We start from the raw sequence: 108422 nt of genomic DNA, 5'->3' as shown, positions 1-108422 counted from the left end.
AGAGCCGGAACCCGCCCATCTGCCGGGCCAGGTCATCCGCCAGCCGCTGCAAGGCCTCGCAATCCTGCCGGCAGCCCTGCACCTCCACCGCCGTCTGCCGGGCCAGTTCGGAAATCCCCTGCACATTGCGGTTGATCTCTTCGGTCACCGCCGACTGCTCCTCGGTCGCCGTTGCCACCTGCAGGTTCATATCGCTGATCCGCTCGACCTGCCCGGTAATGGTGGTCAACGATGCACCGGTCAACTGGCTGGACTCCACTCCCGTCCCCGTCGCCGCCTGCCCGGCATGCATCGAGTCCACCGCCGTGCCGGTGCCCTGCTTGAGGCGCTGGATCATTTGCTGGATCTCGCCCGTGGACACCTGCGTGCGCTGCGCCAGGGTGCGCACTTCGTCGGCCACTACGGCGAAACCACGGCCCATCTCCCCGGCCCGCGCCGCTTCGATGGCCGCATTGAGCGCCAGCAGGTTGGTCTGTTCGGAAATGCTGCGGATCACCGCCAGCACCTTGTCGATCGACGCCACCTCCTCGGCCAGTTGGCTGACGGCCCCGGCCGCCGTGCCGATCTCGCCCGACATGCCTTCGATATGGGCGATCGAGCGCTGCACCACGCTGCGTGCCTGCAAGGCTTCGTCCCGGGCGGTCTGCGAGGCGTGCGCCGCTTCCCCGGCGTTCTGCGCGATTTCCTGCACGGTCAGGCCCATCTCGTGCACGGCGGTAGCGACCATCTCGGTCATCGCCTGCTGCTGCGACGAGCGCTCGGCGGTGCTGACCACCACATGGATCACCTGCCCCACCGCCTTGTGCAGTTCTTCGCTGGTGCGCAGTACCTCGCCGATCAGCTTGCGCTGGCTGTCGAGGAAGCGGTTAAAGCCACGGGCCAGGTCACCCAGTTCATCGCGCCGGCTCTCGTCGAGGCGATGGCTGAGGTCGCCGCCGCCATCGCCGATCGCGCCCAGCGCTGCGGTGACCTGGCGCAGCGGCCGCACGATGCCTCGCGCCAACCACACCACCAGCAGCAGCGACAACAGGGCCACGGCGGCGCCGGTCAGGCTGGTCAGCCATACGGTCTGCTTCACCTGCGCATAGATCTGCGCCTGCGGCACTTCTGCCACCAGCCGCCAATTCAGGTCCCGCAGTGGCAGGCTCAGGGCCAGCCAGGTTTCACCGTCGCGCTCGAAGCTCACGTTCTCGAAGCCATCACTGTTGAGCAGGATGGCCTGCGCCGCCGCTTCGCCAATCTGCTCGGCCAGTTGGCGCTTGCCGCCATGTTCGGTCTGCGGATGAACCTGGATCAGGCCATCGTTGCGCACCAGCATCACCCGCCCGTGCTCGCCGAAGCTGAAATCGTGGATCAGTTCGGACAACTCGGTCATGCGCAGACCGAGGCCGCCCACACCGACCAGCCGGCCGTCCTTTTCCACCCGGTAATCGATGAATAGCGCCAGTTCGCCGGTGCTGGTGTCGGTATCGATGTTGAGCACCCGCTGGTTGCCGCTGTCGATGAAGCCGTAGAACCATTTGTCCGCGGGGTTGCTGCGGCTAAGGGTGCGGTCCAGGCCCTTCTCGTTGTAGTAGTGGTTACTCAGGGTCGAGGCATAGACCGAGGTGAAGGCCTTGTTCTTGTCGCGCAGGGTGTCCAGGTATTCGACCACCGCCGGGGTCTGCGCCGGATCTTCCCCGGCTGCCAGCCAGTCGCGCAGCATGGGGTTCCAGGCGATATCGGCCGCTGCGGTCAGCGGCCTGGCCAGCATGCGCTCGATGTCGTTACGAATCGCCTCAATGCTGGCCGGCAGCGCCGTGTCCACCAGGTAACGCTCGGTCAGGCGGTTGACCGCCACGGTATAGATCGCCACCACGATCAGGATGCTCGCCAACTGGGCTGCGCCCATGCTTGCTATCAATTGCCATTGGATACTGCGCCGCCAGAAGTGCATGGGTGTTCCTCAAGGAAATAAAAGCCTGTAGTGCAAATGACAGGCCAATTGTATACAACACAGGTATACGATATTTCCAGGCGGGCAAGACAATATCCCCTGCAAAAGTAGGGAAAGAGAGAAAGAAGAAGAAATAAGCCGTTACGCGGACCCTGTGGGAGCGGGTTTACCCGCGATTACGGTGGTGGACTCACCGACGTCATCGCGGGTAAACCCGCTCCCACAGGGGTCTGCTGAATCAGTGGGAAATCAGGCGTTTTCGATTGCCTGGCTGATTGCATCGACCGTGGCGCTGACTTGCTCTTGATAACGGTCGAGGGTTTGCTGGTGCGCCTGCTGCAGTGCGATCTGCTGCGAACACAGGTTCAAGGCCGCCAGAACCAGCAGCTTGTCGCCGATCAGCGACGGGTAGCTGCGCTTGGTTTCGGCCAGGGATGCCTTGAGCATCCGCACCGCGTCGGCAAGCACCTGCTCCTGGCCCGCCGGGGCCTTGATCGAGTAGTCGTTGCCCATGATCGAGACGACATTGATCGTCTTCGCGGATTCGTTCATGCGCCGACGGTACCGCTGGCACGTTCGATCAGGGCCTGGATGCGGGCGTTGGTGCCGGCGTACTTCTCTTCCTGCTCCATCAGGCTCAGTTGCAGGCTTTCGTTCTCGTCCCGGGCCTGGGCCAGCTCGCTGTCCAGTTGGGCATTGCGCTCGGCCAGTTGCTGATTTTTCTGCAGCAGTTCGCTGACCAGTTGTTCCAGTTGACTCAGGGTGGTGTCCAGCATGGTGACCTTCTCCAGGGAGGGGTAAATCGGGGGCGCACACGATAAAGAAAACATGCCCGACCCGCCAGAAATATCGGGGCCAGAGCCCCGCGTTGGTGCACATTGACCCGACATGGGCCACTCGGTTCCCCCCTCCGGTCGGACAAAGCGCGATCAGCGGCCAATGATTTTGTCCGACAAAGCCTCAAGTCCGCCCGCCGTTTACCGATAGGCATTAAGAACACCCCAACTTTGCGCATGGATCGCGTTCCTTCCCGAGCCTGGATACGAACCATGTCCTTACGCAATATGAACATCGCCCCGCGTGCACTGCTGGGCTTCGCGCTGATCGGCACGCTAATGCTGACCCTGGGCATCTTCGCCCTGCACCAGATGAGCGACATCCGCCAGGCCGGCCAATCGATCGAGCGGGTCACGGTGCCGAGTATCAAGGCCCTTGACCAGATCAACCTGTACACCCTGCGCCTGCGCACCCTGTCCTATCGCCTGATGATCAACCGCGAAGCGGACCTGCTGCAAACCACCTACAGCCAGCTGAACGAGCGCAACACGCAGATCGATGCCGCGCGAAAAATCTACGAACCGCTGATCGCCAGCGACGAAGAACAGGCCGTGTACAACCAGTTCGTCCAGGCCCTCGGCCAGTACCGCCAGCTGGAAACGCGCATGGTCCAGCTCTCCCAGGCCAACGACCTCCCGGCGATCCGCGAGATGATCAACCGTGACCTGTTGCAGAACATGGAGCTGATTACGGGCACCGTGGACAAGCTGGTCAAGATCAATACCGAGCAGACCCGCGACATCAACCAGACGGCCGCCGATCAGTATTCCAATGCCTTTACCCTGGTCATCGCCCTGCTGGTCGCGGCCACGGTGCTGACCTTCCTCTGTGCCATCGTCCTGACCCGCAGCATCGTCAGGCCGATGAGCGAAGTGCTGGGCGTCGCCGAGCAGATTGCCAGCGGCAACCTGACCCAAAGCATCCGCCCCGAGGGCAAGGATGAAGCCACCCGCCTGCAACAGGCCATCGCGACCATGCAGGAGCAGCTGCGCGACACCCTGCAGCAGATTTCCGGCTCTGCCACCCAACTGGCGTCGGCCGCCGAAGAGCTGAACAGCGTCACCGAGGAAAGCGCCCGCGGCCTGCAACAGCAGAACAATGAAATCCAGCAGGCGGCCACTGCGGTCACCGAGATGACCAGCGCCGTGGAAGAAGTGGCGCGCAACGCGGTCAGCACTTCCGAAGCCTCGGCCGAAGCCACCCGCTCCGCCACCGACGGCCGCGACCTGGTGCTGGAGACCGTCAGCGCCATCGAACGCATGAGCACCGACGTGCAAAGCACCTCGGTGCTGGTCGGCAACCTGGCCGAACAGTCGCGGGATATCGGCAAGGTGCTGGACGTGATCCGCGGCCTGGCCGACCAGACCAACCTGCTCGCCCTCAACGCCGCCATCGAAGCCGCGCGGGCCGGCGAGGCCGGTCGCGGGTTTGCCGTGGTCGCCGATGAAGTCCGGGCGCTGGCGCACCGCACCCAGCAATCCACCCAGGAAATCGAACGCATGGTCAGCAGCATCCAGGGCGGAACCGAGCAGGCGGTCAGCTCCATGCGCAACAGCACCGAACGCGCCGAGTCGACCCTGAACATCGCCCGTGGTGCCGGTAGCGCGCTGGATACCATCACCGGTGCCGTGGCGCAGATCAACGAGCGCAACCTGGTGATCGCCAGCGCCGCCGAAGAGCAGGCCCAGGTAGCGCGGGAAGTGGACCGCAACCTGGTGAACATCAATGACCTGTCGGTACAATCGGCGACCGGCGCCCACCAGACCAGCGCAGCCAGTGCCGAGCTGTCGCGGCTGGCGGTAGACCTGAATAACCTGGTGGGGCGGTTCAGGGTCTGAGACCTGCTTCGTCTGTGATGACCCTATCGCTGGCAAGCCAGCTCCCACAGTGACCGCGTGCACCGCTGGACCTGTGGGAGCTGGCTTGCCAGCGATGAGGCCATGAATATCGACAGTGATACTAGGAATTCACCACACAATCCGGCATCCCTGGAGCACCACCTACACCCTCGCAAAACCAATTCCTACAAATCTTCGCGAAATCCCCCGGAAACCGCTTAATCCCCGGTAATCCCCCGCCTTTTTCCCCTGCACGTTTTGAATCATTTCCCCCCGGTAAAACGCCTCGACATCCCCTACCCTCGCGCGCTCGAACCTGACGAGTACGCCAGCCCCACCATGCACACCCAGCCCCGCCAGAGCATCGCCTTCTGGTTCGCCAGCAACTATCTCCCCGGCCCGCTCGCCATCGGCTTCCTCGGCCCACTGCAGGGCCTGGGCTTCTGGCAGTCGGTGCTGGCGATCATTCCGGCGATACTGCTCGGCAGCCTGGTCTCGCGCCGGCAGCCTTTCATCCCCTGTGCAATCCTGCTGCTGCCGCTGGCCTTGGTTCTGCACACCGTGCATTTGCAGATCCTCGCGCGCATGGCCATTCACCTGCTGCCCGGAACACCCCAGCATTGGCTGCTGCTGGCGGTAAGCCTGTCGGCATTGCTGGCATTCATTGGCCCGCCCTTGCTGTATCGGCTCCTCACATTGCTGGCACCTTTGCTGGCGCTGGTCCTGGTGCTGCTGGGTTTCGCCGCTCCGCTGTTGCTGGAAGCCGATACGGCACAACGCCAGCCGGGTTTTGCCTGGTCGGCCTTCGCCTCCCTGGCAGTAGCGGCGACACTCTGGCAGATCCTGTTGCCTGCGCTGGTCAACCAGGGGCCGGCACATTACCTCGGCCTGAGCCTGCCAGCGCTGGGCCTGATGTGCCTCGGCGCCCTGATGGCCTCGGCCATTCCCGCCGTGGATACGGTGCTCAGCCTGCGCCTGCTGGGCGAACGGATCATCCCCGGGCTGGGTAGCGCCACCCTGGCCTTGCTGGCGCTGTGCATGCTCGGGGCCATGGCCGTGCAGGGCCGTGCGCTGGTCACCGCACTCGCCGCCAGGCCCAGAAAAACCAAAGCCCGCGTGCTGCTGCTCGCGGGCTTCGTGATGTCGCTGCTATTGACCTGGGTTCCCTTGTACTGACCTCAGTATTCGATCCGCACATCACCCTTCGGCACGCTGCAGCAGGACAGGATGTAGCCTTCGGCGACGTCCTCGTCGGTGATCCCGCCGTTGTGCTCCATCTCTACTTCGCCACCCAGCTTGAGCACCTTGCAGGTGCCGCAGATACCCATGCCGCAAGCCTTGGGAATCATCAGGCCGACCTTGGCCGCAGCGGCATGCACGGTCTCGCCGGGCACGATGCGGCTGCTCTTGCCGGTGGCGGTGAACTCCACCAGGTGCATATCGCTGGCGGTGATTTCCTCTGCCGCTTCCGCTGCCTGCTCGGCATGCTCCACCGCGTCGGCCTTGGCCTCCGGCGGCGTCGCACCGAAGGACTCCTCGTGATAGCGGCTCATGTCGTAGCCGGCGGCTTCGAGCAGGCGCTTGACCGCGGTCATATAGGGCGTCGGGCCGCAGCAGAAGATCTCGCGCTCCATGAAGTCCGGCGCCATCAGTTCCAGCAGCTTGTGGTTCAGGTAGCCGCGATAGCCGGCCCAGGGCTCGCCGAGGCCATGTTTCTCGCAAATGATGTGCAGGCTGAAGTTAGGAATCCGCGACGCCATGTGCTCCAGCTCGCGGTGGTAGATGATGTCCTTCGGCGAGCGCGCGCTGTGCACGAAGACCATATCGACGTTGCCGTTGGTGTCGTAGAACCAGCGGGCCATGGACATCACCGGGGTGATGCCGACGCCGCCGCTGAGGTACAGGACCTTCGGGCTGGGGAAGTCGATGGCGTTGAACAGCCCGACCGGCCCGTGCACCGCCAGTTCCTGGCCCTCGTGCAGGGTGTCGTGCAGGTAGTTGGAAACCTTGCCGCCCGGCACGCGCTTGATGGTCACCGAGAAGCTGTAGGGCACCGATGGCGAGCTGGAAATGGTGTAGGAACGCATAACCGGCTGGCCTTCGATTTCCAGCTCCAGGGTGACGAACTGGCCCGGCTTGAAGAAGAACATGATCGGCTGGTCGGCCATGAAGCAGAAGGTGCGCACGTCCCAGGTTTCCTGGATGACCTTGACGCAGCGAACGATATGGCGGCCGTTGGCCCAGGTCTGGGTGGTCACCGGGTTGAGGAAGGTATTGGACATGCTCGGGTCTCCACGGCCGACTGCGGCCTGATGATGCCGATAATGCGCAAGCCATCGGCGCTGCACTTACCTGTTCACGACATCGGCGTGCTTATCGCGACCAGCCCCTGCCGACAAGGGCTGGCGCGTCGGAAACGGATTCGATCATGTCGCCCATGGATATGGTTCGCGTCGTCGGCAATCGCACACTCCGTCGCAAATGATCCCTGCACAAATGCCCTGCGTCGCATAACAACGATTAGCCACTTTCGCCGGCCCACCGAGGCCATGAGGACACGCACGATGGACGTCACCACCCTGAGCCTGGACGATCCGCTGGAACCAGCACGCAAGGCCACCGCCGAAATGCTGCAGAACCGCGAGCGCACCTTCTCGCTGCCGCAACCCTTCTACACCGACGAGCGCCTGTTCCAGATCGACATGCAGGAGATCTTCCACAAGGAGTGGCTGATCGCCGGCATGACCTGCGAAATCCCGGCCAAGGGCAACTTCCTCACCCTGGAAATCGGCAAGAACCCGATCATGGTGGTACGCGGGGCCGAGGGCCAGGTCCACGCCTTCCACAACGTCTGCCGCCACCGCGGCTCGCGCCTGTGCACCAGCGACAAGGGCAAGGTGGCCAAGCTGGTCTGCCCGTACCACCAATGGACCTACGAGCTGGACGGCCGCCTGCTGTTCGCCGGCACCGAAATGGGCGCCGACTTCGACATGAAGCAGTACGGTCTGAAACCGGTGCATGTGAAGGTCGCCGGCGGCTACATCTTCATCAGCCTGGCGGAAAACCCGCCGGCCATCGACGAGTTCCTCGCCACGCTGGCGCACTACATGGAACCGTACGACATGGAAAACACCAAGGTGGCCGTGCAGACCACCCTGCTGGAAAAGGCCAACTGGAAGCTGGTCCTGGAAAACAACCGCGAGTGCTACCACTGCAGCGGTTCGCACCCGGAACTGCTCAACACCCTGCTCGAATGGGACGACACCAACGATCCGCGCGCGACCCAGTCGTTCAAGGACCACGTCGCCGCCTCCGCCGCCGCCTGGGAAGCCGAGAAGATCCCTTACCTGCACAAGAGCCACGGCCTGCGCAACCGTATCGTGCGCATGCCGCTGCTCAAGGGCACCGTGTCCATGACCATGGACGGCAAGCAGGCCTGCAGCAAGCTGATGGGCCGGATCCAGAACCCCGACCTCGGCTCGATGCGCATCCTCCACCTGCCGCACTCGTGGAACCACTGCATGGGCGACCACATGATCGTCTTCACCGTGTGGCCGATCAGTGCCCAGGAAACCAAGGTCACCACCAAGTGGCTGGTGCGCAAGGACGCCGTGGAAGGCGTGGACTACGACCCGCAGCGCATGCGCGAAGTGTGGGACGCCACCAACGACCAGGACCGTCGCCTGGCCGAGGAAAACCAGCGTGGCATCAACTCCACCGCATACCAGCCAGGCCCGTACTCGAAAACCTACGAGTTCGGCGTGGTCAACTTCATCGACTGGTACAGCCAGCGGGTGTTGAACAACCTGGGGGCGGAGCCGGCGCCTTATCTGAAGGATGTTTCGGTGCAGTAAGGGCTTTACCTGGGCCAGAAAAGCGTAGCCTCGACGAGGCTACGCTTTCCCACGTTACTATGGCTTGCCTCGCGCTTTCGCGGCGTCGCCCGCATGCCTCCTGTTCCAGTACATGATGGTCCGGAGATTGCGGGACATCCTGGTGATCCTGTCTGCACCTCGATCAGCAAAAACGGATCTGGAGCGTACGGGCGGAACCGCCGGTCGAGGCACTGACCACGAAAGCCACAATCGTGATTTCACAGATCCCAAAGGCTGAGCTCCGTACGCGCCTTGCATAAGTTCCATGACTCCAGGCATGACCTTCGCCTGTGCTTCTTCAGTCGGTAACCGGCTGATCTTGTAGGTACTAGTGGAAGGTTTGATCGTGTCATGGGCGGCCGTAACCCTCAACGCTGAAACCCTTGCTGACGTTCCCGGCTCCGCGCGCGACAGGTTCACCACCGCAGAAGGTGCGTTGGCACTGCGGTTCGACGATATCGTTCCTCCTTGCCAAAAACGCGCAGTCCTCTGCACCAATGCTCTCAAGCTTCCCATCAGCACGAAGGCGTGGCCATCGGGATCGATGCGATTCAATGGATCGCCACCACAGTAGGCATAGCTATTCAGGCCGCCCGCCTCCATGGGGCTTTCAGGGTCAGGAGTGTGAAAACGCATCAAGATCGGATTGTACAGGCGGTTTCCGGCTCCCAATGCATAGGCTGTCAACGCCGGCTCTCTGAGTTCGCCATTGAAGTGCAGATGACAGCGGATAACTTGCTCGGAGAAAGGGACACCATAGAGGTCATAAGCAATATTGCCGACAAAAGCCTGAACCCGAGCCGCCGATGCAGTGCTATTCCGGCCGATGACACGCGGTAGCGCGACAACAGGGTTTCGGTCAGATTCATTACTGGGGCTCATGGGCCACCTCGATGAGAATATAACGCTTGATCAGGTTAGTACTTCGAGCACATTAGCGAAACTGGCAGAAATGCCAGGTCAGCTACGCCCCGCACCCGACCTACTCGGGACGATTCCAACTGCCCCGCGTTGGCCATAGTCGCCGGAAATACTCTGCGGTACGCCCGCTACGCCTCTGCACGACCTGCTGTTGCGACTGCATCTCCGGCAAGATTGGAGGGGTGGCCCGCCTCGACGAGAGATTCCTCATTTCGATATCCGGATCGTTCATCGACGCTACATTCAACCTGGGCTGCTCGTTCCGTTCGATTTTTTTCGGACCATGGACGAACTTGCCCACGGTGCGCCAGCGATGGGAGGTGAAGTCTTTCGCAGGCGTCACCCCCACAACCAGCCTACCGGTGACCAGTACGCCGAGCGTTGTGTACAGGCTGATATGAGTAAGGTCCTTCGCCAAGCGTGACTCCGGGTCCTCCATGCTCAGCTTGGTGGCCGCGGCCCCGAGTCCTCCCCCTGCTATTCCGGCAATGGTAGCAGCGGCATCCAGCCCCCCCGGGGACGAGCTGAGAGGTGGCCCATCGAAGCCCAGCCATGCACGCGGGAGCCAGGGCGCGCCAGCCTGGCCAGCGGAGGAACGATGAGAGACATGAACCCGTAGCCGATGGATATACCAGCAACGACCAGACTCACGATGTGAATATCTTCTGTCGCGCGTCCCGTCGGGTCCCTTCTATTGACCGGGTCGCCCAGGCAATAGGCGTAGGCATTCAAGCCCCCCGCGCCGAACGGGCTCAGTCGGTCCGGGCAGTGAAAGCGCATGAGCAACGGGCTGTAGACCCGGTGGCCGTTGCCCAGGTGATACCAACCCGCAGCCTCCAGGTGGTGGCCGTTGAAGCCAGGTTGTGAGAATGGTCTGCTCATCAATAGTTGGTCGCGAAGAAGCGCACGCTTTGCTTGCGCTGCCCACGAATATCCCGGTTGATCTTCGGTAAATCTCCAATTACCGAATCTCGACTGCTGGTCGACGCAACGCTGACTATCGATCCCGAGCGCGGCGAACCCGACACATGCGAAGGAATACTGGAAATCGGAGAAGCCGACTGCTCACGCGGCGGCGGCGGTGTCCGCTGTACCGGATTGGCCGGGGGCGTGCTCGCGGGCGGAGTGACCGAGCGGAGCGGAACGGGTGTTTGGGGCGGGGAAGCCGGCGGCACATACTTGACGTTCGATTCCCTGTACATCTTGTCACGCATCACCTGAATGCGTTCGTTGAAGCGATCCTGCCGGTCCACCCTCCGCGCGAGCCAGACGCGCGTCGCGGCCGAGATGGTCGACAACGATGTGCCTAGCCAGTTGAGGTACCTGCCCTCGGGATTGCCCAGCAGTTGCTCGACGGAACCATACATGCCGATCAGGGAACCACTGAAGCTGATATAGGTAGCCGTCAGCGGCGCGCGTTTTTGCATGGCTGGCGCCGTGCTGCGCAATGCGTAGGCAGCCAGGCTGAACAGCATCATGTTCAGCCCCAGCGACAGCAGGGGGGTGATCTTTTCTTCCCAGCGTCCGGTCGGATCCACGGCGTTCACCGGGTCACCGGAGCAGTAGGCATAGGGATTGAGCCCGCCGCGCTGGAAGGGACTCCAGCGGTCCGGGCCGTGGAAACGCAACAGGATCGGATTGTAGGCCCGATAACCATTGCCTGGTAGATAGCAACCCCAAGGCTCGAGAACCTGGCCGTTGAAGGCGGCGCGGGTTGCATCAGGCACTGTTCGATCAGTCCGGACGGCGGGCAAAGTCGGCATGCTGAACCTCACGCAGGTAATCCCTCGTTTAACCTTACGCCTTGATCCGGGACGAGCACTACTGACAGTTCTATCAGGTAGCGGGGCCCTCAGTACGGCTGTGCATTTTTTGAACAACCCTCGCAGGCCCCCGCATTTGCTGAACAAAACCACCTTGGCAACATTTTATCCACAGCTCGACCCACAGCTATTGTGGGCAACCCCTGTGGAAAGCGCCCGGGGTGCACGCTGGCCGCACAGAGGTAAACCGATCAATTTTTGACCACTTCGCTCGACCCCTTGTAAAACCTGGCCTTCAGCGCTCAGCGAACACCTTATCCACAAAGGGGCCAACAGACTTTGTGTGAAACTTTTCATTCCGTGTCATGAGCTGTGGATAAGGTCGAAAACCTCCGATTTACCTGGGCTATAGAGCATCTGACCGGATTTTTTCGAACAATTGAACATATTTTGATCAAACCATATAAGTACATGATTTACATGAACTTATTTTTTGAAAGAACAGTTTATCCACAGAACCGCCAACAAGGATTGTGGGCAACTCCTATTGCCCAAGGCTGATCAACAGCGCGCATTCCTGGATCTGAGCTGTACGATATATGACCAGAAACGCGAAAGCCTTGCAGAGCAAGGCTTCCAGAGGGTGACCAACATTTTATCCACAGAGCCGCCAACAGACTTTGTGCACAACGCTCAGCGCAGCACGCCTTCCTCTACCAGCAGCTTGAGAATCGCCTCGGCGCCCGCCTGTGGGCTGACATCCTTGAGCAGCTGACCGCCGCCACCACTGGCCTTGGCCGTAGCGGCCTTCATGCGGTCCGCGCCACTCTTCGCCTTGATCACCTTGAGCCGCTTGGGCCGCGGCTTGGCCGGCAGCAATTCGGCACTTTCGAACAGTTCGTCGTCGACGATTTCCACCTCGTGAGGCGCCAGCACGCCGCGTCGGGCCGGGCCGAAAGCGCTCTGGCGGGGCTTCGGTGCGGCGTTATCCACAGAGGCGAGAAACGGCAGGCGCACCTTCAGCCGCCTGCGCTGCCCGCGTGGCAAGGCTTGCAGCACCTGCGCAGTGCCATTGTCGATGGATTCCACCTCGGCCAGCCCTACCACCAAAGGCCAGCCCAGGCGTTCGGCCAGCAAGTACGGAAGCATCCCCGAACCTTCGCCGGTTTCCGCCTGGCTGCCGGTCAGCACCAGTTGCGCTCCGGCTTCACGCAGGTAATCACCGAGCGGTTCGAGCACATCGGCACCGGCCGGTTGTTCCAGTACCTCCAGTTTCTCCAGGCCCATGCCCAGGTAGGCGCGCAAGGCTTCTTCCCGTGGGTCGCCGGCATGCACTACCCGCAGGCTGTCGCCGGCCAGTTGCAGCCCCAGTTCCACCGCGCGGGCGTCCTGTTCGGCGCGGCGGCTGCGCCCCGAAGTGGGGTGGGCGCCGACCGATACCAGGCTGATGATCTTCGTGTTCATGACGTTGCCCTGCCCTTATGCCGCGTCGCGCCGGGCGCCGTTGCGGAAATTGTCCACAGCCTCGATCAGGGCCTGGAGGATCGCTGCGCTGTCACCGATCACCGAGAGATCGGCGCGTTTGATCATGTCGCAGCCCGGATCCATGTTGATCGCCACCACCTTGTCGCAGGCGCCGATGCCCTGCAGGTGCTGGATCGCCCCGGAAATACCTACGGCCACATAGACCCGCGCGGTAACCCAGGTGCCGGTGGCACCCACCTGGCGGTTGCGCGGCATGAAGCCGTCGTCCACCGCCACCCGCGAGGCGCCTTCGGTGGCGCCGAGGGCTGCCGTGGCACGGTGGAACAGCGCCCAGTCCTTGACCCCGTTGCCACCGGAGACAATAAACTCGGCCTCGGCCATGGCAATGGCCGCCGGGTCCACCGCCACCGGGCCGAGGTCCTCGATCCGCGACAGGCTCCGCGCCACGCCTGTGGACAACTCCACCGGCAAGGCTTCATGGCGGGTTTCGCTGACCGGTTCGGCACATTCGGCGGCGGCCAGGATCAGGCGTGGCAGATTGCGCACCAGGTCCTGCTGGCCAGCACCGGCGCGCCCGCTGGAAAGCCCGTCCTTGACCTGCCAGACCCGCGTCGCCGGGCGTTCGCCCAAGGCGGCGGCAAAGCGCCGGCCCAGTTCGCCACCACCGGTACGGCTGTCAGGCAGCAACCAGTGGCGTGGCGAAAACTGGTTATCCACAGCCCGCAGGCCCTGCACCCTTTGTTCCGGTGCATAACCCTCGAACTGCTCGCCGTCGATCAGCAGCAGGCGGTCGACACCATTGCCGCCAAAGTTGCTTTCCTTGTGCTCGCCGAACACAACGGCCAGTACCGCACCGTCGCTGCCGGCCAGGCTGTGGGCCAGGCCGAGCAGATCGCGGTCGTGGCTGCTCAGGCGACCGCCGACCATGTCCGGGACCACGGCGATATAGAACGCCGGCGCCGTGACCTGGTGCAGCGGCAGTTGTACCTCGGCCGCCGCGCTGCGCTTGCTGCTGCCACCACCTTGCTGGGCGCCGCTGCGGTCGATGCGCTTGAGGCCGTTCGGGCCGATGAAGCCGACCGCGTGGGGATTCTTGCGGATGACGCCGTTGGGCCCCATCCAACTGTCCTGCTTGACCTGCATGGCCGCATGCAGCGGATGCAGGCGGTTGCGTGCGATCCATTCGGCACGCGGGTCGCGGCGAATAATGTCGCTCATCAGTGCACCTCCGCAGGTTCACGTTTGCTCGGCGCCGGCTTGCTCGGCGCGGCACTTTCCACCAGGGCGTCGGCCACCAGCTCGGCCAGGTCCTTGATAAGAGGCCGGGGTTCGACCACGCCTTCGAGCATGGCCGTGCACTGTGGACAACCTACCGCCACCACCTCGGCGCCGGTTTCGCGGATGTCTTCCATGCGCATATCGGGAATGCGCTGCTTGCCCGGGATGTCGGTGATCGGCGCACCGCCGCCGCCACCGCAGCAGCGGGAACGGAAGCCGGAACGCTCCATCTCCTTGACCTCGATGCCGAGGGCGCGCAGCACCTGGCGCGGCGCCTCGTATTCACCGTTGTAGCGGCCCAGGTAGCACGGGTCGTGGTAGGTCACGCTGCCGCCCTTGTGTGCGTCGAGGCTGAGCTTGCCGGCGTCCAGCAGTTCAGCGATGTAGGTGCTGTGGTGCTGCACCAGGTACTCGCCGCCAAAGGCGCCGTATTCGTTCTTCAGCACATGGAAGCTGTGCGGGTCGCAGGTGACGATGCGCTGGAAACGGTATTTCGCGAGCGTCTGGATGTTGCGCTTGGCCAGGGTCTGGAAGGTGGCTTCGTCACCCAGGCGCCGGGCCACGTCGCCGCTGTCGCGTTCTTCCAGGCCGAGCACGGCGAAGTCCACGCCCGAGGCTTTCAGCACTTTGACGAAGGCGCGCAGGGTGCGCTGGTTGCGCATGTCGAAGGCGCCATCACCGACCCAGAACAGCACCTCGGTGGATTTCACTTCCGAGAGCACCTTGAGGTTCAGGTCCGCGGCCCAGTTCATGCGCCCGCCCGGGTTGAAGCCGCCGGGGTTGTCGGTGGCGATCAGGTTATCGAGCACTTCCGCGCCCTTGTTCGGCGTGGCGCCCTTTTCCAGGGTCAGGTGGCGGCGCATGTCGACGATGGCATCGACGTGCTCGATCATCATCGGGCATTCCTCGACGCAGGCCCGGCAGGTGGTACAGGACCACAGGGTCTCGGCGTCCACCAGGCCGTTGACGATCGGCTGGTGCGGATGGCCGCCGTGTTCGCCGATCGGCTTGCCAGGGTACGGGCTGCCGGCGAACTGCGCGTCGGTGCCACCGGCCAGGCCGATGACCATGTCCTGGATCAGTTTCTTCGGGTTCAGCGGCTGGCCGGCAGCGAAGGCCGGGCACATCGCTTCGCACTTGCCGCACTGCACGCAGGCATCGAAGCCGAGCAACTGGTTCCAGGTGAAGTCCTTGGGTTTTTCCACGCCCAATGGCGCGCTGCGGTCTTCCAGGTCCAGCGGCTTGAGACCGGTGGAGCGGCCGCCGCCGAAGCGCTCGGCGCGGCGGTGCCAGGCCAGGTGCAGGGCACCGGCGAAGGCGTGTTTCATCGGGCCGCCCCAGGTCATGCCGAGGAACAGCTCGGACACGCCCCAGATCACCCCCAGCCCCAGCAGGCCGACGAGGAACCAGCCACCGAAGCCTTCGGGAAGGATGCCGGCTACCGGCAGGGTGGCGATGAAGAAGGTGGCGGAAAACACCAGCAGACTTTTCGGCAAGCGCATCCAGGGGCCTTTCGACAACCGCGAAGGCGGGTCGAGGCGGCGCTTGAAGACGAACAGGGCACCACAGAACATCAGCACTGTCGCCGCCAGCAGGGCGTAGCCGAGGATCTTGCTGTGCAGGCCGAAGCCGTGGACGACAATGGCGAGCACGGCGGACAGGACGAAGCCGCCAGCGGTAGCCACGTGGGTTTTCGACATGTACTTGTCGCGTTCCACCACATGGTGGAGATCGACCAGGTAACGCCGCGGCATGGCCAGCAGGCCGGCCAGCAGGTTGACCGGCGACGGCCGGCCCTGGCGCCACATCCGCACGCGCCGCACGGCGCCGAGCACGGCCAGGCCGAGGGCGGCGAACAGCAGGACGGGGAGGATAACGTTCAGCATGGGAAGCTCCCACTCGGGTTGGAGTTGGCGCGTACCCTGTGGGAACTGGCTTGCCAGCGATTGCAATGGTGAATTCACTACCGCTATCGCTGGCAAGCCAGCTCCCACAGGGTCCGTGCCGCTCTCTCGATCAAGGTCCGATCAGAAGTCCTTGCACAGGCGCAAGGCGTCATAGATCGCCGCATGGGTATTGCGCTGCGCCACGCAGTCGCCAATGCGGTACAGCAGGTAACCGTCGCCAGCCTGGCCGAGGATTGGCTGCGGCTGGATGGCGAACAGGGCTTCCACATCGATCTGGCCCTTGTTGCGCGAACCGTCCTTGAGCGCGTAGTACAGCGCTTCGTCCGGCCGCACGCCGTTCTCGATCACCACTTGGTCGACCACCCGTTCTTCCTTGGCCCCGGTGTATTCGTTCTCCAGCACCGCCACCAGCTTGTCGCCCTCGCGGTAGACCTTTTCCAGCATCAGGTCGCCGGTCATGATCACTTCCTTGGGGTACATGCTGCGGTAGTAGGTGGGGAACGAGGTCCCGCCGATGGCCACGCCCGGCTTGATGTCGTCGGTGACGATCTCGACCTGGCTGCCCTTGTCAGCGATGAAGTCGGCCACCGACATGCCGGTGAATTCGCAGATGGTGTCGTAGACCAGCACGTTCTTGCCCGGCGCGACCTTGCCGTCGAGCACGTCCCAACTGCTGACCACCAACCCTTCGGCAGCGCCCCAGTGTTCGTTCTGCTCCATGAACGGATGACCGCCCACCGCCAGCACCACGATGTCCGGGCGCAGGTCCATGATGGTGTCGGCATCCGCCGCGGTGCCCAGGCGCAGATCCACCTTCAGGCGTGCCAGCTCCAGTTGGTACCAGCGGGTGATACCGGCGATCTGGTCGCGTTGCGGGGCCTTGGCGGCGATGGTGATCTGCCCGCCGATCTGCTCCTTCTTCTCGAACAGGGTCACGTCGTGGCCACGCTCGGCAGCGACCCGCGCCGCCTCCATGCCCGCCGGGCCGGCACCGACGATCACCACCTTGCGCTTCGGCCCGGTGGATTTCTCGATGATGTGCGGCACGCCCATGTATTCACGGGAGGTCGCGGCGTTCTGGATGCACAGCACATCCAGGCCCTGGTATTGGCGGTCGATGCAGTAGTTGGCACCGACGCACTGCTTGATCTGGTCGACCTGGCCCATCTTGATCTTGGCGATCAGGTGCGGGTCGGCGATGTGCGCACGGGTCATGCCGACCATGTCGACATAGCCGCCTTCGAGGATGCGCGTGGCCTGGTTCGGGTCCTTGATGTTCTGCGCGTGCAGCACCGGGGCCTTGACCACTTCCTTGATGCCCGCCGCCAGGTGCAGGAACGGCTCCGGCGGGTAGCTCATGTTGGGGATCACGTTGGCCAGGGTGTTGTGGGTGTCGCAACCCGAGCCGATCACGCCGAAGAAATCGACCATGCCGGTGGCATCGTAGTACTTGGCGATTTCCTTCATGTCCTCGTGGCTGAGGCCATCGGGGTGGAATTCGTCACCGCAGATACGCATGCCGACGCAGAAGTCCGGCCCGACCTCGGCGCGCACCGCCTTGAGCACTTCCAGGCCGAACTTCATGCGGCCTTCGAAGCTGCCGCCCCATTCGTCGGTGCGCTTGTTGACCCGCGGGCTCCAGAACTGGTCGATCATGTGCTGGTGCACGGCAGACAGCTCGACGCCGTCCAGGCCGCCTTCCTTCGCGCGGCGGGCAGCTTGCGCGTAGTTGCCGATCACCCGCCAGATCTCTTCCGGCTCGATGGTCTTGCAGGTGGCGCGGTGCACGGGTTCGCGGATGCCGGACGGCGACATCAGGGTCGGCCAGTGATAGCCGTCCCAGCGCGAGCGACGGCCCATGTGGGTAATCTGGATCATGATCTTGGCGCCGTGCTTGTGCATGGCGTCGGCAAGATTCTGGAAGTGCGGGATGATCCGGTCGGTGGACAGGTTGACCGACGACCACCACTGCTGCGGGCTGTCGATGGCGACCACGGAAGAACCGCCGCAGATGGCCAGGCCGATGCCGCCCTTGGCCTTCTCTTCGTAGTACTTCACATAGCGCTCGGTGGTCATGCCGCCGTCGGTGGCATAGACCTCGGCGTGCGCGGTACTCAGCACACGGTTGCGGATGGTCAGTTTGCCGATCTGGATCGGCTGGAACATAGCTTCGAACGCCATGGCGGGTGCTCCTCGACTTACAACGGCTTGACGATGAACAGGCCGTCGTCGTGGCCTTCTTCGGAACCGCCGTAGACCTGCTCGGCGACCGTACGGATGTTGCTGCCGCGAGCGGCGAGGATCTGGTCCATGGCCCCGGCGAACCAGCCGGTGAACATGTAGTCGACCTTGCGCCCGACCTTGCCGTAGACGTAGACGAACGCGGAGTGCTCGAGCTTGACGCTGGCGGTGCCTTTATCCAGGTCGATGTCCTGGATCTTGAACAGGCCCCAGCCGCGCTGGGACAGGCGCTTCATGTAGTGCTCGAACACCGCCACACCTTCCAGGCCGTGGCATTCGGCTTCCTTCTCGCACCAGTGCCAGGCGGACTTGTAGCCGGCCTTGTAGAGAATTTCGGCATAGGCCTCGGCGCCCAGCACTTCCTCGATGCCCATGTGATTGTTGACGAAGAAATGCCGCGGTACGTAGAGCATCGGCAGGGCATCGCTGGTCCAGACACCGGTCTCGCTGTCGACTTCGATTGGCAATTGCGGGGCGATCTTGGCCATGGAAACTCAACTCCAGAAATATGTATTGGCTGCCCCCGCCCTGATGCGGGGGTTCGATAGAGAGGCTTCGGAGGCTTACTCGCCCCAGACATCCTTGAGAACGTTCACCCAGTTTTCGCCCATGATCTTGCGCACCACGCGCTCGGAATGGCCGCGCTTGAGCAGGGTTTCGGTGAGGTTGGGGAACTCGCCCACGGTGCGGATGCCCAGCGGGTTGATGATCTTGCCGAAGTTGGTCAGGCGACGGGCGTAGCCCTTGTCGTGGGTCAGGTATTCGAAGAAGTCCTGGCCATGGCCCTGGGTGAAGTCGGTACCGATACCGATGGCGTCTTCACCGACGATGTTCATGGTGTACTCGATGGCCTCGGCGTAGTCGTCGATGGTCGAGTCGATACCCTTGGCCAGGAACGGCGCGAACATGGTCACGCCGACGAAGCCGCCGTGGTCGGCGATGAACTTCAGTTCCTCGTCGGACTTGTTGCGCGGGTGCTCCTTCAGGCCCGAAGGCAGGCAGTGGGAGTAGCACACCGGCTTCTTCGATTCGAGGATGACTTCCTCGCTGGTCTTCGAGCCTACGTGCGACAGGTCGCACATGATGCCAACGCGGTTCATCTCGGCGACGATCTCGCGACCGAAGCCCGACAGCCCGCCGTCACGCTCGTAGCAGCCGGTGCCGACCAGGTTCTGGGTGTTGTAGCACATCTGCACGATGCCCACGCCGAGCTGCTTGAACACGTCCACGTAGGCGATCTGGTCTTCGAACGCGTGCGCGTTCTGGAAACCGAAGAGGATGCCGGTCTTGCCCAGCTCCTTGGCCTTGCGGATATCGGCGGTGGTGCGCACCGGCATCACCAGGTCACTGTTTTCGCGGATCAGCTTCTGGCTCGCGGCGATCTGGTCCACGGTCGCCTTGAAGCCCTCCCAGACCGACACGGTGCAGTTGGCCGCGGTCAACCCGCCCTTGCGCATGTCCTCGAACAGTTCGCGGTTCCACTTGGCGATGATCAGACCGTCGATAACGATGCTGTCGGCGTGTAGTTCGGCTGGGCTCATCAGGCTGTCCCCTTTATTGGCAATCGCGCGCCGAATCGTCTGCCGGCGCTATTGGGGGTCAGCATATGCCTCGGGTGATTGTCGTCCCGATGCAAAAACGACAGGGGAATTGCCGAAAGCGTCAAAGGGCGACAAAGGGTGGCGGGAAGGGTCGTGGAAGGCCCTCCGACTGCCATGGTTCGCGCATTTCACTAGTGTCTGCGGCTCCCTTAATGACAGGAGTCACCCATGAACAACCTGACCGATCAGCTGGAATTCATCGCCTCGCTGGAAATCGCGACCAACGTAGTGCGTCCACTGCTGCAAAGCCCGCCGGATGAGCCCGACGCTCCTGGTCCATCCAGCGACAGTGCGGTGGTCGCCGGCGACAGCCTGTTGTCCTTCGTCGCCGGCCTGACCCGCCAGGCCCGGGAAGATGTGCTCAACAGCACCCTGCTGATGCAACTGGCGGCGAACAAGCGTTTCGACAAGGCGCGGCAGCGCGAGGAATGGTTCGGGTTCTATACCGAGGGCCTGGGCAAGCTGGGCTGGACCCTGTCGCACACCGAACTGCTGCGTTTCCACCCGAGCCAGGCGTCGTTCTGCATGAATGACGTCATCATCGAAATCATCGAAGGCGTCGTCGGAGGTTCGGCCTTCAGCCCCATCGCCCGGCGCACCCTGGAGTCGCTGCGCAAGCAGCCCCATGCCCTGGAGCTGTTCATGAACCACAGCAATGCCGGGCATGTCGGCACCTTCCAGATCCTGCCCTGCTCGCAGAATGCCGCGGGTGACGTGACCATGCTGATGAATTGCGTGCAACTGATCCGCAATGTCAGCAACAACAGCTTCCTGTTCATCAACTTCCAGAACAACGAAGTGCAGATCTTCCGCTCGGCACAGACGGCGGTGCTGAATGTGCAGGCGTACGAGCAGGTGCGCGGCGCGGTGATCGAGAAGCTGGGGAGGAATGCCAGCCAGTTCGTGGCAAATCTGAGCCTCTGACTGTTCTTCCGGGCCCTATCGCTGGCAAGCCAGCTCCCACAGGTTCAGCGGTGCACTCGGCCCCCGTGGGAGCTGGCTTGCCAGCGATAGGGCCATCAGCAGCAACCACTATGCAGGTACAGCCTCCCCTTCCAGCATCACCGTCCGCTCGAACAACCCCGCCAACACCACCTGGTGCGTCACCGCCACCACCGTGCACCCCGGCAACTCCCGCTTGAGCATCTTCAACAGGCCCCGGGCACTGTCGTCATCCAGTTGGTTGGTCGCCTCGTCCAGGTACAGCGTCTGCGGCCTGTACAACAAGGCCCGGGCCAGGCTGATGCGCTGCTGCTCGCCGCCACTCAGGGCGCGTTGCCATTCACAGGTGTCGTCCAGCCGTGCGGCCAGCGCGGCGAGCCCGACCTTGTCCAGCGCCCCGGCAAGTCGACCGTCACTGGGCAGAGCCGTGTCCGGATACGCCAGCAGCTCACGCAATGACATTCGCGCCAGATAAGGCTGCTGCGGCAACAACAGGCTTCGCCCTGGCGGCAACTGCCATTGGCCCCGGCAGTAGGGCCACAGACCCTGCAAGGTGCGCAGAAGCGTCGACTTGCCAAGCCCGCTGCGCCCGTCCAGGCGTACCCACTGCCCCGGCATCACCCGCACATCCAGCCCGTCCAGCAGTACGGTGCCGTCTGGCTGGCACACCACTAGCCCTTCGGTACACAGGCAGGCCCCTGCCGGCACCTCGCGAACCTGCTGGCGGCTGGCGGCAATCGCCCGCTCGAACTGCTCCAGGCGCTGCAACGCCGCGCTCCAGCGCACCAGCTTGGGGTACAGCTTGATAAACCAGCTCAGCGAGCCCTGCACCGCCGTGAACGCACTGCGGATCTGCATCAGCCCGCCCAGGGTGATGGTCTTCGCCAGGAACAGCGGCAAGGCGGCGAATACCGGGATAATCAGGCTGACCCGCTCGAACGCCACGGTAAACAGGCTCAGGTTGCGCTCGCGCCCCATCAGCTGCCGCCAATTGTCGGCAATCGCCTGGAAATGCCCGGACAACTGCCGCCGTTCCACCGCTTCGCCGCGGTACAGGGCAATCTGCTCGGCATGGTCGCGCTTGCGCAGGAGGCTGGCACGGAAGTCCGCCTCGCGGTGTTCGCGTTCGTAGTTGAGGTGGTGCAGCGGCTTGCCGACCCAATGGGTAACCAGGCTGCCGAGCAATGTGTAGGCCAGCACCAGCCAGACCAGATAGCCGTCGATGCTGAACGCCGTGCCGAACAGGCTGAAGGTCTGGGTCCCGGACAGTTCCCAGAGAATCACCACGAAGGCGCCGACCTGGGCCAGATTGATGACGAAAGACGCCACCAGCTCGATGCTCAGGTCCACCATCATGTCCACATCTTGGGCGATACGCTGGTCCGGGTTGTCCGGCTCGTTGCCCAGGCCCAGGCGATAGAAGGCCTGGTCGCCGAGCCAGTCGGCGGTAAGGCGCTCGGTCATCGCCTGGCGCCAGCGCATCACCAGGCCCTTGCGCAGCCAGTCGAGGTACACGTAGATCAGCACGTAGGCGCCGATATACAGCGAGTACTGGCCCATCAGCGCATACAGCGCGTCGGTGTCGAAGGCGCCGAGGGTGTCGTAGAAGGTCTTACTCCAGGCGTTGATCCACACGTTGATCTGCACCACCAGCAAGCCCATGCCGATCACCCCGGCAAGCATCACCCAGGCCGGCCACTGCCGGCGGCTGGCCCAGAAGGGCCGTGACAGGCGCCAGAAGGCACGCAGGGCGTTCACAGGGCCTGGTCCTGCGCTGCCGGGGACGGCAACAGGCGAAGTTGGACCTGGTTGGCGCGGGGGAACAACTGCCCGGCCATGGCCTTCAATGCACCGCTGTTCAGGCCTTCAGGCAGCCGCGCCTGGCTGCTCAGGTAACGCGGATCGCCCCAGTGGCGCTCGCTCAGGACCAGGCGGCGCTGTTGCGTCGCCGGGTCGTCGCGGCGTTTGCTTTCCTGCCTGGCCAACTCCGCCCTCTCGCCCTTGACCCATTCGGCGCTCACCGCACCCGGCAGTTTATCCAGGGCGTCCTGGGCAAGGGCCCAGAGCTCATCGACCCGGGCCGGATCGCAGGTGAAGCTCAACCGGCTTTCGATACGACCGGTGTCGGGGTTCAGCTCGCTGTCGAACTTGAGCCGGTACACCCCCGCCGCTTCGCCACGCAGGCGCTGCTTGAGCTGCAGGCTGGCGAGATCACGCAAGGCCGCGACCCGCGCCGCCGCCTGCGGGCTCCAGGGTTGTTCGCTGAAACTGCTGGCCTGGAATACCGCGCGGGGCTCCAGGGCAATGGCCAGGGATTCGCTGCGCCGGCCCGGTTTCTGCGAGGCCGCGGCGGGATTCAGGGCCTTGCCCCTGGGGATATTCGCCAGATGGGCGAGCACTGCCTGTTCGAGCGCCTCCGGCTCGATATCGGCCATCAGGTAGTAGGTCACCGGTGCCGCGGACAGGCGCTGCCAATCACCGTCCAGCGCGGCAGCATCCAGGGCCCGCAAGGCCGCAGCATCCGGCGCCTGCCAGCTATCGCGCCCGTACATAAGGCGGCGCATGCTCGACGCTTCGCGCTCGCGCACATCGTCCGGACGGCTTTGCAGGCGCTTGAGCAGTTCTTCCCGGGCCTCGCTGAAGGCCGCCGGGTCGATACGGACATTGACCTGGCTCAGGCGATAGCTTTGCAGCAGGTCCGCCAGCGCACCCTCGCCCGGCGTAACGCCCAGGCTCAGTTGCAGGCGCTGGGGTTTCTGCTCGACGCCCAAGGTCACTTTCCGCGCCTTGCGCCAAGCGTCCAACGCTTCGGCGGAAATCCCGGCCGGCGTGCTCTGGGTCGCCAGTTGCGTGGTCATCTGGGTACGCCAGACCGGTCGGTCGGCCAGGTTGTAGCCCGCCGTCGAATCCGCCTGCAGCGACCAACGTCCGCCTTCGGCATTGGCTCGCAGCCAGACCAGCCGGTCGCCATTGCCCAGCGACCAGTGCTCGACCTTCTCTTCGGCGAACGATCTGCGCTTTACCATACTGCCTGGCGCCGGCAGCGCCGGCATGACCAGTTCGGCGAGGGGCTTGCTGGTGCTCTCTGCGGCTTGCTGTTTCGGTGCAGCCAGCGCGGTATGGGCGATGGAGTCCTGCAATCGTTCCACCTCGGCCACCGTCGGCAGCTCCAGCGGCGTCACACCGGGGGCGCTGAGCTGCAACACCCGGTCGCGGCTGGCGAGCCAGCGCCGCAGCCGCTGGTTCAGGTCGTCCCGGTCGATGCTGCCGAGCACCTCGAGGTAACGCTGCGCCGCCGCATGCTTCGCCACGACGGGCTTGTCCTGCACGGCAGCGTTGTTCAGTTGCTCGACCCACTGCTGGAAGTCCCGCGAGCCATCCTTGGCCAGGGCTTTCTCACCCAGCTTTTGGATGACTTCACGCTCGTGCTGCATTTCGGCTTCGGTGAAACCGTGCTGGCGCAGGCGCTCGATCTCGCCCAGCAACTGTTGCAGGGCCCGGCGATGCTGCTGGCCGTCCACCCCGGCGGCGATGCCAAGTACCGTGGAATGCTCGCCGATCAGGGTTTTCTGCGCGGTCAGGCTGCGCACGCCATCCAGCGGCAGTTGCCGACGCAGGCTGGTGGTCAGGGCGGAAAGCGCCATCCGATCGATCAGTCGCTCGCGCATGGCGGCCCGGGTGGTGCCGCGGCTGTCCGGCTCGTGCAAACGGAACAGCAGCGCCACCTGGTTGCTGCCGGACTGGGGATCCTGGAGGCGGAAGACCTTGAGCCTGTCGTCCAGCGGCAATTCGCGTTGCTCTCGACCTGGCAGAGGGCCCGCCAGCGGTGCGGAGAAGGCCTGTTCGATCTGCTTCGCCAGTTCGACGGGCTCGAAATCCCCGACCACCGAAAGGATCATGTTGTTCGGCACGTACCAGCGCTGTTGATAACGCTTGAGTGCTTCGACACTGGCCTTGCGAATGGCGCCCTCGTTGCCGATGGTGCGGTGCGCCGGGTAATGGGAGCCGGCACGCTGGGACGCGATGCGCTGCTCGTTCATGCGCTGGGCCACGCCCAACCCGCCGCGCCATTCCTCGATCACTACCGGGCGCTCGCACTCCAGGTCGGCGGCATCATAGTCCATGGCGAAGACCAGGTCGGACAGCGCTTCCAGCGCCTGCGGCGCCTCTTTCACCCCGGACGGCGGGCTGAGCAGGTACTGGGTGCGGTCGTAGCTGGTCACCGCGTTGAAGTGCCGGCCCTGGATCCAGCCGAGGCTGGTCATGCGCTGACGCAGGTCATCGGTGTCGCCGCCATGGCTATAGAACGTCAGGTGCTCGACCAGGTGGGCAACGCCGACCTGATCGGCCTCCTCGTCCACCGAGCCGGCCTGCACGGTCAGGCGCAGGTCGAGGCGGTTGGCCTGGCTGGCATCGCGCACCAGGCGGTATTCCAGGCCGTTGGACAGGGTGCCGCGGACCACAGCGGCATCCCAGGGCAGCGCCTCGTCGGGCGCCTGGGACGTGGCGCAGGCGCCGAGCAGCAGCGGGCCAAGCAGGCCCGCAAGGATCTTGTTCATCAGGTTCATTCCACGGTGAGGAAAGTCAGAAGCGGTAGCCGACCTCGAGCCAGTATTGGCGGCCGATCTCGTAGGTGGTACGTGCGGTGGAGCTGCTGGAGACGATCGTGTTGACCCGGTCGGTGACGTTGGTCACGTCCACCGCCATGAACAGCGCCTGCTCCTTCGCGGTGGGGATCTCCCATTTCACCTTCAGGTCCCAGGTCGGCGCCGGGCTGACCTTGGCCACGTCGTAGACCGCCAGGGATTCGCCACCGACATCAACGTCCCTGCCGGTATCGATGATCTGCTCGTAGGCGCCGCGATAGCGGAAGAAGTTGCTGATGGTGAGGTTCCACTGCGGGATCTCGGTGATAGTGCTCAGGCGTGCGGTCCACGGCCGGTTGAAGTCGCTGGCCGGCAGCTCGTTGTAGGGCATGCGCGAGCCTTTGTAGATCACGTCGCTGTTGTCGTACTCGTCGGCGTCCACCGAGCTGTCGTAGCTGCCGTAGGCGTCCTTGGTTTGCGACCAGTTCAGGGCCACCTGCAAGCTGGTCAGGCTGTTGAGCACGCGGATCGGTTGGACCGGAGTAATGGTCAGGCTGACGTTGTCGCTCTCGCTGGAGCCTTCGTTGGTGTACTTGGTGTAGAGCGTGGTGTAGCCGGCCAGCGGGTCTTCGCCGAGGACCCGGACGTTGGTCTTGACGATCTTGTCGTGGCCCTTGCGGTGCACGTACTTGAGGCTGAAGTCGGTGTCGAGCCAGCGCTGTTCGAGACCCAGGGTCAGTTCGTCGTCGTAGGGGATGTCCAGGGTCGAGAAGCGCGTGGTGTTGAGGTTGGTGCTGCCGACCCAGGCGGAAGTCTGGGTGGCGCGGCGGTACAGGGTGTTCATCGCCTGGCGGCCGTCGGCCAGGCGGTACTTGAACAGGTTGCGCCCGTAATAGCGGTTGGCGCCGAAGACCAGCACGGTGCTGCGGTCACCGAAGAAGTCATAGTCACCAGCAAAGCGCGGCGACAAGGTTTTCTGGTCCATGTAGTCGTCGCCTTCGAAACGCACGCCGGGGCGCAGGCCGAGCTTGCCGATCTGGATGGCATCCTGGGCGTACAGGGCCCAGGTGGTCTCCTCGACCTGGATTTTGCCCGCACCATATTCGGTGCGAAGGTTGGCCCACTGCCGGGTAGTGCCGTTGAGCAGTGGACTGACCGAACACCAGGGGTCGTCGTTGGCGCAGCTGGTGCCGTTGTCGCGGGTGAAGCCGGACACGCCCTGTCCGGTTTCCTTGCGCTCCCAGGTGGCTTTCTTCTGGCCCAGATCGAGGCCTGCGGTGAAGGCGTGGTTGGCCCCGGCGAAGCGCAGGGTTTCCCAGTCTACCTTGAGGCTGTAGTCGAGGCCCTTCTGGGTCTGGTCAAGATTGCCGAAGGAGCCTTCGCCACTGCGGGAGGTGTTGCTCGTCGGGTTGCCCCAGTTCTTCGCCTCGGAGTAGTACCAGTTGATGATGTCGTCGGCATCGGCGCGGCGCGAGCTGTAGAGATCGGTGTAGGCCAGGGTGTGGGTCCAGCGCGCGCTGTCGCCTTCCCAGGTCGCCTTGATCGCGCCCTGCTGTCCGCCATTGATATTGGTGTACTTCGAGTCCAGGTAGTTGGCGCGGAACAGGGTGTTTTCCTGTGGCGCCTTGAGCAGTGTGGTTTCCAGGGTCAGGCGGTCGTTGACGTCCCAGTAGGTCTTGAGCAGGTAGCTGTCGAGCTGGCGCGTCTGGTCCTCGCGGCTGTCGTTGTTGGGGCTGGTGTAGTTGTTGTCGTAGAGGTTCAGCGGCATGGTCGAACGGCGCTGGGAGAAGCTGAAGATCGCCCCGAAATTGTCGGTCAGGTGACCTTCGAGGGTGCCGCGCAGGGTGGTTTTCTCGAACTCCGGGGTGTACTGCTCGTCGGTGGAACTGTCGAAGTTGCTCTGGTCGGCTTCGGTGATGTGGTATTTGGTCCACTCCGAGCGGCTCAGGGCGTAGGAAAACTTGCCGTGGAAGTCCTGGGTCGGCCGGCGGGTGATGGAGTCGATGACGCCGCCGTTGAAGCCACCGTACTCGGCCGGCACGTTGCTGTCATAGACCTTCACTTCTTCCAGCAGGTCAGCATCCAGGGCGATGCCGTAGGAGCGGCTCGGCGCCGCGTCGAACTGGCGCGATTCGCTGTAGCCATGGGCGCCGGGATCGAGGTCGTTGTTGATCGAGATCCCGTCGATCATGAAGTTGTTCTGCCAGAACTTGGCGCCGTTGATGCTGATATCCGCCGGGTCGATTTCGCCGGGATTGTTCGAGCTTTGCTGCGAGCCACTGAACTGTACCGCCGGGTGCATCTGCAGCAGCTTGGTGATGTCACCGTTGGCCCCGGGGAAGTTCTGTACCGCCTTGTGGTTGATCACCGTGGCGCCCTGGTAGCTGTTTTCCTCGGTGTTGCCGAGGACCAGGGTCTCATGCAGTTCCAACTGGCCATTGGCGGCTTCGGCCAGCAGGCGGAAACTCAGCACGCCATCGTTGTACTCCCAGGTAATGCCGCTGCCCGCCAGCAGCATCGATAGCGCGCCGAGGCTGTCGATCCGGCCCTGGACCGGGTTGGACTGGTGATCGCGCAGCCACTGCGCATCCACCGTCACCTGCAGGCCGCTCTGCTGGCCGAAGGCGACCAGCGCACTGGACAGACGCTGGGCCGGGATGTCGAAACTGTGGACCTGGCTCGGCCACTGGCTGGCAACCTCATCGGCCAGCGCCAAGGGCATTTGCGCCCCCAGGCAGGCCAGGCCCAGCAAGCCACCGCACGCAGCGCGTTTCAACGACAACCAAGCGCCCCGGCCTTCCGGCACCGGGCAAAACACCTGAGACATACCACGCTCCCCGACCCGGGCAATTCCCGGAAAAAATTAATACGAATCGATCTCATTGCTGCGCGCGGAGCAGAAGACGGGGTAGCGCGGGGGATTTTCAGAAAAAAGATGAAAAAGTTTCGCGAGGGGATTTTTGAGGTGTTGCTGATGGCCTCATCGCTGGCAAGCCAGCTCCCACAGGGGCCGGTGCATGCAGTGCCTGTGGGAGCTGGCTTGCCAGCGATGAGGCCCGAAAGGAGGAATGAAGAAGTTTCAGCGCAGCACGATCACCCAAGGCCCATAAGCCTCGACCTTGCCGCCATGGGGCAGCAGCACCGCACGCAACGCCGCCTGCGGCTTGCGCAGGTCATACACACCGGTCACCCGCTTGCGCCCCAGCTCATCGTTGCGCAGCACCACCAGCCCTGGCGTATAGCGACTCAAACGGGCCACCACCTCGCTGACCGGCGTGTCATCGGCAATCACCTGGCCATTGCGCCAGGCCGCCGTCTGCCCCGGGGCGAATGTATCCACCCGGGCCTGCCCTTCGTGATACTCCAGCCGCTCACCCGGCTTCAACTGCGCCGCCAGCGCCTTCGCCGCGCGCCAGTCATCGACCTTGACCGAGCCTTCCTGCACCGCCACGCGCATCTGCCCGGCACCGGCACCGACATCGACGTTGAACGCCGTACCGGTCACCGTGACCTCCAGCGCCTCGGCGCGCACATGGAAGGGCTTGCTCTTGTCCGGCGTGACCTTGAAAAACGCCTGCCCGCGAAGCAACTTCACATCGCGCCGATCACCGGCGTACTCGACGGCGATCGCCGTGTCGCTGTCCATCTGCACCAGGCTGCCGTCGGCCAGGGTGACATCGCGGGTTTCGCCCATGCCGGTGCGATAGTCCGCCTGCATGCGCAGGCTAAGGGACGGCGCCAGGGCGATCATCAGACACGCGGCAATCGCACCGCCCAGCCAATAGCGCCGCCGCTTCGGCCGTACCGGAAGGGCCACCACCGGCGCCAGCACCGGCTCGGCCGGCCATTGCGCCTGGGTGGTCGGCGCCAGTTGCGCACTCAGTTGCCAGATCCGCTCGGCCTTGCGATAGGCCTTGGCATTGGCCTCGTCGGCGGCGCACCACTGCTGCATTGCGGCGCGCAATTGCCCATCGCCGGGGGCCGCCTGCAGGCGCAGAAACCAGTCCAGCGCCTGGTCGCGGCGCCGGGTGGCGCTGTCCGCTGACGTCATGTCGGGCATGTCTCCAAAGGCAGAAAAGGTCGGCAAGGGTCGCACAGGCGCCCCGTCTCCGGCAAAAGACGCGGCAGACACCGATTTTTCCAGCTCATCGTCACGGCGCTCACTCATCGTCCGGCTCCAGCCGTTCCAGGCAATGGCGCAGGGCGTCGTGCACCAGTTGGTGAACCAGGCTGGTGGAGACATCCAGATGGCTCGCCACCTGCTGCAGGGTAAAGCCGCCCAAGCGATGCATCTCGAAGGCCAGGCGCGTGCGTTCGGGTAATTCTTCAAGGGCCCGGCTGATCGCCGCCAGTTCGTTCTGGCCGCTGACCTCGCGCTCCGGCGAAGCGCTGCTGGACGGCAGTTCGGCGAGGATCTCGTCGCCACCGGGCTGGACCTTTTCCGTGGCGCTGCGGCGGGTCAGGTCGAGGGCCAGGTTACGCACGATGCGGTACAGGTAACTGGCCGGATGGCGGATCGCGGCGTCTTCTTCCTGGCGGCTGAAACGCAGCCAGGCTTCCTGCACCACATCCTCGGCCCGCGACCGGCAGCCGACGATGGGCGCCGCATAATCCAGCAGCGCCGCGCGATGCGCGAGGTAAAGCTTCAGCTTGTCGTCCGCCACGATTCGGCTGCCTGTCGAAGAAGTCGCCCGGAGGCATGGGCGGGCGATGTTACCGGCAGTCGATAATCATTATCAATAACAACCGCCAAAACCTTCATCTATGCTCCCTGTTCTTTGCCTTGGCAAAGAGCGAGAATCGCCGTCCATAGACCTTTTAATGGCCCTTTGGGAGATGACTTTGATGAAATCGATGGTCTTGCTGATGCTCGCGGCCCTGGCCGTCGGCGCCCACGCTGCCGAAGAAGAAAGCACGCCATGCGACAACGTGGAAACCGACCAGCAGAACTACGAATGCGCCCGCTACAGCCGCACCGCCTCCGAGCGCGAGCTGGACGCCGCCTTCGCCGACCTGCAGGACCGCATCAAGGAACAATACGCCGGCAAGGCCGCGAAAATCGCCGAACTGAGCAAGCGCCTCAACGAAGCCGAAACCATCTGGAAACAACTGCGTGACGCCGACTGCAAGGTCGAAACCTACGACATCCCCGCAGGCAAGGCCTTCGACGCCGCGCAGAACACCTGCATGGCGCAGCGCAACGACGACCGCTCCGAATACCTGCAATCCCTCGGCCTGCCGACCTCCGACTGAGACTTCCATGATTACGTGCGGTATCGAACTCAAGGGCAGCGAAGCCCTGCTGGCCCTGGCCAGCCTGGACGCCGGGCAACCGGTACATCTGCCCAGCGCCATCAAGAAGATCGGCATCGAAGATGACGAGGATGCCAGGCAGGTTCGCGAGTTTTTGGCTCGGGCTCAGGCGTTTGTCAGCGAGCATGACGTGACTCATGTAGCGATCAAGAAGCGCAGCAAGAAAGGCGACTTCGCCGGTGGGCCGGTGACGTTCAAGCTGGAAGGGCTGCTGCAGTTGCTGCAAGGGTGCGAGGTGCTGCTGGTGTCGCCGCAGACGATTGCGGCGCAGGGGAAGAAGCATGACCTTACGCCTCCGGCGGCCCTCAACAAGTATCAGCATGAGGCGTGGAAGAGTGCTTGCTCGGTGCTACTGACACATCGCTGAGGGCCTTTTCAAGACGGACTCAAACCCGTGCCTGGCCCTCGATTCCCTTCATCATCGACTCGGCCAACGCCCTGGAAGCCTCCAGGGTGTGCTGGGTAGCCCAGAGCATCCCCGCCAGATGGTTGTCCTTGACTGTGTCGCAAGCCTGGAGATTGGTTTCGTAGGCGGAGCGCAGCATCACGATGAGGTGGACCATCGCCTTGTCGAATTCCGCGCCAGCACAGACGGCAAATAGCGGTGGATGATCGCCATCGCAGCAGGCGAAGTGAGTATGGGCGGTGAGACCGCGTGAGGATGGAGCGGGCGGATCGGGGACGATCTTTTTCATGACAACCCTCTATTGTTTATCGAACTGCAATCAATTCGCTGTCAAACGAATGGTGGCAGCTGTGCATGGGTTGACAGACCGAGAATAGAGGAACCCGGCGCGCAACGAGTGCGCCCCACGCACAGCCGCCATTGATCCCGCCGTGTAGCACGCAGGAATGGGTACTGTGGATTCACTATTGATCGGTCTGTCAAAACCGGTCGCCATACATCAACGACGGCAGCAAGACTAGGCAGCATTTCCCCAGCACGCAACGACTGATAAACCGCGGCAGTATGCTTGGGAAATTGCCTACAAGAAAGTCGGAGATCGGTGAAGTTTCGTAGCCATTTATGGCGAGCTTGCCCTTGTCTGCCCACCACTGACCGCCCGCCGATCCTCCCGCGGACACCGCTGGAACCGCGCCCGGTAACTGCGGGTGAAATACGAAGGTGAGTCGAAGCCGCAGGCGATGCTCACCTCCAGCACGCTCATCTCGGTCTGGCGCAGCAGTTGCCGGGCCTTGTCCAGGCGCAGGCGCAGGTAGAAGCCGCTGGGCGTGTCGTTGAGGTAGAGGCGGAACAGACGCTCCAGCTGACGGCGGCTGACCTGCACCGATTCGGCCAGATCGAGGGTGTTCAGCGGCGTTTCCGTATTACGCTCCATGGCGCCGATCACCTGCACCAGCTTGCCGTTGCTGATGCCGTAGCGCGAAGCGATCTGCATGCGCTGGTGGTCCTGGCGCGGGCGGATGCGACCGAGCACGAACTGCTCGGAAACCTGGATCGCCAGCTCGGCGCCGTGGGCCTGGCCGATCAGGTCGAGCATCAGGTCGATGGACGCCGTACCGCCCGCCGAGGTGATGCGGCGCCGGTCCACTTCGAAGAGTTCCTGGGTTGCGTCCAGCCGCGGATAGCGCTCCTTGAACGCCTCCAGCGCCTCCCAGTGCAGGGTCACCCGGTGGCCGTCGAGCAGTCCCGCTTCAGCCAGCAGCAGCGTGCCGGTATCGATCCCGCCCAGCACTACCCCTTCGTGATCCAGCTTGCGCAGCCAGTGGGCCAATCCCGGGCTGTAGCTGTGCAGCGGCTCGAACCCTGCCACCACCAGCAAGGTCGCGCCCTTGCCCAGCGGCTCCAGCGGGCCGTCGGCGTTGACCGACATGCCATTGCTCGCCTCCACCGCGCCGCCGTCCAGGCTCAGCACCCGCCAGCGGTACAGCCCGGGGCGAAAGCGGTTGGCCACGCGCAGCGGTTCCAATGCCGAAATGAAGCCCAGGGCAGAGAAACCGGGTAACAGCAGAAAGTGGAATTCCTGGGGCATGGCGCCGTCTCGCTGAACGGGGAATCAGGGTTAATACTCCGCAGGTCGCCACTGTGCAAGAGCTGGTCGCCAGAGTGCGATTGACCCGGGCCATCCCCACGTAACTTGAGCACCACGGCTCGCAGAAGCCGCCCCCCTCATAACAATTAGAACTGCCGTTGGAGGAGCCACCATGCAATCGATCAGTCGTTCGCTCTTGATGCTTGTCGGTACCGCAGTCCTCAGCACCAACGTAATGGCCGCCGACCCGGCCGCCTGCAAGAACGTGCGCCTGGGCGTCGTCAACTGGACCGACGTGATGGCCACCAGCGCCATGACCCAGGTACTGCTCGACGGCCTCGGCTACCAGACCAAGCAGACCAGTGCCTCGCAGCAAATCATCTTCGCCGGTATCCGCGACCAGCGCCTGGACATGTTCCTCGGCTACTGGAACCCGATCATGACCCAGACCATCACGCCCTTCGTCGACGCCGGCCAGGTCAAGGTGCTCGACGCACCCAGCCTGAACGACGCCCGGGCCACCCTCGCCGTGCCGAAGTACCTGGCCGACAAGGGCCTGAAGACCTTCGCCGATATCCACAAATTCGAGAAGGAACTGGGCGGCAAGATCTATGGCATCGAACCGGGCTCCGGGGCCAATACCCAGATCAAGGCGATGATCGCCAAGAACCAGTTCGGCCTGGGCAAGTTCCAGTTGGTGGAGTCCAGCGAGGCCGGCATGCTCGCCGCCGTCGATCGCGCCGTGCGGCGCAAGGAAGCGGTGGTGTTCTTCGGTTGGGCACCGCATCCGATGAACGTGAATATCGATATGGAATACCTCAGCGGCAGCGAAGGCGCCCTCGGCCCGGACGAAGGTCGCGCCACGGTGTGGACGGTGACCGCGCCGGACTACGCCAGCCGTTGTCCGAACGTGAGCCGGCTGCTGACCAACCTGACCTTCAGCACCGAGGACGAGAGCCGCATGATGCAGCCGCTGCTGGACCACAAGGACGCGCTGGAATCGGCGCGCCAGTGGCTCAAGGATCACCCCGAGGACAAGGCGCGCTGGCTCGAGGGTGTAACCACCCTCGATGGCAAGCCGGCTGCGGACAACCTCAAGCTTACCGCCAACTGATCCACCGCTATCGCTGGCAAGCCAGCTCCCACAGGGGACTGTGTGCACCGGACCTGTGGGAGCTGGCTTGCCAGCGATGAGGCCATCCCAGACAACCAAAGAACCCGCGAACAAACCGTCCCGCGAAGCCCCGACACGCCTGAAGGAAACCGCAATGAACCACGACGTCATCATCACCTGCGCCCTCACCGGCGCCGGCGACACCGCCAGCAAGAGCCACTTCGTCCCGGTCACGCCCAAACAGATCGCCGCTGCCGCCGTGGAAGCGGCCAAGGCCGGCGCCACCGTGGTCCACTGCCATGTCCGCGATCCGCAGACCGGTCGTTTCAGCCGCGATGTCAGCCTGTACCGCGAAGTGATGGAGCGCATCCGCGAGTCCGACACCGATATCATCGTCAACCTCACCGCCGGCATGGGCGGCGACCTGGAAATCGGCCCTGGCGAGATGCCCATGGAGTTCGGTGCCGGCACCGACCTGGTCGGTCCCCTGGAGCGCCTGGCCCATGTCGAGGAACTGCTGCCGGAAATCTGCACGCTGGACTGCGGCACCCTCAACTTCGGCGACGGCAACAGCATCTATGTTTCCACCCCGACCCAACTGCGTGCCGGCGCCAAGCGCATCACCGAGCTGGGCGTGAAGGCCGAGCTGGAAATCTTCGACACCGGCCACCTGTGGTTCGCCAAGCAGATGATCAAGGAAGGCCTGCTCGAAGATCCGCTGTTCCAACTGTGCCTGGGCATCCCGTGGGGCGCTCCGGCGGATACCGCGACCATGAAGGCCATGGTCGACAACCTGCCGCCGAACGTGACCTGGGCCGGCTTCGGCATTGGCCGCATGCAGATGCCGATGGCGGCCCAGGCGGTGCTGCTGGGCGGCAACGTGCGGGTCGGCCTGGAAGACAACCTGTGGCTGGAAAAAGGCGTACTGGCGAGCAACGGCCAGTTGGTGGAACGCGCCGCCGAAATCCTCCATCGCCTCGGCGCCCGGGTCCTGAGCCCTGCCGAAGGCCGCGCCAAAATGAACCTGACCCGTCGCTGATCTTTTCCAGGAGTCCACCATGAGTTTCATTACCGATATCAAGACCTTCGCCGCCCTGGGCAGCGGTGTGATCGGCAGCGGCTGGGTCGCCCGTGCCTTGGCCAACGGCCTCGACGTAGTGGCCTGGGACCCGGCGCCCGGCGCCGAGCAAGCCCTGCGCAAGCGCATCGCCAATGCCTGGCCGGCCCTGGAGAAACAGGGCCTCAAGCCCGGCGCCTCGCAGTCGCGCCTGCGCTTCGTCGCAACCATCGAGGAATGCGTGCGCGATGCCGATTTCATCCAGGAAAGCGCGCCGGAAAGGCTGGACCTCAAGCTCGATCTGCATGGCAGGATCAGCGCAGCGGCAAAGCCGAATGCACTGATCGGGTCGAGCACCTCGGGCCTGCTGCCGAGCGAGTTCTACGAGTCATCGACACACCCCGAGCGCTGCATTGTCGGCCACCCGTTCAACCCGGTGTACCTGCTGCCGCTGGTGGAGATCGTCGGCGGCCGCAACACCTCACCCCAGGCTATCGAGGCAGCCAGGCAGGTCTACGCGTCGCTGGGCATGCAGCCACTGCATGTGCGCAAGGAAGTTCCCGGTTTCATTGCCGACCGCCTGCTCGAAGCGCTGTGGCGCGAGGCCCTGCATCTGGTCAACGACGGCGTGGCGACCACCGGCGAGATCGACGATGCGATCCGCTTCGGCGCCGGCCTGCGCTGGTCGTTCATGGGCACTTTCCTGACCTACACCCTGGCCGGTGGCGATGCCGGCATGCGCCACTTCATGGCCCAGTTCGGCCCGGCCCTGCAATTGCCCTGGACCTACCTGCCGGCACCGGAGCTGACCGAGGAACTGATCGACGCGGTGGTCGACGGCACCAGCGAACAACGTGGCGAACGCAGCATTGCCTCGCTGGAGCGCTATCGTGATGACTGCCTGCTGGCGGTGCTGGACGCGGTAAAAACCACCAAGGCCCGCCACGGCCTGAACTTCAGCGATTGAACGGAGAACCGCGATGCCTGCGCTAACCACCTACCGGACCCCCGTGCTGCCGGACTGGGTCGATTACAACGGGCATCTGCGCGATGCCTTCTACCTGCTGATCTTCAGCTATGCCACCGATGCGTTCATGGAATGCATCGGACTGGACGGCGACAACCGCGAGGCCACCGGGCATTCGCTGTTTACCCTGGAGTGCCATCTGAATTACCTGCACGAGGTCAAGCTGGGCACGGAGGTGACGGTGCAGACCCAGGTGATCGGCCATGACCGCAAGCGCGTGCACCTGTATCACAGCCTGCACCGGGAAGGGTTTGCCGAGGCGCTGGCGGCAAGCGAGCAGATGCTGCTGCATGTGGACCTGGCGGGGCCGAAGTCGGCGCCGTTCGAGGCGGCGGTGCTGGAGCGATTGCAGGGGATCGTGGTGGAACAGGAGGATTTGCCGGTGCCGGCGTTTGTCGGGCGGGTGATCGGCCTGCCGAAATAGTTGCTTTTGCGGGCCTCATCGCTGGCAAGCCAGCTCCCACAGGGTCCGCGTCGCTTTTTCGATGGACAAAAAACTGCCCCGGCAAGCCGTGACGCAGCCGGGGCAAAGAGCGAGCAACCTACCGTGCCAGAAGGGCGGTGACCAAACCGCCCTCGACCTGTGCATGACTCCAGTGTGCACACTCCCGTTACCGCCGATTTTGCCGAAAACGACCTGTTCATAGGTAAAGCGGCCATCGCGACAATCTGTCCTTGCCCGCTCTGCCGGGCGCTTCCAGAATCGGACCACGACTTCTAAATGCCACAAGGACAATAGCCATGATGCATGCGGATTTGATTGATCAGGAAGACCTGGTAGGCCACCTGCGCGCCCTGGGCTTCGAGACGCCGTCCGGGGTCAGTGCGGAGCAGGCCTGCGAGCATGCGGTACGCGGCTTGAGCGCACCGCAGGCCAAGGCGTTGAAGGGCATGGTGGAGCAGATGTACACCGGCAGCGCGACCATCCTGCCGGCAGTGCGCCAGGCGATCGAAAAGCAGTTGTTGCCTGCGCTGGCCGAGTTCAAGGCCACTCATCAGTGACCTCAAGGGCCTCATCGCCGGCAACGCCGGCTCCCACAGGGTGCGCGTACACCGCCTGACCTTGTGGGAGCCGGCGTTGCCGGCGATGAGGCCCTCACATCCAGCACAAACCCCCGATCACAACCTCACACTGGCAAACGTCGATTCGTTGCGCGCCTGGCTCAATGCCGCCATCGGCCCTGCCATCGGCGACAGCACCAGCGCCTGCGGAATCGGCATCATCGCCACCTGCTGCGCGGTATTCGAGCCGACACGCTCATCCCGCGGCGGAATGCCGAAGTACTCGCGGTAGCACTTGGAGAAGTGCGGGGTCGAAACGAAGCCACACACCGAGGCCACTTCGATGATCGACATCGGCGTCTGCTTGAGCAGTTGCCGCGCACGGATCAGGCGCAGCTTCAGGTAGTAGCGCGACGGCGAGCAGTGCAGGTACTTCTGGAACAACCGTTCGAGCTGCCGGCGCGAAACCGACACGTAGACCGCCAGTTCGTCCAGGTCGATCGGCTCTTCCAGGTTGGCTTCCATCAGCGCGACGATTTCCTGCAGCTTCGGCTGGTTGGTACCAAGCATGTGCTTGAGCGGCACGCGCTGGTGATCCTGCTCGTTGCGGATGCGCTCGTAGACGAACATTTCCGAGATCGCCGCCGACAGCTCGCGACCGTGGTCGCGGCTGATCAGGTGCAGCATCATGTCCAGCGGCGCGGTGCCGCCAGAACTGGTGAAACGGTTGCGGTCGAGGGTGAACAGGCGGGTGCTCATGCTCACCCGCGGGAAAGCTTCCTGCATCGCCGCCAGGCATTCCCAGTGGACGCTGCAATCGAAACCATCGAGCAGCCCGGCACAGGCCAGTGCCCAGCTACCGGTGCACACCGCGCCAAGACGCCGCGACTGACGGGCCTGGCCCTGCAGCCAGGTCACATGTTCACGGGTCACGGTGCGCTGGATGCCGATGCCGCCGCAGACGATCACGGTATCCATCGGTGGTGCCTTGTGCATGGCTGCGTCCGGGGTGATCTGCAGGCCGTCGCTGGCCCAGACCTGGCCGCCGTCCACGCTCAGGGTGTGCCAGCGGTACAGCTCGCGGCCGGACAGCTGGTTGGCCATGCGCAGCGGCTCCACGGCGGAGGCGAGGGAGATAAGGGTGAAGTTGTCCAGCAGCAGGAAGCCGATGGATTGGGGTGCGCGGGTCTGGGATTGGGTCCCGGCATTGTAAGACGTCATCGCGATCTCTCCTCACACAAAGCAGGTTGCGCCCCAGGCGTGGGCTCATTGTTGTTATGCACCCTGTCGACTCGATTGCAGGGCATGGCTTTGCTCTCGCAAATGCCGTGCCTGAAATTGAATGGCTATTCAATAAATCCTGAAAGCGACCTCGCGACCTGTCTAAAAAGCGCTTTGTATCAATATGAAATCTGCGCGGAAAGGCGCGGGCCAAAGCATGTCGGAATGTTTCGTGAGCAGTTCGGTAGCACCCTGATACGGGATGCCCAGAAACGACACCCGGTAGTGTCACCGCAAGTAGTGTGGGAAATGGTGACAGGCGGTATGAGAAGCGTCTGAGCCCACGCGCCAAAAAGCGGCGTGGGCTCGAAGGGATGTGCGAAAAGTGCGCAGCGGGATCAGCACTCGATGGCGCTGACCGCCAGGCCGCCGCGGGAGGTTTCCTTGTACTTGTCGTGCATGTCGGCGCCGGTGTCGCGCATGGTGCGGATCACCCGGTCCAGCGAGATGAAGTGATCGCCGTCGCCGCGCAGGGCCATCTGCGCCGCATTGATCGCCTTGACCGCAGCGATCGCGTTGCGCTCGATGCACGGCACCTGGACCAGCCCGCCGACCGGGTCGCAGGTCAGCCCGAGGTTGTGCTCCAGGCCGATTTCCGCAGCGTTTTCCAACTGCTCCGGCGTCGCCCCGAGCACCTCGGCCAGCCCTGCCGCAGCCATGGCGCAGGCCGAGCCGACTTCGCCCTGGCAGCCCACTTCGGCACCGGAGATGGACGCATTCTTCTTGCACAGGATGCCCACCGCCGCCGCCCCGAGGAAGAAGTCGACCACGCAGGCTTCACTGACCTTGTCGCTGAAGCGCATGTAGTAGTGCAGCACCGCCGGAATGATCCCGGCCGCGCCATTGGTGGGTGCGGTGACCATGCGCCCGCCGGCGGCATTCTCTTCGTTGACCGCCAGGGCATAGAGGTTAACCCACTCCATGGCGCTCAGGGTCGAGCCGATCACATTGGGCTTGCCCAGCTCCAGCAGGCTGCGGTGCAGCTTGGCGGCGCGGCGCTTCACATTGAGCCCGCCGGGCAGCGTGCCCTCGTATTTCAGGCCGTTCTCGACGCAGTCCTGCATGGCGCGCCAGAGCTTCATCAGGCCGGCGCGGATTTCCGCTTCGCTGCGCCAGACCTTTTCGTTTTCCATCATTAATTGCGACACGCGCATGTCGTTTTGCTTGCAGCGCTCGAGCAGTTCCGCCGCGCTGTTGAAATCGTAGGGCAGCACGGTGTTGTCGCTGTCCAGTACGCCGCTCGCCGCCTGCGCCGCATCGACCACGAAGCCGCCGCCGACCGAGTAGTAGGTGTCGCTGTGCAACTCGCCTTCGGCGTGCTCGGCAACCAGGGTCATGGCATTGGGATGGTAGGGCAGGTTCTCGTCCAGCAGGCGCATGTCGCGGCTCCAGACGAATTCGACCGGGTACCGGCTATCGAGCTGCAAGGTGTCTGTTTCGCGCAGTTCGGCGATGCGCTGGCCGATGGTCGAGGGGTCGATCGAATCGGGCCATTCGCCCATCAGGCCCATGATTACCGCGTTGTCGCTGCCGTGGCCGACACCGGTGGCGGAGAGCGAGCCATAGAGCCGTACTTCGATGCGCCGCACCCGCTCCAGCTCGCCCCGTTCACGCAGGCCCTGGACGAACAGGGCGGCGGCGCGCATGGGCCCGACGGTATGGGAACTGGACGGGCCGACGCCGATCTTGAACAGGTCGAACACACTGATGGCCATGGCCACGAACCTCCTGGTTGGGCAGGTGTGCGCCCCCCAGGACACGGGCGCCACAGCTGCTACGCTGACGGGGCGGCAATCCGCCGATTTCGCGCATCATCCGGCTTTTGGCGGCGCCCCTGTCGTCTGCAACCGACCCACTCTTGTCCAGCAACGCCGCCCCCCGGCGGCTGCCGAAAAGCGCCGTTTTTCGCGTCGCTCACGGGCTGAACGGGGGTTTCGCCGGGCCGAATAATCCATAAACGACCTCACCGGCACTGGAAGCGACCCTGCCTGTACTGGTTACGACCCACCCTGTAGGCGTTTGTTTTTCGCTGGTAGATGATCGTTATCGACTCGATTGCACGGCACTCGTCCCGCTGTCGTCCGGCAGCCGGCCCGACCGATGCACCAATAAAGCATGGCGGTCCATGGGACATCCGACAAAAACACTCAGGAGTCCGTAAATGAAAGGTTCACCCTCGCTGTTACTGGCCGCGTTACTGAGCATTCCGGCGCTGGCCCAGGCCGTGGAGCCTGAACAATGTCACACGGTCAACTTTTCCGATGTCGGCTGGACCGACATCACCGTCACCACCGCGGTGACCAGTGCAGTCCTCGAATCCCTCGGCTACAAGACCCGCACCACCATGATCTCCGTCCCGGTGACCTACAAGTCGCTGGCCGACGGCAAGAACATGGACGTGTTCCTCGGCAACTGGATGCCGACCATGGAAAACGACATCAAGCAGTACCGCGATGCCGGCACCGTGGAAACCGTCCGCGCCAACCTGGAGAACGCCAAGTACACCCTCGCGGTGCCGCAGTCGCTCTATGACAAGGGCCTGCACGACTTCGCCGATATCGCCAAATTCAAGAAGGAACTGGACGGCAAAATCTATGGCATCGAGCCCGGCAACGACGGCAACCGCACCATCCAGAGCATGATCGACAAGAACGCCTTCGGCCTGAAGGACGCCGGCTTCAAGGTGGTGGAGTCGAGCGAGGCCGGCATGCTGGCCCAGGTCAGCCGGGCGGAAAAACGTGAAGGCAACATCGTGTTCCTCGGCTGGGAACCGCACCCGATGAATACCCGTTTCAAAATGAAGTACCTCACCGGTGGCGACGACTACTTCGGCCCCGATTTCGGCAAGGCCACCGTCCTCACCAACACCCGCAAAGGCTACGTGCAGGAATGCGCCAACGTCGGCCAGTTGCTGAAGAACCTGTCCTTCACCCTGGACATGGAAAGCACGCTGATGGGCAACGTGCTCGACGACAAGATGAAAGCCGACGCCGCGGCGAAAGCCTGGCTGAAGAAAAATCCTCAGGTGCTCGACACCTGGCTGGCCGGTGTTACCACCGTGGACGGCAAACCCGGCCTGGAAGCCGCAAAGGCCAAACTCACGCAGTAAGCACGTCCCCGCGACGGCCATGACCGGCGCGGGGAGTTTTCGAATCCTTGCAGGTGGACGCTCGCTATCATGCTGATCGATCAAAAAATACCCTTGGGCCAGCACATCGCGGCCTTCGTTGAATGGCTGACCCAACACGGGGCCAATTACTTCGATGCCTTTGCCGCGGCGCTGGAATGGATGATCCACGGCGTGACCGGGGCCCTGACCTGGTTCAATCCCTTCGTCCTGATCGGGCTGATCGCGGTGGGCGCGCACCTGATCCAGCGCAAGTGGGCGCTCACCGCCTTCTGCGTCGCGTCCTTCCTGCTGATCCTCAACCTGGGGTACTGGCAGGAAACCATGGAAACCCTGGCCCAGGTGCTGTTCGCCACCCTGGTCTGCGTGGCCATCGGCGTGCCACTGGGCATCCTCGCCGCGCACAAGCCGATGTTCTACACCGCCATGCGCCCGGTCCTCGACCTGATGCAGACGGTCCCCACCTTCGTTTACCTGATCCCGACCCTGACCCTGTTCGGGCTGGGCGTGGTCCCCGGGCTGATCTCCACGGTGGTGTTCGCCATCGCCGCGCCGATTCGCCTCACCTACCTGGGCATCTGCGACGTGCCCCAGGAACTGCTCGACGCCGGCAAGGCCTTCGGCTGCTCGCGCCGGCAACTGCTGTCCCGTATCGAACTGCCCCATGCGATGCCGAGCATCGCGGCCGGTGTCACCCAGTGCATCATGCTGTCGTTGTCGATGGTGGTGATCGCCGCGCTGGTGGGTGCCGACGGCCTGGGCAAACCCGTGGTCAACGCACTGAACACCGCCGATATCGCCCTGGGCTTCGAAGCCGGGCTGGCGATCGTCCTGCTGGCAATCATGCTCGACCGTATCTGCAAACAACCCGATGTACAGGTAAGGGGTGAGGCATGAGCATCATTCGCTTCGAAGACGTAGACGTCATTTTCTCCAATCGACCGCGCGAGGCTCTCAGCCTGCTTGACCAGGGCCTTTCGCGGGAGCAGATCCTCAAGAAAACCGGGCTGGTGGTCGGCGTGGAAAAGGCCAACCTGGATATCAACAAGGGCGAGATCTGCGTGCTGATGGGCCTGTCGGGCTCGGGCAAGTCGAGCCTGCTGCGCTGCATCAACGGCCTCAACACCGTCAGCCGCGGCAAGCTGTTCGTCGAGCATGAAGGCTCGCACATCGATATCGCCCACTGCACCCCGGCAGAGCTGAAGATGATGCGCACCAAGCGCATCGCCATGGTGTTCCAGAAATTCGCCCTGATGCCCTGGCTGACAGTGCGCGAGAACATCAGCTTCGGTCTGGAAATGCAGGGCCGCCCTGAGAAGGAGCGGCGCAAGCTGGTAGACGAGAAGCTGGAACTGGTGGGCCTGGCGCAGTGGCGCAACAAGAAGCCCGACGAGCTGTCCGGCGGCATGCAGCAGCGCGTCGGCCTGGCCCGTGCGCTGGCCATGGACGCCGACATCCTGCTGATGGACGAACCCTTCTCGGCCCTCGACCCGCTGATCCGCCAGGGCCTGCAGGACGAGTTGCTGGAATTGCAGACCAAACTGAGCAAGACCATCGTCTTCGTCAGCCACGACCTCGACGAAGCGCTGAAACTGGGCAGCCGCATCGCCATCATGAAAGACGGCAAGATCATCCAGTACAGCAAGCCGGAAGAGATCGTGCTCAACCCGGCCGACGACTATGTGCGCACCTTCGTCGCCCACACCAACCCGCTCAACGTGCTCTGCGGCCGCAGCCTGATGCGCAGCCTCGACCAGTGCAAGCGGGTCAACGGCTCGGTATGCATCGACCCGGGCGTGGACTCCTGGCTGGACCTCGCCGACGGCGTGATCAAGGGCGCGCGCCAGGGCGCCAACGGCCTCGACCTGCAGAACTGGGCGCCGGGGCAATCGGTGGAAGCGCTGGGGCGCAAACCGACCCTGGTGCACGCCAACATCGGCATGCGCGATGCGCTGCAGATTCGCTACCAGACCGGCAACAAGCTGGTGCTGCAGGATGACAACAAGGTGGTCGGCATCCTCGGCGACAGCGAGCTGTATCACGCGCTGCTGGGCAAGAACCACGGCTGACCGTTGTGGCCTCATCGCTGCGGTGCGGCGGTCCGACAAGCCAGCTCCCACAGGTACTGCATACACCGTACCTGTGGGAGCTGGCTTGCCAGCGATGAGGCCCTGAAGAACAACACAGGATTTAGCCTATCCTCAATCGCGTGCCCCCACCCAGGACAACCCGCACGCGATGAACAAACCCACCACCCGGCGTCTCGACCTGCGCTTCCTGATGCTGGCCTTCGCCATCTTCTCGGCCCTCGCCACCCTCGCCAACAGCCTGGTAGTGGCCTACGGCGTGCAACGTGACGCGCTGATCCACGCCACCCTGGAAGCCAACCATGCCTATGCGGCAAAGGTTGCCTCCAGCATCGGCGCCTTCCTCAAGTCGGCCCATGCGCACCTTGGCTACAGCGCCCTGCAACTGGCCGAAGACTTCGACAACCCACGCCTGCTTCACGCCGAAGCCCGCCGCCTGCAAGCCCAGGACGAAGACTTCAATACCGTGGTCATCACCGATGCCGGTGGCAAGGTATTGCATACCCATCCCGAGAACGTACTGGCCACCGGCAGCAACCTCGACTCCGAGGAGATCCGCCGCGCAGTGGAGCAGCACCGGCCGCTGATCAGCCACGCCTACGTCTCCGCTACCGGCAACCTCATGGTGTTCATCTCGCACCCGGTATTCGCCGCCGACGGCAGCTTCCTCGGCGTGGTCGGCGGCGCCGTGTACATCCGCAAGGACAGCGCCCTGAGCACGGTGGTTTCGCAGCACTTCCACCACGACGGCACCTTCGCCTTCGTCGCCGACAAGCACCGCCGGCTGCTCCATCACCCCACCACCGAACGCATCGGTGAAGTGCTCAAGAGCAGCGCCACGGTGGATGCCGCGCTACGCGGCGAGAGCGGCAGCATGGCCGTGGACAACTACCTGGGCGTGCCGATGCTGGCGGGCTACGCACCGGTCGCCAACGCCGATTGGGCGGTAGTGGCCCAGCAGCCCCGGGCCATCGCCCTGTCCACCCTTGGCAAGCTGATGCAGTCGATGTTCCTCGACCTGCTGCCGGCCAGCATCATCGGCCTGCTGCTGTTGTGGATCGGCGCGCGCTGGATCACCCGGCCACTGCAACAACTGGCAGACAACGCTACCCATCTGTCGCAGCCGCAGACCATCGACGAACTGGGGCGGATCAAGGCCTGGTACAAGGAGCCGGCGGCCATTCGCCAGGCGCTGATCACCAGCGTGCAGCTACTGCACCGCAAGATCGGCCGGCTCAGCGAGGAGGCGCAGAGCGACCCGATGACCGGCCTGGCCAATCGCCGGGCCATGGATGCGGCACTGGAGTTGCTGGACCAGTCCGGGCAGCCCTATGCGGCCCTGGCCCTGGATATCGATTTCTTCAAGCGGGTCAACGATACCTATGGTCACGACGCCGGCGACATCGCCCTGAAGCAGGTGGCTGCAATCATCGCCGGGCATTCTCGCTCCGGCGACCTGGCCTGCCGCGCGGGCGGCGAGGAGTTCGTGCTGTTGCTGCCGGAAACCAGCCTCGCCGAGGCCGGCACCATCGCCGAACGCATCCGCGCCCAGGTCGAAGCCAGCGAAGTCCCTGGCGTCGGCTTTATCACCCTGTCCATCGGCGTTGCCTGTCGCAGCCCGCAAGCCGACAGCGCTGCCGAGGTGCTCAAGCAGGCCGACGACAATCTCTACCGGGCCAAGGAGAGCGGGCGCAACCGGGTGGTCAGCTAGCAAGCCCCGCCAGGGCCTGCCGTGCCACTTCACGGCCCTGGCGCAGTACATCCTCCTTCCATTGCGGCTCATCGACATAGAAGGCATCCCGCAGTTGCTGCTTGATCCTGCGCCGCTGCGCCGCGCCAGCCTGGGGATTGTTGTGCAGCCACTGTTCGGCGCGCAGGGCGTCGAGTACCTGCTCGCCGGGCAGGGTGCCGTATTCCAGGGTCAGCCCGGTGAATTCGGCAGGCGCGCATTCCTCCAGGGCGCTATAGACCATCAGCCCGGTCAGCGGCACCGAAACCGACTGGCCGTCCTGCGACGAACGCACCGCATCGCCCCACCAGCGCCGCGCCCGTGCCAGCATCGGCGAGTCGCCCGGGCCGGAGTAGATCCGCTCGCCATAACCCTTGGGCCCCAGCCCGGTGTGGATATCCAGCCACACCAGGTGCGCGCAGGCGCGACCATGGCGGCGCAGGATTTCGCGCAGGGTGCGGTTGCTCCAGGTAGGCGCGGTGCCGGTGTAGAACAGCCCGTCCGGGTGACTGGATTGCCCGCCGGAAATGGCCTTCTGCAAATGCTTGCGCCCCCGCCTGGCCAGCTTCGACAGCAGGCGCAGGCGGTTGCCCAGCGACGGCGGCCATTGCCGGGGGATCATCACCGGGTGCAGCGCCGCGTAGTCCGGGTTGGGCGCGCAGGGCTGGCTGAAATCGCGGAAGTTGCGGTTCAGGTCGACGTTTTCGTGGGTCCAGCGGCGTAGCCAGGAAAAGCCCCAGGGATTGGCCGCATGCACGAAGACCACGGCGCAGCGCGCCTCGCCGGCCAGGCGCAGGAAGTCGCGATCTCGCAGCAGATCGATCTGCACGGCGGAGCCGCAAAAGCCTTCGACCCCGTGGCAGCCGCTGGTTATCAGCAGTACATGTTCTGCATCGGCCGGGCCACTGCGGGCCACATCGACCGCCAGTTCCTCGCCGGCACTGCCGGGCAGCGGATGGGTATAGGACTCCACGGGCAGGTCGAGGGCGGCACAGGCCTGGAGGAAGGTTTGCCGTGCCTGGGCGTAGGTCTGGGAGAAACAGTCAGCGGAGGTCATCGCGGCTCCTGGGGCTTTTCGCGGGATGAGTCTGGCCCGCAGGCCGCCCGTGAAGGCCGGCCCGCAAGCGGGGAAATGGAATCGGGAAAGGCTGGGGATCAGTTCGGCTGCAACGCGGCCTCGATCCGGAGCTCGTTCGCCTGCAACTGCTCGCGGGTGCGTTGCGGCCGCACCAGCCAGAACGCCAGCGCCGTGGACGCGAGAATCGCCACGCCGATCAGCACCAGGGACAGCTCGAAGCCACGGGCAATATCGTCGCCCTGCCCCGCCACCATCTGCCCCACCAGCCAGGGCGCGAGCATGCCGGCGCTGGTCAGGCCGCCGATATGGATCGACAGCATCGAGCCGCGCCGGGCATCAGGGGCGATAAAGGCGACGATGGTGTTGGCAAAGGTCGGCAGCACGTTGATCAGCACCGCCCCGGTGGCATACAGCGCCAGGGTCGCGGGCAGATGGCCGTGGGCCTGGGTCAGGGCAACGAAGGCCAGCCCGGCGCCGAGGCAACACGCCAGCGGCAAGGCCACCATCGCCCGCTGCACCGAGGCGCCCCGGGCCAGCGCGCGCTGGGACAGGGCCGACACCAGGAGGTTGCAGAGGATCACGGCGAGGGTCACCGACATCACCGTGTAGCCCGACTGCATCGGCGCCATGCCCAGGCCCTTTTGCAGGTACAGCGGCACCCAGCTGTAGATCAGCGCATTGGGCAGGTAGCCGACGAAGCCGAGCAGGGTGATGCCGAGGAAGGTGCGGTTCAGCAGCAGCCGCCGATAACCGGGAAGCGGCCCGCTTGCCGGTTGCCGAGCGGCATCGGCATGGCTGCCTTCGCGCCCGAACGCCAGCCACAGCAGCATCCAGGCGAACCCCAGCACCGCCAGGCCGGCATAGGCCAGGCGCCAGCCGACCTGGGCGATCAGGAACGGCAGGCTGACCGCCGCGAAGATCGCGCCGAGCATGATCGACACCTGGATCAGCGAGGCCGGCATTACCCGCTCGGTCGGGCCAAACCATTTGAAACAGGCATGCTGGGTCACCGCCGTACCCGGTCCGGTGCCGGCACCGAGCATCAGGCGGCTGATCACCAGGGCCATGAAGCTGCTGCTGACGCTGACCAGCAACTGCGACACCATCCACACCAGCGACATGCCCACGAGGATCCAGCGGCTGGGAAAGCGGTTGGCCAGGAAGCCCACGGCTACGCCGGACACCGAATAGAGAAAGAAGAACGCACTGCCGATGAAGCCGAACTCGGCCGGGGTCAGTTTCAGTTCGTCGATGATCTGCGCGCCGGCGAAGGCGAAGATGCTTTTGTCCAGCACGCTGATGACCATCACGCTCATCAGCAGGACCAGCACCAGGTTACGTCGGGAGAACAGCATGCACGGGTTCCTCCATGGGTCAGGCGGGCAGGATGACGCAGGCGCCGGGCGACGGATAATCATCTATCGGCATGCTTATCAGGGTTGGTTATCGAGGGGTGAGCGCAGGGTGCTCGGGTGCTTGAAGGCGTAGACAATGTCATCGACCATCATCTGGGTTTCCCGGGTCATCAGTTCCGGCGGGCGGCACACCAGGGAAATGTCGGTGCCCGGCACCCGTTCGGCGATCGACAGCATGTCGAGGTTGCCCGACACCACCGGCAGGTCGAACACCCGCCGCGACCAGGAACTGACGGCATCGGTGGTGGCCGCCAGCTCGGCGTAAAGCACCACCGAAGCGCACACCAGGATGCGCTGCGGCGGGGTCACCCCGCACTCCTCGAACATGCGCCCGGCCAGCGAGCTTTCCAGGGTATCGGGCAGCAGCCATTCCAGATCCAGCAGCTCGGCCAGCGACCTGGCCTTCGATAACGGATGCCCCTTGCGCACGGCCAGGGTGGTGGGCTGGGCATACAGCTCGTGCCACTCGAAGCCCTCGACACTGCGCGACGGCGGGTGCGACGTCAGGGCCAGGTCCAGCAGGCCCTCGCGCAACCCTTCGAGGAGCTTGGCCGGACGCAGCTCATGGATCTGCAACTGCACCTTCGGGTAGCGCTTGCGGTAGCTGAGGATGCAGGCAGCGAATTGCTGGCTGGGCGTCACCGGCGACACGCCGATGGTCACCTGGCCGTCCATGGTGCCCTTGAGGGTCTCGATCTCGTCCCGGGCACGGCGCACTTCCTCCACCACCAGGCGCGCGCGGCGCACCAGGTGCTCGCCATAGGACGTGGCGGTAATACCGCGGTTGGAGCGCACCAGCAGCGGTACGCCGAGCTCCGACTCCAGTTCCTTGATGCTCTTGGACAGGGCCGGCTGGGAAATATGCAGCAGGCGCGAGGCCTCCTGGATGCTGCCACTTTCGCAAATGGCGACGATGGCACGCAGTTGATGCAACTTCATGGGCATTCACCAACAACGGAAAAAGGCGCCATACAACAGCGTTCGCGGCGCAAAGCCAAGCCCCGCCGCGATCACCGGTCGCCTTAGCGAATCCCTGTAGCGCGCAGCGCGTTCGGGGTGAAGTCCTTGCTCGACGCGTTCTGCGAAAAGTCGTAGCTGCCCTTCTTCTCCTCGTTCCGCAGCCCCGACACCGTGTAGCGCCCGCTGAGCACGTCGTAGTGGGTTTCGGCGGTCAGCCAGGGGAACTGCTGGTCATAGAAGAACCGCGCATGCCCTTCGGAAACCCGCCACAGGTTGCCACGGCCGTCATAGGCGTCCGCCTCGGCGATCTGCCAACTGTCCTCGTCGATATACAGGTCGCGTTTGCTGTAGATATGCCGGCTGCCGGGCTTGAGGGTGGCAACCACATGCCAGACCCGGTGCAGCTCGTAGCGGGTGTGGTCGGGGTTCAGGTGGCCCGGGCGGATGATGTCGTCGTACTTGAGCTTCGGCGAGTCGAGGGCGTAGCTGTTGTAGGGAATGTAGATTTCCTTCTTGCCCACCAGTTGCCAGTCATAGCGGTCCGGCGCGCCGTTGAACATGTCGAAGTCGTCGTAGGTGCGCATGCCTTCGGCGCCGGGGCTGTCGTAGCCGACCTGCGGGGCACGCCGCACGCGACGCTGGCCGGCGTTGTACATCCAGGCCATGCGCGGCTCGGCGACCTGGTCGAGGGTCTCCAGGACCAGCATCACGCTGCCCGCCCGGCGCGGCGGCGAAAGCACTTCCTGGCGGAAGTAGAACAGGATGTTCTGCATCTTCTGCGGGTCGTAGTCCGTCAGGCCGAAGGGGAAGGCGAACTGTTCCTTCATCATGCTGACGGTGTAGGCACCGTTGTCCTGCGGGTTCATCTGCGCGGTATTGCGCAGGATCGACACGCCGCGGTAGCGGGTGATGTGGTTCCAGATCACCTCCAGGCCGTTCTGCGGGATCGGGAACGGGATCGCCATGTCGAAGTCCTTCAACCCGTTGCCGCCCTCGGCCAGGGTGGTACGGGTGGCATTGGCGCGCACCGCCTCGAACACTTTCGGCGGCAAGGTGACGCTGCGGTGCGTGGTGTACACCGGGATGCGGTAGGTGTCGGGGAAGCGCTTGAGCATCGCCAACTGGCCCGGTGTCAGGCGCGCCTGGTACTGCGCGGCATTCTGCGCGGTGATAACGAACAGCGGTTTTTCATTGGCATAGGGGTCGGGGACAAAACCGCCGGCATCCACCGCGCCGGTGCTGGCGGGCAGGCCGCCGCTCCAGGCCGGGATGTTGCCGTCGGCGTTGCCGGCCTTCTCGGCCCCGATGGGCGTGAGGTCCTTGCCCAGGCGCGCGGCATCCTGCTCGGACACTGCGGCCATCACCTGGCTGGCCAGCAGGCCCAGGGCCAGGCAACTGCTGCGGATCAACGCTTTGCGATTCATGCTGTGCTCCAGAAACAGGGGGCGTCAGAAGCTGACGCCGAGGCTGACGGCGAGGAAATCGCGGTCGGTATTGGTGTTGAAGTCGCCGCCGAAGTAGTCGGTGTAACTGACGCTCAGGTTGTAGCGGGTCAGGTACTCGGCATCGAGGCCGACGCTGACCGACTTGTCGCCTTCGTTGAAGGTCGGGCCGAAGCCCTCGACGTCATGGGCGAAGGACAGGTTCGGGCGCAGCACCACGCCACCGATCAGGTCGGCATATTCCAGACCGGCGCGCAGGCGGTAGCCCCAGGAGTTGGCGGTGTAGAAGCCCTTGCTGGTGCATTGGTCGGGGTTGACCGGGTTGGCCGTGCGCGTGCACAGGGCATTGCCGGAGATCCCGCCGAGCAGCGGCGCCGTGCCGGCATTGGCCAGTTGGCCATTGCCGTAGACGCTGCTGCGGCCGAAACGCAGGTCGGAACCATCGGTGGGGCCAAGATCGGCGATATGGCTGTAGCCGATCTCGCCGACCAGGGTCAGGCGGTCGGCGCCGATGAAGGTCAACTGGTCAATGGTGCGGGTGAAGGTCACCTGGGCCTGGGTGAACGGCTTGCGCACGTAGCCGTTGATCTGCGAACCATAGGCGGAACTGGCGAAGCCGCTGTCGAAGATCGGCAGGCCGGCGTTGACCAGCGGGCTGGTGGCGGCTGCACCGAGGGTCGCGGCCGCCGATACGTCGCTGGCGTTGAGCGACATCGGCATGTTCGGCCGGTAGCTGATTTCCCCGGCCACCGCCGTGGCGCCCAGCGTGGTACTGAAGCTCAGGCCGTAAAGGCGGATGTCTTCCGGGTATTCCAGGTAATAGCGCGCAGTGCTGGCACCGCCGCGCCCGGCCAGGCCGCCTACCGGATCGACCAGCGCACCGCGCCCGACCGTCCAGGTGCTGGTCGGGGTGCGGCTGTGGTAGTTCATGGCATAGAAGCCGAACTCGGTGTCGTTCAGCTCCGGCACCATCCAGCGCAGGGCCACGCCGAACTGACCACCATCGCGCGCATCCTTGTCGGACAGGCGCGGCACGTAGCCGTAGCCGCCGAGCACGCCCGTACCGTCGATATCGCGATCGAAGTCGCTGCCATTGATCGCCATGTTGATATCGCAACCCTTGGCCGCCACATCGCTGCTGAAGAAAGTGCCGCAGTTGTCGGCAACGCTCTTCTCCCACTTCAACTGATAGAAGGCCTCGATCGACAGGCCATCGGTCAGGCCCTGGTTGAAATACAGCATGCTCACCGGGATCAGCGCTTCCTTGACCTCGGAGCCCGGGCGGCGCAGGGCCGAGACGTCCACCGGGTTGATGCTGTTGATGCCGTTCTGGATGAACGTGCTTTCGCCCCAGCTCACCACCTGGCGGCCGGCCCGGGCCGTGCCGGGCAGGTCGCCGATGCTGTAGTTGTGGTAGACGAAGGCGTCCAGCAACTGCACGCCCGAGGACCTGGCAGCGTTGTCGGTGTGGCTATCGTCGATATCGTACAGCGGGCGGTGTTCGTCCTTGAGCTCGAAGTCGTACCAGTACTTGCCGCGCAGGAACACGCCGCTGTCGCCGTACTTGAGCTCCAGGTCGTGGATGCCCTTGAAGATCTTCGAGAAGGTTTCGCCCTTCTTGAAATTCAGCCGGCCGTCGTCCGAGGTCTGGGTGGAAGCGCTGCCGCCGTTGCGGCTGCCGATGAAGGCGCGGTCTGGATTGGCCATGGCCCAACTGGCGCCGATGGACAGGGTCGAATCGAAACGACCCTCGATTTCCCCAATGTTGAACGTGGCGGCCTGGGCGCTTGCGGCGCCGAGTGCCAGGCTGACGGCCAAGGGCACTGCACGGGGCCGGATGCCGGCGATGGTGTCTGTTGTTCTTTTCATGGTGCTCTGCGCCTTGAACTGCTGTTCATGTGAAAGCCATCCTCCGGACGCCGCACTGCCTGGCGCCGGGCGGGATGCATGGTAAGCAGCGAGTCACACCCGCGACCTCTGAAAAAAAGTGATGCCCATAGCCAAATGCGCGGGTGATCCGGCACCGATAACCGCAGGCTATGGGGATGCAGAGGATTCAGTACGGAGCAGCGCAGGGCCTGGCCTAGAGTCGGCAGGTTCGTTCCCCATCGAGATTTCTCCATGAAGATTGCCCTGACCGGCGACAGCATCCTGCAGCGCCGCCTGCACAGCCATGCCGACCAGACCCTGAGCCCGCTGTTCGACCTGATCCGCGCGGCCGACGTCAGCTTCACCAACCTGGAAGTGCTGCCCAACGACTTCGCCGGCGACCCGGCGCTGGAAAGCGGCGGTTCGCATTTCGGTGCGCCGGCCTGGGTCCTGGACGAGTTGGTCGAGGGCGGCTTCGACCTGTTTTCCACCGCCAACAACCACAGCCTCGACTACGGCATCAGCGGGCTGCACGCGGCCCACGAGCAGTTGCACAAGCGCGAGTTGCTGTTCGCCGGGACCGGGCGCAACCTCGAAGAGGCGCGACGCCCGGTGTACTGCACCAGGCCAGCCGGCACCGTGGCCTTGCTGGCGTGCAGTTCCACCTACGGCAAGGGGCAGGAAGCCAGCGACCAGAGCCGCGACATGCCCGGGCGACCTGGCCTCAATCCGCTGGGCTACGACACCCTGCACGAAGTGAGCAACGAGCAGATGGAGCAGGTGCGCCGGCTGGTCGCCGACCTGGGCCTGGACAAGCTCTACCAGGGCGCGGTGGACCTGGGTTTTGCCCATCCCCTGCCGGATCCGTCGCTGCAGGTCTTCGGCCCGTTCACCCCGCTGCTGTTCCGCGAAGGCGCACGCACCCGCCTGCGTACCCTAGCGCGGAAAAAGGATGTGGACGGCATCCTGCGCTGGGTCGAGGAAGCGCGGCTGACCTCGGATATCGTCATGGTCAGCCTGCACGCCCATGAGCTGGGCTACAACGAACAAGGCGAATGGGACCTGGAAACCCCGGCGGAATTCATCCAGCCGGTGGCGCGCCGGCTGATCGATGCCGGCGTGGACATCGTGGTCGGGCACGGCCCGCATCTGCTGCGGGGCATGGAGCTGTACCAGGGCAAGCCGATCTTCTACAGCCTGGGCAATTTCATCGGCCAGAACGAGCTGGTGGAACGCCTGCCGGTGGACAGCTACGACCAGTTCCGGGTCGACCGCCAGCAGACGCCGTCGAAAGTTTTCCTGCAGCGCACGCGGAATGACAGCCGGAGTTTTCCGTCGGATGCGCGGTTCTGGGAGACGGTGGTACCAGTGTGTACCTTCGACGGGCGGACGCTGACCGGGATCGAGTTGCATCCGGTGAGCCTGGGGCTCGGCGAGGCGATCCACCGCCGGGGGCGGCCGCGGCTGGCGCAGGGGGAGCAGGCGCGGGGGATCCTGGAGCGGTTTGCGGCGCTGTCCCGTGGCTATGAAACCCGATTGGAGATTCAGGGAGACATAGCCCGCGTACTGCTGTGAAAGATGTTCTGGATTCATCGGCCCTATCGCTGGCAAGCCAGCTCCCACAGGGTCTGTGGGAGCTGGCTTGCCAGCGATAGGGCCAGCAGCAACAACAAAAAAGAAAGGGCCTGAACCGGCCCTTTCTTCACATCAGCTATACACCCGCCCCAACAACTGCCGGTGACTCTCGAACTGATCCAGCACATCCCGGGTGATCTGGTCCGGGGTGAAGCCCATCAGGTCGTATTCCTGGCTGCCGTTGTGCAGGTAGACCTCGGCGCGATAGAAGCGCTGGCGCACTTCGCTTTCACCTTCCACCGGCGCCTCGCTCGGCGCGGCCAGGTAGCCGTCCAGGCTGACTTCATAGACGAACGGATTGCCTTCTTCCATCTCGATGCGCAGGCCCATGGCCGAGCGCGATTGACCGAGGCGGGTCTGCACGTCCAGGCCCATGGCCTTGAGCTGCTCGGCGGCTTCCCTGAGCGCCGGGCTGACCTGCTTGTCCATGAAGCGCTGGACGATCGACTGGGTCGGTTGCAGGTCCAGCTGGCTCAGGCGCTCGCTGAAACCACGCCGGCCGCGGGCGGCCAGCTCGGCCTGCTCCTGCTCGATCTGGCTGTCCTGCTTCATCGCCTTGTACAGGCCGACCATGAACACCACCAGCACCACCGAGAACGGCAGACCGGCCAGCACCACCATGGTCTGCATGGCTTCGAAGTTGCCGGCAAAGAGCAGACCGACGGTGACCACCGTGATGATCACGGACCAAAGGATGCGCAGCCAGTGCGGCGCGTCTTCATCGACGCTGCCGCCCTTGCACGAGAGGTTGGCCATCATCACCGCGCCGGAGTCGGCCGGGGTAAGGAACAGCACGAAGCCGACGAAGACCGCCACGCCCACGACGATCTTCGCCGCCGGGAAGTGCTCCAGCAGTTGGTAGATCGACATCGACGGCTGTTCCAGTGCCGTGCGGCCGAGCTCCACGGCCCCCTGGTTGATCACCAGGTCCAGCGCGGTGTTGCCGAAGATCGACAGCCAGGCCAGGGTGAAGCCCAGCGGAATCAGGAGCACGCCGGCGACCAGCTCGCTGACGGTGCGGCCGCGGGAAATCCGCGCAATGAACATGCCGACGAACGGGCCCCAGGAAATCCACCAGGCCCAATAGAACACGGTCCACAGGCCCAGCCAGCGCTCGGACTTGGCGCCGTCGCCTTCGTAGACATAGAGGTCGAAGGTCTTGAGGACCACGCCATTGAGGTAGTCACCGATGTTCTGCACGAAGCCGTTGAGCAGGTGCAGGGTCGGGCCGTTGAGCAGAACGAACAGCAGCAGGCCGCTGAACAGGATGATGTTCAGGTTGGACAGGCGGCGAATGCCGTTTTCCACCCCGGATACCGCGGCGATGGTGGCAACGGTGCTCATCACCAGGATCACGATCAGCAGGTTGGTGTTGTTGTGCTCCATGCCGAACAGGTATTCCAGCCCGGAAGACACCTGCATCGAACCGATGCCGAGGTTGGTCACCAGGCCCAGCAGGGTCACGAACATGCCGAAGATGTCCACCGTGTGGCCGGCGGCACCCTTGACCCAGCGCTCGCCCAGCAGCGGGTAAAGCGCCGAGCGCAGGGCCAGCGGCTGGTTGTGGCGGTAGGCGAAGTAAGCTACGGCCAGGCCGACCAGGGCATAGATCGCCCAGCCATGCAGGCCCCAGTGCAGGAAGGTCAGCTGCAGGCCTTCGCGGGCCGATTGCAGGCTGGCCGGCGCGCCTTCGGGCGGATTGAAGTAATGGTCCAGCGGTTCGGAGGCGCCGAAGTACAGCAGCGAGATACCGATGCCCGAGGAAAACAGCATGCCGGCCCAGGCGCCATAGCTGAAGTCCGGCTTGTCGTCCTTGCCGCCGAGCTTGAGCTTGCCGTAGCGGGAAAAGGCGATGGCGATGACGAACAGCAGGTAACCACCGATCACCAGCATGTAGTACCAGCCAAAGCTGCGCGACAACCAGGCCTGGGCCTGGCCGAGCACACGGCCGGCGGTTTCAGGGGCAGCGATAAGCAAGGCGGTCAAGCAAAGGATCAGCAGCGTCGAGGTGAAAAACACCACGCTGTTGACCCGGACCCTCTCGGCGGGGGTCTTGATCAGGGAGGCAGAACTCATTGCACGGATGCTCCAAGGCGGTGCGTAGGAAAAAGGGACAACGACCCGTCACCCGGGCAATTGGTGCAATAGCCCCATCGCCGCAGGTGTTATAAAAGCACCTTGAAAAACCGTGATCCCAATACGAATGCGCTGGAAACCCGCTGCAAAACCCCGGCTCGAGGGTTGTGCCTCCTGGCTTGCTCGGCCTGGGGCACAGCGGTCCAACGGTGCGTCTGTGCGCGTGAAACACCTTGTTTTGCGGGGGTACACGTCTTTTCGGGGGTGCCAATTCGCGACTTCTGACCGGCCCTAAACCCTGTCAATGTTACGAATTGTCGCAGAGCTTATTCTTTGTTGATTGAACGTTCAATCAAAACAAAATAGACTGGCCTTCGCCGAGTCAGCCGCCTGTCGTCTGCTCGCAGGCCTGAGGAGATTTGCCAGATGCCCAAGGTCGGTATGCAACCCATTCGCCGCCAGCAGTTGATCGATGCCACGTTGACGGCTATCGACCAGGCCGGCATGGGTGATGCCAGCATTGCGCTGATCGCCCGTTTGGCCGGTGTGTCGAATGGCATCATCAGTCACTACTTTCGGGACAAGAACGGCCTGATCGCAGCGACCATGCAGCACTTGATGACGGTATTGAGCGAGGGCGTCGCCGCCCGTCGCCAGGCACTTACGGACAACAGCCCGCGCGCCCACCTGCAGGTGATCATCGAAGGCAACTTCGACGCCAGCCAGGTCAACGGCCCGGCAATGAAAACCTGGCTGGCCTTCTGGGCCACCAGCATGCACCAGCCGTCCTTGCACAGGTTGCAGCGGATCAACGATCACCGCCTGTATTCCAACCTGTGCTGCCAGTTCCGCCGGGTTCTGCCGCTGCCCGAAGCACGCAGCGCGGCCCGCGGCCTGGCAGCCTTGATCGACGGTTTGTGGCTGCGCGGGGCGCTGTCGGGAGACAGCTTCGATACCCACCAGGCGCAGCAGATCGCTTACGAATACATGGATCTACAACTGGCGAAACAGACGAGCCCGGACACCCAGAACCAGGCCTCTGAAACCCCGCGCACAGCGCCCCGCACGAAATCGGGAGCTATCGCCGGCTAGCCAAATCACATTGCACTTGCGAGGACACTATGGCCCGTTTCGAAACGCAAAAACTCTACATTGACGGTGGTTATGTCGACGCTGGCAGCGATGCCACCTTCGAAGCCATCAACCCGGCCAACGGCGAAGTCCTCGCCCACGTGCAACGCGCCACCCAGGCCGACGTCGAGCGCGCCGTGGAAAGCGCCGAGCGCGGCCAGAAAGTCTGGGCCGCGATGACCGCCATGCAGCGTTCGCGCATCCTGCGTCGCGCCGTCGACATCCTGCGCGAGCGCAACGACGAACTGGCCGCCCTGGAAACCCTGGACACCGGCAAGTCCTACTCGGAAACCCGCTACGTCGACATCGTCACCGGCGCCGATGTGCTGGAGTACTACGCTGGCCTGATCCCGGCCATCGAAGGCGAGCAGATCCCGCTGCGCGACTCCTCGTTCGTCTACACCCGCCGCGAGCCGCTGGGCGTCACCGTCGGTATCGGCGCGTGGAACTACCCGATCCAGATCGCCCTGTGGAAATCCGCCCCGGCCCTGGCCGCCGGCAACGCGATGATCTTCAAGCCGAGCGAAGTCACCTCGCTGACCACCCTGAAACTGGCCGAGATCTACACCGAAGCCGGCCTGCCGGACGGCGTATTCAACGTCCTGACCGGCAGCGGCCGCGAAGTCGGCACCTGGCTGACCGAGCACCCGCGCATCGAGAAGGTTTCCTTCACCGGCGGCACCACCACCGGCAAGAAAGTCATGGCCAGCGCCTCCAGCTCGTCACTGAAGGAAGTGACCATGGAACTGGGCGGCAAGTCGCCGCTGATCATCTGCGACGACGCCGACCTCGATCGCGCCGCCGACATCGCGATGATGGCCAACTTCTACAGCTCCGGTCAGGTCTGCACCAACGGCACCCGCGTATTCGTTCCAGCATCGATGAAGGCCGCTTTCGAAGCGAAGATCGTCGAACGCGTCGCGCGCATCCGCGTTGGCAACCCGGAAGACGAAAACACCAACTTCGGCCCGCTGGTCAGCTTCCCGCACATGGAAAGCGTCCTGTCGTACATCGCCAAGGGCAAGGAAGAAGGTGCCCGCGTCCTGTGCGGCGGCGAGCGCCTGACCGAGGGTGAATTCGCCAAGGGCGCCTTCGTTGCGCCGACCGTATTCACCGACTGCCGCGACGACATGACCATCGTCAAGGAAGAGATCTTCGGCCCGGTGATGAGCATCCTCAGCTACGAAACCGAAGAAGAAGTCATCCGCCGCGCCAACGACACCGAATACGGCCTGGCCGCCGGCGTCTGCACCAACGACATCAGCCGCGCGCACCGCATCATCCACCAGCTGGAAGCCGGTATCTGCTGGATCAACGCCTGGGGCGAATCGCCGGCGGAAATGCCGGTCGGTGGCTACAAGCAATCCGGTGTCGGTCGTGAAAACGGTGTCAGCTCGCTGGCCCAGTACACCCGCATCAAGTCGGTCCAGGTCGAGCTGGGCAACTACAACTCGGTCTTCTAAGCCGAGCTTCGTAGCCGCGCCCGGTCCCTGCCGACCGGGCGCCTCCCCGCTTTCCCACCCGCTTGCTCAAGAGGGAACAGAACATGTCCGCCCATATTTTCGACTACATCATCGTCGGTGCCGGCTCGGCCGGTAACACCCTGGCCGCGCGCCTGACCGAAGACCCGGGCGTTACCGTCCTGCTGCTGGAAGCCGGCGGCCCGGACTACCGCGCCGACTTCCGTACGCAGATGCCCGCCGCCCTGGCCTTCCCGCTGCAGGGCCGCCGCTACAACTGGGCCTACGAGACCGATCCGGAGCCGCACATGAACGGCCGCCGCATGGAATGCGGTCGCGGCAAGGGCCTCGGTGGCTCCTCGCTGATCAACGGCATGTGCTACATCCGTGGCAATGCCATGGACTTCGATGGCTGGGCAAAACTGCCAGGCCTGGAAGACTGGACCTATCTCGACTGCCTGCCCTACTTCCGCAAGGCGGAAACCCGTGACATCGGCCCCAACGACTACCACGGCGGCGACGGTCCGGTCAGCGTGGCAACGCCTAAAGCCGGCAACAACCCGCTGTTCCACGCCATGGTCGAAGCCGGCGTGCAGGCTGGCTATCCGCGTACCGAAGACCTCAACGGCTATCAACAGGAAGGCTTCGGTCCGATGGACCGCAGCGTCACCAAGAACGGCCGCCGTTCCAGCACTGCCCGCGGCTACCTGGATCCTGCCAAGAAGCGCCCGACCCTGACCATCGTCACCCACGCCCTGACCGACCGCGTGCTGTTCGAAGGCAAGCGCGCCGTGGGCGTGACCTACCTGGTCGGCTCCAGCGAAGAACGCGTGGAAGCCCGCGCGCGCAAGGAAGTCATCGTCTGCAGCGGCGCCATCGCGTCGCCGCAACTGCTGCAACGTTCCGGTGTCGGCCCGCGCGAACTGCTGGAGAGCCTGGACATCCCGGTAGTGCACGAACTGCCGGGCGTCGGCGAAAACCTCCAGGACCACCTGGAGCTGTATCTGCAATACGCCTGCACCCAGCCGGTGTCGCTGTACCCGTCGCTGCTGTGGTGGAACCAGCCGGCCATCGGTGCCGAATGGCTGTTCAACGGCACCGGTATCGGCGCCAGCAACCAGTTCGAGGCTGGCGGTTTCATCCGTACCCGTCCGGAATTCGAATGGCCGAACATCCAGTACCACTTCCTGCCGGTCGCGATTAACTACAACGGCTCCAATGGCGTGAAGGAGCATGGCTTCCAGGCGCACATGGGCTCGATGCGTTCGCCGAGCCGCGGCCGCATCAAGCTGAAATCCCGCGACCCGCGCCAGCACCCGAGCATCCTGTTCAACTACATGGCTACCGAGCAGGACTGGCAGGAGTTCCGCGACGGCATCCGCCTGACCCGTGAAATCATGGCCCAGCCGGCGCTGGACGCCTACCGCGGCCGCGAGATCAGCCCGGGCGAGCACGTGCAGACGGACGAAGAGCTGGACAAGTTCATCCGCGAGCACGCCGAAACCGCGTTCCACCCGTCCTGCTCGTGCAAGATGGGCGAGGACGACATGGCGGTGGTCGATGGCCAGGGCCGGGTGCACGGGATGGAAGGCCTGCGGGTGGTCGATGCGTCGATCATGCCGATCATCATCACCGGCAACCTCAACGCGACCACGATCATGATCGCCGAGAAAATCGCCGACAAGATCCGCAATCGCCAGCCGCTGCCGCGCAGTACCGCCAAGTACTATGTGGCGAACGGCGCGCCGGTCAAAGGCAAGGCCTTGCGCGAAGTGTGATGGTGGCTGCACTGGCCTCATCGCTGGCAAGCCAGCTCCCACAGGGTCCGCGATACCTGTGGGAGCTGGCTTGCCAGCGATAGGGCCAGCACAGGCAACACATAGAAAGGCACCTGACCCAGGTGCCTTTTGTACATCTGCGGAAACGCTTTACAGCCCGCCAATTCATCAGGTTAGAATCGGTTGGCACGCGACCTGCTTATCAAGCCAGGTCCTCTTTTTCCCGCGATGTCCCCCGGAGTACTGCCTTTGGATGCGAGCACCATCAACAGCCTGTTCCTTATCGGCGCATTGCTGGTGGGTGCAAGTATTCTGGTCAGCTCCCTGTCCTCACGCCTGGGCATCCCGATCCTCGTCATCATCCTTGCGGTCGGCATGGTCGCCGGCGTCGATGGCGGCGGCATCATCTTCAACAACTATCCGGTCGCCTACCTGGTCGGCAACCTCGCCCTCGCCGTGATCCTGCTCGACGGCGGCCTGCGCACGCGGGTCGCGAGTTTCCGCGTGGCGCTGTGGCCGGCGCTGTCGCTGGCGACGGTGGGCGTGCTCATAACCACGGGCCTGACCGGCATGGCCGCCGCCTGGCTGTTCGACCTGAACCTGATGCAGGGCCTGCTGATCGGCGCCATCGTCGGTTCCACCGACGCCGCCGCAGTGTTCTCTCTGCTCGGCGGCAAGGGCCTGAACGAGCGGGTCACCGCCAGCCTGGAAATCGAATCCGGCAGCAACGACCCGATGGCGGTGTTCCTCACCGTGACCCTGATCGACATGATCGCCAGCGGCCAGACCGGCCTGCACTGGAGCCTGCTGTGGCACCTGGTGCGCGAGTTCGGCATCGGCGGCGTGCTCGGCCTAGGCGGCGGCTGGCTGATGCTGCAACTGGTCAACCGCATGAACCTGGCCGGGGGGCTCTATCCAATCCTGGTGATCGCCGGTGGCCTGGTGGTCTTCGCCCTGACCAACGCCCTGCACGGCAGCGGCTTCCTCGCCGTGTACCTGTTCGGCCTGGTGTTGGGCAACCGCCCGATCCGCAGCCGCCACGGCATCCTGCACATGCTCGACGGCATGGCCTGGCTGGCGCAGATCGGCATGTTCCTGGTCCTCGGCCTGCTGGTCACCCCGCACGACCTGCTACCGATCGCCCTGCCGGCCCTGGCCCTGGCGCTGTGGATGATCCTGATCGCCCGGCCGCTGTCGGTGGTCGCCGGCCTGCTGCCGTTCAAGGCCTTTCATGGCCGGGAAAAGGCGTTTATTTCCTGGGTCGGCCTGCGCGGGGCGGTACCGATCATTCTCGCCGTGTTCCCGCTGATGGCCGGCCTGCCCCAGGCCCAGCTGTACTTCAATTTGGCGTTCTTCATCGTGCTGGTCTCGCTGCTGGTGCAGGGCACCAGCCTGCCGTGGGTCGCGCGCCTGCTTAAAGTGACCGTGCCACCGGATCCGGCGCCGATCTCCCGTTCCGCCCTGGAAGTCCACGTCACCAGCGAGTGGGAGCTGTTCGTCTACCGCCTCGGCGCGGAGAAGTGGTGCATCGGTGCCGCCCTGCGCGAGCTGAAGATGCCGGAAGGCACCCGGATCGCCGCGCTGTTCCGCGGCCAGCAACTGCTCCATCCGTCGGGTAGTACGGTGCTGGAAGTCGGCGACCTGCTCTGCGTGATCGGCCACGAACACGACCTGCCGGCCCTCGGCAAGCTGTTCAGCCAGGCGCCGCAACGCGGCCTGGACCTGCGTTTCTTCGGCGACTTCGTGCTCGAAGGCGACGCAGAACTGGGGGCCGTGGCCGCATTGTACGGCCTGCAGCTCGACGGCCAGGACCCGCATATGCCGCTGGCACGCTTCATCCAGCAGAAGGTTGGCGGTGCGCCGGTGATCGGTGACCAGATCGAGTGGAACAACACCACCTGGACCGTCGCCCTCATGGACGGGAACAAGATCCAGAAAGTGGGGATCAAATTCCCCGAAGGAAGCCGCCCCGGCCCGGGTCTGTTCCTCTAAACTCCAATTTCCAGTCCGGCTGTACGAATTTTCTGCCTATGTCACTGCGCACTGTTATTGGCGCGGCCCTTCTCGGGCTGTGCCTGTCGTTCACCTCCGCCTTTGCCGCGGAGCCACCCAGCACCGAGAGCGTCCAGCAAAGCCTGGACAAGATCGCCGACCGCAAGCTGCCGGAAGCCGATCAGAAAGCGCTGCAACAGGTGCTGGAGCAGACCCTCGCCTTCCTCGCCAGCCGCGACGACTACAGCAAGCGCCTGGCCGCGCTCAAGCAACAGCTCGCCGATGCGCCCAGGCTGACCACCGAAAGCCAGCGCGAGCTGGCCCGCCTGTCGGCCACCAAGCCGGTGCCGGTAGCCCAGCGCTATGCCAACCAGACGGTGCCGCAACTTGAGCAACTGCTCTCCGAGCGCACCACCGAGCAGGGCGAGCTGCAGAAATCCCTGTCCGAAGCCAATAGCCTGATCATCAACTCCCAGACCCGGCCCGAGCGCGCCCAGTCCGAGATCAGCCTCAACCAGACCCGCAGCCAGCAGATCAACAGCACCCTCAAGCAGGGCAAGGACGGCGGCAAGAACCTGTCCGCCGACCAGCGCAACCAGCTCAACGCCGAACTGGCCTCGCTCAACGCCCTGACCCTGCTGCGCCGCCAGGAACTGGCCGGCAACAGCCTGCTGCAAGACCTCGGCAACGCCCAGCATGACCTGCTGATGGAGCGCGCCGCGCGCCTGGAGCAGGAAATCCAGGACCTGCAGACCCTCATCAATGAAAAGCGCCTGGCCCAGTCGCAGAAGACGGTCACCGAACAGTCCCTCGAAGCGCAAAAGGCCGGCGGCAGCACCCTGCTCGCCACGGAAAGCGCGACCAACCTCAAGCTTTCCGACTACCTGCTGCGCAGCACCGACCGCCTCAACGAAGTCACCCAGCAGAACCTCAAGGCCAAGCAGCAACTGGACAGCCTGACCCAGGCCGACCAGGCACTGGACGAGCAGATCAACGTGCTCAAGGGCAGCCTGCTGCTGTCGAAGATCCTCTACAAGCAGAAACAGGCGCTGCCGCACCTCAAGCTCGACCGCGACCTGGCCGACCAGATCGCCGACATCCGCCTGTACCAGTTCGAGGTCAACCAGCAGCGCGAGCAGATCAGCAGCCCGAGCCAGTACGTCGACAAGCTTCTGGAAAACCAGACCGCCGACCAGGTCACCCCGGAATTGCGCAAGGCTTTGCTGGAAGTGGCGATCACCCGGGTCGACCTGCTGGAGCGCCTGAACCGCGAGCTGAGCGCGGTGCTCAACGAATCCATCACCCTGCAACTGAACCAGAAGCAGTTGGTCAGCACTGCCTTGAACCTGCGCGCCACCCTCGACGAACAGATGTTCTGGATCCCCAGCAACAAACCGCTGGACGTCGAATGGCTGCGTACCCTGCCCGAGCGCTTCCAGAAGCAGGTCACCAGCCTGCCCTGGGGCTCGGGCATCGCCGAACTGGCCGACGGCCTGCTGGAGCGGCCGTTGCTGTTCCTGCCGCTGCTGCTGATGATCGGTGGCCTGCTGTGGCGCCGTAACTACCTCTACGAACAACTGCGCAAGGTCCATGGCGATGTCGGCCACTTCAAGCGCGACAGCCAGTGGCACACGCCCCAGGCGATCCTGATCAACATCCTCCTGGCCCTGCCGCTGGCCCTGCTCCTGGCCCTGTGCAGCTACGCCCTGCAGATCGATGCGCGGGGCCAGAACGCCAATCTCGGCGCTGCCCTGTGGGAAATCGCCCAGGCCTGGCTGGTGTTCTACACCGCGTACCGGGTCCTGGCCCCGGGCGGGGTGGCCGAGCTGCATTTCCGTTGGCAGAAGCCCCAGGTCGAATTCCTCCGGCGCTGGATTCGTCGCCTGGGCGCGGTGGTGCTGGCACTGGTCGGCGTGGTCGCGGTGGCCGAACACCAGCCATCGGCCCTGGCCGACGACGTGCTCGGCATCGGCGTGGTGCTGACCTGCTACGCCCTGATGGCCTGGCTGCTCAGCCGCCTGCTGCTGAGCAGCCCGACCCATCGCAACACCTCGCTGTTCCGCAAGGCCGTGGGCGTGGCCTTCACCGCCCTGCCCATCGCCCTGTTCGTCGCCGTGTGCTTCGGCTACTACTACACCGCGCTGAAACTCACCGATCGGCTGATCGACACCCTCTATTTGCTGATGTTCTGGCTGGTGATCGAGGCCACCTTCGTTCGCGGCCTGTCCGTGGCGGCGCGGCGCCTGGCCTACCAGCGCGCCCTGGCCAAGCGCCAGGCGGCCAAGGAAGGGCTGGACGGCGAAGTGCCGGTGGAAGAGCCGACCCTGGACATCGAGCAGGTCAACCAGCAGTCCCTGCGCCTGATCCGCCTGGCCTTGCTCGGTGGCTTCCTGGTCGCCCTGTACTGGGTCTGGTCCGACCTGATCAGCGTGTTCTCCTACCTCAACAACTTCACCCTGTACGAATACACGAGCGGCACCGGTGCCACCGCGAGCATGGTGCCGATCAGCCTCGGCGACCTGCTCGGCGCCCTGGTCATCGTCGGCATCACCCTGGCCCTGGCGCGCAACCTGCCGGGCCTGCTGGAAGTGCTGGTGCTGTCGAAACTGGACCTGGCCCAGGGCAGCGCCTACGCCACCACCACCTTGCTCTCCTATGTAATCGTCGGCGTGGGCTTCGTCTCCACGCTGTCGACGCTCGGGGTCAGTTGGGACAAGTTGCAATGGCTGGTGGCGGCGCTGTCGGTAGGCCTGGGCTTCGGCATGCAGGAAATCTTCGCCAACTTCATCTCCGGGATCATGATCCTGTTCGAGCGCCCGGTACGGATCGGCGACACCATCACCATCGGCAACCTGTCCGGCACGGTGAGCAAGATCCGCATCCGCGCCACCACCATCACCGACTTCGACCGCAAGGACATCATCGTCCCGAACAAGACCTTCATCACCGGCCAGTTGATCAACTGGTCGCTGACCGACACGGTCACCCGGGTAACGCTCAAGCTCGGCATCGACTACGGCTCGGACCTCGACCTGGTACGCGACCTGCTGCTCAAGGGCGCCCGGGAAAACCCGCGGGTGCTCAAGGACCCGGAGCCGATCGTGTACTTCCTGAATTTCGGCGAAAGCTCGCTGGACCACGAACTGCGCATGCACGTGCGCGACCTTGGCGACCGCAACCCGACGCTGGACGAACTGAACCGCTATATCAACCGCGAGTTCAAAGCCCACAACATCAAGATTTCCGTGCGCCAGGTGGAGGTGTTCCTGATGGACACCTCGGGCAACAAGAAGCAGCTGATCCCGATGGAGCAGCCGGTCGAGCAGCCAAAACCCGACGATACGTCCAAGCCGTAAAGGAGTCGCCTCGTGAAAGGCCTCGACGAACTGACCTTCGACAACCGCTTCGCCCGCCTGGGCGATGCGTTTTCCACCCAGGTGCTGCCGGAGCCGATCGACGATCCGCGGCTGGTGGTGGTCAGCGAGGCGGCCATGGCCCTGCTCGACCTCGAGCCCACCGAAGCGCACTCGCCGGTATTCGCCGAGCTGTTTGGCGGGCACAAGCTCTGGTCCGAGGCCGATCCCCGGGCCATGGTGTACTCCGGGCATCAGTTCGGCTCGTACAACCCACGGCTGGGCGACGGCCGCGGCCTGTTGCTGGGCGAAGTGTGCAATGACGCCGGCCAGCACTGGGACCTGCACCTCAAGGGCGCGGGCCAGACGCCCTACTCGCGCATGGGTGATGGCCGCGCGGTGTTGCGCTCGTCGATCCGTGAATTCCTCGCCTCCGAAGCCCTGCACGCCCTGGGCATCCCCAGCAGCCGCGCGCTGTGCGTGATCGGCTCGAACACGCCGGTGTGGCGCGAGACCAAGGAAAGCGCGGCCATGCTCCTGCGCTTGGCACCGAGCCATATCCGTTTCGGCCACTTCGAATACTTCTACTACACCCGCCAGCCGGAACAGCAGCGCCAGCTTGCCGAGCACGTGCTGGACCTGCACTACCCCGAGTGCAAGACGGCGGACGAGCCGTACCTGGCGATGTTCCGCAGCATCGTCGAGCGCAATGCCGAACTGATCGGCAAATGGCAGGCCTATGGGTTCTGCCATGGGGTGATGAACACCGACAACATGTCGATCCTTGGCATCACATTCGACTTCGGGCCGTTTGCCTTCCTCGATGATTTCGACGCCGGGTTCATCTGCAACCACTCCGACGACCAGGGGCGCTACAGCTACAGCAATCAGGTACCCATCGCCCACTGGAACCTCAGCGCCCTGGCCCAGGCGCTGACGCCGTTCATCAGCGTCGAGGCCTTGCAGGAAGCGCTGGGGTTGTTCCTGCCGCTGTATGAAGCCCACTACCTCGACCTGATGCGCCGCCGGCTCGGCCTGACCACGGCGGAAGAAGGCGACAAGGTGCTGATCCAGCGCCTGCTCAGCCTGATGCAGCCGGGCGCGGTGGACTACAGCCTGTTCTTCCGCAAGCTCGGGGATCAGCCGGTGGAACAGGCGCTGGGGGTGGTGCGGAGTGATTTCGTCGATCTGGCGGGCTTCGACAACTGGTCGCAGGACTATCTGGCGCGGGTGCAGCGCGAGCCGGGCAATGCCGACGGGCGGCGGGAGCGAATGCATGCGGTGAACCCGCTGTATGTACTGCGCAACTACCTGGCGCAGCGGGCCATCGAAGCGGCACAGGGTGGCGACTACTCCGAAGTGCGACGCCTGCATGCGGTGCTGGCCCGGCCGTTCGAAGAACAGCCGGGGATGGAAGCCTATGCCGAACGGCCGCCGGAGTGGGGCAAGCACCTGGAGATCAGTTGTTCTTCCTGAGCACGCGGACCCTGTGGGAGCTGGCTTGCCAGCGATGAGGCCAGAAAGAACACCACACAGCCACTGCTGGTGCTCAGTGCGGCTTCAGATCTTTTTTCTGACCTGGCCAATGCAGTGCCCTTCAGGACCCCATCGCTGGCAAGCCAGCTCCCACAAGGTTCAGCGGCGCCGCCGACTGTGAGAGCTGGCTTGCCAGCGATGAGGCCAGAAAGAACACCACACAACCACTGCTGGTGCTCAGTGGGGCTTCAGATCTTTTTTTCTGACCTGGTCAATGCAGCGCCCTTCAGGGCCCCATCGCTGGCAAGCCAGCTCCCACAGGGTTCAGCGGCGCCGCAGACACTGTGGGAGCTGGCTTGCCAGCGATGAGGCCCGCAAGAGCATTGAAAACGCGGGGTCCCACCGCCACATACCCAGCAACACCCGCCCCCGGACCCAATTCCCATGACCAACCCACTGCTGATCCCCTGCCCCCATTGCAACGGCCTCAACCGCATCCCCGCCGACCGCCTGGGCGACACGCCGAAATGCGGGCGTTGCAAGCAACCCGTCCTGCTGGGCAAACCCTTCGAGCTGAAACAGGCCGACTACGCCAGCCAGATCAAGGGCGACCTGCCCCTGCTGATCGATGTCTGGGCCGATTGGTGCGGGCCGTGCAAGTCCTTTGCGCCGGTCTTCGAGCAGGCCGCACGGCAACTGTCCGGACGCTGCCGGCTGGCGAAGCTGGACAGTGAGGCCAACCGCGAATTGGCCGGCCAGTTGAATATCCGCTCGATCCCCAGCCTGATCCTGTTCAACAACGGCCGGGAAGTGGCGCGGCAAAGCGGCGCATTCCCACTCCAGCACCTGCTGGAGTGGCTGCGCACCCAAGGGATCTAGGCGTTTTCTTCCAGCAACGAGTGCAACTCGACGAACTGCTGGGTCAGCTTGTGCCGCGGTTCCAGATGGATCAGCGGCAGGCAGGCCTGGTGTGACTCGCGCATCTTCACCGAGCTGTTGAGGTACACCGGCAGTACCGGCAGCCCCTCTTCCACCAGTTCGTCGAGCATCTGCTGCGGCAGGCTGGCCCGGGGCTGGAACTGGTTGACCACGATGCCCTCGACCTGCAGCTCTTCGTTGTGGTCTTCCTTGAGGTCTTCGATTTCCGAGAGCAGGCCGTACAGCGCCTGGCGCGAGAAGCTGTCGCAATCGAAGGGAATCAACACGCGATCGGCCGCGATCAGCGCCGATACCGCATAGAAATTCAGAGCAGGCGGGGTGTCCAGGTAGATCCGGTCGTAGTCTTCGCTCAATTCATCGAGCAGTTTGCGCAGCTTGTTGATCTTGTGCTTGGCCTCCAGCTTGGGCTGCAGGTCGGCCAGCTCCGCCGTGGCGGTGACCACATGCAGGTTGTCGAACGGCGTCTCGTAGATATCCACCTTGTTCTTCTTGGCGAACGGCCCGGACGACAGGCTCTGCTTAAAGAAGTCGGCGATACCCATGGGGATGTCCTCGCCGGTCAGGCCGGTGAGGTAGTGGGTGGAGTTGCCCTGGGCATCCAGGTCGATCAACAGGGTCCGATAGCCTTCACTGGCACTGACCGCCGCAAGATTGCAAGCGATGCTGGACTTGCCGACGCCGCCTTTCTGATTGAACACCACGCGCCGCATGGAAAGACCTCCGTGTTTCAAAGAATGACCGAGTATGTGTCCGACCTGCAGGATTGACCAGCATTGAACAGCTCAAGATCCGGCAAAGGCGACCGACAACAGGTCCGGGCCGTCTGTCGGGAAAAGGCGGCCCGAGGAAATAAGCGGCGCTATTTGAGGTCTGTTCCAGTCACCTGGTTCCGTAATCAATAGCAATACATTGTTTACGACGGCCCCCTTGCACCGGGATAATGCCCGCCACTCGGCGATTTCGCCCGCAGGCCGTTGCTCCGAGTCCCCCTCGGCATGGAAGTCCCTCAGGGCGAGATACACACCTTGATCACATTCAACATCAGTCAGTGGCGCGCCTGGGCGCCCGGCCTCCAGTCGGCTGCGCATTGGCAGCAATGGAGCCATGGCGAACGCGCGATCGATGCCGGCGAGGCGTCGCCGGACGTCTCGTTCCTGCCCGCCATGCAGCGCCGCCGCCTCAGCCGCCTGGCGCGCATGGCCTTCGCCGTGGGCTGGCCGCTGGCCGAAGGCCTCGCGCCACTGCCCCTGGTGTTCGTCTCACGGCATGGCGAAACCCCGCGCACCCTGGAGATCCTCAGCGACCTCGCGGCCGCCCAGCCCTTGTCGCCAACCCAGTTCAGCCTTTCGGTACACAACGCCGTCATCGGCCTGTGGTCAATCCTGCGTGGTGAAACCGCCGAGATGACGGCCATCGCCGCCGAAGGCGACGGTTTCGAACACGCCGTGGTGGAAGCGGCCGGCCTGCTCCACGATGGCGCCCCGGCGGTGCTGCTGATCGTCGCCGAGGAACACCCGCCTGCTGCCTACAGCCCCTGGATCACCGACGTGCCTTGCGACTATGCCCTCGGCCTGCTGTTGACCCCCGGCGACCAATGGCGCCTGTCCCTGGAGGGCGACAAGGCCGCTCCGGCCAGCGAACCCCATGCCTTGAGCTGGCTGCGCAACCTGCTCGCCAACCGTTCGACCTTTACCCACACCCTGAAGGACCGCACATGGAACTGGCAACGCAAGACCTGAGCCGCTCGCGCCGCGACGCCTGGCTCTGGCGCCTGCTGGCCACCGCCTTGAGCTTCCTGCTGTTCGGCCTCGGCGGCTTGTGCCTGCGCCTGCTGGTCTTTCCCCTGCTGGCCTGCCTGCCCGGCGATCGCCTGCGCCACCGGCAACGGGCAAGGCACACCATCAGCTGGCTGTTCTGGCGCTTCATCCGCTTCATGGCCGCCTGCGGCGTGCTCACCTACGAAGTGCGGGGTGCCGAGCGCCTGGGCCGTCCGGGGCAGATGATCATCGCCAACCATCCGTCGCTGATCGACGTGGTGTTTCTGATCGGTCTGGTCCGCCAGAGCAACTGCGTGGTCAAGCAGAGCCTGTTCGGCAACCCGTTCACCCGCGGCCCGGTGAGTTCGGCGCAGTACATAAGCAACGACGGCAGCATGGACATGCTCGATGCCGCCGTGGCCTCCCTGCAGAGCGGTCAGACCCTGGTGATATTCCCTGAAGGCACCCGCACCGACCCGGGCCAGGCCCCGTCCTTCCACCGCGGCGCAGCGGCCATCGCCCTGCGCGGCGCGCGGGTGATCACCCCGGTGGCCATCACGGTCAACCCGACCACCCTGACCAAGTGCGAGCCCTGGTACCGCATCCCGGACCGCCGCGTGCACTTCACCCTGCGCGTCGGCGCCGACATCGACCCACAGGTCTTCGCCAGCCAGGGCCCGGCCCCGCAGGCCTCGCGCAAACTCAACGACCACTTGCACCAGTACTTCATCAAGGAGCTCGCCGCAGATGAGCAATCCCCAACTCAACCATGACATCAAGGACCTGATCATCGAGGCCCTGGGCCTGGAAGATATCAGCGCGGACGATATCGGCGACGAGCAGACCCTGTTCGGCGAAGGCCTGGGCCTCGACTCGGTGGACGCCCTGGAGCTCGGCCTGGCGATCCAGAAACGCTACGGCATCAAGATCGACGCCGACGCCAAGGACACCCGCTCGCACTTCACCAACGTGGCGACCCTCGCCGCCTTCGTTACCGCCAAACAGGCTGCCTGAGACACGTACCATGCAAACCCGCGAAGACATCTTCAACACCCTGCGCGACGCCCTGGTCGAACTGTTCGAACTGGACGCCGGGCGCGTCACCCTAGACGCCAACCTCTATGAAGACCTGGAAATCGACAGCATCGACGCGGTCGACCTGATCGATCACATCAAGCGCCAGACCGGCAAGAAAATCGCCGCCGACGAATTCAAGGCCGTGCGTACCGTCAACGACGTGGTCGAAGCGGTGTTCCGCCTGGTCAACACCGCGGCATGAAACGCCTGGTCGGGCTCGGGCTGGTCGTGGCCGGCCTGGGGTACCCGTTCGCAGTGCACTTCGGCATGGCGCATTTCGCGCCCTGGCAGTTCGGCCTGCTGCTGGGCAGCCTGTGGCTGGCCCGCGCCCTGACCCAGCCGCACAATCCCGGCGGCCGTTGGATGGCCCTGGTGGCCATCGCCTTCTGCGCGCTGCTGGCGGTGCTGGACGATCCCGCGCTGCTGCGCTGGTACCCGGTGCTGATCAGCGCCTTCATGCTGGCCCTGTTCGGCGCCAGTCTGAAATTCGGCCCACCGGTGGCCGAACGCCTGGCTCGGCTGAGCGACCCGGACCTACCGGAAAAGGCCGTGCGCTACACACGCCAGGTAACCCAGGTGTGGAGCGGCTTTTTCCTGGTCAACGGCCTGGTCGCCGCCGCCCTGACCCTGTGGGCGCCGCTGGCCTGGTGGACCCTTTACAACGGCCTGATCGCCTACTGCGCGATGGGCCTGCTGTTCGCCATCGAATGGCTGGTTAGACAACGCGTGCGAGGACGCTCATGAAATGGATAAACCTTGAGCAGATGCTGTGGCCGACCGAGGGCGCACGCCTGGTCAGCCACGCCCCGGCGCTGGATCATCGGCAACTGGCCGGGCAGGCCCTGCAACTGGCCGCCGGCCTGCAGGCACGCGGGGTAAAGCGCCTGGCGGTCTATCTGGAAGACGCCGCCGAACTGGCCGTGGCCCTGCTCGGCGCCTGGCGTGCCGGCGTCGAGGTACTGTTGCCCGCCGACCTGCAAGCCCAGACCCGCCAGCGCTGGAACGCCGAAGTGGACCTGTGGCTGAGCGAGCAGGACCAACGCCCCGCCGAACTGTTCGCCGCCGCCCTGGCCCCGGCCGACCTGGACCTCGACACCTGCCGCCTGAGTCTGTGCACCTCCGGCTCCAGCGGCGCGCCCAAGCGCATCGACAAGTGCCTGCGCCAGCTCGCCAACGAGGTCAACAACCTTGAAGCGCTGTGGGGCGCCGGGCTGGGCGAGGCCTGCATCATCGGCAGCGTCGCCACCCAGCATATCTACGGCCTGCTGTTCCGCGTGCTGTGGCCGCTGTGCGCCGGACGCAGCTTCGTTCGCCGCCAGTTGCCCTTCCCCGAGGATCTGCAGCGGGCCAGCCGCGAGCACCCGGCGTTCGCCTGGGTCGCCAGCCCGGCGCTGCTCAAGCGCATGGGCGATAACCTCGATTGGCCGGCCCTGAGCACGGTGCGCCAGGTGTTTTCCTCCGGCGGCGAACTGCCCGCCGAGGCCGCCCGCGAGCTGCACCAGCGCCTGGGCCAATGGCCGACGGAAATCCTCGGCAGTTCGGAAACCGGCGGTATCGCCTGGCGCCAGGGCGAAAGCCTGTGGCAGCCCTTCGCCGGCATCCGCCTGAGCCAGAACGACGACGGCGCCCTGTGCATCGCGTCGCCGTACCTGCCTGCGGGGCATATCGAGGAAAGCGCCGACGCGGTCAGCTTCGATGGCCATGGCCGCTTCCGCCTGCTCGGCCGCCTCGACCGCATCGTCAAGCTGGAAGAGAAACGCATCGCCCTGCCGATGCTGGAACAGGCGCTGCTCCAGCACCCTTGGATCGAGGACGCCCGCCTTGGCGTGATCCACGGCAACCGCGCCTCCCTCGGCGCCCTGCTGCAACTCGGTGCCAAGGGCATGCACGCCCTGCGCAACCAGGGCCGCCGGGCGGTGACCGACGCCCTGCGCCAGCACCTCGCCGGCCATTGCGAACCGCTGGCCCTGCCCCGCCGCTGGCGCCTGCTGCGGCAACTGCCCTACACCGCACAGGGCAAGCTGCCGCAAGCGCTGGTCGATAACCTGCTGATGGCGCCGCGCCCGTTTGGGCCGGAGGTGGTCGGCGAACGGCAGGTGGACGGCGAACTGCACCTGGACCTGGTGGTCCCCGCCGACCTCGCCTATTTCAACGGCCACTTTCCCAAAACTCCGGTACTTCCCGGCGTGGTCCAGGTGGACTGGGCCATCGCCCTCGGCCAGCCACTGCTCGACTCGCCACGGCGCTTCGCCGGCATGGAAGTGCTGAAGTTCCAGCAACTGGTGCGCCCCGGTGACCAGGTACTGCTTACCCTGCGTTTCGATGCCGAGCGCAGCAAGCTGTATTTCGCCTACAGCTGCGCCGGCGCGCCCTGCTCCAGCGGGCGGATCGTCCTGGAGGCGGGCCAATGATCAAGCCTTGCGCGGTCATCCCGGTCTACAACCACGAGCTGGCAGTGCCTGCGGTGGTCGCCGACCTGCGCGCTGCCGGCCTGCCCTGCGTGCTGGTGGACGACGCCAGCAGCCCGTCCTGCGCGGCAGTGCTGCGCCAGCTGGCGCAGCAGCCGGACACCTGGCTTGTGCAACTGCCGGCAACCAGGGCAAGGGCGGCGCGGTCATGGCCGGCCTGCGCGAGGCGGCCCGGCTGGGGTTCAGCCACGCCTTGCAGGTGGACGCCGACGGCCAGCACGACCTGGCCGATGTCAGCCGCTTCCTCGAACACGCCCGCGCCCATCCCGAGGCGCTGATCTGCGGTTATCCACAGTACGACGCCAGCGTGCCGAAAGGCCGCCTGTACGCCCGTTACCTGACCCATGTGTGGGTATGGATCAACAGCCTGTCGCTGAAGATTCCCGATTCCATGTGCGGCTTCCGCGTCTACCCGCTGCCGCCGGTGCTGGCCCTGATCGACAGCGTGAACCTCGGCAAGCGCATGGACTTCGACCCCGAGGTGCTGGTGCGCCTGTCGTGGCGCAACCAGCCGATGCGCTGGCTGCCGACCAAGGTGCATTACCCGCAGGACGGCCTCTCGCATTTCCGCCTGTTCCACGACAATGCGCTGATCTCGAAGATGCACACCAAGCTGTTCTTCGGCATGTTGCTGCGCGCCCCGGCGATCCTCTGGCGGCGGCTGACGGCATGAACCAGCAGGAAAAACACTGGGCGGCCCACGAAGAACGCGGCAGCTTCCTGCTGATGAAGCTCACCGCCTTCGGCGTCAGGCTGCTCGGCCGCCGGCTGCTGAGCCCGGTGCTGTACGGCATCGTCCTGTACTTCTTCCTTTTCGGCCGGCGTGCCCGCGAGGCGGCGCGGACCTACCAGCACAACCTCGCCGAGTGGAGCGGCCAGCCAGCGTTGCGCCCCACCACCGCTCGCGTGTTCGGCCAGTTCATGGCCTTCGCCGACGCGCTGCTGGACAAGCTCGATGTGTGGAACGGCAGGCTCGGCCTGGACCGGATCGAGATCAACGACCCCGGCCAACTGCACGGCCAGTTGCGCGCCGAGCGCGGTCAGATGCTGGTGGGCGCGCACCTGGGCAACCTCGAAGTGTGTCGGGCCCTGGCCGAAATGGGCCAGCAGGTGACCATGAACGTGCTGGTCCATACCCGCCACGCCGAGCGCTTCAACCGCCTGCTGGGCGAGGCCGGGGCCACGCACCTGCGCCTGATCCAGGTCAGCGAGCTGGACCCGGCGACCATGCTCCAGCTCAGCCAGCGCCTGGAGCGCGGCGAATGGCTGGCGATCGCCGGCGACCGCGTACCGCTGCATGGCGGGCGCACCGTGACCGTGGACTTTCTCGGTCATCCGGCGAAGTTCCCGCAAGGCCCGTGGCTGCTGGCCGGGCTGCTCAAATGCCCGGTCAACCTGCTGTTCTGCCTGAAACGCCAGGGCCGCTACCAGGTGACCCTCGAACCCTTCGCCGCCGCCGTGGAATGGCGCCGCAGCCAGCGCGACCAGGTGATCGCCGAACATGCCGCGCGCTACGCCGAGCGGCTCGGCCATTACTGCCTGCAAGCCCCGCAGCAATGGTTCAACTTCTACCCCTTCTGGAAGACCGATGACGATGCAACCGCGTGAGTCCGTTATCTTCGGCGAGTCGCCGCTCTCGATCGAAGCCATCCATGCCCTGGCCCACGGCAAGGCCGCAACCCGCCTGCAGGACGATGCCGACTACCGCGCGCGCATCGCCCGGGGTGCGCAGTTCCTCGATACGCTGCTGGACAAGGAAGGGGTGATCTACGGGGTGACCACCGGCTACGGCGACTCCTGCGTGGTCGCGGTGCCGCTGGAGCATGTCGAGGCGCTGCCCAGGCACTTGTTCACCTTCCACGGTTGCGGCCTGGGCCGGGTCTTCGATGCTCCGTCCACCCGCGCCCTGCTGGCGGCGCGCTTGCAGTCGCTGTGCCACGGGGTGTCCGGGGTGCGGGTCGAGTTGCTGGAGCGCCTGCATGCCTTTATCGCCCACGACATCCTGCCGGTGGTTCCGGAGGAAGGCTCGGTGGGCGCCAGCGGTGACCTGACGCCGCTGTCCTACGTGGCCGCGACCCTGTCCGGCGAGCGCGAGGTGCTGTATCGCGGCGAACGCCGCCCGTCTGCCGACGTGCACCGTGAACTGGGTTGGGCGCCGCTGGTGCTGCGGCCGAAGGAAGCCCTGGCATTGATGAACGGCACCGCCGTAATGACCGGCCTGGCCTGCCTGGCCTGGACCCGCGCCGACTATCTGCTCAAGCTCGCCACGCGGATCACCGCGCTCAATGTGGTTGCCCTGCAAGGCAACCCGGAGCACTTCGACGAGCGCCTGTTCGCTGCCAAGCCGCACCCGGGCCAGACCCAGGTTGCCGCCTGGCTGCGCCAGGACCTGGCGATCGACGCGCCGACCGCGCCCCTGCACCGCCTGCAGGACCGCTACTCGCTGCGCTGCGCGCCGCACGTGCTCGGGGTACTGGCCGACAGCCTGGGCTGGCTGCGCGGTTTCATCGAAACCGAGCTGAACAGCGCCAACGACAACCCGATCATCGACGGCGATGCCGAGCGCGTCCTGCACGGCGGGCACTTCTATGGCGGGCACATCGCCTTTGCCATGGACAGCCTGAAGAACCTGGTAGCCAACGTTGCCGACCTGCTCGACCGCCAGCTCGCCCTGCTGGTGGACGTGCGCTACAACCACGGCCTGCCGAGCAACCTGTCCGGGGCCCCGGCCGACCGCGCCATGCTCAATCATGGCTTCAAGGCCGTGCAGATCGGCGCCAGCGCCTGGACCGCCGAGGCCCTGAAAAATACCCTGCCGGCCAGCGTGTTCTCGCGCTCCACCGAATGCCACAACCAGGACAAGGTCAGCATGGGCACCATCGCCGCCCGCGATGCCCTGCGCGTACTGGAGCTTACCGAACAGGTCGCCGCCGCCACCCTGCTGGCCGCCAACCAGGGCGTCTGGCTGCGCGGCCGCGAAGCGGATGCCCGGCCGCTGCCGCCGGCGCTGGACGCCATGCACCGCGCCCTGCTCGACGACTTCGCCCCGGTGATCGAGGACCGCGCCCTGGAAAGCGACCTGCGCCACTGCCTGCAACGCATCGCCCAGCAGCACTGGAGGCTCCATGCGTAATCAGGGTGTTCTCCACGTCGATAGCGAAGTGCTGGTGCCGTTCTTCGATGTCGACAGCATGCTGGTGGTCTGGCACGGGCACTACGTGAAGTACCTGGAAGTGGCGCGCTGCGCCCTGCTCGATCATCTGGGCCATAACTACGTGCAGATGCAGGACTCCGGCTACGCCTGGCCGGTGATCGACCTGCAACTGCGCTACATGCGCGGCGCCACCTTCGGCCAGCGCCTGAAGGTGCGGGCCAGCCTGGTGGAGTGGGAAAACCGCCTGAAGATCAACTACCTGATCAGCGACGCCGTCACCGGCGAGCGCATGACCCGGGCCAGCACGGTGCAGGTGGCCGTGCATATCGCCAGCCGCGAGATGCAGCTGGCCTCGCCGCAGGTGATGCTCGACGCCGTGCAGAAGGTGCTCCCATGAAACGCAACCGCCTGCTGCTGGCCCTCGGCCTGATGCTGTGCTGCGGCCTCGCCCATGCCTTCGGCCTGGAAGACCTGCGCAAGCAGTTGAGCGAGCCGGAGGTGATCAAGGGCCCGTTCATCCAGGAAAAGCACCTGCGCGCCCTGCCCCAGCCGCTGGTCAGCACTGGCCAGTTCGTGCTGGCCCGCGACCACGGCCTGCTGTGGTTGCTGCAAAGCCCGCTGAAACAGGATTACCGCCTCAATGCCTCCGGCATAGCCCGTCGCGATGCCGCCGGCTGGCAGGTCATCCCCACGCGCACGGCCGGCACCGAGCAGAACAAGCTGTTCTTCGCGGTGCTGCAGGGCGACAGCAGCGGCCTGGAGCGCGACTTCGAACTGGCCCTGCACGGCGACGCCAAGGCCTGGCAACTGCGCCTGACCCCGAGTTCGCTGGTGCTCAAGCAGATCTTTACCGGCATCGAGATCCACGGCGGCCAGTTCGTCGACCGTATCGAGCTGCTGGAAACCCAAGGCGACAGCACCGTGCTGCGCATGCCGTCCAGCACCAGCACCACGCTGACCGACGCGGAGCGCCACGACCTTGTCGATTGAGCGCCTGCTGCCGCGTCTGTTCCTGTTCTTGCTGGTCGGGGTCATGGCCCTGGCCGGCTGGCAGTGGACGCGCGGCCCGGCCTTGTCGGCGGACCTGATGACGCTGGTCCCGGGTGCCACCGAAGACCCGCTGGTCAAGCGCGCCGAGCAGCGCATGCAGGAGCCGCTGAACCGGGAAATGCTGGTGCTGGTGGGGCACGCCGAACGTGACAAGGCCATCGCTTTGGCCGAGCAACTGGGCAAGGAATGGCAGGCCAGCGGCCTGTTCGAAAAGGTCCAATGGAGCCTGCAAACCGACCTGCAGGCGGTACGCGAACAACTGCTGCAAGGGCGCCTGGCGATGCTCGCCAAGGCCGACCGCGATAGCCTGGTCGAGACCCCCGACGCCTTTATCCAGCAACGCCTGCAAAGCCTGTTCGATCCCTTCGCCGGTTTCAGCCTGGTGTCCAGCCAGGACGATTGGCTGGGCCTGACCGGGCGCATCCAGAACAGCCAGCCGCGCCCCGCGTCCGTCGAACTGGATACCGCCAGCGGCGTGCTGCTGGCCAAGGCCGACGACAGATACTGGGTGCTGCTGCGCGCCCGCACAGAGGGCAATGCCTTCGACATGAAGCTGCCGCTGCGGGTCGCCGAGCTGCTGCAGCAGTCCCGTGACCAGGCCGCCGCACAGGGCGCGCAACTGCTTGCGGCCAGCGGCCTGCTCTACGCCGCCGACGGCCAGCGCCAGGCGTCCCGGGAAATGACCTGGATCGGCGGCGGCGCGACGCTCGGCATCCTGCTCCTGCTGTTGCTCACCTTCCGCAGGTTCCGCGTGCTGCTGGCCTTCGTCCCGGTGCTGGTGGGCATGCTGTTCGGCGCCACCGCCTGCATCGCCCTGTTCGGCCAGATGCATGTAATGACCCTGGTGCTGGGCTCCAGCCTGATTGGCGTGGCGGTGGACTACCCGCTGCATTTCCTCTCGAAAAGCTGGAGCCTGCGCCCGTGGAACACCTGGCAGGCGGTGCGCAAGACCCTGCCGGGCCTGAGCCTGAGCCTGGCCACCAGTTGCATCGGCTACCTGGCCCTGGGCTTCACACCGTTCCCGGCCCTGACCCAGATCGCCGCGTTCTCCGCTGCCGGGCTGATCGGCGCCTACCTGGGGTCGGTGTGCCTGCTGCCGGCGCTGTTGAAGAATATCGACCTGCAACCGGCGCAATGGCCGCTGCGTATCGCCGAAACCCTGGTGGACCTGCGCCTGCGCTTGCTGCGCCGGGTGCCGACGCCGGTGCTGAGCGTGCTGCTCCTGGCCTTCTGTGCCGGCGGCCTGTGGCACCTGGAAAACCGCAACGATATCCGCCAGTGGGTCGGCAGCTCGCCGGTGCTGCTGGACGAGGCCAAGGCGGTGGCGCGGATCACCGGTTACCAGCCCACCAGCCAGTTCTACCTGGTGCGTGGCACTGACGAAACGCAGTTGCTGGAGCGCCTTGCCAGCCTCGGCCAGCGCCTCGATGCCCAGGTCGCCAGTGGTCAGCTCAAGGGCTACATGGCGCTCAACCAGTTGCTCGCCAGCAGTGCCGAGCAGGCCCGCTTGCGCCAGGCGCTGGAGGCCCTGCCGCAACACTGGCAGCCGCTGCTGGCGAGCGGTGTCCCGGAGGCAACGCTGCAAGCCGAGCTGACCCGCCTGCGCGCCCTGACGGTGCTCGATATAGACCAGGTCCTGGCCGGCCCGCTGGGCGAGGCCTGGCGCTCGCTGTGGCTGGGCAAGGACGCAGCGGGCGTCGCCGCCGTGGTCAGCCTGCAAGGCGCAAGCGATCCGGCTGTGCTGCGTCAACAAAGCGAAGGCCTCGACGGTGTACAACTGGTGGACCGCCTCGGCGAGCTGAACCGGCTGTTCGCCGCGACCCAGGTCAGCGCGGCGGAATTGAAGCTGCTGTCCTGCGTGCTGATCGTGGTGCTGCTGGTGTTGCCCTTCGGTTTCGGCGCCGCCGCGCGCATCGTCGCCCTGCCCCTGCTGGCGGCGCTGTGCAGCCTGGCCAGCCTCGGCTGGCTGGGCCAGCCCCTGACCCTGTTCAGCCTGTTCGGCCTGCTGCTGGTCACGGCCATCAGCGTCGATTACGCGATCCTCATGCACGAACAGATCGGCGGCGCGGCGGTAAGCCTGCTCGGCACCCTGCTGGCGGCGACCACCACCTGGCTGTCGTTCGGCCTGCTGGCCGCTTCGAGCACCCCGGCCGTAAGCAATTTCGGCCTGGCCGTGAGCCTCGGCCTGGCCTTCAGCTTTGCCCTGGCCCCCTGGGCCGCGCCGCGCCACATGGAGAAGTCGGCATGAGTGTCGTGCTGTTCTGGGCCCTGGCCCTGTCGTTGTTCCTGATCGCCGGCGAAATCGGCCGGCGCCTGGGCCTGATCAGCATCGTCAGCCACCTGCTGCTGGCGACCCTCGGCCTGCCGCTGCTGATGCTGTTGTGGGTCGAGCCGCACTGGCAGCTCAGCGGCGCGCAACTGATCGCCCCGGCCTGGCTGAAGGCCTTGTACGGCTTGAGCTTCGCCCTGTTGCTGGGGCATATCCTGTCCGATGTCGTCGAGCTGAAACTCGACCGCCAGAGCCTGAAGATCGCCCTGCCCAGTTTCCTCGTGCCCTTCGCCTGCGGCCTGGGCTGCGGTTTCCTGTTGCTGCCGGAGCAGCCCTGGCTGACCTCCCTGGCGTTGGGCCTGGTGTTCGCCATTACCGCTGTGCCGGTGCTCTACCTGTACCTGCGCAATATCGGCTATCCACCCGCAGCCACCCGGCGCCTGATGCAGGTGGCGATCGGCATCGATGTGCTGTGCTGGCTGCTGTTCGGCCTGGGCAAGGGCAGCCTGGATCCGCTGAGCCTGGCATGGCCGCTGCTGGCCGCCTGCGCACCGCTGCCGCTGTACCTGCTGGGGCTGCGCCGCCCGTGGCTGTTCGGCCTGGCGTTTCTCGCCCTGCTGTTCGTCGCCGAGCACTACAAGCTCAACGCGCTGATCCTGGGCATTGGCTACATGGCCTGCCTGGCCTGGCTCAAGCTGCCGCTGCGCCTGCCATTGCCGGCGGCGTGGATCGAGCGTCTGCAACAGGGCGTGGCGATCCCGCTGATCCTCACCTTCGGCATCGTCCAGATCGATTTCGGCCACCTGCTGCAATCCCTCGACCTGCTGCAACTGGGCGCGCTGGTGCTGCTGCCGATCCTCAGCAAGATGGCCGGCAACTGGCTGGGCCTGCGCTGGGCCAGCCTGTCGTTCCCCGGCGCCAGCCGCTGGCGGGAAAACCTGCTGCTGAACATTCGCGGCCTGAGCGAAATCGTCTTCCTCAATCTGCTGTTGCAACAGCAGCTGATCAGCCCGGCGCTGTATTTCGCCCTGATGCTGATGAGCCTGATCGCCACCCTGATGCCCGCCATCGCCGGGCTGCACCGTCTTCCAGTTATCAACGTTTCAACGGCAAGGAGGCCCCATGCCCGCCAGTGATGTACAACAACGCCAGGTCCTGATCATCGGCGCCGGCCCGTCCGGCGCCATCGCCGCCGCGCTGCTCAAGCGCAAAGGCCACGATGTGCTGATCATCGAGCGCCAACTATTCCCGCGCTTCTCCATCGGCGAGAGCCTGTTGTCGCACTGCATCGATTTCGTCGAGGAAGCCGGCATGCTGCCCGCCCTCGAAGCGGCGGGCTTCCAGTACAAGAACGGCGCGGCCTTCGCCTGGGGCGAGGAATACAGCGCCTTCGACTTCGGCCAAACATTCAGCAAGGGCCGGCCGAGCACCTTCCAGGTCCAGCGCGCGCGCTTCGACAAGCTGCTGGCCGACGAAGCCGCGGCCCAGGGCGTGGAGATCCGCTACGAAGAGGAAATCGTCGCTGCCGACTTCGAGCGCGAACGCCCGCAGGTGCGCGTGCGGCGCGAGGATGGCAGCGAGTACCAGGTAGAGGCGCAGTTCGTCCTCGATGCCAGCGGCTATGGCCGGGTGCTGCCGCGTCTGCTGGACCTGGAGGCCCCGTCGAGCTTCCCGGTACGCCAGGCGGTGTTCACCCATATCGAGGACCGCATCGACCATCCGCACTTCGACCGCAACAAGATCCTCATCACCACCCACCCGGAACATCGGGACATCTGGTTCTGGACCATCCCCTTCAGCGATGGCCGCTGCTCCCTCGGCGTGGTCGCCGCAGCCGATCATTACGCCGACGCGCCGCAGGACCTGGATGCCTGCCTGAAAGGCTTCGTCGCGCAAACCCCGAGCCTGGCGAAGGTGCTGGCCAAGGCGGTGTGGGACACGCCAGCGCGGACCATCGGCGGCTATTCGGCCAATGTAAAAACCCTGCACGGCCCGGGCTTCGCCTTGCTCGGCAACGCGGCGGAATTCCTTGACCCGGTGTTCTCCTCGGGCGTGACCATCGCCATGCGTTCGTCGAGCATGGCCGCCGCCGTGCTCGACCGTCAGCTCAAGGGCGAAGCGGTGGACTGGGAGCACGAGTTCGCCACCCCGCTCAAGCGTGGCGTGGACACCTTCCGCGCCTATGTCGAAGGCTGGTACAACGGCAGCTTCCAGGACGTGATCTATCATCCCGGGTCCTCGCCCGAGATCCGCGCCATGATCGCCTCGATCCTCGCTGGCTATGCCTGGGACGAACGCAACCCCTTCGTCAGCGAACCCAAGCGGCGCCTGCGCATGCTCGCGGAAATCTGCGCGAGGGAAGAAGCATGAGCGAGCAGCGCTTTTTCAGCGAAACCTATGTCGAGGAAACGAAGTTCGGCTTCTGGTTCCTGCGCAGCCATACCTGGCAGCATCATGTACTGCGCGTGGCGATCAACGACCTGCGCCGCCTGTTCGATGGCGAGCCGCCGCACGCGCCGGTGCTGCTCGATGTCGGTTGCGGCCAGGGGCGCTCGTTCAAGCATCTGCACCAGGTATTCCGGCCGGGCAAGCTGCTCGGCACCGATGCCGACCCGCACAGCCTGGAACTGAGCGGTGCCGAGGCGGTGAACCTGGGGCTGAAGGTGGAACTGAAGGGCAGCGACTGCGCCAACCTGCAATTCCCCGACGCCAGCATCGATATGCTGTTCTGCCACCAGACCTTCCACCACCTGGTAGAGCAGGAAAAGGCCCTGGCCGAGTTCTGGCGGGTGCTCAAGCCCGGCGGTTACCTGCTGTTCGCCGAATCCACCGAGGCCTATATCGATACCTGGGTGATCCGCTGGCTGTTCCGCCACCCGATGCATGTGCAGAAGAGCGCGGAAGGCTACCTGCAGATGCTGCGCGAGCAAGGCTTCGAGTTCGGCGAAAAGAATGTCTCGTACCCGTACCTCTGGTGGAGCCGCTCCAGCGACTTCGGCCTGCTCGAACGCTTCGGCCTGCGCAAACCGCCACCGCCGGGCCAGCGCGAGGAAACCCTGGTCAACGTGGTGGCACGCAAGCCCCTGGATGCGGCATGAAAAGGCTGTTGCTGCTGGTCGCCTGCCTGATCCTGGCCGCCTGTGCGGCGCGCCCGCCGCTGCCGCAGCAGTTGCCGCCGCTGAAGCTGCCGATGACCCTGCATGTGCAGCGTGAACAGGCCGATCAGCGCCAGGACTGGTTGCTGGTGATCCAGCGCGAAGACCAGCGCCTGCGCTGGTCGATGATGGATCTGCTGGGCATTCCCCAGGCCCGCCAGTTGCTGGAAAACGGCGAATGGCAGGCCGACGGCCTGCTGCCACCGAACCCGGCGGCCCGCGAGCTGTTCGCCGCGCTGCTGTTCGCCTTGACCCCGGCCGAGCGCCTGGCGGCGCTTTATCCGGCGGCGCAGCAGCAGGATAATCAGCGCTGGCTTGGCGAGCGCTGGCGTGTCAGCTACCGACAGGCCGACGACTTCACCTTGAACATGCAGCAAGGCCTGCGTTATCTAGTCACCCCCCTGCCCGGCGAGAATGCTCCATGACCGCTTACCTCAACGCCCTGGGCCTGGTCTGTGCCCTTGGACGCGATCAGGCCGAAGTCGCCCGCCGCCTGTTTGCCGGTGACTGCTCCGGCATGCGTGAGGCCGACGGCTGGGTGCCGGACAAGCGCGTGGTGGTCGGTGCCGTGACCGGCGAGCTGAGCCCGCTGCCGGGCGAGAGCCGCAACAACCAGTTGCTGCACGAGGCCGCCCTGCAGATCGAAGCCCCGTTGCGCGCCGCCGTCGAGCGCTTCGGCCCACAGCGGGTCGGCGTGGTCCTGGGCACCAGCACCTCGGGCATCGAGGAAGCCAGCCAGGGCATCGCCGAGTACCTGCGCGAGGGCCGGTTCCCGCCCGGGTACGACTATGCCCAGCAGGAACTCAGCGCCCCGGCGGTGTTCCTCGCCAACTGGCTGCAGGTCAGCGGCCCGGCCTACGTGATTTCCACCGCCTGCACCTCTGGCGCCCGCGCCCTGCTCAGCGCCCGCCGCCTGCTCGACCTGGGCCTGTGCGACGCGGTGGTGTGCGGCGGCGTGGACAGCCTGTGCAAGCTGACCCTCAACGGCTTCACCGCCCTCGAAGCGATGAGCGGCGAGCGCTGCAACCCGTTCTCGGTGAACCGCAGCGGGATTAATATCGGCGAGGGCGCGGCGTTGTTCCTGATGACCCGCGAGGCGAATGCCGAGGGCGGCAACATCGCCCTGCTCGGCGCCGGCGCCAGCTCCGACGCCTACCATATTTCCGCGCCGGAGCCCGCAGGCAAGGGCGCCCTGGCGGCCATGCAGAAGGCCTTGGACAGCGCCGGCCTGAAGCCCGCGCAGATCGATTACCTGAACCTCCACGGCACCGCCACCCGGCACAACGACGCCATGGAAAGCCTGGCGGTCAACGGTCTGTTCGGCGCCCGTCTCGCCTGTTCGTCGAGCAAGGCCATGACCGGCCACACCCTCGGCGCCGCCGGTGCCCTGGAAGCGGCGTTCTGCTGGCTGAGCCTGGCCCACGGCCAACTGCCCCCGCACCTGTGGGACGGCCAGCAGGATCCCGAGCTGGCGCCCTTGAACCTGATCGGCCCCGGCCAGCGCCTGCACGCCGGCGGCCCGCACCATCTGATGAGCAATTCGTTCGCCTTCGGTGGCAACAACATCAGCCTGATTCTCGGAGACACCCCATGATTGCCTGGCCATTGGCCGAACTCCTGCCCCATGCCGGCGACATGATCCTGATCGACGGGATCGAGTCGTTCGACGAGGAGCAGATCCACGCCCACCTGACCGTGCGCCCCGGCGGCCTGTTCAACCGCGAGGACGGCAGCCTGCCGGCCTGGGTCGGCATCGAGCTGATGGCCCAGACCGTCGCCGCCTATGCCGGCTGCCGCGCGCGCCAGCAGGGCAAGCCGGTGGAGCTGGGCTTTTTGCTCGGCACGCGCAAGTTCGAATGCGCTGTCGAGCATTTCCCCGTGGGCGCAGAACTGCGCATCCATGCCCTGCGCTCGCTGGAAGACGACAACGGCATGGGCGTGTTCGAGTGCCATCTGTACGGACCGGGGCTGCACGCCACGGCCCGCCTGAATGTTTTCCGTCCGCCGGAGGTCGCGCAGTACCTGGCCGAAGCGGGCGATGAGGAGTCCCGACATGAGTGAGACCATCCTGGTCACCGGTTCCAGCCGCGGTATCGGCCGGGCCATCGCCCTGCGCCTGGCCCGCGCCGGCTTCGACCTGGTGCTGCATTGCCGTAGCGGCCGTACCGAAGCCGAGGCCGTCGCCGATGAAGTGCGTGGCCTGGGCCGGCAGGCCCGGGTCCTGCAGTTCGATGTGGCCGACCGCGCCGCCTGCGCCGCGATCCTCGGCGACGATGTGGAAACCCACGGCGCCTACTACGGCGTGGTGTGCAACGCCGGCCTGACCCGCGACGGCGCCTTCCCGGCCCTGACCGAGGAAGACTGGGACCAGGTGCTGCGCACCAACCTCGACGGTTTCTACAACGTCCTGCACCCGGTGATGATGCCGATGATCCGCCGCCGCGCGCCAGGTCGCATCGTCTGCATCACCTCGGTGTCGGGGCTGATTGGCAACCGCGGCCAGGTCAACTACAGCGCCTCCAAGGCCGGGGTGATCGGCGCCGCCAAGGCCCTCGCCATCGAACTGGGCAAGCGCAGGATCACGGTCAATTGCGTCGCCCCCGGACTGATCGACACCGCCATGCTCGACGAGCACGTACCGGTCGAGGAGCTGCTGAAGATGATCCCGGCCCAGCGCATGGGCACGCCGGAAGAGGTCGCCGGTGCGGTGAACTTCCTGATGTCCGCCGAGGCTTCGTACATCACCCGCCAGGTCCTGGCCGTCAACGGAGGCCTGTGCTGATGAAACGCGTGGTCGTCACCGGCATGGCCGGCATCACCTCCCTGGGCAGCGACTGGGCCACGATCTCGGCCAATTTCGCCGCCAACCGCAGCGGTATCCGGCGGATGGACGAGTGGAACCGTTTCGAAGAGCTCAATACCCGCCTGGCCGGCCCGGTGGATGATTTCGCCGTGCCGTCCGGCTGGACCCGCAAGCAGCTGCGCAGCATGGGCCGGGTCTCGCGGCTGGCGGTGGCGGCGTCGCAGAATGCGCTGCTGGACGCCGGGCTGCTCGATGATCCGTCGATCCGCGACGGGCGCATGGGCGTGGCCTGCGGCTCGTCCACCGGCAGCACCGACGAGATCAAGGCGTTCGGCAACATGCTGCTGAACTCGGTGGCCGAAGGGCTCAATGCCAACTCCTACGTGCGCATGATGCCGCACACCACCGCCGCCAACATCAGCATCTTCTTCGGCCTGACCGGGCGCCTGATCCCCACGTCCAGTGCCTGCACCAGCGGCAGCCAGGGCATCGGCTACGCCTACGAGGCGATCAAGTTCGGCCGCCTGCCGATGATGCTCGCCGGCGGCGCCGAGGAACTGTGCCCCACCGAGGCCATGGTGTTCGATGCGCTATACGCCACCAGCCTGAAGAACGACACCCCGCACAAGACCCCCAGCCCCTACGACAGCGGCCGCGACGGCCTGGTAATCGGCGAAGGCGCCGGCATGCTGGTGCTCGAAGAGCTGGAGCACGCCCTGGCCCGTGGCGCGCGCATCCATGCCGAGATCGTCGGCTTCGGCAGCAACGCCGACGGCCAGCACACCACCCGTCCCGAGCAGGCGACCATGCGCCGGGCCATGGAGCTTGCGCTGGAAGATGCCAGCCTGGCCCCGCACGCCATCGGCTACGTCAACGGCCACGGCACCGCCACCGAGCAGGGCGATATCGCCGAGACCCTGGCCACCAGCGCCCTGTTCGGCGCGCGGATGCCAATCAGTTCGCAGAAAAGCTTCCTCGGTCACACCCTGGGCGCTTGCGGCGCGCTGGAAGCCTGGTTCAGCATTGAAATGATGAACAGCGACCGCTACGTGCACACCCTCAACCTGGACAACATCGATCCACGCTGTGGCGAGCTGGACTACCTGTGCGGCGAGTTCCGCAGCATCAGCAACCAATACGTCATGAGCAACAACTTCGCCTTTGGCGGGGTCAACACGTCGTTGATTTTCCGCCGCTGGGCCTGAAACCGACTGGAGAGAAAGGAATGTCTTCAATGATTCGCGCGGCCCTGCTGGGCCTGGTACTGGCTTTCGTCGCTGGCTGCACGTCCAAACCGGTGATGGTGCCCAAGGAACTGCTGGTGGTCGGCCACGCCTATACGGACGAGGAAATCCAGCGGGCCATCGTCAAGGCCTCGGCCGAGCGCGGCTGGACCGTACGCAGTACCAGCCCGGGCCTGGTCCAGGCCGATATCACTGTGCGCAACACCTTCTTCGCTGCCGTGGATATCCGCTACAGCCTGAGCAACTTCCGCATCGAGTACCGTGACAGCCGCAACCTCGGCTACAACGACGGCAAGATCCACCGCAACTACAACCGCTGGGTCTACAACCTCGATAAAAGCATCATGCGCGAACTGCAACGCATCGAGTCCGATCGCATGGTGCAGCGCGCCCTCAACGAACAACGCTCCACCACTTATTAATCAAGGAAAGACACCATGCGCTTGAAAACCTGGACCGCCACCACCGCCCTGCTGCTGTGCGCCTTGCCGGGCATCAGCCAGGCCCGGGATACCGCACTGTTCCTGCCGTTCGAGAAGGTGGTTCAACAGATGACCGCCGAGAAGAAGCTCGATGGTTCGGTGAAGTTCTATTTGGCCGGTGTACAACCGCGCGGCAAGGTCAGCGTCATCAGCCCGAATGCGACCACCAACAAGAAAACCAACGCCTTCAACAAAAGCGATGAAGCCGCTTGCGAATGGGCCCTGCAGTCGGCCCTGCTGACCATGCAAGACGCGGCCAGGAAGGTGGGCGCCAACGCCGTCACCAATATCGCCAGCTACTACAAGAAGAACGAGCGCAAGGACGCCAGCACCTATGAATGCCACGCCGGCGCCGTTATTGCCGGTGTTGCGCTGAAAGGCGATCTGTCGAAGGTCGACTGATCCCGCTCAGCCCTTGCGCGTGAGCAGCTCGACGAAGGCGCCCGCCATCGCCGAGCCCTGCTCGCGCCGCTGCACCAGCCACACCGCCGTGACCGCATCGGCATCCAGCAGCGTGCGATAGACCACCCCGTCGATACGCATGCGCTGGAACGATGCCGGCAGCACCGACACCGCCAACCCCGCCGAGACCAGACCGATGATGGTCATCACCTCCGCCGCCTCCTGGGCGAAATGCGGGGTGAACCCGGCTTGCCGCGCCAGGCTCAACAGTTGGGCATGCAGGCCGCTGCCATAGCTGCGCGGGAAGAACACGAAGGGCTCGTTGGCCAGGGCCTTGAGCTCCAGGCCCTGTTCCGAACCCTCGACCAGCGGGTGGTCGGCATTGAGTACCGCCACCAGCGGCTCACGGAACAGCTCGGTGGCCACCAATGATTCCGGTAGCGCCAAGGGCCGCATGAGGCCGACCTCGATGCTTTCGTCCAGCAGGGCATCGGCGACGTCGCGGCTGCTCATTTCCTTGAGGTTCAGGTGCACAGCCGGGAAACGCTGACGGAAGCTGTAGATGGCCTTTGGAATGCTGGAATTGAAGGGAGCCGAGGAGGTGAAGCCGATCTTCATTTCGCCCAGTTCACCTAATTGTGCGCGGCGGGCAACGTCGGCGGCCTTGTCCACCTGGGCCAGGACCTGGCGGGCTTCTTCAAGGAACAGGCGCCCGGCTTCACTGAGTGCCACCCGTCGGTTGGTGCGCTCGAACAGGCGCGCCCCAAGCTCCTGTTCCAGGGCCTGGATCTGCTGGCTCAGGGGCGGTTGGGAAATGCCCAGGGCCTGCGCGGCCCGGCCGAAATGCAGCTCTTCGGCGACCGCGATGAAGTAACGCAGATGGCGCAATTCCATGGACGCTCCAATAGGTCGTAGAACCTCTTAAACAGGTCGAACAATATATTGGAAATTATCATTAGCCAGCTATATGCTTTTTTTCAACTGCCCCAGAGGCCGCCCCCGCCGAGGCTCCCGTGAAAACTGTTGTAGCGCCCCACGCCCACGACCTTCCCCCCGAACCTGTGGCCGATATCGCCACCCCCCTCAAGGACACCTGGATCGAGAAAGGCACGCCGGCCTTCATGCGGACCGTGCTGGCGCTGTTCTGCGGCGGTTTCGCCACCTTCGCCCTGCTCTACTGCGTACAGCCGATGATGCCGCTGCTGTCTCGCGACTTCGCCATCAATGCGGCGCAAAGCAGCCTGGTGCTGTCGGTGTCCACCGGCTTGCTGGCGTTCGGGCTGCTGATCACCGGGCCGATCTCCGACCGTATCGGGCGCAAGTCGGTGATGGTCTTCGCCCTGTTCTGCGCGGCCCTGAGCACCATCGCCAGTGCACTGATGCCGACCTGGGAAGGCGTGCTGGCGATGCGTTCACTGGTGGGCCTGTCGCTCAGCGGCCTGGCGGCGGTAGCGATGACCTACCTGAGCGAGGAAATTCATCCCCAGCACATTGGCCTGGCGATGGGGCTGTACATCGGCGGCAATGCCATTGGCGGGATGAGCGGGCGACTGATTGCCGGGGTATTGATCGACTTCGTCAGTTGGCATACGGCAATGCTGGTGATCGGTGGCCTGGCCCTGATCGCCGCGGCGCTGTTCTGGAAGGTGCTGCCGGAGTCGCGCAACTTCCGTTCGCGCTCGATGAACCCGCGCAGCCTGCTCGACGGTTTCGTCCTGCACTTCCGGGACGCCGGCCTGCCCTGGCTGTTTCTCGAAGCCTTCCTGCTGATGGGTGCGTTCGTCACCCTGTTCAACTACATCGGTTACCGCCTGCTGGCCGAGCCGTTCAACATGAGCCAGGCGCTGGTGGGGCTGCTGTCGATCGTCTATCTATCGGGCATCTACAGCTCGGCGCAAATCGGTGCACTGGCCGACAAGCTGGGTCGGCGCCGGGTGTTCTGGGGCACCATCCTGCTGATGTTCAGCGGCATGCTGCTGACCCTGTTCAGCGCCTTGCCGCTGATCATCGTCGGCATGCTGGTGTTTACCTTCGGCTTCTTCGGCGCCCACTCGGTAGCCAGCAGCTGGATCGGCCGCCGGGCATTCAAGGCCAAGGGGCAGGCGTCGTCGCTGTACCTGTTCAGTTACTACGCGGGGTCGAGCGTGGCGGGGACAGCCGGTGGGGTGGCCTGGCATTACGCGGGGTGGAACGGGATCGGGGTGTTTATTGGAAGTTTGCTGGTGGTGGCGCTGGGAGTTGCCTTGTACCTGAGCAAGCTGCCACCAAAAGTGGCGTAGACACGGAACCCTGTGGGAGCTGGCTTGCCAGCGATTTGGCCCGACCTGACAACCATTGCCGGCCTCATCGCTGGCAAGCCAGCTCCCACAGGTTATGTGCAAACCTTAAGGGCGCAGATCAGTTAACGATCTCGACGATATCCACATCCACTTCCCGCGACATCAGGTGCTTTTCCACCTCGCCGGTCAGCTTGACCCTTGTCTTGTCATTGAACGCCACGGGCGGCAGGTCTTCGTCGTCGATCTCGACGGTGATGGTGCCGGTGTTGTCCTTGAACTCGTACTTGTCGTCGTTGTTGACCTTCTTGATCACATAGCCGGTCAGCACCACCGGGGTGTCGTCCGCAGCATCGTTGGCGGCGACCACGCTGGTGACGCTCTGCGCACCTGGGCCGGTGTAGCCGGTGCCGGCAGCCAGGGCAGCGGTACTGAACAGGGGAGCGAGGATAAGGGCGAGGTAACGGGTTTTCATGGTTCTGATTCCTTGGCAGGTTTTGATGGGATCAGATTACCCAGGCAGGCTGAATTGAAGCTTAAACCTGATATTTCTGTCAGTTGTGCCTGATTCGAAGCGCATGGCTTGATGATTCCTCCTCCACGAGGACATCGACATGCTCACAAACTCCCTGCGTTACTTCTGCCTGCTCACTGCGCTGTTCCTGCAGATCCCCTGCGCCGTCAGCGCCGATGACCCAGGGCGCAGCGTTGTCCTGCGCCTGCAACAGCGCTTCGACGATATTCGACCGGAATGCAGCGATGGCAGCGCGGCGATCAACTGCAACGGCGTCATCATCCGCGCCATCCGTGACACGTCCAACCCGGCGTTCTGGAACCCCAGCCCGGAAAATGTCGAGCGCAAGGGCGTGTCGTTCTCCTATATCCGCAAGGATGTTGGCAACGAACGGTTGGCGGGCGATGCGGGGTTGATCATGGCCCCGCTGGGCGAGCCGAGCGAGCAGCCGCTGACGGTAAGGTGCGTGTTTCCGCTGAATGCCGCTACTGACAGTCGTATCGAGAGCTGCGGAACCGAGCAGTTCCCGCTGCCGTGTCATTTGAGCGGTGTGGTGGATATCCCGACCTGGCAGGCGCACTTTGCCGAGTACACCGGAACCAAAGCTTGCTACTTCGAGCCAACGGCGCAGTGGTTCCAGTTCAGCATTGAGGTGCGTCAGCACTTTCCGCACCCAGTGCATCGTACGCTTTGGAATGAGGTGGTCATTGCGCCGTGGCCGGAGAACATCCCCGACAAGCTGCCGCTGGAGGCGTTGTATTACAGCGGCGAAGGCTTGGAAAGGGCTCGGCAGATGCAGGACAGCTTCATGGCCGCGACCGGGAAATTCATTCCCATCGTGCAGATCGACCTGACCAGGACGCCGGTGTTCTATTACGAACCGAAGGATCAAAGGGTACAGCCAAACTAACTGGCGACGCCTAAACCCGTGGGAGCTGGCTTGCCAGCTCCCACAAAGTCAGCCGTGGTACTGGGCTGAAAGCTCATGCACCGCGTTGATGAACACGCCTGCATGCTCCGGATCGACTTCCGGGGTGATGCCGTGGCCCAGATTGAACACATGACCCGTGCCATGCCCATAGCTGGCGAGGATGCGCGCCACCTCGGCGCGGATGGCTTCAGGCTTGGCGTAGAGCACGGTCGGGTCCATGTTGCCTTGCAGCGCGACCTTGTCACCCACGCGGCGGCGGGCGTCGCCGATCTCGCAGGTCCAGTCCAGGCCCAGGGCATCGGCGCCGGCCTCGGCGATGCTTTCCAGCCACAGGCCGCCGTTCTTGGTGAAGAGGATCACCGGCACCTTGCGCCCCTCGTGTTCGCGGATCAGGCCGCTGACGATCTTGCGCATGTAGGCCAGGGAGAATTCCTGGTACGCCGCCGCCGAGAGGTTGCCGCCCCAGGTGTCGAAGATCTGCACCGCTTGCGCACCGGCCAGGATCTGCCCGTTGAGGTAGCTGGTGACCGACTGCGCCAGCTTGTCCAGCAGCAGGTGCATGGCCTGGGGGTTGTCGTAGAGCATGGCCTTGGTCTTGCGGAAGTCTTTCGACGAGCCGCCTTCGACCATGTAGGTGGCCAGGGTCCAGGGGCTGCCGGAGAAGCCGATCAGCGGTACGCGGCCATTCAGCTCGCGGCGGATGGTGCTGACCGCGTCCATGACATAGCCGAGGTCTTTCTGCGGATCGGGGATCGGCAGGGCTTCGATGTCAGCCAGGCTGCCGACCACTTTCTTGAAGCGCGGGCCTTCGCCGGTTTCGAAGTACAGGCCCTGGCCCATGGCGTCGGGAATGGTGAGGATGTCGGAGAAGAGGATCGCCGCGTCCAGCGGGTAGCGGTCCAGCGGTTGCAGGGTCACTTCGCAGGCGAATTGCGGGTTCATGCACAGGCTCATGAAATCCCCGGCCTTGGCGCGGCTGGCGCGGTACTCCGGGAGATAGCGGCCGGCCTGGCGCATCATCCACACCGGGGTGACGTCTACAGGTTGCTTGAGCAGCGCGCGCAGGAAACGATCATTCTTCAAGGCAGTCATGTCGGCATCCGGAAAAAAAGTGCGGGCATTTTCTCAGACGCACAAAGAAAAGGCACGGTGCTAGCCGTGCCTTTTGTCTATCAGGATGCCTTGGGTCAATAGATTTTTCAGACGCCCAGGTAATCCAGGATCCCTTCCGCCGCATTACGGCCTTCGAAGATCGCCGTCACCACCAGGTCGGAACCACGGACCATGTCGCCACCGGCGAAGATCTTCGGGTTGCTGGTCTGGTGCTTGAACTGGCCTTTTTCCGGAGCAACCACGCGACCCTGGCTATCGGTGCGGATATCGAACTGCTCGAACCACGGCGCCGGGCTCGGACGGAAACCGAAGGCGATGACCACGGCATCGGCCGGGATGATCTCCTCGGAGCCCGGGATCGGCTCGGGGCTGCGACGGCCACGGGCGTCCGGCTCGCCGAGACGGGTCTCGACCACCTTCACGCCTTCGACCTTGTCTTCGCCGATGATGGCGATCGGCTGGCGGTTGTAGAGGAACTTCACGCCCTCTTCCTTGGCGTTCTTCACCTCTTTGCGCGAGCCGGGCATGTTCGCCTCGTCACGGCGGTAGGCGCAAGTCACGGCCTTGGCGCCCTGGCGGATCGAGGTCCGGTTGCAGTCCATCGCGGTATCGCCACCACCAAGGACCACGACCTTCTTGCCCTTCATGTCGATGAAGTCTTCCGGCGACTTCTCGAAGCCCAGGTTGCGATTGACGTTGGCGACCAGGAAGTCCAGGGCGTCATGCACACCAGGCAGGTCTTCACCAGGGAAGCCGCCCTTCATGTAGGTGTAGGTGCCCATGCCCATGAACACCGCATCGAACTCTTCGAGCAACTGTTCCATGGTCACATCCTTGCCCACCTCGGTGTTGAGGCGGAACTCGATGCCCATGCCGGTGAAGACTTCGCGACGATTGCTCAGCACGGTCTTTTCCAGCTTGAACTCGGGGATGCCGAAGGTCAGCAGGCCGCCGATTTCCGGGTTCCTGTCGAACACCACCGGGGTCACGCCGCCACGCACCAGGATGTCGGCACAGCCAAGGCCGGCAGGGCCCGCACCGATGATGGCGACGCGCTTGCCGGTCGGCTTGACCTTGGACATGTCGGGGCGCCAGCCCATGGCGAAAGCGGTGTCGGTGATGTACTTCTCGACCGAACCGATGGTCACTGCGCCGAATCCGTCGTTCAGGGTGCAGGCGCCTTCGCAGAGGCGGTCCTGCGGGCACACGCGGCCGCAGACCTCCGGCAGGGTGTTGGTCTGGTGCGAGAGCTCGGCCGCCGCGAGGATGTTGCCTTCGGAGACCAGCTTCAGCCAGTTGGGGATGAAGTTGTGGACCGGGCACTTCCATTCGCAATACGGGTTGCCGCAACCCAGGCAGCGGTGGGCCTGCTCGGCCGATTGCTGGGGTTTGAAGGGCTCGTAGATCTCCACGAACTCTTTCTTGCGCTGGCGCAGCAGCTTCTTCTTCGGATCCTTGCGCCCGACTTCGATGAACTGGAAGTCATTACTCAGACGTTCAGCCATTTTTCAAAACCTCTTTACCGCAGTTGCTAGCTTCAAGCTGCAAGCTGCCAGACGATCACGTTTAGCCGGCGAGCCTCGCGCTGGGCGAGGTCGCCGCTTGCAACTGCGTTATTGCGGGTTGGCCCGGGTGCTGGAGAGCAGGTTCTTCAGGTTCGCCGCCTTCGGCTTGACCAGCCAGAAGCGACGCACGTAGTCATCCAGGTTTTCCCAGAGCTCGCGGCCCCATGCACTACCGGTTTCCTCGACGTACTCGGTCAGCACGCGGTGCAGATGGCTGCGGTAAGCCTCCATCGCCTCGCCGGTGATCCGCTGGATTTCCACCAGTTCATGGTTCAGCTTGTCGACGAAGCTGTTGTCCATGTCCAGCACGTAGGCGAAGCCGCCCGTCATGCCGGAGCCGAAGTTGTAGCCGGTCTTGCCCAGGACGCAGACAAAACCACCGGTCATGTATTCGCAGCAGTGATCGCCAGTGCCTTCGACGATGGCGTGGGCACCGGAGTTGCGCACCGCGAAACGCTCGCCCGCGGTACCGGCGGCGAACAGCTTGCCGCCGGTGGCGCCGTAGAGGCAGGTGTTACCGACGATGGCGCTGTCCTGGGTGGCGAACGGGCTGCCGGCTGGCGGCACGATGGTCAGCTTGCCACCGGTCATGCCCTTGCCGACGTAGTCGTTGGCATCGCCTTCCAGGTGCATGTTCAGGCCGCCGGCGTTCCAGACGCCGAAGCTCTGGCCTGCGGTGCCCTTGAAGCGGAAGGTGATCGGCGCCTTGGCCATGCCCTGGTTGCCGTGCAGACGGGCGATCTCGCCGGAGACCCGCGCGCCGATGGAACGGTCGCAGTTGCAGATATCCAGTTCGAATTCGCCGCCGCTCAGGTCGCGGATGGCCGGGAGCGCCATCTGCACCATCTTCTCGGCCAGCACGCCCTTGTCGAATGGCGGGTTGCGGTCGACCTCGCAGAACTGCGGCTTGTCCGCCGGTACGTGGGCACTGCCCAGCAGCGGGCTGAGGTCGAGGTGTTTCTGCTTCTCGGTTTCACCCGGCAGCATTTCCAGCAGGTCGGTCCGCCCGATCAGCTCGCCGAGGCTGCGCACGCCCAGCCTGGCCAGCCATTCACGGGTTTCTTCGGCGATGTAGGTGAAGAAGTTCACCACCATATCGACGGTACCGATGTAGTGATCCTTGCGCAGCTTGTCGTTCTGGGTGGCTACGCCGGTGGCGCAGTTGTTCAGGTGGCAGATACGCAGGTACTTGCAGCCCAGGGCGATCATTGGCGCGGTGCCAAAGCCGAAGCTCTCGGCGCCGAGGATGGCTGCCTTGATCACATCGAGGCCGGTCTTCAGGCCGCCGTCGGTCTGTACCCGGACCTTGCCGCGCAGGTCGTTGCCGCGCAGGGTCTGGTGGGTCTCGGCCAGGCCCAGTTCCCATGGGGCGCCGGCGTACTTGATCGAGGTCAGCGGCGAAGCACCGGTACCACCGTCATAACCGGAGATGGTGATGAGGTCGGCATAGGCCTTGGCGACACCGGCGGCAATGGTACCGACACCGGCTTCCGCCACCAGCTTGACCGAAACCAGCGCCTGCGGGTTGACCTGCTTGAGGTCGAAGATCAGCTGCGAAAGGTCTTCGATCGAGTAGATGTCGTGGTGCGGCGGTGGCGAGATCAGCGTCACGCCCGGCACTGCATAGCGCAGCTTGGCGATCAGGCCGTTGACCTTGCCGCCTGGCAGCTGGCCGCCTTCGCCCGGCTTGGCGCCCTGGGCAACCTTGATCTGCAGCACTTCGGCGTTGACCAGGTACTCGGGAGTGACGCCGAAACGACCGGTAGCGACCTGCTTGATCTTCGAGCTGCGGATGGTGCCGTAGCGCGACGGGTCTTCGCCGCCTTCACCGGAGTTGGAGCGCGCACCCAGGCGGTTCATCGCCTCGGCCAGGGCTTCGTGGGCTTCCGGCGACAGTGCGCCCAGCGAGATACCGGCGGAGTCGAAGCGCTGCAGGATGGCTTCCAGCGGCTCGACCTCGCTGAGGTCCAGGGCCTGGTCGGCGGTCTTGACCTTGAGCAGGTCGCGGATCATCGACACCGGACGGTTGTCCACCAGCGCGGTGTATTCCTTGAACTTGGCGTAGTCGCCCTGCTGCACGGCAGCTTGCAGGGTGTTGACCACGTCAGGGTTGTAGGCATGGTACTCGCCACCGTGGACGAACTTCAGCAGGCCGCCCTGCTGGATCGGCTTGCGCGCGCTCCAGGCTTCGGCAGCGAGCAGCTTCTGCTCGTTCTCGATATCGACGAAGCGCGCGCCCTTCAGGCGGCTGGCCACGCCACGGAAGCTCAGGCCGACCACTTCTTCCGACAGGCCGACGGCTTCGAAGAGCTGCGCGCCACGATAGGAAGCGATGGTGGAGATGCCCATCTTCGACAGGATCTTCAGCAGGCCCTTGGAGATGCCCTTGCGGTAGTACTTGAAGACTTCGTCCAGGTCACCGAGCACTTCGCCGGTGCGGATCAGGTCGGCCAGCACTTCGTAGGACAGGTACGGATAGACCGCGGAAGCACCGAAACCGATCAGCACGGCGAAGTGATGCGGGTCGCGGGCGGTGGCGGTTTCCACCAGGATGTTGCTGTCGCAGCGCAGGCCTTTTTCGGTCAGGCGATGGTGCACGGCGCCGACTGCCAGGGAAGCGTGGACCGGCAGCTTGCCCGGCGCGATGTGACGGTCGGTCAGCACCAGTTGGGTCTTGCCCGAGCGCACGGCTTCCTCGGCCTGGTCGGCGATGCTGCGTACGGCAGCTTCCAGGCCCAGGCTTTCCTCGTAGTTGAGGTCGATGATGTGACGCTCGAAACCAGGGCGGTCGAGGTTCATCAGCGAGCGCCACTTGGCCGGGGAAATCACCGGCGAGCTGAGGATCACGCGGGAGGCGTGCTCAGGGGATTCCTGGAAGATGTTGCGCTCGGCACCGAGGCAGATCTCCAGCGACATCACGATGGCTTCGCGCAGCGGGTCGATCGGTGGGTTGGTCACCTGGGCGAACTGCTGGCGGAAGTAGTCGTAGGTCGAACGCACGCGCTGCGAGAGGATCGCCATCGGCGTGTCGTCGCCCATCGAGCCGACCGCTTCCTGGCCCTGCTCGCCGAGCGGACGCAGAACCTGGTCACGCTCCTCGAAGGTGACCTGGAACATCTTCATGTATTGCTTGAGCTGGTCGGCGTCGTAGCTGGCCACGCCCTGGTCGTCGCTGAGGTCGGCCTGGATGCGCAGGGCATTCTGGCGCAGCCAGCGCTTATACGGATGGCGCGACTTGAGGCGATCGTCGATGGCATTGGTATCGAGGATCTGGCCGGTCTCGGTGTCCACGGCGAAGATCTGGCCAGGGCCGACACGGCCCTTGGCAATCACGTCTTCCGGCTTGTAGTTCCACACGCCGATTTCCGAGGCCAGGGTGATGTAGCCGTTGCGGGTGGTCACCCAGCGCGCCGGGCGCAGGCCGTTGCGGTCGAGCAGGCAGACCGCGTGGCGGCCTTCGGTCATCACCACGCCCGCCGGGCCGTCCCACGGCTCCATGTGCATGGAGTTGTACTCGTAGAAGGCGCGCAGGTCGGCGTCCATGGTCTCGACGTTCTGCCACGCTGGCGGAATGATCATGCGCACGCCGCGGAACAGGTCGATGCCACCGGTGACCATAAGTTCGAGCATGTTGTCCATCGAGGACGAGTCGGAACCTACGCGGTTGACCAGCGGGCCGAGCTCTTCCAGGTCCGGGATCAGTTCGTTCTCGAACTTGGTGCGACGGGCCTGGGCCCAGTTGCGGTTACCGGTGATGGTGTTGATTTCGCCGTTGTGGGCGAGGAAGCGGAACGGCTGTGCCAGCGGCCATTTCGGCAGGGTGTTGGTGGAGAAGCGCTGGTGGAATACGCAGATCGCGGTCTGCAGGCGTTCGTCACCGAGGTCCGGATAGAAGGCGGCGAGGTCCGCCGGCATCATCAGGCCTTTATAGATGATGGTCTTGTGCGAAAAGCTGCAGATGTAGTGGTCGGTGTCTTCGGCGTTGGCTACCGAGGAGCGACGACGGGCGCTGAACAGCTTGATGGCGAATTCCTGGTCGCTCAGGCCTTCGCCGCCGATGAACACCTGCTCGATCTGCGGCAGGCGCTCCAGGGCCAGGCGGCCGAGAACGCTGGTGTCGATCGGCACCTGGCGCCAGCCGACCAGTTGCAGGCCGGCAGCGAGGATTTCGCGATTCATGTTTTCGCGGGCGGCTTCGGCCTTGGCGGCGTCCTGGTTGAAGAACACCATGCCGACGGCGTACTGCTTGGGCAGTTCGGTGCCGAAGGTTTCCTGGGCGACGGCGCGCAGGAACTGGTCGGGCTTCTGCATCAGCAGGCCGCAACCGTCACCGGTCTTGCCATCGGCGTTGATCCCACCGCGGTGGGTCATGCAGGTCAGGGCTTCGATAGCCGTTTGCAAAAGGTGGTGGCTGGGTTCGCCCGTCATATGGGCGATCAGACCGAATCCACAGTTGTCCTTGAATTCTTCGGGATGGTACAGACCTGTTTTCATAGACACTTTCTCACCAGGTTCGCCTCTCACAAAGGCAAATCTTTTTAATTCAACCACTTACCATCCACGCCGAACGAACGCCAGCTTTGCGGGGGGCAATACGGGTGCCATTGTTGCACGGCGACAGTGAATCCCACAAATTTGATGACGAATCATCGAAAATCCATGTCGCATTTTTGAATGTTTTTAAGCGATTGCCGTGGTAACGGCTTGGCTCCACTCTGAAGCGTTTCAGCCTGGACTGCAAGACGGGCTTGTGGCCGGCAGTCTGGGACAGAAAAGCCTGCCGTGCACATGCACAGCAGGCTGTCTGGAAATTCAGAGGTTGATCTTCAGGTGGCGGGGGTAGGTTGCCACCTGGATCGGCTGTTTACTAGCGAGTCGCAGCGAGCTCTTGCTGGACGCTTGCGACGGTGCGAGGCCAAGGTTTACCAGCCTGGACCTTGGCTGGCAAGGACTTGATGGCATTCAGTGCCGCATCGCGACTGGAGAAGCTGCCGTAGGTCACGACATAGAGCGGCTTGCCCTGCAGGTTTTTCTTGAAGTAGCGATAGTCGCCACCCTGGGCCTTGACGTATGCCTGGGCGGTGGCCTCCGAACTGGTACCGAGGATCTGCACCACATAGTTGCCCGGCGCCTGGGAGGCGTACCAGCCACTGCCAGCGCCGCCGGCGGCCGGTTTGGCAGCCGGTTTCTCCGCTGGTTTGACTGCAGGCGTGGCAGGCTTGGCCACGGCGACTTCAGCCGGCTTCGACGCAGGTGCAACCGGTTTGCTGGCTGCCGGAGCGGCAGGCTGGTGAGCCGGAGCAACCGGCTGTGCGGACGCCAGCGTCTGCGACGGCTGGATGGGCTGGGCAGGCGTCGGCGCCGGGCCGGCGACAGCGCCTTCGGGCGGCGCGGTGGTGGTCACGGTTGGCGGCTGCAGGGCGGTATTGCCGGCCGGGCCGCCTTCCTCGCCTTCATTCATGCCGGCAGCTTCGGCCAGCGGGCCGCGCATGACCGGCTGCGACTGCCCCACCAGCGGCAGTGGCATCGGCTGCGACGAACCGGCGAACTCGATCGCCGGACCGCCATTGTTCGATTGTGCATTGCCAGGCTGGCCCTGGCCCAGCGGCAGTTGCGCCTGCTCGGTGGGTGCGGCGGTCTTCGGCTGGTCGCCCTTCTTCGGCATCAGCACGGCGGCGCCGACGGCAACGATTACCACGGCGGACAGCGCCAGCACATGTTTCTTCGGCATAGAGAACCCCACTGATGGTCGCTTCGCCGTCGAACGGCTGGCGATCATGGCTTCGATCAAGGTGTCACGGGCAACCTGGTTGATGTTCCCGGGCCAGCCTTCGGAATTTTGCTGGATATCGGCGATCTGCTCGGCAGTGAACACCTCGATGCCACGCCCTGCACCTTCCAGACGCTGCTCCAGGTACTCCCGGGTTTCGTCTTCGCTGTAGGGCTGCAACTCGATGACATGGAAGCGTTCGTCTTCGATTTCCAGCGCATCCAGGCTGGTGATCAGCGAGGGCTCACCGAACAGGAATACGTGGGGGCGACCTTCGGCGGTGCCCGCCGCCAATTCCAGCAACGCTTGGAGCGCCGATTCGCCAAGTTGTTCCGCATCGTCCACCAGCAAGTAGACTTCCTGGCCGGTCAGGCCGAGCTGTACCACCTGGGAAAGGATCGCCGGGACTTCGGCCGTTGCCACGTTGAGCGACTGCGCCACCTGGGCCAGCACACTGGCGGCATCGCTGGCGCCGCGGGCGGAGACCACGACGCTTTGCACCGACTGCTTGTTGGTGCTGGCGACGAGCGCCTGGCGCAGCAGGGTCTTGCCACTGCCGTGCGGGCCGGTCACCACCAGCAGCAGCTGGCTGTAGCGGGCCAGGTGATGCAGTTGGCCCAGGACCGGCTTGCGCTGGGCGGGGAAGAACTTGAAACCCGGGACGCGCGCGGCGAAGGGATCGTGGTTCAGCTGGTAGTGGCCGAGGAAGGCCTCATCGGCATGCAAACTAGTCATCTGGCTCTCATCGACCTCAAAGCTGGGCCACGATGGCGGGGTAGTCCGCCGCCAGGGTGGCCTGAAGAATCTCTTGCGGGTAGTCGTCGGTGACCAGCGCCTCGCCCAGCTTGCGCAGCAGGACCAGGCGCAGACGACCATCAAGTACTTTCTTGTCCACGGACATGTGCTGCATGAACTGCGCAGGCGTCATGTCCGCGGGCGGCACGACCGGCAACCCGGCGCGCTGCATCAGGCGAATACCACGATCGCGGTCCGCCTGACTGATCCAGCCCAGGCGCATGGACATCTCCAGGGCCATGACCGTCCCCGCCGCCACCGCCTCGCCATGAAGCCAGACACCATAGCCCATCTGGGTTTCGATGGCGTGGCCGAAGGTATGGCCGAGGTTCAGGGTGGCACGCACCCCGGATTCACGTTCGTCGGCGCCTACCACTGCGGCCTTGGCCGCGCAGGAGCGGCGGATGGCCTCGGTCAGGGCCACGCCATCGAGGTTGCGCAGGGCCTCGACGTTGTCTTCCAGCCAGCCGAGGAACGGCTCGTCGCAGATCAGGCCGTACTTGATCACTTCGGCGAGGCCTGCGGACAGCTCCCGCGGCGGCAGGGTGCGCAGGCTGGCAGTATCGATCAGCACGGCGTTGGGCTGGTAGAAGGCACCGACCATGTTCTTGCCCAGCGGGTGGTTGATGCCGGTCTTGCCGCCAACCGAGGAGTCGACCTGGGACAGCAGGGTGGTCGGCACCTGGATGAAGTCCACGCCACGCTGGTAGCAGGCTGCCGCGAAGCCGGCCATGTCGCCGATGACACCACCACCGAGGGCGATGACCGTGGTGCGGCGATCATGTCGTGCACCGAGCAGCGCGTCGAAGATCAGTTGCAGTGTTTCCCAGTTCTTGTAGGACTCGCCGTCCGGCAGCACCACGGGCAGTACCTTGTAGGCACCGAGGGTCTGGCTGAGGCGCTCCAGGTACAGGGGCGCGACGGTCTCGTTGGAAACGATGGCGACCTGCCGGCCGGCAATGTGCGGCGCCAGCAGTTCAGGTTGTTCCAGCAGCCCTTCACCGATGTAGATCGGGTAGCTGCGTTCGCCCAGGTCGACCTTAAGTGTCTGCATGTATCCCCACGAAGAACGAAGACGCGGCCCCGAAAACCCGGTCCGCGTGATAACAAAGTACCCTGTCAGGGCATGACTGGTCGCCGAGGATAGTCATGCGTCAGCGGGGCGGCAACTTCTGCAAGCGTTCGAGAATATCCAGGACCACCATGCGCGGTGGCCGTTCGTCGGTTTCAACCACCAGGTCGGCGATTTCCCGGTAAAGCGGATCGCGCAACGCCAGCAGGTTGCGCAGGGTTTCCTCGGGATTGGCAGTGCGCAGCAACGGGCGATTGCGGTCGCGGGCAGTGCGCCCCACCTGCTGTTCGACCGAGGCATGCAGGTAGATGACCCGGCCGCCATCATGCAGCGCCTTGCGGTTGGCGTCGCGCATCACCGCACCGCCACCGGTCGCCAGGACCAGGCCGTCGGCGGCGCAGAGTTCGGCGATCATGGCCTGCTCGCGATCACGAAAGCCCGGTTCACCCTCTTTATCGAAGATCCACGGGATATTGGCGCCCGTGCGCAATTCAATTTCCTTATCGGAATCCTTGAAAGGCAGGCGCAGCTCTTTGGCAAGCAGGCGGCCGATGGTGCTTTTGCCAGCACCCATCGGCCCAACAAGTATCAAATTTCGCACAGAATCAATGACTCACAGCAATCGCCTGGTCATTCATGATACGCGGAGTCAGGAAGACCAACAGCTCGGATTTTCTTTCTTGGACGGTAGAGCGACGAAACAGCCGCCCAACATACGGCACATCGCCGAAAAATGGCACCTTATCCACCACATTACTTTTGCTGGTGGAGTAAACCCCACCGATCACGATGGTCTGGCCGTCGCCGACGCGCACCCGGGCATTGACCTCGTTCTTGCGAATCGGCGGCACGCTGCCCTGAAGATTCAGGTAGTCCGGTTCGTCCTTGGTTACCTTGACCTGCATGCTCACTTCGCCGCCAGGCATGATCCTGGGGGTGACTTCCAGCGAAAGGGAAGCCTCGCGGAAAGTGATGGAGGTGGTGCCGTTGGCACCCGACTCCTGGTAAGGAACCTCCGAACCCTTGAGGATCCGTGCGGTTTCCTTGTCGGCGGTGAGGACCTTGGGCTGGGAGATGATCTCGCCGTTGCCGGATTTTTCCATGGCGCTGAGTTCCAGGTCCAGGAGGCCGCTGTCCCCGATCAGGCCGAATCCTATACCTGCGGTGGCGCGTTCGACACCCATGTCGACGAAGGTTGGCGAATCATCCCCGCCGATTCCCGGAGCGAGGCGACCGCCCTTTGAACCACCCCAGCGCACGCCCAGGCCTCGCTCGTAATCCACGTTGGCCTCGACGATACGCGCCTCGATCAGCACCTGGCGCACCGGTACGTCCAACTGCCCGACCAGGCGGCGCAAGGTGTCGAGGCGCTGCGGTTGCTGGCTGGTGATCAGACTGTTGGTGCGCTCGTCGACGCTGATCGCCCCCCAGGGTTCCTCCTCCGGACCGGCCTCCAGCAAAGGCTGCAGCAACGTGACAATATCCGCAGCCTGGGCATGGCTGACCGACAGGAACGCCTGTTCCCTCGGACCGTAGACCGGGCGCCCCGCGTTCTCTAGTTCGCCGAGCGGAGCGACCAGCAGGACGTTTCCGTCCAGCCGCCGGCCCAGCCCCTTGCTCTGCAGCACCGTATCCAGCGCCTGCTCCCAAGGCACTTCGTGCAGCCGCAGAGTGATATTGCCGCGTACTTCGTCGCTGACCACCAGGTTGACCCCGACGAAGTCGGCCAGTACCTGCAATACGGCCCGGACCTCGACATCCTGGAAATTCAGCGACAACGGCTTGCCGGGTGCGGCAACGCTCACCGGTGACAACAGTAGCAGGTACAACATCCATGATCTGAACATCCTGTTCATCCATACCTCTACGTATCCATTCATCCATAAGGCCTGGTCTCAGCTTTTGACGAGCCTGAGGATTTGCCCGATTCCTGTCGCCGTGTCCTGTATCTCCACATGACCCTCCTCTACCGCCAGGATCCGGCCTGCCCCGAAACGGTCGCCTTGACGCAGCAGGTGCACCACGCCCCCCACACCGATGAGCGCCGCCGGCCCTTGCGGGTCGCGCAGGTAACCCACCATGCGGGCCTGGTCCAGGGGCAGCTCGCCAGTAGCGGTGGCGAAGGGCTCGAACGGGTCGTGTGGCGGCCGGGCGGCCAGTGCCACCGACGGCAACGTCGCACTTGCCTGGAGGGCGCGGTAGGCCTGGAGCCGCAGGGCAAGACGCAGTAAACCGGGAGAAACCTCATCTGCCGCCGTCAGTTGCAACTCGTGCAAGGTCACCAGTTGACCCAGCCCGCCCAACCCGGCGAGAAAGCGCTTCAGGGCCCGGTAATCCCCGGACACACGCACCAGCAGCGGCAGTTCGACATGGTTCGGCTGCTGCTCGGGCTCCAGCGCCGAGACCTGCTCGAAAGACAACCCTGCGCCCAATTGGCCAAGGCTCTGCAACAGGCTCGCCAGGCCATCTTCGTCGAACAGCTCGCGCTGCCTGCGCCGCAGGTCGTCTTCCAGTCGTGCAAGCTGCGCCTGTTGTTCCGCATGGGTATCCACCTTTGCCGAACGCGTCTGCCATTGCTGCTGCAGCTGGTCGTGCCGCTCCTGCGCCCGGGCGATGGAATCGAGCACTCCGCGACCGTGGAAACCAAGGACCAGCCCCGGCGGCAGCGACAGGCATGCAGCCAGCAGCGCGCCCTTCGCCCACCACGGCCAGCGCAGCAGCAGGCGCCAGTCCAGCAGGTCGTCGATCAGCGCGAGATTCATGGCGCCGGCCGCTGGAGGCTTACCGACACACGGAAGCGCTCACCCGCCGGCGAAGACGCCAGTTCCTGTAGATCCGGCGCCCCCAGGCCCGGCGACTGGCGCAGGTTGCGCAGCAACTGCGCTACTTCGGCACCACTGCGCGCCAGGCCGGAGAGACCCAGCTCACCGTCGGCCATATGCAGTTCGCTCAGCCTGGCTCCCGCCGGAACGATATGCATGAGGTGAAAAAGCAGGTCGCCGCCACTGCCCTGTCGCTGCTGCAGCCCCTGCAATTCGTCCGATTGCGCCTGCAAGGCATCGATCCGCTCTCCCAGCAGCGTGACCTGCTCCAGCTTTTCGGCAAGCCCGGCGATGCGTTCATCCAGCCGCGCATTGGCCCCTGCCTGACGCTCCAGACGCTGGTCCAGCACTGCGACGCCCACTACTGATAGCAATGCGCCCGCCACCAGGCTACCGAACAACATCCCTTGCCATCGCCGGATCGCTTGCCGGCGCCGCCATTCGCGCCACGGCAGGAGGTTGACCCCGGCCATCAGTTGCAGCCCCTCAAGGCCAGGCCGGTGGCAACGCCAAGCAAGGGCGCGGCCTCCTGCAATCCGTCGTCGTTCCCTGGCAGCAACAGCCCTGCCAAGGGATCGAAAACCCGCGCGGCAATGCCCAGGCGTCGCTGCAACTGCCCGCCGAGCCCGTCGCGATCCGCATGGGCACCGGCCAGCCACAGCCGATCCGGCATGGCACCGGGTTCTCGCAACAGGCACTGATCGACGAATTCCACCAGCATGTCGAGCCGCGGCTCCAGGGGCATCTGGCGCTCGCTGAACGCCAGCCCGCCATCCGCGCCGAAACCATGGAACCCCCAGGCCTCCGGCTCCAGCAGCACCACCGCGGACGACGCCAAGGCCTGTCGAGCCAGTACCCGCTGCCAGGCGTGGCTGTCGATATCGACGATTCGCGCCTGCAACCCTGCCAGCCCCATTACCCGCTGCAGGCTATCCAGCCACTCCTGGCGACAGGCCGTGAACGCTACGTTGAGCATGCCCGGCGTGCCGGGAACAACCCGATAGTCCAGCGCCGCCTCCTCCACCGCAAATGGAATGAACTGCTCGGCCTCGTCGCGTAACCGCTCGTCGATTTCATCGTCGTCCAGCCCTGGCGGCATCGCCACCGCATGCTGGATGACCGCCGCAGAGGGCACCGCCAGTGCAGCTTCACGAGTGCTCGCACCGCTGCGCGCCCGTGCCCGCGCAAGCGCATCGGCAACCGCCTCATGGGCCACCACCCGCCCATCGGCCAGTGCGCCCGGTGGCAAGGGTTCGATCGCCCACCCCCGCAAGGCCAGCCCTGACGGACGCCGCTCCAGTTGCAGCAACCTGACCGTACCGGAGGCAATTTCTACTCCCAGCAGTGAACCGGCATCCCGCCCTGTGCGTCCAAACATCCTGTTTTCCCCGTTCGTGGTTGAAGCTTCGTCCTGAAAAAAGGCAGCAAGTCGCCGTCCTGGCGAGGGAGGCGACAGCCCCACCTTGACACCCGGTGCAAATCCCGCGTGGAAGTGAAAATTGCTTATAATGCGCAGCGTTTTCCGGCCCGCCGGGCCCTGCGCTCAATCCAAAACCCCAACTGGACACCCCAACGCCTTGATACGCCTGCTGAAGTTCTTCTGGTGGTCTTTCGTCGCAGTCATTTGCGCAGCCGTCCTCGGTCTGAGCGGCGCGTTTCTGTATCTTAGTCCCAGCCTGCCGTCGGTCGAGGCACTGCGAAGCATCCAGTTGCAGATACCGCTGAGGGTGTACAGCAGTGACGGCAAGCTGATCGCCGAGTTCGGCGAAATGCGGCGGTCTCCAATCCGTTTTGCGGATATTCCCCCACACTTCATTCAGGCATTGCTGTCAGCCGAGGACGACAATTTCCTCAATCACTATGGTGTCGACCCCAGCAGCCTGATGCGTGCCGCCACGCAACTGCTCAAGTCCGGGCATATCCAGACCGGCGGCAGCACCATCACCATGCAGGTGGCGAAGAACTTCTTCCTGACCAGCGAACGCAGCTTCTCGCGCAAGACCAACGAGATCCTCCTCGCCTTGCAGATCGAACGCGAACTGACCAAGGACGAGATCCTCGAGCTGTACGTCAACAAGATCTACCTGGGTAACCGCGCCTACGGCATCGAGGCCGCGGCGCAGGTGTACTACGGCAAGTCGATCCGCGATATCAGCCTGGCGCAGATGGCCATGATCGCCGGCCTGCCCAAGGCGCCGTCGCGCTTCAACCCGCTGGCCAACCCGGCGCGGGCCAAGGAGCGTCGCGACTGGATCCTCGGGCGCATGTACAAGCTGGGCAAGATCGACGAGGCAAGCTACCAGGCCGCACTCGCCGAGCCACTGAACGCCAGCTACCACGTGCCGACGCCGGAAGTGAACGCACCGTACATCGCCGAAATGGCCCGCGCCGAGATGGTCGGGCGCTACGGCAGCGACGCCTACACCGAAGGCTTCCGCGTTACTACGACGGTTCCGAGCAACCTGCAGGAAATCGCCAACAAGGCGGTGCTCGACGGCCTGACCGACTACGACCAGCGTCACGGTTATCGCGGCCCCGAATCGCGCCTGCCGGGCAAGACCCGCGCCGCCTGGCTGCTGGAGCTGGCCAAGCAGCGCCCGATGGGCGGTCTGGAGCCGGCCATCGTTACCCAGGTCGACAAGAGCGGCCTGCGCGTGCTGACCCGCAACGGCGACGAGGCCAGCGTGGCCTGGGACACCATGAAGTGGGCCCGTCCGTTCCTCAATACCAACAGCCAGGGTCGCGCACCGCAGCAAGCCAGCGACGTGGCCCAGGTCGGCGACCTGATCCGCGTCCGGCGCAAGGATGATGGCAGCCTGGCCTTCAGCCAGGTACCGGGCGCACAGAGCGCGCTGGTAACCCTCGACCCGAACACCGGCGCGATCCGCGCCCTGGTCGGCGGTTTCTCCTTCGAGCAGAGCAACTACAACCGTGCCACCCAGGCCAAGCGCCAGCCAGGCTCGAGCTTCAAGCCGTTCGTCTACAGCGCCGCCCTGGATAACGGCTACACCGCCGCCAGCCTGGTCAACGATGCACCGATCGTGTTCGTCGACGAGTATCTGGACAAGGTCTGGCGACCGAAGAACGACACCAATACCTTCCTCGGCCCGATCCGCATGCGCGAGGCGTTGTACAAGTCGCGCAACCTGGTGTCGATCCGCCTGCTGCAGAGCATGGGCGTGGACAGTACCATCGACTACATCGCGAAATTCGGCTTCAACAAGCAGGACCTGCCACGCAACCTGTCTCTGGCGCTGGGCACCGCAACCCTGACACCGATGGAGATCGCCACCGGCTGGAGCGCCTTTGCCAACGGCGGCTACAAGATCAATCCGTACCTGATCGAGCGCATCGAAAGCCGCAACGGCGAGACGCTGTTTACCGCCAATCCGGCGCGCACCCCCGCCGGCCACGACGACCAGGACGGTATCGCTGCGCCACAGGCACAGCCGATCATCACCGACAGCCAGCAGGCCCCTGCGACGCAGCCGCAGGCTCCGGTGCTCGCCGAGCGGATCATCGACGGCCGGACCAGCTACATCCTCACCAGCATGCTGGAAGACGTGATCAAGCGCGGCACCGGCCGCCGCGCCTTGGCCCTCGGCCGCAACGACCTGGCCGGCAAGACCGGCACCACCAACGAATCCAAGGATGCCTGGTTCTCCGGCTACAACGCCGACTACGTGACCACGGTATGGACCGGCTTCGACCAACCGGAGACCCTGGGTCGTCGTGAATATGGCGGCACCGTGGCGTTGCCGATCTGGATGAACTTCATGGGGCCGGCGCTGAAGGGTATGCCGGAGCATCAATTGCCGGAGCCCGAAGGCATCCTCAGCCTGCGCATCGACCCGGTCAGCGGCCGGGCGGCGACGCCGAGCACGCCGAACGCCTACTTCGAGCTGTTCAAGGCCGAGGATACGCCACCCTCGGTGAACGAAATGGGCAACGGCACCGCACCGGGCAGCCCGCTGCCGGCGGACGAGGCGGCGCCGATGGATCTGTTCTGATCCTGAGTCTGTATTGGCTTTGCTGGCCTCATCGCTGCGGTGCGGCGGTCCGACAAGCCAGCTCCCACAGGGACCGCATGCACCGCTAACCCTGTGGGAGTCCGCCCGCCGCCCCGGCGCCGCGCTGTCGCGCAGCAAACATGGGCGC

At 64.5% G+C, this 108422-nt stretch carries 88 protein-coding genes and 1 pseudogene; 48 read left to right on the top strand and 41 right to left on the bottom strand.

Going from position 1 to position 108422, the window contains the following annotated elements:
• The 3 genes from N7650_RS16445 to N7650_RS16435 form a co-directional block, all read right to left on the bottom strand.
• Positions 1–1936 (bottom strand): methyl-accepting chemotaxis protein (locus N7650_RS16445; protein WP_279899136.1); only part of this gene is annotated, 1936 nt, incomplete at its 3' end.
• 249 nt (positions 1937–2185) lie between these two features.
• The gene (locus N7650_RS16440) at positions 2186–2488 is read right to left on the bottom strand and encodes a cell division protein ZapA (protein ID WP_064303695.1); all 303 of its coding nucleotides are present in this window, start codon (positions 2486–2488) and stop codon (positions 2186–2188) included.
• The gene (locus N7650_RS16435) at positions 2485–2712 is read right to left on the bottom strand and encodes a hypothetical protein (protein ID WP_064303696.1); all 228 of its coding nucleotides are present in this window, start codon (positions 2710–2712) and stop codon (positions 2485–2487) included. Before N7650_RS16435 ends, N7650_RS16440 begins: the two co-directional genes overlap by 4 nt.
• Positions 2713–2985: 273 nt before the next feature.
• Here N7650_RS16435 and N7650_RS16430 point away from each other — a divergent pair, with 273 nt between their 5' ends.
• Together N7650_RS16430 and N7650_RS16425 are read left to right on the top strand one after the other, a co-directional pair.
• Positions 2986–4611 (top strand): methyl-accepting chemotaxis protein, encoded by a 1626-nt coding sequence (locus N7650_RS16430; RefSeq protein WP_009404109.1) that lies wholly within the window; start codon positions 2986–2988, stop codon positions 4609–4611.
• A 339-nt stretch (positions 4612–4950) separates the two neighbouring features.
• The gene (locus N7650_RS16425) at positions 4951–5787 is read left to right on the top strand and encodes a hypothetical protein (protein ID WP_279899131.1); all 837 of its coding nucleotides are present in this window, start codon (positions 4951–4953) and stop codon (positions 5785–5787) included.
• Positions 5788–5789: 2 nt separating this feature from the next.
• Here the strand turns inward: N7650_RS16425 and gbcB are convergent, their stop codons facing one another.
• Entirely contained in the window at positions 5790–6893 is a 1104-nt protein-coding gene (gbcB, locus tag N7650_RS16420) for a glycine-betaine demethylase subunit GbcB (RefSeq protein ID WP_009404105.1), read from the bottom strand.
• A gap of 282 nt (positions 6894–7175) precedes the next feature.
• Between gbcB and gbcA the strand changes: the two genes are divergently transcribed.
• Positions 7176–8465 carry a glycine-betaine demethylase subunit GbcA gene (gene gbcA / locus N7650_RS16415; RefSeq protein WP_064303700.1) on the top strand — a complete coding sequence of 430 codons (1290 nt, stop codon included), beginning with the start codon at positions 7176–7178 and terminating at the stop codon, positions 8463–8465.
• A 57-nt stretch (positions 8466–8522) separates the two neighbouring features.
• Here the strand turns inward: gbcA and N7650_RS16410 are convergent, their stop codons facing one another.
• From N7650_RS16410 to N7650_RS16370, 9 genes are all read right to left on the bottom strand, one after another.
• Positions 8523–9368 carry an RHS repeat-associated core domain-containing protein gene (locus tag N7650_RS16410; RefSeq protein ID WP_279899128.1) on the bottom strand — a complete coding sequence of 282 codons (846 nt, stop codon included), beginning with the start codon at positions 9366–9368 and terminating at the stop codon, positions 8523–8525.
• A 516-nt stretch (positions 9369–9884) separates the two neighbouring features.
• Positions 9885–10289, bottom strand: a complete 405-nt coding sequence (locus tag N7650_RS16405; protein WP_279899126.1) for an RHS repeat-associated core domain-containing protein — start codon at positions 10287–10289, stop codon at positions 9885–9887.
• A complete protein-coding gene (locus N7650_RS16400) occupies positions 10289–11170 on the bottom strand; it encodes an RHS repeat-associated core domain-containing protein (RefSeq protein ID WP_279899124.1) in 882 nt (293 codons plus the stop codon). Before N7650_RS16400 ends, N7650_RS16405 begins: the two co-directional genes overlap by 1 nt.
• A 693-nt stretch (positions 11171–11863) precedes the next feature.
• Positions 11864–12634, bottom strand: a complete 771-nt coding sequence (locus N7650_RS16395; protein ID WP_279899122.1) for an electron transfer flavoprotein subunit beta — start codon at positions 12632–12634, stop codon at positions 11864–11866.
• A 15-nt stretch (positions 12635–12649) separates the two neighbouring features.
• Positions 12650–13873, bottom strand: a complete 1224-nt coding sequence (locus N7650_RS16390) for an electron transfer flavoprotein subunit alpha/FixB family protein (protein WP_279899120.1) — start codon at positions 13871–13873, stop codon at positions 12650–12652.
• Positions 13873–15819 carry a dimethylglycine demethylation protein DgcB gene (gene dgcB, locus N7650_RS16385; RefSeq protein ID WP_064303706.1) on the bottom strand — a complete coding sequence of 649 codons (1947 nt, stop codon included), beginning with the start codon at positions 15817–15819 and terminating at the stop codon, positions 13873–13875. Before dgcB ends, N7650_RS16390 begins: the two co-directional genes overlap by 1 nt.
• 141 nt (positions 15820–15960) lie before the next feature.
• Complete coding sequence (gene dgcA, locus N7650_RS16380) at positions 15961–18021, bottom strand: dimethylglycine demethylation protein DgcA (protein WP_009404086.1); 2061 nt, start codon at positions 18019–18021, stop codon at positions 15961–15963.
• Positions 18022–18038: 17 nt separating this feature from the next.
• Positions 18039–18569, bottom strand: coding sequence for a 4-vinyl reductase (locus N7650_RS16375; RefSeq protein ID WP_009404079.1), 531 nt, complete (start codon positions 18567–18569; stop codon positions 18039–18041).
• Between the two features lie 75 nt (positions 18570–18644).
• Positions 18645–19622, bottom strand: coding sequence for a dipeptidase (locus tag N7650_RS16370; RefSeq protein ID WP_009404077.1), 978 nt, complete (start codon positions 19620–19622; stop codon positions 18645–18647).
• Positions 19623–19850: 228 nt separating this feature from the next.
• Here N7650_RS16370 and N7650_RS16365 point away from each other — a divergent pair, with 228 nt between their 5' ends.
• Positions 19851–20606: a hypothetical protein gene (locus N7650_RS16365; RefSeq protein ID WP_279899119.1), complete on the top strand. Its 756-nt coding sequence runs from the start codon at positions 19851–19853 to the stop codon at positions 20604–20606.
• Between the two features lie 108 nt (positions 20607–20714).
• On the opposite strand, the gene N7650_RS16360 is transcribed toward N7650_RS16365, so the two are convergent.
• From N7650_RS16360 to N7650_RS16340, 5 genes are all read right to left on the bottom strand, one after another.
• Complete coding sequence (locus N7650_RS16360; protein ID WP_279899118.1) at positions 20715–22382, bottom strand: ABC transporter ATP-binding protein/permease; 1668 nt, start codon at positions 22380–22382, stop codon at positions 20715–20717.
• Positions 22379–25183, bottom strand: coding sequence for a pitrilysin family protein (locus tag N7650_RS16355; RefSeq protein WP_279899117.1), 2805 nt, complete (start codon positions 25181–25183; stop codon positions 22379–22381). Before N7650_RS16355 ends, N7650_RS16360 begins: the two co-directional genes overlap by 4 nt.
• Before the next feature lie 25 nt (positions 25184–25208).
• The gene (locus tag N7650_RS16350) at positions 25209–28037 is read right to left on the bottom strand and encodes a TonB-dependent receptor plug domain-containing protein (protein WP_279899116.1); all 2829 of its coding nucleotides are present in this window, start codon (positions 28035–28037) and stop codon (positions 25209–25211) included.
• Positions 28038–28289: 252 nt separating this feature from the next.
• Positions 28290–29378, bottom strand: a complete 1089-nt coding sequence (locus N7650_RS16345) for a FecR family protein (protein WP_279899115.1) — start codon at positions 29376–29378, stop codon at positions 28290–28292.
• Positions 29371–29874 (bottom strand): sigma-70 family RNA polymerase sigma factor, encoded by a 504-nt coding sequence (locus tag N7650_RS16340; RefSeq protein ID WP_279899113.1) that lies wholly within the window; start codon positions 29872–29874, stop codon positions 29371–29373. Before N7650_RS16340 ends, N7650_RS16345 begins: the two co-directional genes overlap by 8 nt.
• Positions 29875–30055: 181 nt before the next feature.
• Here N7650_RS16340 and N7650_RS16335 point away from each other — a divergent pair, with 181 nt between their 5' ends.
• Positions 30056–30463, top strand: coding sequence for a lysozyme inhibitor LprI family protein (locus N7650_RS16335; protein ID WP_009404066.1), 408 nt, complete (start codon positions 30056–30058; stop codon positions 30461–30463).
• A 7-nt stretch (positions 30464–30470) separates the two neighbouring features.
• Positions 30471–30890: a DUF3010 family protein gene (locus tag N7650_RS16330; protein WP_279899110.1), complete on the top strand. Its 420-nt coding sequence runs from the start codon at positions 30471–30473 to the stop codon at positions 30888–30890.
• Between the two features lie 19 nt (positions 30891–30909).
• On the opposite strand, the gene N7650_RS16325 is transcribed toward N7650_RS16330, so the two are convergent.
• Both N7650_RS16325 and N7650_RS16320 read right to left on the bottom strand, forming a co-directional pair.
• Complete coding sequence (locus tag N7650_RS16325) at positions 30910–31218, bottom strand: hypothetical protein (protein WP_279899108.1); 309 nt, start codon at positions 31216–31218, stop codon at positions 30910–30912.
• 330 nt (positions 31219–31548) lie between these two features.
• Positions 31549–32517 (bottom strand): GlxA family transcriptional regulator, encoded by a 969-nt coding sequence (locus tag N7650_RS16320; RefSeq protein WP_279899107.1) that lies wholly within the window; start codon positions 32515–32517, stop codon positions 31549–31551.
• A 172-nt stretch (positions 32518–32689) separates the two neighbouring features.
• Between N7650_RS16320 and choX the strand changes: the two genes are divergently transcribed.
• The 5 genes from choX (at position 32690) to N7650_RS16295 (ending at position 36717) form a co-directional block, all read left to right on the top strand.
• Positions 32690–33631: a choline ABC transporter substrate-binding protein gene (gene choX / locus N7650_RS16315; RefSeq protein ID WP_009396918.1), complete on the top strand. Its 942-nt coding sequence runs from the start codon at positions 32690–32692 to the stop codon at positions 33629–33631.
• A gap of 154 nt (positions 33632–33785) precedes the next feature.
• Positions 33786–34670 carry a 3-keto-5-aminohexanoate cleavage protein gene (locus N7650_RS16310; protein ID WP_009396916.1) on the top strand — a complete coding sequence of 295 codons (885 nt, stop codon included), beginning with the start codon at positions 33786–33788 and terminating at the stop codon, positions 34668–34670.
• A 19-nt stretch (positions 34671–34689) separates the two neighbouring features.
• Positions 34690–35655, top strand: coding sequence for an L-carnitine dehydrogenase (locus N7650_RS16305; RefSeq protein WP_009396914.1), 966 nt, complete (start codon positions 34690–34692; stop codon positions 35653–35655).
• 13 nt (positions 35656–35668) lie between these two features.
• The gene (locus N7650_RS16300) at positions 35669–36139 is read left to right on the top strand and encodes a thioesterase family protein (RefSeq protein WP_279899105.1); all 471 of its coding nucleotides are present in this window, start codon (positions 35669–35671) and stop codon (positions 36137–36139) included.
• 317 nt (positions 36140–36456) lie between these two features.
• Positions 36457–36717, top strand: coding sequence for a hypothetical protein (locus tag N7650_RS16295; protein ID WP_009396912.1), 261 nt, complete (start codon positions 36457–36459; stop codon positions 36715–36717).
• A 117-nt stretch (positions 36718–36834) separates the two neighbouring features.
• On the opposite strand, the gene N7650_RS16290 is transcribed toward N7650_RS16295, so the two are convergent.
• Positions 36835–37938, bottom strand: a complete 1104-nt coding sequence (locus N7650_RS16290) for a GlxA family transcriptional regulator (RefSeq protein ID WP_009396911.1) — start codon at positions 37936–37938, stop codon at positions 36835–36837.
• A 398-nt stretch (positions 37939–38336) separates the two neighbouring features.
• Positions 38337–39713, bottom strand: a complete 1377-nt coding sequence (locus tag N7650_RS16285) for an L-serine ammonia-lyase (protein ID WP_064301218.1) — start codon at positions 39711–39713, stop codon at positions 38337–38339.
• A gap of 446 nt (positions 39714–40159) precedes the next feature.
• Here N7650_RS16285 and N7650_RS16280 point away from each other — a divergent pair, with 446 nt between their 5' ends.
• The 4 genes from N7650_RS16280 to N7650_RS16265 all read left to right on the top strand — a co-directional run bounded on the left by N7650_RS16280 (position 40160) and on the right by N7650_RS16265 (position 44923).
• On the top strand, positions 40160–41107 hold the full coding sequence (locus tag N7650_RS16280) for a choline ABC transporter substrate-binding protein (protein ID WP_009396909.1): 948 nt from the start codon (positions 40160–40162) through the stop codon (positions 41105–41107).
• Between the two features lie 66 nt (positions 41108–41173).
• The gene (gene choW / locus N7650_RS16275; RefSeq protein ID WP_170395228.1) at positions 41174–42022 is read left to right on the top strand and encodes a choline ABC transporter permease subunit; all 849 of its coding nucleotides are present in this window, start codon (positions 41174–41176) and stop codon (positions 42020–42022) included.
• A complete protein-coding gene (gene choV, locus N7650_RS16270; protein ID WP_009396907.1) occupies positions 42019–43194 on the top strand; it encodes a choline ABC transporter ATP-binding protein in 1176 nt (391 codons plus the stop codon). Before choW ends, choV begins: the two co-directional genes overlap by 4 nt.
• A 169-nt stretch (positions 43195–43363) precedes the next feature.
• Positions 43364–44923: a sensor domain-containing diguanylate cyclase gene (locus tag N7650_RS16265; RefSeq protein WP_279899100.1), complete on the top strand. Its 1560-nt coding sequence runs from the start codon at positions 43364–43366 to the stop codon at positions 44921–44923.
• Here N7650_RS16265 and N7650_RS16260 read toward each other — a convergent pair.
• The 5 genes from N7650_RS16260 to N7650_RS16240 form a co-directional block, all read right to left on the bottom strand.
• Positions 44916–45998, bottom strand: coding sequence for a M14 family metallopeptidase (locus N7650_RS16260; protein ID WP_279899099.1), 1083 nt, complete (start codon positions 45996–45998; stop codon positions 44916–44918). The two genes, N7650_RS16265 and N7650_RS16260, sit on opposite strands and share 8 nt — an antisense overlap.
• Positions 45999–46096: 98 nt before the next feature.
• Positions 46097–47374, bottom strand: coding sequence for an MFS transporter (locus tag N7650_RS16255; RefSeq protein ID WP_279899097.1), 1278 nt, complete (start codon positions 47372–47374; stop codon positions 46097–46099).
• Positions 47375–47452: 78 nt separating this feature from the next.
• A complete protein-coding gene (locus N7650_RS16250) occupies positions 47453–48373 on the bottom strand; it encodes a LysR substrate-binding domain-containing protein (protein WP_279899095.1) in 921 nt (306 codons plus the stop codon).
• An 83-nt stretch (positions 48374–48456) separates the two neighbouring features.
• Entirely contained in the window at positions 48457–49818 is a 1362-nt protein-coding gene (locus N7650_RS16245; protein WP_009396901.1) for a DUF1329 domain-containing protein, read from the bottom strand.
• 24 nt (positions 49819–49842) lie between these two features.
• Positions 49843–51705, bottom strand: coding sequence for a DUF1302 domain-containing protein (locus tag N7650_RS16240; RefSeq protein WP_051032679.1), 1863 nt, complete (start codon positions 51703–51705; stop codon positions 49843–49845).
• A 252-nt stretch (positions 51706–51957) separates the two neighbouring features.
• Here N7650_RS16240 and N7650_RS16235 point away from each other — a divergent pair, with 252 nt between their 5' ends.
• A complete protein-coding gene (locus tag N7650_RS16235; RefSeq protein WP_279899094.1) occupies positions 51958–53280 on the top strand; it encodes a CapA family protein in 1323 nt (440 codons plus the stop codon).
• Between the two features lie 132 nt (positions 53281–53412).
• On the opposite strand, the gene N7650_RS16230 is transcribed toward N7650_RS16235, so the two are convergent.
• Positions 53413–55359: a BCCT family transporter gene (locus N7650_RS16230; RefSeq protein ID WP_279899138.1), complete on the bottom strand. Its 1947-nt coding sequence runs from the start codon at positions 55357–55359 to the stop codon at positions 53413–53415.
• Between the two features lie 483 nt (positions 55360–55842).
• Between N7650_RS16230 and betI the strand changes: the two genes are divergently transcribed.
• From betI to trxC, 7 genes are all read left to right on the top strand, one after another.
• A complete protein-coding gene (betI, locus tag N7650_RS16225) occupies positions 55843–56508 on the top strand; it encodes a transcriptional regulator BetI (protein ID WP_009396897.1) in 666 nt (221 codons plus the stop codon).
• Positions 56509–56537: 29 nt separating this feature from the next.
• Entirely contained in the window at positions 56538–58010 is a 1473-nt protein-coding gene (betB, locus tag N7650_RS16220; protein ID WP_064301210.1) for a betaine-aldehyde dehydrogenase, read from the top strand.
• An 83-nt stretch (positions 58011–58093) separates the two neighbouring features.
• Entirely contained in the window at positions 58094–59785 is a 1692-nt protein-coding gene (gene betA / locus N7650_RS16215; RefSeq protein ID WP_009396892.1) for a choline dehydrogenase, read from the top strand.
• A 249-nt stretch (positions 59786–60034) separates the two neighbouring features.
• Complete coding sequence (locus N7650_RS16210) at positions 60035–61777, top strand: potassium/proton antiporter (protein ID WP_279899092.1); 1743 nt, start codon at positions 60035–60037, stop codon at positions 61775–61777.
• 38 nt (positions 61778–61815) lie between these two features.
• Positions 61816–65133, top strand: coding sequence for a mechanosensitive channel MscK (gene mscK / locus N7650_RS16205; protein WP_009396888.1), 3318 nt, complete (start codon positions 61816–61818; stop codon positions 65131–65133).
• Positions 65134–65145: 12 nt separating this feature from the next.
• On the top strand, positions 65146–66606 hold the full coding sequence (gene selO / locus N7650_RS16200) for a protein adenylyltransferase SelO (RefSeq protein ID WP_279899090.1): 1461 nt from the start codon (positions 65146–65148) through the stop codon (positions 66604–66606).
• Between the two features lie 444 nt (positions 66607–67050).
• The gene (trxC, locus tag N7650_RS16195; RefSeq protein ID WP_279899089.1) at positions 67051–67485 is read left to right on the top strand and encodes a thioredoxin TrxC; all 435 of its coding nucleotides are present in this window, start codon (positions 67051–67053) and stop codon (positions 67483–67485) included.
• On the opposite strand, the gene N7650_RS16190 is transcribed toward trxC, so the two are convergent.
• Complete coding sequence (locus tag N7650_RS16190; protein ID WP_009396882.1) at positions 67482–68255, bottom strand: ParA family protein; 774 nt, start codon at positions 68253–68255, stop codon at positions 67482–67484. The two genes, trxC and N7650_RS16190, sit on opposite strands and share 4 nt — an antisense overlap.
• Positions 68256–68570: 315 nt before the next feature.
• Between N7650_RS16190 and N7650_RS16185 the strand changes: the two genes are divergently transcribed.
• The 22 genes and pseudogenes from N7650_RS16185 to N7650_RS16080 all read left to right on the top strand — a co-directional run bounded on the left by N7650_RS16185 (position 68571) and on the right by N7650_RS16080 (position 87406).
• Positions 68571–69284 (top strand): beta-ketoacyl synthase chain length factor, encoded by a 714-nt coding sequence (locus tag N7650_RS16185; RefSeq protein ID WP_279899088.1) that lies wholly within the window; start codon positions 68571–68573, stop codon positions 69282–69284.
• Positions 69260–70075: a lysophospholipid acyltransferase family protein gene (locus N7650_RS16180; RefSeq protein WP_279899087.1), complete on the top strand. Its 816-nt coding sequence runs from the start codon at positions 69260–69262 to the stop codon at positions 70073–70075. The genes N7650_RS16185 and N7650_RS16180 overlap by 25 nt, the downstream gene beginning before the upstream one ends.
• A complete protein-coding gene (locus N7650_RS16175; protein ID WP_009396876.1) occupies positions 70050–70316 on the top strand; it encodes a phosphopantetheine-binding protein in 267 nt (88 codons plus the stop codon). The genes N7650_RS16180 and N7650_RS16175 overlap by 26 nt, the downstream gene beginning before the upstream one ends.
• 10 nt (positions 70317–70326) lie before the next feature.
• On the top strand, positions 70327–70581 hold the full coding sequence (locus N7650_RS16170) for an acyl carrier protein (RefSeq protein ID WP_009396874.1): 255 nt from the start codon (positions 70327–70329) through the stop codon (positions 70579–70581).
• Complete coding sequence (locus tag N7650_RS16165; RefSeq protein ID WP_009396872.1) at positions 70578–71123, top strand: hypothetical protein; 546 nt, start codon at positions 70578–70580, stop codon at positions 71121–71123. Before N7650_RS16170 ends, N7650_RS16165 begins: the two co-directional genes overlap by 4 nt.
• On the top strand, positions 71120–72790 hold the full coding sequence (locus N7650_RS16160; protein WP_279899086.1) for an acyl-CoA synthetase family protein: 1671 nt from the start codon (positions 71120–71122) through the stop codon (positions 72788–72790). The genes N7650_RS16165 and N7650_RS16160 overlap by 4 nt, the downstream gene beginning before the upstream one ends.
• Positions 72787–73520: pseudogene (locus tag N7650_RS16155) on the top strand (glycosyltransferase family 2 protein). Before N7650_RS16160 ends, N7650_RS16155 begins: the two are co-directional and overlap by 4 nt.
• A complete protein-coding gene (locus N7650_RS16150; protein WP_009396864.1) occupies positions 73517–74455 on the top strand; it encodes a hypothetical protein in 939 nt (312 codons plus the stop codon). Before N7650_RS16155 ends, N7650_RS16150 begins: the two are co-directional and overlap by 4 nt.
• The gene (locus tag N7650_RS16145) at positions 74436–75980 is read left to right on the top strand and encodes an aromatic amino acid ammonia-lyase (RefSeq protein WP_279899085.1); all 1545 of its coding nucleotides are present in this window, start codon (positions 74436–74438) and stop codon (positions 75978–75980) included. The genes N7650_RS16150 and N7650_RS16145 overlap by 20 nt, the downstream gene beginning before the upstream one ends.
• Complete coding sequence (locus N7650_RS16140) at positions 75973–76398, top strand: acyl-CoA thioesterase (protein WP_279899083.1); 426 nt, start codon at positions 75973–75975, stop codon at positions 76396–76398. Before N7650_RS16145 ends, N7650_RS16140 begins: the two co-directional genes overlap by 8 nt.
• Positions 76395–76991 carry an outer membrane lipoprotein carrier protein LolA gene (locus N7650_RS16135; protein ID WP_279899082.1) on the top strand — a complete coding sequence of 199 codons (597 nt, stop codon included), beginning with the start codon at positions 76395–76397 and terminating at the stop codon, positions 76989–76991. Before N7650_RS16140 ends, N7650_RS16135 begins: the two co-directional genes overlap by 4 nt.
• Complete coding sequence (locus tag N7650_RS16130) at positions 76981–79299, top strand: MMPL family transporter (protein WP_279899080.1); 2319 nt, start codon at positions 76981–76983, stop codon at positions 79297–79299. The genes N7650_RS16135 and N7650_RS16130 overlap by 11 nt, the downstream gene beginning before the upstream one ends.
• Positions 79296–80456, top strand: coding sequence for a sodium:proton antiporter (locus N7650_RS16125; RefSeq protein WP_279899079.1), 1161 nt, complete (start codon positions 79296–79298; stop codon positions 80454–80456). The genes N7650_RS16130 and N7650_RS16125 overlap by 4 nt, the downstream gene beginning before the upstream one ends.
• A complete protein-coding gene (locus N7650_RS16120; protein ID WP_279899078.1) occupies positions 80443–81690 on the top strand; it encodes an NAD(P)/FAD-dependent oxidoreductase in 1248 nt (415 codons plus the stop codon). Before N7650_RS16125 ends, N7650_RS16120 begins: the two co-directional genes overlap by 14 nt.
• Positions 81687–82418, top strand: a complete 732-nt coding sequence (locus tag N7650_RS16115; protein ID WP_279899077.1) for a class I SAM-dependent methyltransferase — start codon at positions 81687–81689, stop codon at positions 82416–82418. Before N7650_RS16120 ends, N7650_RS16115 begins: the two co-directional genes overlap by 4 nt.
• Positions 82415–82900: a hypothetical protein gene (locus N7650_RS16110; RefSeq protein ID WP_279899076.1), complete on the top strand. Its 486-nt coding sequence runs from the start codon at positions 82415–82417 to the stop codon at positions 82898–82900. The genes N7650_RS16115 and N7650_RS16110 overlap by 4 nt, the downstream gene beginning before the upstream one ends.
• Entirely contained in the window at positions 82897–84069 is a 1173-nt protein-coding gene (locus N7650_RS16105; RefSeq protein WP_279899074.1) for a beta-ketoacyl-[acyl-carrier-protein] synthase family protein, read from the top strand. Before N7650_RS16110 ends, N7650_RS16105 begins: the two co-directional genes overlap by 4 nt.
• On the top strand, positions 84066–84536 hold the full coding sequence (locus N7650_RS16100) for a hotdog family protein (RefSeq protein ID WP_009396844.1): 471 nt from the start codon (positions 84066–84068) through the stop codon (positions 84534–84536). The genes N7650_RS16105 and N7650_RS16100 overlap by 4 nt, the downstream gene beginning before the upstream one ends.
• A complete protein-coding gene (gene fabG / locus N7650_RS16095; RefSeq protein WP_064301193.1) occupies positions 84529–85257 on the top strand; it encodes a 3-oxoacyl-ACP reductase FabG in 729 nt (242 codons plus the stop codon). Before N7650_RS16100 ends, fabG begins: the two co-directional genes overlap by 8 nt.
• Positions 85257–86483: a beta-ketoacyl-ACP synthase gene (locus tag N7650_RS16090; RefSeq protein ID WP_279899073.1), complete on the top strand. Its 1227-nt coding sequence runs from the start codon at positions 85257–85259 to the stop codon at positions 86481–86483. The genes fabG and N7650_RS16090 overlap by 1 nt, the downstream gene beginning before the upstream one ends.
• Before the next feature lie 20 nt (positions 86484–86503).
• Entirely contained in the window at positions 86504–86944 is a 441-nt protein-coding gene (locus tag N7650_RS16085; RefSeq protein WP_037059408.1) for a hypothetical protein, read from the top strand.
• A gap of 15 nt (positions 86945–86959) precedes the next feature.
• A complete protein-coding gene (locus N7650_RS16080; RefSeq protein ID WP_075802137.1) occupies positions 86960–87406 on the top strand; it encodes an excinuclease in 447 nt (148 codons plus the stop codon).
• 6 nt (positions 87407–87412) lie between these two features.
• Here N7650_RS16080 and N7650_RS16075 read toward each other — a convergent pair whose 3' ends face one another.
• Positions 87413–88300, bottom strand: coding sequence for a LysR family transcriptional regulator (locus N7650_RS16075; protein ID WP_279899072.1), 888 nt, complete (start codon positions 88298–88300; stop codon positions 87413–87415).
• Positions 88301–88419: 119 nt separating this feature from the next.
• Here N7650_RS16075 and N7650_RS16070 point away from each other — a divergent pair, with 119 nt between their 5' ends.
• Positions 88420–89685 (top strand): MFS transporter, encoded by a 1266-nt coding sequence (locus N7650_RS16070; protein ID WP_279899071.1) that lies wholly within the window; start codon positions 88420–88422, stop codon positions 89683–89685.
• A gap of 118 nt (positions 89686–89803) precedes the next feature.
• On the opposite strand, the gene N7650_RS16065 is transcribed toward N7650_RS16070, so the two are convergent.
• Positions 89804–90157, bottom strand: a complete 354-nt coding sequence (locus tag N7650_RS16065) for a NirD/YgiW/YdeI family stress tolerance protein (protein ID WP_009396835.1) — start codon at positions 90155–90157, stop codon at positions 89804–89806.
• A gap of 139 nt (positions 90158–90296) precedes the next feature.
• On the opposite strand from N7650_RS16065, the gene N7650_RS16060 reads away from it, so the two are divergent.
• Positions 90297–91106, top strand: coding sequence for a hypothetical protein (locus tag N7650_RS16060; RefSeq protein ID WP_279899070.1), 810 nt, complete (start codon positions 90297–90299; stop codon positions 91104–91106).
• Between the two features lie 48 nt (positions 91107–91154).
• Here the strand turns inward: N7650_RS16060 and hemE are convergent, their stop codons facing one another.
• From hemE to pilM, 10 genes are all read right to left on the bottom strand, one after another.
• Complete coding sequence (gene hemE, locus N7650_RS16055; RefSeq protein WP_064301186.1) at positions 91155–92219, bottom strand: uroporphyrinogen decarboxylase; 1065 nt, start codon at positions 92217–92219, stop codon at positions 91155–91157.
• A gap of 107 nt (positions 92220–92326) precedes the next feature.
• Positions 92327–93745, bottom strand: coding sequence for an FAD-dependent oxidoreductase (locus N7650_RS16050; RefSeq protein ID WP_009396832.1), 1419 nt, complete (start codon positions 93743–93745; stop codon positions 92327–92329).
• A gap of 108 nt (positions 93746–93853) precedes the next feature.
• Positions 93854–98299 carry a glutamate synthase large subunit gene (gene gltB, locus N7650_RS16045; RefSeq protein WP_279899069.1) on the bottom strand — a complete coding sequence of 1482 codons (4446 nt, stop codon included), beginning with the start codon at positions 98297–98299 and terminating at the stop codon, positions 93854–93856.
• A gap of 373 nt (positions 98300–98672) precedes the next feature.
• Positions 98673–100310 (bottom strand): AAA family ATPase, encoded by a 1638-nt coding sequence (locus N7650_RS16040; RefSeq protein ID WP_009396829.1) that lies wholly within the window; start codon positions 100308–100310, stop codon positions 98673–98675.
• Between the two features lie 16 nt (positions 100311–100326).
• Entirely contained in the window at positions 100327–101424 is a 1098-nt protein-coding gene (gene aroB / locus N7650_RS16035; RefSeq protein ID WP_009396828.1) for a 3-dehydroquinate synthase, read from the bottom strand.
• 100 nt (positions 101425–101524) lie between these two features.
• Positions 101525–102043: a shikimate kinase AroK gene (gene aroK / locus N7650_RS16030; protein WP_009396827.1), complete on the bottom strand. Its 519-nt coding sequence runs from the start codon at positions 102041–102043 to the stop codon at positions 101525–101527.
• A 4-nt stretch (positions 102044–102047) separates the two neighbouring features.
• Positions 102048–103298, bottom strand: coding sequence for a type IV pilus secretin PilQ (pilQ, locus tag N7650_RS16025; protein ID WP_279899067.1), 1251 nt, complete (start codon positions 103296–103298; stop codon positions 102048–102050).
• Between the two features lie 39 nt (positions 103299–103337).
• The gene (pilO, locus tag N7650_RS16020; RefSeq protein WP_279899066.1) at positions 103338–104204 is read right to left on the bottom strand and encodes a type 4a pilus biogenesis protein PilO; all 867 of its coding nucleotides are present in this window, start codon (positions 104202–104204) and stop codon (positions 103338–103340) included.
• Complete coding sequence (locus N7650_RS16015; protein ID WP_158487704.1) at positions 104201–104668, bottom strand: PilN domain-containing protein; 468 nt, start codon at positions 104666–104668, stop codon at positions 104201–104203. Before N7650_RS16015 ends, pilO begins: the two co-directional genes overlap by 4 nt.
• A 68-nt stretch (positions 104669–104736) precedes the next feature.
• Positions 104737–105642 (bottom strand): type IV pilus assembly protein PilM, encoded by a 906-nt coding sequence (gene pilM / locus N7650_RS16010; RefSeq protein ID WP_080604732.1) that lies wholly within the window; start codon positions 105640–105642, stop codon positions 104737–104739.
• A 199-nt stretch (positions 105643–105841) separates the two neighbouring features.
• Between pilM and N7650_RS16005 the strand changes: the two genes are divergently transcribed.
• Positions 105842–108274: a penicillin-binding protein 1A gene (locus N7650_RS16005; protein WP_009396822.1), complete on the top strand. Its 2433-nt coding sequence runs from the start codon at positions 105842–105844 to the stop codon at positions 108272–108274.
• Positions 108275–108422: the final 148 nt, after the last annotated feature.

The organism is Pseudomonas sp. GD04058, from assembly GCF_029836855.1.
Lineage (GTDB): Bacteria > Pseudomonadota > Gammaproteobacteria > Pseudomonadales > Pseudomonadaceae > Aquipseudomonas > Aquipseudomonas bharatica.
This window is presented reverse-complemented; position numbering and strand designations above follow the sequence as displayed.

Bases quoted from the DNA above. Each gene is read 5' to 3' on its own strand.
- N7650_RS16440 (WP_064303695.1), bottom strand. From the start codon at position 2,488: ATGAACGAATCCGCGAAGACGATCAATGTCGTCTCGATCATGGGCAAC.
- N7650_RS16435 (WP_064303696.1), bottom strand. From the start codon at position 2,712: ATGCTGGACACCACCCTGAGTCAACTGGAACAACTGGTCAGCGAACTG.
- N7650_RS16430 (WP_009404109.1), top strand. From the start codon at position 2,986: ATGTCCTTACGCAATATGAACATCGCCCCGCGTGCACTGCTGGGCTTC.
- N7650_RS16425 (WP_279899131.1), top strand. From the start codon at position 4,951: ATGCACACCCAGCCCCGCCAGAGCATCGCCTTCTGGTTCGCCAGCAAC.
- gbcB (WP_009404105.1), bottom strand. From the start codon at position 6,893: ATGTCCAATACCTTCCTCAACCCGGTGACCACCCAGACCTGGGCCAAC.
- gbcA (WP_064303700.1), top strand. From the start codon at position 7,176: ATGGACGTCACCACCCTGAGCCTGGACGATCCGCTGGAACCAGCACGC.
- N7650_RS16410 (WP_279899128.1), bottom strand. From the start codon at position 9,368: ATGAGCCCCAGTAATGAATCTGACCGAAACCCTGTTGTCGCGCTACCG.
- N7650_RS16405 (WP_279899126.1), bottom strand. From the start codon at position 10,289: ATGAGCAGACCATTCTCACAACCTGGCTTCAACGGCCACCACCTGGAG.
- N7650_RS16400 (WP_279899124.1), bottom strand. From the start codon at position 11,170: ATGCCGACTTTGCCCGCCGTCCGGACTGATCGAACAGTGCCTGATGCA.
- N7650_RS16395 (WP_279899122.1), bottom strand. From the start codon at position 12,634: ATGAACACGAAGATCATCAGCCTGGTATCGGTCGGCGCCCACCCCACT.
- N7650_RS16390 (WP_279899120.1), bottom strand. From the start codon at position 13,873: ATGAGCGACATTATTCGCCGCGACCCGCGTGCCGAATGGATCGCACGC.
- dgcB (WP_064303706.1), bottom strand. From the start codon at position 15,819: ATGCTGAACGTTATCCTCCCCGTCCTGCTGTTCGCCGCCCTCGGCCTG.
- dgcA (WP_009404086.1), bottom strand. From the start codon at position 18,021: ATGGCGTTCGAAGCTATGTTCCAGCCGATCCAGATCGGCAAACTGACC.
- N7650_RS16375 (WP_009404079.1), bottom strand. From the start codon at position 18,569: ATGGCCAAGATCGCCCCGCAATTGCCAATCGAAGTCGACAGCGAGACC.
- N7650_RS16370 (WP_009404077.1), bottom strand. From the start codon at position 19,622: ATGAGCCCAGCCGAACTACACGCCGACAGCATCGTTATCGACGGTCTG.
- N7650_RS16365 (WP_279899119.1), top strand. From the start codon at position 19,851: ATGAACAACCTGACCGATCAGCTGGAATTCATCGCCTCGCTGGAAATC.
- N7650_RS16355 (WP_279899117.1), bottom strand. From the start codon at position 25,183: ATGAACAAGATCCTTGCGGGCCTGCTTGGCCCGCTGCTGCTCGGCGCC.
- N7650_RS16350 (WP_279899116.1), bottom strand. From the start codon at position 28,037: ATGTCTCAGGTGTTTTGCCCGGTGCCGGAAGGCCGGGGCGCTTGGTTG.
- N7650_RS16345 (WP_279899115.1), bottom strand. From the start codon at position 29,378: ATGAGTGAGCGCCGTGACGATGAGCTGGAAAAATCGGTGTCTGCCGCG.
- N7650_RS16335 (WP_009404066.1), top strand. From the start codon at position 30,056: ATGAAATCGATGGTCTTGCTGATGCTCGCGGCCCTGGCCGTCGGCGCC.
- N7650_RS16330 (WP_279899110.1), top strand. From the start codon at position 30,471: ATGATTACGTGCGGTATCGAACTCAAGGGCAGCGAAGCCCTGCTGGCC.
- N7650_RS16325 (WP_279899108.1), bottom strand. From the start codon at position 31,218: ATGAAAAAGATCGTCCCCGATCCGCCCGCTCCATCCTCACGCGGTCTC.
- N7650_RS16320 (WP_279899107.1), bottom strand. From the start codon at position 32,517: ATGCCCCAGGAATTCCACTTTCTGCTGTTACCCGGTTTCTCTGCCCTG.
- choX (WP_009396918.1), top strand. From the start codon at position 32,690: ATGCAATCGATCAGTCGTTCGCTCTTGATGCTTGTCGGTACCGCAGTC.
- N7650_RS16310 (WP_009396916.1), top strand. From the start codon at position 33,786: ATGAACCACGACGTCATCATCACCTGCGCCCTCACCGGCGCCGGCGAC.
- N7650_RS16305 (WP_009396914.1), top strand. From the start codon at position 34,690: ATGAGTTTCATTACCGATATCAAGACCTTCGCCGCCCTGGGCAGCGGT.
- N7650_RS16300 (WP_279899105.1), top strand. From the start codon at position 35,669: ATGCCTGCGCTAACCACCTACCGGACCCCCGTGCTGCCGGACTGGGTC.
- N7650_RS16295 (WP_009396912.1), top strand. From the start codon at position 36,457: ATGATGCATGCGGATTTGATTGATCAGGAAGACCTGGTAGGCCACCTG.
- N7650_RS16290 (WP_009396911.1), bottom strand. From the start codon at position 37,938: ATGACGTCTTACAATGCCGGGACCCAATCCCAGACCCGCGCACCCCAA.
- N7650_RS16285 (WP_064301218.1), bottom strand. From the start codon at position 39,713: ATGGCCATCAGTGTGTTCGACCTGTTCAAGATCGGCGTCGGCCCGTCC.
- N7650_RS16280 (WP_009396909.1), top strand. From the start codon at position 40,160: ATGAAAGGTTCACCCTCGCTGTTACTGGCCGCGTTACTGAGCATTCCG.
- choV (WP_009396907.1), top strand. From the start codon at position 42,019: ATGAGCATCATTCGCTTCGAAGACGTAGACGTCATTTTCTCCAATCGA.
- N7650_RS16265 (WP_279899100.1), top strand. From the start codon at position 43,364: ATGAACAAACCCACCACCCGGCGTCTCGACCTGCGCTTCCTGATGCTG.
- N7650_RS16260 (WP_279899099.1), bottom strand. From the start codon at position 45,998: ATGACCTCCGCTGACTGTTTCTCCCAGACCTACGCCCAGGCACGGCAA.
- N7650_RS16255 (WP_279899097.1), bottom strand. From the start codon at position 47,374: ATGCTGTTCTCCCGACGTAACCTGGTGCTGGTCCTGCTGATGAGCGTG.
- N7650_RS16250 (WP_279899095.1), bottom strand. From the start codon at position 48,373: ATGAAGTTGCATCAACTGCGTGCCATCGTCGCCATTTGCGAAAGTGGC.
- N7650_RS16245 (WP_009396901.1), bottom strand. From the start codon at position 49,818: ATGAATCGCAAAGCGTTGATCCGCAGCAGTTGCCTGGCCCTGGGCCTG.
- N7650_RS16240 (WP_051032679.1), bottom strand. From the start codon at position 51,705: ATGAAAAGAACAACAGACACCATCGCCGGCATCCGGCCCCGTGCAGTG.
- N7650_RS16235 (WP_279899094.1), top strand. From the start codon at position 51,958: ATGAAGATTGCCCTGACCGGCGACAGCATCCTGCAGCGCCGCCTGCAC.
- betI (WP_009396897.1), top strand. From the start codon at position 55,843: ATGCCCAAGGTCGGTATGCAACCCATTCGCCGCCAGCAGTTGATCGAT.
- betB (WP_064301210.1), top strand. From the start codon at position 56,538: ATGGCCCGTTTCGAAACGCAAAAACTCTACATTGACGGTGGTTATGTC.
- betA (WP_009396892.1), top strand. From the start codon at position 58,094: ATGTCCGCCCATATTTTCGACTACATCATCGTCGGTGCCGGCTCGGCC.
- mscK (WP_009396888.1), top strand. From the start codon at position 61,816: ATGTCACTGCGCACTGTTATTGGCGCGGCCCTTCTCGGGCTGTGCCTG.
- trxC (WP_279899089.1), top strand. From the start codon at position 67,051: ATGACCAACCCACTGCTGATCCCCTGCCCCCATTGCAACGGCCTCAAC.
- N7650_RS16190 (WP_009396882.1), bottom strand. From the start codon at position 68,255: ATGCGGCGCGTGGTGTTCAATCAGAAAGGCGGCGTCGGCAAGTCCAGC.
- N7650_RS16180 (WP_279899087.1), top strand. From the start codon at position 69,260: ATGGAACTGGCAACGCAAGACCTGAGCCGCTCGCGCCGCGACGCCTGG.
- N7650_RS16175 (WP_009396876.1), top strand. From the start codon at position 70,050: ATGAGCAATCCCCAACTCAACCATGACATCAAGGACCTGATCATCGAG.
- N7650_RS16170 (WP_009396874.1), top strand. From the start codon at position 70,327: ATGCAAACCCGCGAAGACATCTTCAACACCCTGCGCGACGCCCTGGTC.
- N7650_RS16165 (WP_009396872.1), top strand. From the start codon at position 70,578: ATGAAACGCCTGGTCGGGCTCGGGCTGGTCGTGGCCGGCCTGGGGTAC.
- N7650_RS16160 (WP_279899086.1), top strand. From the start codon at position 71,120: ATGAAATGGATAAACCTTGAGCAGATGCTGTGGCCGACCGAGGGCGCA.
- N7650_RS16150 (WP_009396864.1), top strand. From the start codon at position 73,517: ATGAACCAGCAGGAAAAACACTGGGCGGCCCACGAAGAACGCGGCAGC.
- N7650_RS16145 (WP_279899085.1), top strand. From the start codon at position 74,436: ATGACGATGCAACCGCGTGAGTCCGTTATCTTCGGCGAGTCGCCGCTC.
- N7650_RS16140 (WP_279899083.1), top strand. From the start codon at position 75,973: ATGCGTAATCAGGGTGTTCTCCACGTCGATAGCGAAGTGCTGGTGCCG.
- N7650_RS16135 (WP_279899082.1), top strand. From the start codon at position 76,395: ATGAAACGCAACCGCCTGCTGCTGGCCCTCGGCCTGATGCTGTGCTGC.
- N7650_RS16125 (WP_279899079.1), top strand. From the start codon at position 79,296: ATGAGTGTCGTGCTGTTCTGGGCCCTGGCCCTGTCGTTGTTCCTGATC.
- N7650_RS16120 (WP_279899078.1), top strand. From the start codon at position 80,443: ATGCCCGCCAGTGATGTACAACAACGCCAGGTCCTGATCATCGGCGCC.
- N7650_RS16115 (WP_279899077.1), top strand. From the start codon at position 81,687: ATGAGCGAGCAGCGCTTTTTCAGCGAAACCTATGTCGAGGAAACGAAG.
- N7650_RS16110 (WP_279899076.1), top strand. From the start codon at position 82,415: ATGAAAAGGCTGTTGCTGCTGGTCGCCTGCCTGATCCTGGCCGCCTGT.
- N7650_RS16105 (WP_279899074.1), top strand. From the start codon at position 82,897: ATGACCGCTTACCTCAACGCCCTGGGCCTGGTCTGTGCCCTTGGACGC.
- N7650_RS16100 (WP_009396844.1), top strand. From the start codon at position 84,066: ATGATTGCCTGGCCATTGGCCGAACTCCTGCCCCATGCCGGCGACATG.
- fabG (WP_064301193.1), top strand. From the start codon at position 84,529: ATGAGTGAGACCATCCTGGTCACCGGTTCCAGCCGCGGTATCGGCCGG.
- N7650_RS16090 (WP_279899073.1), top strand. From the start codon at position 85,257: ATGAAACGCGTGGTCGTCACCGGCATGGCCGGCATCACCTCCCTGGGC.
- N7650_RS16085 (WP_037059408.1), top strand. From the start codon at position 86,504: ATGTCTTCAATGATTCGCGCGGCCCTGCTGGGCCTGGTACTGGCTTTC.
- N7650_RS16080 (WP_075802137.1), top strand. From the start codon at position 86,960: ATGCGCTTGAAAACCTGGACCGCCACCACCGCCCTGCTGCTGTGCGCC.
- N7650_RS16075 (WP_279899072.1), bottom strand. From the start codon at position 88,300: ATGGAATTGCGCCATCTGCGTTACTTCATCGCGGTCGCCGAAGAGCTG.
- N7650_RS16065 (WP_009396835.1), bottom strand. From the start codon at position 90,157: ATGAAAACCCGTTACCTCGCCCTTATCCTCGCTCCCCTGTTCAGTACC.
- N7650_RS16060 (WP_279899070.1), top strand. From the start codon at position 90,297: ATGCTCACAAACTCCCTGCGTTACTTCTGCCTGCTCACTGCGCTGTTC.
- hemE (WP_064301186.1), bottom strand. From the start codon at position 92,219: ATGACTGCCTTGAAGAATGATCGTTTCCTGCGCGCGCTGCTCAAGCAA.
- N7650_RS16050 (WP_009396832.1), bottom strand. From the start codon at position 93,745: ATGGCTGAACGTCTGAGTAATGACTTCCAGTTCATCGAAGTCGGGCGC.
- gltB (WP_279899069.1), bottom strand. From the start codon at position 98,299: ATGAAAACAGGTCTGTACCATCCCGAAGAATTCAAGGACAACTGTGGA.
- N7650_RS16040 (WP_009396829.1), bottom strand. From the start codon at position 100,310: ATGACTAGTTTGCATGCCGATGAGGCCTTCCTCGGCCACTACCAGCTG.
- aroB (WP_009396828.1), bottom strand. From the start codon at position 101,424: ATGCAGACACTTAAGGTCGACCTGGGCGAACGCAGCTACCCGATCTAC.
- pilQ (WP_279899067.1), bottom strand. From the start codon at position 103,298: ATGAACAGGATGTTCAGATCATGGATGTTGTACCTGCTACTGTTGTCA.
- pilO (WP_279899066.1), bottom strand. From the start codon at position 104,204: ATGAATCTCGCGCTGATCGACGACCTGCTGGACTGGCGCCTGCTGCTG.
- N7650_RS16015 (WP_158487704.1), bottom strand. From the start codon at position 104,668: ATGTTGTTCGGTAGCCTGGTGGCGGGCGCATTGCTATCAGTAGTGGGC.
- pilM (WP_080604732.1), bottom strand. From the start codon at position 105,642: ATGTTTGGACGCACAGGGCGGGATGCCGGTTCACTGCTGGGAGTAGAA.